Annotated in this window: 85 protein-coding genes and 1 pseudogene; 37 read left to right on the top strand and 49 right to left on the bottom strand. The window is 72.2% G+C overall.

What is annotated here, in order from left to right; genetic code table 11:
* The first annotated feature begins 223 nt into the window (after positions 1 to 223).
* Positions 224 to 637, top strand: coding sequence for a hypothetical protein (locus ABT084_RS22100; protein WP_351046479.1), 414 nt, complete (start codon positions 224 to 226; stop codon positions 635 to 637).
* A gap of 67 nt (positions 638 to 704) precedes the next feature.
* On the top strand, positions 705 to 1,502 hold the full coding sequence (locus ABT084_RS22095; protein ID WP_351046476.1) for a nucleotidyltransferase family protein: 798 nt from the start codon (positions 705 to 707) through the stop codon (positions 1,500 to 1,502).
* 112 nt (positions 1,503 to 1,614) lie between these two features.
* On the opposite strand, the gene ABT084_RS22090 is transcribed toward ABT084_RS22095, so the two are convergent.
* The 6 genes from ABT084_RS22090 to ABT084_RS22065 form a co-directional block, all read right to left on the bottom strand.
* Positions 1,615 to 3,183 carry a DoxX family protein gene (locus ABT084_RS22090; protein WP_351046473.1) on the bottom strand — a complete coding sequence of 523 codons (1,569 nt, stop codon included), beginning with the start codon at positions 3,181 to 3,183 and terminating at the stop codon, positions 1,615 to 1,617.
* A gap of 142 nt (positions 3,184 to 3,325) precedes the next feature.
* Positions 3,326 to 4,282 (bottom strand): 23S rRNA (guanosine(2251)-2'-O)-methyltransferase RlmB, encoded by a 957-nt coding sequence (gene rlmB, locus ABT084_RS22085; protein WP_351046470.1) that lies wholly within the window; start codon positions 4,280 to 4,282, stop codon positions 3,326 to 3,328.
* A gap of 85 nt (positions 4,283 to 4,367) precedes the next feature.
* Complete coding sequence (gene cysS / locus ABT084_RS22080; protein WP_351046467.1) at positions 4,368 to 5,768, bottom strand: cysteine--tRNA ligase; 1,401 nt, start codon at positions 5,766 to 5,768, stop codon at positions 4,368 to 4,370.
* Positions 5,769 to 5,874: 106 nt separating this feature from the next.
* A complete protein-coding gene (gene ispF / locus ABT084_RS22075) occupies positions 5,875 to 6,396 on the bottom strand; it encodes a 2-C-methyl-D-erythritol 2,4-cyclodiphosphate synthase (RefSeq protein ID WP_351046464.1) in 522 nt (173 codons plus the stop codon).
* Positions 6,386 to 7,132 carry a 2-C-methyl-D-erythritol 4-phosphate cytidylyltransferase gene (gene ispD / locus ABT084_RS22070; protein WP_351046462.1) on the bottom strand — a complete coding sequence of 249 codons (747 nt, stop codon included), beginning with the start codon at positions 7,130 to 7,132 and terminating at the stop codon, positions 6,386 to 6,388. Before ispD ends, ispF begins: the two co-directional genes overlap by 11 nt.
* A gap of 267 nt (positions 7,133 to 7,399) precedes the next feature.
* Positions 7,400 to 7,882 (bottom strand): CarD family transcriptional regulator, encoded by a 483-nt coding sequence (locus tag ABT084_RS22065; RefSeq protein WP_003953493.1) that lies wholly within the window; start codon positions 7,880 to 7,882, stop codon positions 7,400 to 7,402.
* Between the two features lie 566 nt (positions 7,883 to 8,448).
* Here ABT084_RS22065 and ABT084_RS22060 point away from each other — a divergent pair.
* Positions 8,449 to 9,132 (top strand): copper chaperone PCu(A)C, encoded by a 684-nt coding sequence (locus tag ABT084_RS22060; protein ID WP_351046459.1) that lies wholly within the window; start codon positions 8,449 to 8,451, stop codon positions 9,130 to 9,132.
* A 175-nt stretch (positions 9,133 to 9,307) separates the two neighbouring features.
* On the opposite strand, the gene phoP is transcribed toward ABT084_RS22060, so the two are convergent.
* On the bottom strand, positions 9,308 to 9,979 hold the full coding sequence (gene phoP / locus ABT084_RS22055; RefSeq protein WP_466527820.1) for a two-component system response regulator PhoP: 672 nt from the start codon (positions 9,977 to 9,979) through the stop codon (positions 9,308 to 9,310).
* Between the two features lie 5 nt (positions 9,980 to 9,984).
* Complete coding sequence (phoR, locus tag ABT084_RS22050; RefSeq protein WP_351046456.1) at positions 9,985 to 11,223, bottom strand: two-component system sensor histidine kinase PhoR; 1,239 nt, start codon at positions 11,221 to 11,223, stop codon at positions 9,985 to 9,987.
* 244 nt (positions 11,224 to 11,467) lie between these two features.
* On the opposite strand from phoR, the gene phoU reads away from it, so the two are divergent.
* The 4 genes from phoU to ABT084_RS22030 all read left to right on the top strand — a co-directional run bounded on the left by phoU (position 11,468) and on the right by ABT084_RS22030 (position 14,635).
* A complete protein-coding gene (phoU, locus tag ABT084_RS22045; RefSeq protein ID WP_351046453.1) occupies positions 11,468 to 12,145 on the top strand; it encodes a phosphate signaling complex protein PhoU in 678 nt (225 codons plus the stop codon).
* 135 nt (positions 12,146 to 12,280) lie between these two features.
* Complete coding sequence (locus ABT084_RS22040) at positions 12,281 to 12,427, top strand: hypothetical protein (RefSeq protein WP_351046450.1); 147 nt, start codon at positions 12,281 to 12,283, stop codon at positions 12,425 to 12,427.
* Between the two features lie 534 nt (positions 12,428 to 12,961).
* A complete protein-coding gene (locus tag ABT084_RS22035; RefSeq protein WP_351046447.1) occupies positions 12,962 to 13,177 on the top strand; it encodes a hypothetical protein in 216 nt (71 codons plus the stop codon).
* 534 nt (positions 13,178 to 13,711) lie between these two features.
* Positions 13,712 to 14,635: a nuclease-related domain-containing protein gene (locus ABT084_RS22030; protein WP_351046445.1), complete on the top strand. Its 924-nt coding sequence runs from the start codon at positions 13,712 to 13,714 to the stop codon at positions 14,633 to 14,635.
* Here ABT084_RS22030 and ABT084_RS22025 read toward each other — a convergent pair.
* The 3 genes and pseudogenes from ABT084_RS22025 to ABT084_RS22015 all read right to left on the bottom strand — a co-directional run bounded on the left by ABT084_RS22025 (position 14,608) and on the right by ABT084_RS22015 (position 17,076).
* Complete coding sequence (locus tag ABT084_RS22025) at positions 14,608 to 15,291, bottom strand: YdcF family protein (protein WP_351046443.1); 684 nt, start codon at positions 15,289 to 15,291, stop codon at positions 14,608 to 14,610. The genes ABT084_RS22030 and ABT084_RS22025 overlap by 28 nt on opposite strands.
* Positions 15,288 to 15,515, bottom strand: a pseudogene (locus tag ABT084_RS22020) (UTRA domain-containing protein); the annotation flags it as partial. The gene ABT084_RS22025 and the pseudogene ABT084_RS22020, both read right to left, overlap by 4 nt.
* Positions 15,516 to 16,317: 802 nt before the next feature.
* Positions 16,318 to 17,076, bottom strand: a complete 759-nt coding sequence (locus ABT084_RS22015; protein ID WP_351046441.1) for a phosphoglyceromutase — start codon at positions 17,074 to 17,076, stop codon at positions 16,318 to 16,320.
* A gap of 185 nt (positions 17,077 to 17,261) precedes the next feature.
* Between ABT084_RS22015 and ABT084_RS22010 the strand changes: the two genes are divergently transcribed.
* Complete coding sequence (locus ABT084_RS22010; RefSeq protein ID WP_351046438.1) at positions 17,262 to 18,599, top strand: MDR family MFS transporter; 1,338 nt, start codon at positions 17,262 to 17,264, stop codon at positions 18,597 to 18,599.
* Positions 18,600 to 18,617: 18 nt separating this feature from the next.
* Here the strand turns inward: ABT084_RS22010 and ABT084_RS22005 are convergent, their stop codons facing one another.
* On the bottom strand, positions 18,618 to 19,121 hold the full coding sequence (locus ABT084_RS22005) for a type III secretion system chaperone family protein (RefSeq protein WP_351046436.1): 504 nt from the start codon (positions 19,119 to 19,121) through the stop codon (positions 18,618 to 18,620).
* Positions 19,114 to 20,484, bottom strand: coding sequence for a D-inositol-3-phosphate glycosyltransferase (gene mshA / locus ABT084_RS22000; protein WP_351046434.1), 1,371 nt, complete (start codon positions 20,482 to 20,484; stop codon positions 19,114 to 19,116). The genes ABT084_RS22005 and mshA overlap by 8 nt, the downstream gene beginning before the upstream one ends.
* A 265-nt stretch (positions 20,485 to 20,749) precedes the next feature.
* Here mshA and ABT084_RS21995 point away from each other — a divergent pair, with 265 nt between their 5' ends.
* The 3 genes from ABT084_RS21995 (at position 20,750) to ABT084_RS21985 (ending at position 24,686) form a co-directional block, all read left to right on the top strand.
* Entirely contained in the window at positions 20,750 to 21,556 is an 807-nt protein-coding gene (locus ABT084_RS21995) for a class I SAM-dependent methyltransferase (protein ID WP_351046432.1), read from the top strand.
* Positions 21,557 to 21,800: 244 nt separating this feature from the next.
* The gene (locus tag ABT084_RS21990; protein ID WP_351046429.1) at positions 21,801 to 22,859 is read left to right on the top strand and encodes a C40 family peptidase; all 1,059 of its coding nucleotides are present in this window, start codon (positions 21,801 to 21,803) and stop codon (positions 22,857 to 22,859) included.
* 321 nt (positions 22,860 to 23,180) lie between these two features.
* The gene (locus ABT084_RS21985; RefSeq protein WP_351046426.1) at positions 23,181 to 24,686 is read left to right on the top strand and encodes a PP2C family protein-serine/threonine phosphatase; all 1,506 of its coding nucleotides are present in this window, start codon (positions 23,181 to 23,183) and stop codon (positions 24,684 to 24,686) included.
* A 96-nt stretch (positions 24,687 to 24,782) separates the two neighbouring features.
* Here ABT084_RS21985 and ABT084_RS21980 read toward each other — a convergent pair whose 3' ends face one another.
* The 3 genes from ABT084_RS21980 to ABT084_RS21970 all read right to left on the bottom strand — a co-directional run bounded on the left by ABT084_RS21980 (position 24,783) and on the right by ABT084_RS21970 (position 26,267).
* Complete coding sequence (locus ABT084_RS21980; RefSeq protein WP_351046489.1) at positions 24,783 to 25,121, bottom strand: DUF2516 family protein; 339 nt, start codon at positions 25,119 to 25,121, stop codon at positions 24,783 to 24,785.
* A gap of 171 nt (positions 25,122 to 25,292) precedes the next feature.
* Positions 25,293 to 25,871: a hypothetical protein gene (locus ABT084_RS21975; RefSeq protein ID WP_351046423.1), complete on the bottom strand. Its 579-nt coding sequence runs from the start codon at positions 25,869 to 25,871 to the stop codon at positions 25,293 to 25,295.
* A 24-nt stretch (positions 25,872 to 25,895) separates the two neighbouring features.
* On the bottom strand, positions 25,896 to 26,267 hold the full coding sequence (locus tag ABT084_RS21970; protein WP_351046422.1) for a helix-turn-helix domain-containing protein: 372 nt from the start codon (positions 26,265 to 26,267) through the stop codon (positions 25,896 to 25,898).
* A 354-nt stretch (positions 26,268 to 26,621) separates the two neighbouring features.
* Here ABT084_RS21970 and ABT084_RS21965 point away from each other — a divergent pair, with 354 nt between their 5' ends.
* Positions 26,622 to 27,359, top strand: a complete 738-nt coding sequence (locus ABT084_RS21965; RefSeq protein ID WP_351046419.1) for a VOC family protein — start codon at positions 26,622 to 26,624, stop codon at positions 27,357 to 27,359.
* A gap of 40 nt (positions 27,360 to 27,399) precedes the next feature.
* Here the strand turns inward: ABT084_RS21965 and ABT084_RS21960 are convergent, their stop codons facing one another.
* Positions 27,400 to 28,479 (bottom strand): serine hydrolase domain-containing protein, encoded by a 1,080-nt coding sequence (locus ABT084_RS21960; RefSeq protein ID WP_351046416.1) that lies wholly within the window; start codon positions 28,477 to 28,479, stop codon positions 27,400 to 27,402.
* Positions 28,480 to 28,736: 257 nt separating this feature from the next.
* A complete protein-coding gene (locus ABT084_RS21955; RefSeq protein WP_351046413.1) occupies positions 28,737 to 29,315 on the bottom strand; it encodes a helix-turn-helix domain-containing protein in 579 nt (192 codons plus the stop codon).
* 280 nt (positions 29,316 to 29,595) lie between these two features.
* On the opposite strand from ABT084_RS21955, the gene ABT084_RS21950 reads away from it, so the two are divergent.
* The gene (locus ABT084_RS21950) at positions 29,596 to 31,053 is read left to right on the top strand and encodes an MFS transporter (protein WP_351046412.1); all 1,458 of its coding nucleotides are present in this window, start codon (positions 29,596 to 29,598) and stop codon (positions 31,051 to 31,053) included.
* A 37-nt stretch (positions 31,054 to 31,090) separates the two neighbouring features.
* Here the strand turns inward: ABT084_RS21950 and ABT084_RS21945 are convergent, their stop codons facing one another.
* The 4 genes from ABT084_RS21945 to ABT084_RS21930 form a co-directional block, all read right to left on the bottom strand.
* Positions 31,091 to 31,891, bottom strand: coding sequence for a putative protein N(5)-glutamine methyltransferase (locus ABT084_RS21945; RefSeq protein WP_351046409.1), 801 nt, complete (start codon positions 31,889 to 31,891; stop codon positions 31,091 to 31,093).
* Positions 31,892 to 31,896: 5 nt separating this feature from the next.
* Positions 31,897 to 32,823 carry a sigma-70 family RNA polymerase sigma factor gene (locus ABT084_RS21940; protein ID WP_351046408.1) on the bottom strand — a complete coding sequence of 309 codons (927 nt, stop codon included), beginning with the start codon at positions 32,821 to 32,823 and terminating at the stop codon, positions 31,897 to 31,899.
* 72 nt (positions 32,824 to 32,895) lie between these two features.
* On the bottom strand, positions 32,896 to 34,152 hold the full coding sequence (locus ABT084_RS21935) for a GNAT family N-acetyltransferase (protein WP_351046405.1): 1,257 nt from the start codon (positions 34,150 to 34,152) through the stop codon (positions 32,896 to 32,898).
* Between the two features lie 145 nt (positions 34,153 to 34,297).
* Positions 34,298 to 34,882: an RsiG family protein gene (locus ABT084_RS21930; RefSeq protein ID WP_351046403.1), complete on the bottom strand. Its 585-nt coding sequence runs from the start codon at positions 34,880 to 34,882 to the stop codon at positions 34,298 to 34,300.
* A gap of 133 nt (positions 34,883 to 35,015) precedes the next feature.
* On the opposite strand from ABT084_RS21930, the gene dtd reads away from it, so the two are divergent.
* On the top strand, positions 35,016 to 35,441 hold the full coding sequence (gene dtd, locus ABT084_RS21925; RefSeq protein WP_328299532.1) for a D-aminoacyl-tRNA deacylase: 426 nt from the start codon (positions 35,016 to 35,018) through the stop codon (positions 35,439 to 35,441).
* 64 nt (positions 35,442 to 35,505) lie between these two features.
* Here the strand turns inward: dtd and ygfZ are convergent, their stop codons facing one another.
* From ygfZ to ABT084_RS21860, 13 genes are all read right to left on the bottom strand, one after another.
* The gene (gene ygfZ / locus ABT084_RS21920) at positions 35,506 to 36,471 is read right to left on the bottom strand and encodes a CAF17-like 4Fe-4S cluster assembly/insertion protein YgfZ (protein ID WP_351046400.1); all 966 of its coding nucleotides are present in this window, start codon (positions 36,469 to 36,471) and stop codon (positions 35,506 to 35,508) included.
* A 10-nt stretch (positions 36,472 to 36,481) separates the two neighbouring features.
* Positions 36,482 to 36,919, bottom strand: a complete 438-nt coding sequence (locus tag ABT084_RS21915; RefSeq protein WP_351046398.1) for a Fur family transcriptional regulator — start codon at positions 36,917 to 36,919, stop codon at positions 36,482 to 36,484.
* A 75-nt stretch (positions 36,920 to 36,994) separates the two neighbouring features.
* The gene (locus tag ABT084_RS21910) at positions 36,995 to 37,567 is read right to left on the bottom strand and encodes a heme-binding beta-barrel domain-containing protein (protein ID WP_351046395.1); all 573 of its coding nucleotides are present in this window, start codon (positions 37,565 to 37,567) and stop codon (positions 36,995 to 36,997) included.
* A 285-nt stretch (positions 37,568 to 37,852) separates the two neighbouring features.
* Positions 37,853 to 38,746: a hypothetical protein gene (locus ABT084_RS21905; RefSeq protein WP_351046392.1), complete on the bottom strand. Its 894-nt coding sequence runs from the start codon at positions 38,744 to 38,746 to the stop codon at positions 37,853 to 37,855.
* Positions 38,743 to 39,645 (bottom strand): hypothetical protein, encoded by a 903-nt coding sequence (locus ABT084_RS21900; RefSeq protein ID WP_351046389.1) that lies wholly within the window; start codon positions 39,643 to 39,645, stop codon positions 38,743 to 38,745. Before ABT084_RS21900 ends, ABT084_RS21905 begins: the two co-directional genes overlap by 4 nt.
* Positions 39,642 to 40,481, bottom strand: coding sequence for a hypothetical protein (locus ABT084_RS21895; RefSeq protein ID WP_351046386.1), 840 nt, complete (start codon positions 40,479 to 40,481; stop codon positions 39,642 to 39,644). Before ABT084_RS21895 ends, ABT084_RS21900 begins: the two co-directional genes overlap by 4 nt.
* A 161-nt stretch (positions 40,482 to 40,642) precedes the next feature.
* On the bottom strand, positions 40,643 to 40,918 hold the full coding sequence (locus ABT084_RS21890; RefSeq protein WP_502968991.1) for a DUF3099 domain-containing protein: 276 nt from the start codon (positions 40,916 to 40,918) through the stop codon (positions 40,643 to 40,645).
* A 110-nt stretch (positions 40,919 to 41,028) separates the two neighbouring features.
* Positions 41,029 to 41,319, bottom strand: a complete 291-nt coding sequence (locus ABT084_RS21885; protein WP_330331710.1) for a DUF1416 domain-containing protein — start codon at positions 41,317 to 41,319, stop codon at positions 41,029 to 41,031.
* Positions 41,320 to 41,374: 55 nt separating this feature from the next.
* Positions 41,375 to 42,220: a sulfurtransferase gene (locus tag ABT084_RS21880; protein ID WP_351046383.1), complete on the bottom strand. Its 846-nt coding sequence runs from the start codon at positions 42,218 to 42,220 to the stop codon at positions 41,375 to 41,377.
* Positions 42,221 to 42,420: 200 nt separating this feature from the next.
* Positions 42,421 to 42,504 (bottom strand): Ms5788A family Cys-rich leader peptide, encoded by an 84-nt coding sequence (locus ABT084_RS21875; RefSeq protein WP_351046484.1) that lies wholly within the window; start codon positions 42,502 to 42,504, stop codon positions 42,421 to 42,423.
* A 173-nt stretch (positions 42,505 to 42,677) separates the two neighbouring features.
* Positions 42,678 to 43,379 (bottom strand): LmeA family phospholipid-binding protein, encoded by a 702-nt coding sequence (locus tag ABT084_RS21870; RefSeq protein WP_351046380.1) that lies wholly within the window; start codon positions 43,377 to 43,379, stop codon positions 42,678 to 42,680.
* 75 nt (positions 43,380 to 43,454) lie between these two features.
* On the bottom strand, positions 43,455 to 44,639 hold the full coding sequence (locus ABT084_RS21865; RefSeq protein ID WP_502968992.1) for a hypothetical protein: 1,185 nt from the start codon (positions 44,637 to 44,639) through the stop codon (positions 43,455 to 43,457).
* 517 nt (positions 44,640 to 45,156) lie between these two features.
* Positions 45,157 to 45,411 carry a MoaD/ThiS family protein gene (locus ABT084_RS21860; RefSeq protein ID WP_351046374.1) on the bottom strand — a complete coding sequence of 85 codons (255 nt, stop codon included), beginning with the start codon at positions 45,409 to 45,411 and terminating at the stop codon, positions 45,157 to 45,159.
* A 475-nt stretch (positions 45,412 to 45,886) separates the two neighbouring features.
* On the opposite strand from ABT084_RS21860, the gene ABT084_RS21855 reads away from it, so the two are divergent.
* The 5 genes from ABT084_RS21855 (at position 45,887) to ABT084_RS21835 (ending at position 51,341) form a co-directional block, all read left to right on the top strand.
* Positions 45,887 to 46,702 (top strand): winged helix-turn-helix transcriptional regulator, encoded by an 816-nt coding sequence (locus ABT084_RS21855; protein WP_351046371.1) that lies wholly within the window; start codon positions 45,887 to 45,889, stop codon positions 46,700 to 46,702.
* A gap of 24 nt (positions 46,703 to 46,726) precedes the next feature.
* Positions 46,727 to 47,749: a LacI family DNA-binding transcriptional regulator gene (locus tag ABT084_RS21850; protein WP_351046368.1), complete on the top strand. Its 1,023-nt coding sequence runs from the start codon at positions 46,727 to 46,729 to the stop codon at positions 47,747 to 47,749.
* 101 nt (positions 47,750 to 47,850) lie between these two features.
* Positions 47,851 to 49,074, top strand: a complete 1,224-nt coding sequence (locus ABT084_RS21845) for a S1C family serine protease (RefSeq protein ID WP_351046365.1) — start codon at positions 47,851 to 47,853, stop codon at positions 49,072 to 49,074.
* Positions 49,075 to 49,149: 75 nt separating this feature from the next.
* The gene (locus ABT084_RS21840) at positions 49,150 to 49,893 is read left to right on the top strand and encodes a response regulator transcription factor (protein WP_351046362.1); all 744 of its coding nucleotides are present in this window, start codon (positions 49,150 to 49,152) and stop codon (positions 49,891 to 49,893) included.
* Positions 49,890 to 51,341: a sensor histidine kinase gene (locus ABT084_RS21835; protein ID WP_351046359.1), complete on the top strand. Its 1,452-nt coding sequence runs from the start codon at positions 49,890 to 49,892 to the stop codon at positions 51,339 to 51,341. Before ABT084_RS21840 ends, ABT084_RS21835 begins: the two co-directional genes overlap by 4 nt.
* On the opposite strand, the gene ABT084_RS21830 is transcribed toward ABT084_RS21835, so the two are convergent.
* Positions 51,315 to 52,271 carry a phosphatidylinositol-specific phospholipase C gene (locus ABT084_RS21830; protein WP_351046356.1) on the bottom strand — a complete coding sequence of 319 codons (957 nt, stop codon included), beginning with the start codon at positions 52,269 to 52,271 and terminating at the stop codon, positions 51,315 to 51,317. The genes ABT084_RS21835 and ABT084_RS21830 overlap by 27 nt on opposite strands.
* 149 nt (positions 52,272 to 52,420) lie before the next feature.
* Positions 52,421 to 54,238: a bifunctional metallophosphatase/5'-nucleotidase gene (locus ABT084_RS21825; protein ID WP_351046353.1), complete on the bottom strand. Its 1,818-nt coding sequence runs from the start codon at positions 54,236 to 54,238 to the stop codon at positions 52,421 to 52,423.
* A 196-nt stretch (positions 54,239 to 54,434) separates the two neighbouring features.
* Here ABT084_RS21825 and mshD point away from each other — a divergent pair, with 196 nt between their 5' ends.
* From mshD to pstB, 7 genes are all read left to right on the top strand, one after another.
* Entirely contained in the window at positions 54,435 to 55,364 is a 930-nt protein-coding gene (gene mshD, locus ABT084_RS21820) for a mycothiol synthase (RefSeq protein WP_351046350.1), read from the top strand.
* A 229-nt stretch (positions 55,365 to 55,593) separates the two neighbouring features.
* Positions 55,594 to 57,825 carry an RNA degradosome polyphosphate kinase gene (locus ABT084_RS21815; RefSeq protein ID WP_351046347.1) on the top strand — a complete coding sequence of 744 codons (2,232 nt, stop codon included), beginning with the start codon at positions 55,594 to 55,596 and terminating at the stop codon, positions 57,823 to 57,825.
* A complete protein-coding gene (locus ABT084_RS21810; protein ID WP_351046344.1) occupies positions 57,806 to 58,786 on the top strand; it encodes a CHAD domain-containing protein in 981 nt (326 codons plus the stop codon). The genes ABT084_RS21815 and ABT084_RS21810 overlap by 20 nt, the downstream gene beginning before the upstream one ends.
* 387 nt (positions 58,787 to 59,173) lie before the next feature.
* On the top strand, positions 59,174 to 60,313 hold the full coding sequence (gene pstS / locus ABT084_RS21805; RefSeq protein ID WP_351046342.1) for a phosphate ABC transporter substrate-binding protein PstS: 1,140 nt from the start codon (positions 59,174 to 59,176) through the stop codon (positions 60,311 to 60,313).
* Positions 60,314 to 60,442: 129 nt separating this feature from the next.
* Positions 60,443 to 61,432 (top strand): phosphate ABC transporter permease subunit PstC, encoded by a 990-nt coding sequence (pstC, locus tag ABT084_RS21800; RefSeq protein WP_351046339.1) that lies wholly within the window; start codon positions 60,443 to 60,445, stop codon positions 61,430 to 61,432.
* Positions 61,432 to 62,514: a phosphate ABC transporter permease PstA gene (gene pstA, locus ABT084_RS21795; protein WP_351046336.1), complete on the top strand. Its 1,083-nt coding sequence runs from the start codon at positions 61,432 to 61,434 to the stop codon at positions 62,512 to 62,514. Before pstC ends, pstA begins: the two co-directional genes overlap by 1 nt.
* A 56-nt stretch (positions 62,515 to 62,570) precedes the next feature.
* Positions 62,571 to 63,347, top strand: a complete 777-nt coding sequence (gene pstB, locus ABT084_RS21790) for a phosphate ABC transporter ATP-binding protein PstB (protein ID WP_351046334.1) — start codon at positions 62,571 to 62,573, stop codon at positions 63,345 to 63,347.
* A 121-nt stretch (positions 63,348 to 63,468) separates the two neighbouring features.
* Here pstB and ABT084_RS21785 read toward each other — a convergent pair whose 3' ends face one another.
* Both ABT084_RS21785 and ABT084_RS21780 read right to left on the bottom strand, forming a co-directional pair.
* On the bottom strand, positions 63,469 to 64,467 hold the full coding sequence (locus ABT084_RS21785) for an inorganic phosphate transporter (protein ID WP_351046331.1): 999 nt from the start codon (positions 64,465 to 64,467) through the stop codon (positions 63,469 to 63,471).
* A 5-nt stretch (positions 64,468 to 64,472) separates the two neighbouring features.
* Entirely contained in the window at positions 64,473 to 65,093 is a 621-nt protein-coding gene (locus tag ABT084_RS21780) for a DUF47 domain-containing protein (RefSeq protein WP_351046327.1), read from the bottom strand.
* A gap of 203 nt (positions 65,094 to 65,296) precedes the next feature.
* On the opposite strand from ABT084_RS21780, the gene ABT084_RS21775 reads away from it, so the two are divergent.
* The gene (locus tag ABT084_RS21775; RefSeq protein WP_351046325.1) at positions 65,297 to 65,641 is read left to right on the top strand and encodes a metal-sensitive transcriptional regulator; all 345 of its coding nucleotides are present in this window, start codon (positions 65,297 to 65,299) and stop codon (positions 65,639 to 65,641) included.
* Positions 65,642 to 65,728: 87 nt separating this feature from the next.
* On the opposite strand, the gene ABT084_RS21770 is transcribed toward ABT084_RS21775, so the two are convergent.
* Together ABT084_RS21770 and ABT084_RS21765 are read right to left on the bottom strand one after the other, a co-directional pair.
* The gene (locus ABT084_RS21770) at positions 65,729 to 65,884 is read right to left on the bottom strand and encodes a hypothetical protein (protein ID WP_283457082.1); all 156 of its coding nucleotides are present in this window, start codon (positions 65,882 to 65,884) and stop codon (positions 65,729 to 65,731) included.
* A 148-nt stretch (positions 65,885 to 66,032) separates the two neighbouring features.
* On the bottom strand, positions 66,033 to 66,857 hold the full coding sequence (locus ABT084_RS21765) for an SCO4651 family lipoprotein (protein WP_351046323.1): 825 nt from the start codon (positions 66,855 to 66,857) through the stop codon (positions 66,033 to 66,035).
* A gap of 132 nt (positions 66,858 to 66,989) precedes the next feature.
* Here ABT084_RS21765 and ABT084_RS21760 point away from each other — a divergent pair, with 132 nt between their 5' ends.
* Entirely contained in the window at positions 66,990 to 67,205 is a 216-nt protein-coding gene (locus tag ABT084_RS21760; protein ID WP_351046320.1) for a hypothetical protein, read from the top strand.
* Between the two features lie 358 nt (positions 67,206 to 67,563).
* Positions 67,564 to 67,893, top strand: coding sequence for a hypothetical protein (locus tag ABT084_RS21755; protein WP_351046318.1), 330 nt, complete (start codon positions 67,564 to 67,566; stop codon positions 67,891 to 67,893).
* A 156-nt stretch (positions 67,894 to 68,049) separates the two neighbouring features.
* On the opposite strand, the gene ABT084_RS21750 is transcribed toward ABT084_RS21755, so the two are convergent.
* From ABT084_RS21750 to ABT084_RS21730, 5 genes are all read right to left on the bottom strand, one after another.
* Positions 68,050 to 68,760 carry a phosphatase PAP2 family protein gene (locus ABT084_RS21750; protein WP_351046315.1) on the bottom strand — a complete coding sequence of 237 codons (711 nt, stop codon included), beginning with the start codon at positions 68,758 to 68,760 and terminating at the stop codon, positions 68,050 to 68,052.
* A gap of 281 nt (positions 68,761 to 69,041) precedes the next feature.
* Positions 69,042 to 70,052 carry a C40 family peptidase gene (locus ABT084_RS21745; RefSeq protein ID WP_351046483.1) on the bottom strand — a complete coding sequence of 337 codons (1,011 nt, stop codon included), beginning with the start codon at positions 70,050 to 70,052 and terminating at the stop codon, positions 69,042 to 69,044.
* Between the two features lie 85 nt (positions 70,053 to 70,137).
* Entirely contained in the window at positions 70,138 to 72,327 is a 2,190-nt protein-coding gene (locus tag ABT084_RS21740; protein WP_351046312.1) for a protein kinase domain-containing protein, read from the bottom strand.
* Positions 72,328 to 72,348: 21 nt separating this feature from the next.
* Complete coding sequence (locus ABT084_RS21735) at positions 72,349 to 73,200, bottom strand: thioesterase family protein (protein WP_351046310.1); 852 nt, start codon at positions 73,198 to 73,200, stop codon at positions 72,349 to 72,351.
* Between the two features lie 52 nt (positions 73,201 to 73,252).
* Positions 73,253 to 73,861 (bottom strand): LysE family translocator, encoded by a 609-nt coding sequence (locus ABT084_RS21730; protein WP_351046308.1) that lies wholly within the window; start codon positions 73,859 to 73,861, stop codon positions 73,253 to 73,255.
* A 191-nt stretch (positions 73,862 to 74,052) separates the two neighbouring features.
* Between ABT084_RS21730 and ABT084_RS21725 the strand changes: the two genes are divergently transcribed.
* Positions 74,053 to 74,850 carry a pentapeptide repeat-containing protein gene (locus tag ABT084_RS21725; protein ID WP_351046481.1) on the top strand — a complete coding sequence of 266 codons (798 nt, stop codon included), beginning with the start codon at positions 74,053 to 74,055 and terminating at the stop codon, positions 74,848 to 74,850.
* A 162-nt stretch (positions 74,851 to 75,012) separates the two neighbouring features.
* On the opposite strand, the gene ABT084_RS21720 is transcribed toward ABT084_RS21725, so the two are convergent.
* Complete coding sequence (locus ABT084_RS21720; RefSeq protein ID WP_351046306.1) at positions 75,013 to 76,164, bottom strand: alpha/beta fold hydrolase; 1,152 nt, start codon at positions 76,162 to 76,164, stop codon at positions 75,013 to 75,015.
* 356 nt (positions 76,165 to 76,520) lie between these two features.
* On the opposite strand from ABT084_RS21720, the gene ABT084_RS21715 reads away from it, so the two are divergent.
* Positions 76,521 to 76,838, top strand: a complete 318-nt coding sequence (locus ABT084_RS21715) for a hypothetical protein (RefSeq protein ID WP_351046303.1) — start codon at positions 76,521 to 76,523, stop codon at positions 76,836 to 76,838.
* Between the two features lie 141 nt (positions 76,839 to 76,979).
* Here ABT084_RS21715 and ABT084_RS21710 read toward each other — a convergent pair whose 3' ends face one another.
* A complete protein-coding gene (locus ABT084_RS21710; RefSeq protein WP_351046301.1) occupies positions 76,980 to 77,675 on the bottom strand; it encodes a hypothetical protein in 696 nt (231 codons plus the stop codon).
* Positions 77,676 to 78,086: 411 nt separating this feature from the next.
* Between ABT084_RS21710 and ABT084_RS21705 the strand changes: the two genes are divergently transcribed.
* The 6 genes from ABT084_RS21705 (at position 78,087) to ABT084_RS21680 (ending at position 85,251) form a co-directional block, all read left to right on the top strand.
* On the top strand, positions 78,087 to 78,395 hold the full coding sequence (locus ABT084_RS21705) for a DUF8827 family protein (RefSeq protein WP_008742356.1): 309 nt from the start codon (positions 78,087 to 78,089) through the stop codon (positions 78,393 to 78,395).
* Between the two features lie 97 nt (positions 78,396 to 78,492).
* Positions 78,493 to 79,332: a DUF8175 domain-containg protein gene (locus ABT084_RS21700; RefSeq protein ID WP_351046298.1), complete on the top strand. Its 840-nt coding sequence runs from the start codon at positions 78,493 to 78,495 to the stop codon at positions 79,330 to 79,332.
* Entirely contained in the window at positions 79,322 to 80,647 is a 1,326-nt protein-coding gene (locus tag ABT084_RS21695; protein ID WP_351046295.1) for a hypothetical protein, read from the top strand. The genes ABT084_RS21700 and ABT084_RS21695 overlap by 11 nt, the downstream gene beginning before the upstream one ends.
* Positions 80,644 to 82,206, top strand: a complete 1,563-nt coding sequence (locus ABT084_RS21690; protein ID WP_351046293.1) for an SCO6880 family protein — start codon at positions 80,644 to 80,646, stop codon at positions 82,204 to 82,206. The genes ABT084_RS21695 and ABT084_RS21690 overlap by 4 nt, the downstream gene beginning before the upstream one ends.
* A gap of 19 nt (positions 82,207 to 82,225) precedes the next feature.
* Positions 82,226 to 83,650 (top strand): ATP-binding protein, encoded by a 1,425-nt coding sequence (locus ABT084_RS21685; RefSeq protein ID WP_351046292.1) that lies wholly within the window; start codon positions 82,226 to 82,228, stop codon positions 83,648 to 83,650.
* A 2-nt stretch (positions 83,651 to 83,652) separates the two neighbouring features.
* On the top strand, positions 83,653 to 85,251 hold the full coding sequence (locus ABT084_RS21680; protein WP_351046290.1) for a type VI secretion protein: 1,599 nt from the start codon (positions 83,653 to 83,655) through the stop codon (positions 85,249 to 85,251).
* On the opposite strand, the gene ABT084_RS21675 is transcribed toward ABT084_RS21680, so the two are convergent.
* Positions 85,248 to 85,826, bottom strand: a complete 579-nt coding sequence (locus ABT084_RS21675) for a GNAT family N-acetyltransferase (RefSeq protein WP_351046287.1) — start codon at positions 85,824 to 85,826, stop codon at positions 85,248 to 85,250. The genes ABT084_RS21680 and ABT084_RS21675 overlap by 4 nt on opposite strands.
* Positions 85,827 to 85,980: the final 154 nt, after the last annotated feature.

Raw genomic sequence — 85,980 nt, 5'->3', positions numbered from 1 at the left:
GCCCCCTGTATCCCCCGCCCGCGGGGGGCCCCCCCCCCCCCCCGCCGGGCGGGGGGGGGGGGGGGGGGGCGCGGGGGCCCCCCCCCAACGCTCCTTTACCCCGGCAGACCGGCGCTTTTCGAGCATCGTTCGTCAACGCCCCATTCGAAAAGCCACGTCGAACCATCCCCCGACCGGGTGACTAAATGTCGCCAAATCTTCACCGAGCGCTACTCTCGCCTTCGTGACCCACTCTGCCCGCCGTATCGGCCGTTCCCTCGCCCTGGTCCTGCCCGTCGTCCTGGTCCTGTCCGGGACCCTCGCGGTCACCATGGTTCCCTGGGCCGACAGCACCCCGTCCCAGATCCTCACCGCCTCCGCCGAGAACGTGAACGTTCCCGCGAAGCCCCTCGCCCCGCAGGACGCGCTGCGCGAGAAGCTGCTCGGCGAACTGCAGCAGGGCAAGGAGCCCGGCGTCGTCCTCACGCACCTCCAGCAGGAGGTGGACCGGCGGCCGTCGCTCGCCGACCACTGCGTGGGCATCGCCCGGGCGATCGGCCGCGCCGCCGTGGACGCGTACGGGCCCACGAAGGCCCAGTCGTTCGCGCGCCCCGTGTGCGACACCTCGTACGCCGCCGGCGTGGCCTCCTTCAGCTGACCCGGCGAGCTGACCCGGCACCCTCGGCGGCCACCGGCCCAGGACCACAGGACCTAGGCTGCCCGGCATGACGGACGCCCCCGCAGCAACCGGCCCCCCGCCCGCTCAGCCCGTTCGGCACACCGCGGCCGCGCACCCCGGCCCGTCCCCCCAGGCGCCCACCCAGGCGGTGGTCCTGGCGGGCGGCCAGGGTTCGCGGCTGCGGCCGTACACGGACGACCGGCCGAAGCCGATGGTGGAGATCCCGGGCACCGGGATCCCGATCATCGGGCACCAACTGGCCTGGCTGGCCGCCGAGGGCGTCACCGACGCGGTGATCTCGTGCGGGCACCTCGCGGGGGTGCTCCAGGACTGGCTGGCCGGGGCCGGCCTGCCGCTGCGGGTGAGCACGGTCGTGGAGGACGAGCCGCTGGGCCGCGGCGGCGGTCTGAAGTTCGCTGCCGCGCACCTGCCGCATCCCGACGAGCCCTGGTACGCGACGAACGGCGACATCTGGACCCGGTTCTCGCTCCGGGAGATGGCCGCGTTCCACGCCGAGCGCGCGGCGACCGCGACCCTCGCGCTCGCCCGGCCGCGGATCCCGTGGGGCGCGGTGGAGACCAACGAGTTCGGTCAGATCCTGGACTTCATCGAGTCCCCGCCGTCGCCTTATCTGATCAACGCCGGCGTGTACGTCTTCGCCGCCGAATTCACCGCGCTCCTGCCCGACGTGGGCGACCACGAGCGCACCACCTTCCCGCGCCTGGCCCGCGAGCGCCGCCTGGCGGGCTTCCCGCTGCCCCAGGGGGCCTACTGGCGGGCGATCGACACGGCGAAGGACCTGACCGAGGCCGCGCGCGAGCTGGCCGCCCACAGGGCCGTCTGAGCCTGCCTGGGCCGTCTGAGCCTGCGCGGGCCGCCTCAAGAGGGTCACACGCGACGGGGCCCGGTACGCATCGCGCGTACCGGGCCCCGTCACCTGTGACGTCCGGGGCGGCTCAGCCGCCGAGCAGACCGCCCACCAGCCCCGGCTTCTTCGCCGGGCCGGACGAACCGCCGCTGCCCGAGGAGGTGGGCTGCTGCGGCGCGGACTGGCGCGGGGAGCTGCCGCGTTGGGGCTGGCTCGCCCCGGCGCCGCGGGTCGCGGCCGGGGACTGGGCGCCGCTGCCCGCCGTCGACTTCGACGGCGCGCCCGAGCTCGTACGCCCGGGCTTGGCGGACTCCGACGCCTTCGCCGAGGGGGTCGCCCCCTTCGACGGCTGCTGCTTCAACGGTTGCCGGGAGGTGGACGGTTCCTGCGGCAGCGGGGAGCCGGGCAGGTAGTTGCTGGGCGCCTGGCCGGGGCCGGGCACGGTGACCACGGTCGAGGAGCGGACCGCGCCGCCGAGCAGGGAGCCGACGAGGAGGGTGAGCCCGCAGACGACGGTCGCCATCACGGCGCCGCGCCGCAGCACGCGCCGCCGCAGCCGCCAGATCTCGGAGCGCGGCCCCAGGGTGCGCCAGGCCTCGCCCGCGAGCCGTCCGTCCAGGGAGTAGACGGGGGCGCCCGCGATGATCAGCGGGCTCCAGGCGGCGAGGTAGATGATGTCGGGCGCGTCGTAGGCGGGGACGGTCTTCCAGCTGACCGTCATCAGCAGGGCCGCCGACAGCAGCGCGCCGAAGCAGGCGGCGAACCGCTGCCAGAGGCCGAAAACGGTCAGCACGCCGACCACGACCTGGAGGAACGCCACGCTGAGCCCGGCCCCGACGGGGTGCGCGAGGGCGAAGTCGCGCAGCGGCTCGGCGAGCGCCCAGGGGTGCAGGGTGCGCAGCCAGGTGACCATGGAGCCGCGCTCGCCGCCGTCGAAGTAGACGGGGTCGCAGAGCTTGCCCATGCCGGCGTAGATGGAGATGAAGCCGAGGAAGACGCGCAGCGGGAGCAGCACGACGCCGAGGTTCATCCGGCGGCCCGGGTAGTACGAGGCCTGCCCGCGCGCGTCGGCGGCGGCCCGCCGGGTCTCCTCGCCGAGACCGCCCTGGCCGCCCTGGCCGCCCGGCCCGCCCTGGCCACCGGGCCCGCCCGCGGCGCCGTCGCCGTACCGCGGTGCGTAGGGCAGGCCGCGTACGGGTGCCATCGCGCGGGTGTCGTCCGTGTCCCCGTAGCTGCGCTGGCCGATGACGGTCGGCGTGGCGAGCGTGTCGTCGGCGAGGTCCTGGGCCAGGTCGACGCGCGGGATGACCTGCGTGTCGCCGCCGTCGAACTCGTCGTGGCCGCGCCCCGCCTCCCGTACGGCCTGCAGGAGCCCGCCCATCGCGGCGGCGTCACCGGGGGCGGACCTGCCGCTCCAGACGACGGGCGCGCGGCGGCGGCCGGCTCCGGCGGCGCCGACGACCGCCCCGGCGAGAGCGGGGGCACGGCCCGGGAGGGGCCCGTTCGCGGGGGGCTTGGAACGCGCGCTCGGGCTCGGAGCGAGCCGCACACGGAAGCTGGCGTGGTTGACGATGACCTGTGCGGGGTCGCACGGCACCTTGACCATGCTCAGCGCGGGCTGTTCGTCGAACCCTGGCGTTCTGGTGTCCACACTCATCTAACCGAGTGATGAGTGTTTAGGACACTGCCTTGACAGCAGGTATGTGTCCGAGGCCCGTCAAGATCAAGCCATTTCGGGGGCCCGGGCGGGACCCGGCCGGGTGAAAGCGTTCACCCGGCCCGGTACCAAAGGGGACTGCTCAGGCGCGGCGACGGGCGGCCTCGTAGAGAACCACACCGGCCGCGACACCGGCGTTGAGCGACTCGGCGCCACCCGGCATCGCGATGCGGACGAGGTAGTCGCAGGTCTCGCCGACGAGGCGGCCGAGGCCCTTGCCCTCGCTGCCGATGACGATGACGACGGGGCCGCCGAGCTGCTCGAGGTCGTCGACGGTGTGCGTGCCGTTGGCGGCGAGGCCGACGACGGTCAGGCCTTCCTTCTTGTACGCCTCCAGGGCGCGGGTCAGGTTGGTGACCCGGGAGACCGGGGTGCGGGCCGCGGTGCCGGCCGAGGACTTCCAGGCGCCGGCGGTCATGCTGGCGGCGCGGCGCTCGGGGATGACCACGCCGTGGCCGCCGAAGGCGGAGACGGAGCGGACGATCGCGCCGAGGTTGCGCGGGTCGGTGACGCCGTCGAGGGCGACGATGAGCGGGTCCTCGCCGTTGTCGTAGGCGGCGGCGGTCAGCTCGTCCGGCATGGCGTACTCGTACGGCGGGACCTGGAGGACCAGGCCCTGGTGGTTGAGCCCGTTGGTCATGCGGTCCAGCTCGGGGCGCGGGGCTTCCATCAGGTTGATGTTGCCGCGCTCGGACGCGAGCTGGAGGGCTTCGCGGACGCGCTCGTCGTTGTCGATGTACTGCTGGACGTAGAGGGTGGTGGCGGGCACGCCGTCACGCAGGGCCTCGAAGACCGGGTTGCGGCCGACGACCATCTCGCTGGTGCCCTTGGGGCCGCCGCGACGGGGGGCGGGGCGGCGCTTGGCGGCCTGCTTGGCCATCGCGTTGGCGATGCGGTTCGCCTTGTGCTTCTTGCGGTCCTCGGCCTTGGGCGTGGGGCCCTTGCCTTCCAGGCCCCTGCGCCGCTGGCCACCGCTGCCGACCGTCGCGCCCTTCTTGTTGGACGTGCGGCGGTTCCTGCGCTGGCTGTTCCCGGCCATGACCTATACCTGTTTCGTTTGTTCAGCGGTGTGTACGTATGAAGAGTGTGCCGCCCCGAGCGCCGGGCGGCACAACGAGCTGGGCTCAGCGGGGGCCGAGCGTCCAGCGGGGGCCGCTCGGGCTGTCCTCGACGACCAGCCCGGACTGCTGGAGCTGGTCGCGGATCGCGTCCGCGGTCGCCCAGTCCTTGCGGGCCCGCGCGGATTCGCGCTGCTCCAGGACGAGGCGGACGAGCGTGTCGACGGCGCCGTGCAGGTCCTCGCCACGGTCGGCTTCCCCGGCCCAGTGCGGGTCGAGCGGGTCGAGGCCGAGGATGCCGAGCATGGCCCGTACCTCGGACAGGCGGGCGATCGCGGCGTCCTTGTCGTCGGCGGCGAGCGCGCTGTTCCCCTGGCGGACGGTGGTGTGGATGATCGCGAGGGCCTGCGGGACGCCGAGGTCCTCGTCCATGGCCTCGGCGAAGGCGGGCGGCACCTCGGTGGCGGGCTCGACGGTCTTGCCGGCCTTCTCGATGACGCGCTGGATGAACCCCTCGATGCGGGCGAAGCCGGACTCGGCCTCGCGCAGCGCTTCCTCGCTGTACTCGATCATCGAGCGGTAGTGCGGGGTGCCGAGGTAGTAGCGCAGGACGATCGGGCGCCAGTGCTTGACCATCTCGGAGACGAGGACGGAGTTCCCGAGGGACTTCGACATCTTCTCGCCGGACATGGTGACCCAGGCGTTGTGCATCCAGTACTTCGCGAACTCGTCGCCGAAGGCCTTGGCCTGGGCGATCTCGTTCTCGTGGTGCGGGAAGATCAGGTCGAGCCCGCCGCCGTGGATGTCGAAGGCGCTGCCGAGGTACTTGTGGGCCATCGCCGAGCACTCGAGGTGCCAGCCGGGGCGGCCGCGGCCCCACGGGGTCTCCCAGTCGGGCTCGCCGGGCTTGGAGGCCTTCCACATGGCGAAGTCGCGGGGGTCGCGCTTGCCGCTGATGCCCTCCTCGGCGGGCTGGCGCAGGTCGTCGATGTTCTGGTTCGACAGCTCCAGGTAGCCGGGGAAGGAGCGCACGTCGAAGTAGACGCTGCCGTCGGCCTCGTACGCGTGACCGCGCTCGATGAGGCCGCGCATCATCTCGATCATCTCGGGGACGTGGCCGGTGGCGCGCGGCTCGTACGTGGGCGGGAGGCAGCCCAGCGCGTTGTAGCCGTCGTTGAAGGCGCGCTCGTTCTCGTAGCCGATGGACCACCAGGGGCGGCCCTGTTCGGCGGCCTTCGCAATGATCTTGTCGTCGATGTCGGTCACGTTGCGGATGAAGGTGACGTCGAGGCCGCGGTAGGTGAGCCAGCGGCGGATGATGTCGAAGTTCAGGTACGAGCGGACGTGGCCGATGTGCGGAGCCGCCTGCACGGTGGCACCACAGAGGTAGATCGAGACGCAGCCCGCGACGAGCGGAGTGAAGTCACGGATCTGCCGGGCGCTGGTGTCGTACAGGCGAAGAGTCACGGCATCCAGGGTAGTGCGCGTGCGGCAGTGCCCCGCGACCCTTTTGGGGGCGCGGGGCGGCTTTGTTGCCGAAGCGGTGCCGCGAGGGGCGCTCTTGCGGTCGTCCTCAGGCCCCGCTCGTGCGGTACACCAGCGCCGTGGCGATCGCGGCGAGGCCTTCGGCGCGGCCGGTGAGGCCGAGGCCGTCGGTGGTGGTGCCGGAAACGGAGACCGGGGCTCCGGCCGCGGCGGTCAGGGTCTTCTGCGCTTCGTCGCGCCGCTTGCCGATCTTCGGGCGTACGCCGATGACCTGCACGGCGATGTTCCCGATCTCGAAGCCCTCGGCGCGGACGATCCGGGCGGCCTCGGCCAGGAGGGTGACGCCGGAGGCGCCGGACCACTCGGGGCGGGAGGTGCCGAAGTGCGCGCCGAGGTCGCCGACGCCCGCGGCGGAGAAGAGGGCGTCGCAGGCGGCGTGGGCGGCGACGTCGCCGTCGGAGTGCCCGGCCAGGCCGTCCTCGCCCTCCCAGAGCAGACCCGCGCACCACAGCTCGCGGCCGGTCTCGAAGGCGTGGACGTCGGTGCCGATGCCGACCTGGGGGAGCAGGGGGGCGGGGCGGGGGCCGTCGGGCAGGGAATCAGTAGACATCGGCGGCCCTCCGGCGGGCGAGTACGGCCTCGGCGAGGACCAGGTCGAGCGGGCGGGTCACCTTGAACGCTTCCTCGTGGCCGGGGACCAGCACCACGGGCACTCCGAGCTTTTCCACCATTCCGGCGTCGTCCGTGGCGCCCTCGCCGTTGACGGCGATGCGCTCGTGGGCGCGGACCAGGGTGGCCACGTCGAAGCCCTGCGGGGTCTGTACGGCGCGCAGCCGGGCCCGCTCGGGGGTGGCGACGACCGGCTCGGGCTCGCCGGGCTTGCCGGGCTCGACCTCCTTGACGGTGTCGGCCAGCGGCATCGCGGGGACCACGGCGGGCGCGCCGTCGCGGACGGCCCGGGCGACCGCGTCCACGGTGTCCACGGGCACCAGGGGGCGGGCCGCGTCGTGGATGAGGACGGAGGTGATCGTGTCCGGGAGGGCGTTGAGTCCGGCCCGTACGGATTCCTGGCGGGTCTCGCCGCCGGGGACGACGACGAAGTCGGTCCGCTCGGGCAGGGCGTGCTCGCCGAGGAGGTTGCGGACCTCGGTGGCGCCCCCGGGCGGGGCGACGACGACCACGAGGGAGACGGCGCGGGAGCGGGCCATGGCGCGGACGGCGTGGATCAGCATCGGGATGCCGCCCAGCGAGCGCAGGGCCTTGGGGGCGCCGGGCCCCAGCCGGGTGCCGCGGCCGGCCGCGGGAATCACCGCCGCGGTGCGGTGGGGGCGCGTTTCGTCATACATCGGTGGTGGCTCCGGGTTTGTGACTTCGGCCGACGTGGGTATGGCCACAAGGGTGCCGGGTGCGATGCCCTCGCCCCTTCCGTGACGACCGGTCGAGCCGGCTGCCCGGACCCGGCACGCCACCGCGCCCTGCGCGGGGGTGGTGCGGTACGTACGGTGCGGCTGGGGAGACAGACATGCCGCAGCGCCCGGCGACAGTCCTCTCGGCGAGCGAGAGGGCCGTCATCGGGCACCGCGGCACGACTGCTGTGTAGACGGTTCGTCGCGTCAGGACGCGAGAACCTCGTCGAGGAGGGCCTCGGCCTTGTCCTCGTTGGTGTTCTCGGCGAGCGCGAGCTCGCTCACCAGGATCTGGCGCGCCTTCGCGAGCATGCGCTTCTCGCCCGCGGAGAGCCCGCGCTCACGCTCACGACGCCACAGGTCACGGACGACTTCCGCGACCTTGATGACATCGCCAGAGGCGAGCTTTTCCAGATTTGCCTTGTAGCGACGGGACCAGTTCGTCGGCTCTTCGGCGTACGGTGCACGAAGCACCTCGAAGACCCGGTCCAGCCCGTCCTGGCCGACCACATCGCGGACACCGACGAACTCCGCGTTGTCCGCAGGTACGCGAACCGTCAGGTCACCCTGGGCGACCTTGAGCACCAAGTAGGTCTTGTCCACGCCTTTGATCTGGCGAGTTTCGATGGCCTCGATCAGCGCGGCCCCGTGATGGGGATAGACCACGGTGTCGCCAACCTTGAACGTCATGTGACAGGTACCCCTTCCGTGGCTATCCAGGGTAACACGAGAACCGACTGTTATGAATGGCGTTTTCGCAGGTCAGGGCCTATCTCGGGGCTTGACAACAGCGACACGAACGTGCTGCGGAGGGCTTCCGGAAGGGGGTATTCGCAGGTCGGAGCCACTGCGCGGACGGACAGAATCGACCACGCTACACCTCCGGGAGCTCGCGCTCGACGCGACGTACGTCCCGTTTTGCCGGGTTCGGCGTGGTGAAACCGAACTACTCCGTTCGACTGGTGAGGCCGCTCTGTAGCGGGTTCCGGCCCAATCCTGAATTGATCAAGGGGCCCCGTTCGAAAGGAATCCCGGAATTGATCTCTAATGCAAGATCGACGGGACCGGTTCAGGGTGCCCCGGGCGATGCGGAGGGTCGGGTGCGGGCACGGGGCGGCGGCTCGGTAACCTAAGCGCGCTGACACACACTTAGGGCGGCTTTACCTCCGCCCGACCGCACCACCCGCACCACCCGCACCACCCTCAGCAACTGCCTCACCGTCCTCCGTCCGTACGTCCTAGGAGTTGCCGCCGCCGTGAGCCGCAGCCTTCGACGCGGCGCTCTCGCCGCCTCCGCCCTCGCGTTCTCGATCGCCTCGCTCGCCGCATGCGGCGCGGGCAACGACGCACAGACACTCGAAATCAAGCCTGACAACGCCGCCGTCACCAAGGGCGCCATCAAGGTCCAGAACGCCCTGGTCATCACCCAGGGCGCGAAGGACGGCAAGGGCCCCGCCGTCGTCTCGGCGACCGTCTTCAACACCGGCGCCACGCCGCAGACCATCGACGCCGTCACCCTCGCGGGTGCCAAGGGCAAGGTGACGCTGAAGGACTCCACCGGCGCCGCCAAGGTCACCGTCCCCGCGCACGGCTCCGTCGTGCTCGGCGGCAAGGGCAACGCCTCCGCCGTCATCGAGGGCGGCCGCCAGGCCGTCAAGGACGGCGACGCCCAGAAGGTCGTCTTCCAGCTGAGCGAGACCGGTGACGTCGAGCTGGGCGCCTTCGTCGTCCCCGCCACCGGGTACTACGCGGGCTACGGCCCGACCGAGGCCCCCGCGGCCGGCCCCTCGCCGTCCGGCAGCGCCTCCGCGTCCCCCGCGGGCTCCGCCGCCCCCTCCCCCTCGGGTGCGCCGTCCGGCAGCCCCTCGGGCGCGGCGTCGGCCGGCGCCTCCGCGCCCCCCTCGGGCTCCGCCTCGCCGTCGCACAGCGCCGGTCACTGACCGGCCCGGGGCGCTCGGGAACGTAGCGCCGCGGCCGTAGCGCTCGCACACGTGCACGAAGGAGGGCCTCCCCCGGATTCCGGGGGAGGCCCTCCTTCGTGCGCCCGCTTCGTGCGCCCGCTTCGAGTGCTTGCTTCGAGCGCTTGCTTCGCGTGCGTAACGCGGCGGTGATGGCTTACGGCTCGAACTTGTAGCCGAGGCCGCGGACCGTGACCAGGTAGCGCGGCGCGCCCGGGTCCGGCTCGATCTTGGCCCGCAGGCGCTTGACGTGGACGTCGAGGGTCTTGGTGTCGCCCACGTAGTCCGCGCCCCACACCCGGTCGATCAGCTGCATGCGGGTCAGCACGCGGCCCGCGTTGCGCAGCAGCATCTCCAGGAGGTCGAATTCCTTGAGCGGCAGGTCGACCTTGGCACCGGCGACGGTGACCACGTGGCGGTCGACGTCCATGCGGACCGGTCCGGCCTCCAGGGCCGCCGGGGTGACCTCTTCCGGCTCGCCGCGGCGGCGCAGGACCGCGCGGATGCGGGCGACCAGCTCGCGCGAGGAGAAGGGCTTGGTGACGTAGTCATCGGCTCCTATCTCCAGCCCGACGACCTTGTCGATCTCGCTGTCCTTGGCCGTGACCATGATCACGGGGACGTTGGAGCGGCCGCGCAGCTGCCGGCACACCTCCGTGCCGGGCAGCCCGGGGAGCATCAGGTCGAGCAGGACGAGGTCGGCGCCGTTGCGCTCGAATTCGTCCAGCCCGTCGGGCCCGGTCGCCGCGATCGCGACCTCGAAGCCTTCCTTGCGGAGCATGTAGGACAGGGCGTCGCTGAAGGATTCCTCATCCTCGACGACGAGCACTCGGGTCACGGAAGGACCTCCGGGGCAGGAATGGCTGGTTCGGGTTGGAGCACGGGTATGCCAGATGCGGGGGCTGCCGCGGCGGCGGGTGCGGCGGCCTCCGGGAGCCGCAGGGTGAAGGTGGAGCCCTGCCCCTCTGAACTCCACACCGTGACCTCCCCGCCGTGCGAGGCGGCCACGTGCTTCACGATCGCGAGGCCGAGGCCGGTGCCGCCCGTGGCACGGGAGCGGGCCGGGTCCACGCGGTAGAAGCGCTCGAAGATGCGCTCCCGGTCCTTTTCCGGGATGCCGATGCCCTGGTCGGTCACGGCTATCTCGATCAAGTCTCCACCCGGAGCGTTCACCCGGCGCGCGGCGATGCCGACGCGGGTGCGGGCGGGGCTGTAGTTCACGGCGTTCTCGACCAGGTTCCCGAGGGCCGCGGCGAGCTGCCCCCGGTTTCCCCATATCCGCAGGTCGGCGGTGCCGCCGACGGCCATGGTGATCTGCTTGGAGGAGGCCGTGTGGCGGCAGCGGTCGATGGCCTCGGCGACGAGGGTGTCGGCCCGGACCGGCTCGGCGTCCTCCAGGGGGTCGTCGTTCTGGACCCGGGAGAGGTCGATCAGCTCCTGTACGAGGTTGATCAGCCGGGTGGCCTCGATCTGCATGCGGCCGGCGAAGCGGGTGACCGCCTCGGGGTCGTCGGCCGCGTCCATGACGGCCTCGGACAGCAGGGAGATCGCGCCGACCGGGGTCTTCAGCTCGTGCGAGACGTTGGCGACGAAGTCTCGGCGGACCGCCTCGATCCGGCGGGCCTCCGTGAGGTCCTCGACCAGCAGGAGCACCAGCCGGGAGCCGAGCGGGGCGACCCGCGCCGAGACGGCGAGGGCCTCGCCGCGGCCGGTGCCGCGGCGCGGGAGGTCCAGCTCGATCTGGCGTATCTCCCCGTCGCGGCGGGTGTCGCGGGCCATGTGCAGCATGGGTTCCACGGCGAGCTTGCCGCCGCGGACCAGGCCGAGGGCGTACGCCGCCGAGCTGGCCTTGACGACCGCGTCGCCCTCGTCGAGCACGACGGCGGAGGAGCGGAGTACGGAGAGGACGGTGTCCACTCCGGGCGGGAGTACCGCATTGATGTCGGGGCGCATGGAGCTCCGGGTGGGGCGGGCCTGGTCGCGCTCGCTCCAGCGGAACGCCAGCATGGCGATCACACCGGTGCACAACCCGGCGATCGCTGCAGCTGCGGCGACCGCCGCGTTCACGTCCATGTGTCCAGGTTAAGCAGGTGCGACGAGAGTTCCACAGCCGTTCGGGTGGCACCTCGAACAGTCGTCGCCCAGAGTTCACCCTGGCGACGGGGTTGATTCATTTGTGATGCCGGAGTCGGACGCGTTCGCGGCTCACCGTGTCAACGTGGGGCGAGAGGCCCCGGCCCCCCGGGCACGAGGCAAGACGGGCACGGGTACGGCACGAGGCAGAACACGGGCACGACGCTAGAGAGGGACACCCACCATGCGGGACGCGTACCACGAGGAACTGGACTCGATCGGAGAAGGCCTGGTCGAGATGGCCCGGCTCGTCGGTTCCGCGATCGGCCGGGCGACCACCGCCATGCTCGACGCCGATCTCAAGCTCGCCGAGAGCGTCATCGCCGCCGACCAGAAGGTGGACGACCTCCAGCACGACCTGGAGGCCCGCGCGATCGCGCTGCTGGCCCGCCAGCAGCCGGTGGCCACCGATCTGCGCATCGTGGTGACCTCGCTGCGGATGAGCGCGGACCTGGAGCGCTCCGGCGACCTGGCCCAGCACGTGGCGAAGCTCGCCCGGCTGCGCTTCCCGGACACGGCCGTCCCGCGGGACCTGCACGCCACGATCCTGGAGATGGGTCAGCTGGCGCAGCGCCTGATGGCGAAGGCCGCCGAGGTCATCATCACCAAGGACGTCGACCTCGCGCTCCAGCTGGAGCAGGACGACGACGAGATGGACCAGCTGCACCGCACGCTGTTCCAGCACCTGATGGACGACCGGTGGAAGCACGGCATCGAGACGGCGGTCGACGTGACGCTGCTCGGCCGGTACTACGAGCGCTTCGCGGACCACGCGGTCTCGGTCGCCAAGCGCGTCGTCTACCTGGTGACGGGCGAGCACGCGGACGAGCTGCAGGCGCCGACGGCGGTCGAGGGAGCCTGACCCCGCGCGCCGGGGGATCCTGACCCCGCGTCAGGGCTCCCGCCCTCCTGCCCCAATGCGCCGTTGACGCGCCCGTGCGGCTGGGCATGAATGAGGCAAAGGCAGTACGACCCGGTACGCCTGCGAGGAGGAACCATGTCCGATTCCCCCGTCCCCATCACGCCCGAGCAGGAGCACCAGCCCCAGGAGGCCCTGCGCCTCCCCCTGCTCGCGGCCTGCGGCTGCGGCTCGGGCTGCGGCTGCGGCTGCCAGTCCGGCGCCCCGTGCCAGTGCGGCGGCTGAACCCGCCCGCCTGACCGCCCGTACGCGAAGGGCCCCGCCCGATCCCCTCGGCCGGGGCCATCCGCACGGCCGGGGCCTTCCGCGGCCGGCCGGGGCGCGGGGTGTGCGCGGCGCTCAGCCGAGGCGCTCGGTCGGGGCGCTCAGCCGAGGCGCTCAGCCGAGGCCCTCGACCGCGTCCGGCCGCAGCCTCAGCTCCTGGACCTGGCCCCGGCACCGGCACCGGAAGACCGTCATCGCTCCACCCCGCTCCACCGCTCCACCACCGCGCCACTCCACCCTCCAACGAGAAGCCCCCCACCCGCGGTGAACAGCGGGTGGAGGGCTTCGCCGTGCCTGGGGGTTACTTCTTGCCCTGGTTCTTGGTCCGACCTGGGGCTTTACCGGGCGTACCGGCTCCGACCTGCGGTCGAGCGGTCAGCGGTTGTCACCCTCGGGCGCCCTTGGCCACCGTTCCACGGCCCAGGGACGGCCCGGTGGGCCCAGCGGTCGAAAACTCAGCAGCGCCCCGTTCCTGCCCTGTGCGATCTTGCCAGCATGAACGAGAACACCGCGGCCTCCATAAGCATCGCTGACAGTGAGATCCTCGCGGGCCGCATCATCCACGGCATCAAGGCCATGAGAGAGCATCTCGGCTGCTCTCTCCAGGATGCGTTCCTCGCCTTCCACGCTCGGTATGAAGCCCTCCGGCTTGAAGAGCCCGACGCGTTCACTGTGGCGCCCGGTGAGTACTGGACGGGCTTCTATTCCTGAGGCTCAAGGCCCGCCGCACAGGGGAAGTCAGCGGTGCGGCTTCGGCTGGGAGGTGTCACGGGCCGCATGCCCCCTACTTGCACCCACCACTGCCCCAACTCCCATCCCGTCTGCCGTCGACCCACACGTATGTGGTGTCTGCTCGGCTTGCCTGGGTCGACGGCAGACGGGATGGGAGTTCCCCGCCTCAGCCCTCCACGGACCGGCACTCGCGTGCGGCGCCCCCGCCATCCCGGTGCTTGTTGCGCCCCCGCCGGAGGCATGTCGGTGAGGGCGGGCTCAGGGTTCAGCTCATGCCCTTGGGCCTATCCCGTTGTAGAGGCGCGCGTCGGCGGCGGCAGCGCCGAGCGGGCCGCAGGCAGGAGCGCGGGCGCAGGCAGAGCCGGGAAGCGCGCCCGGTGGAGCGGAACGCAGCCGGGTGCCTTGATGAGGTAGAGAAACCTGTAACAGCTCCGCGCCGCCCCCGGCGGTCTTGCCGACCCGGCCACCAGGTGTTGGCATAAGCGTGGGGACGGCACGCAAGGGGGGCGGCTGATGAGCAATCTGACGGTGCATTCGTGGAAGCGGCATGGCAGGGATCGGCTCTACGTGAACCTGCCGGACGGAACGGCTGTCGCCTGGGCGGATCGAGCGACCAAGACCGTGACGATCAAGGTTCGGAAGTACCAGGACGAAGCTCTGGCCCTCCTCCGGCAACACCTTGGGGACGATCTCATCGTCAGCTCCCCCTCAACGCCCGCTGAAGAGCCCCGCCCCGCCGCCCCGTCTCAACAGCGAGCACGCCCCACTGCTGCCACACCGCCACGCCGATCCGAACGGCCGCTGCCCCTCCCACCCCTCAGCCCCAGCGAAGACCTGGCGCGGAACCCTCCCGGCGCTGGGGTACTCGGAATGATCGCGGTACGGGGCCCGTCGACGGCTCACAGGCTGAAGGCGAAGTTACTGCGGCAGTCCTCGGAGTGGGACAGCTGGTACACCGGGCTGGAAGGCGAGCGCTGGGTGGGCCGTGAGCTGGAACGCCTGTCCCCGCTCGGTTGGCGGGTGCTTCATGGAATTGAGAAGGGCAACGGAGGCGACATCGATCACCTGTTGATCGGCCCCGGAGGCGTGTTCAGCGTCAACACCAAGAACCACCGGGGCGCCAAGGTCTGGGTCGGCGACTCGATGGCCAAGGTCAACGGCGGCAAGCCCCTGCCCTACGCGGCGGCAAGCCAATCCGAAGCCGAACTCGTACGGAGGGTTCTGGGGCGGTACTGCGCCTTCGACGTGCCCGTCGAACCAGTCCTGGTCTTCGTCGGCATCGCGTCCCTAGATCGCGCGGTGACGCAGCACTCCGTTCGGATCTACCGGGAGCGAGAAGTGGCTGCCCTGGGCCCGCTCACAGGCAAGCTCACTCCGGAGCAAGTGGAACAGGCGTACTCCGTCGCTCGTCACCGGCGTGTCTGGCTCCGAGCCTGACCCGACTCATCCCGGAGGAGAAGACTCGTGAAACCTCGCTCGCACAATCGCTCGTACGCGTCGGCCACATCTCCCGGGACCTGCTGGCTGATGGTGAAGCCCTGCGCCGGGTAGACCAGTAGCCGCTGCAAGGCTCCGACCAGCATGTCGATGACAAGACGTGCGTCCCCGATGGAGTCGACGTATTCGTCCAACGTCATCGGGGTGGAGGCGCTGACGAACTCGACTCCGGGCCAGAGCTTCCGGGCTGTGGCGTACGCGCGTCGCTCCTCGTACGGCTTGCTGATCAGCAGCACCGAGGAGACGTCGACACCGGCTGCTTCGAACAGTTCTCGGCTGAACCGGATGTTCTCGCCCGTGTTCCGAGCGCGCGGTTCCACGAGGACCACGGAGCTGGGCACCCCAAGCTCCAATGCCCGCTCGCGGTAGTGAACGGCTTCACCGCGGGGCATCCGTTCGCGCGTCGTCGGGCTGGTGGCTCCAGTGAACACGAGAAGGGGGGCCATGCCGCGCCGGTACAGGTCGACTGCGGCGTCGGCCACTCCCAGGTCATGGCTACCAAGTCCGATCGCGACCGAGCACGGCTGCGGAGCGTGGCCCATCTGGTGGTAATTCCAGAGGAGCCGGGTGTCCGCCCAATCCCGCGTCGAGATCACTCCCAACCTCCCCTGTCCTTCGTCGAGTCGGGCACCTTGAAGTCGTACTCCCAGGCGAAGCGCGATGCGGCGTGCACCCCGATCGCGAATTCGACCACGGTGCCGTCCGCCGTGTAGGTCGTTCGGTGCAGCTCGACCACCGCTTCGCCGGGCGGGAGCTGCAAGAGCTTCACTTCGTCGGCTGTGGGCGTACGGGCAAAGATCTGCTCCTTCATGTGGTCGATCCGCTGTCTACCAACGTTCCCACGGCGCAGTTGACGGCTGACGATCCAAGACGCCAATACGGCTTAATATCTGGGCTTAACATCCGGACTTAATGCCTAGGCTTTACGTCCAGGCTTAACATCCAGGCTTAAAACCTAGGCTTTACATCCATGGTTAATCAGGCCAGATAACCAAGCGGCTTAACCAAGCCACCTTCTCAACACTCAAGCCCGCTACAAGAGGCGACCTGCGGCACCAACGTGCCTAGTTGTCCATAGAAGCGACGCAGCTAACCCCGCCACACCTTCCCATAGTTAGCCGGAGTTGACCCGCAGGATCCGGCCCTTGAAGCACCGGGGTCCAGCTTGCATACATGCATGCAAAAATGCAGAAGTAGAAGGCGATTACCAGGGGGTTTGCTGGCCGCGGCAATCTGCGCATACAGTTCCCCCAATCGGAAAGGCCGCCTCTTGCAGGAGGCGGCCTTGTATTCCGTCAGCACGTTCGAATCGACCCACGCTTGCCAGAGTGGTCCGCGCTGTTGGAGGGTGCCATGCTCCCATATCGAAGCCTGCGAATCGACCTAACCGTCAGGGGGAGGCCGTTCCTGCTGATCAGCTGGGCGGTCGCCGCCCTCACAGAGTCCGCTGGTTGGCCACACACGGTCGTCGCACTAGCGGCCCTGACGATCGCACTCGACGCTAGGTGCCACCTCCTCTAGGGGGCCAATACGCCCTGACGGCCCACAGGCGGCCCCAGGGCAACGAGAAGCCCCCCACCCGCCGGGAAACGGCAGGTGGGGGGCTGTTTCGTGCGTGAGGGTTACTTCTTGCCCTGATTCTTGACGGCCTCGATCGCGGCCGCCGCGGCGTCCGGGTCGAGGTAGGTGCCGCCCGGGTTCAGGGGCTTGAAATCGGCGTCCAGTTCATAGGAGAGCGGGATGCCGGTCGGGATGTTCAGGCCCGCGATGGCCTCGTCCGAGACGCCGTCGAGGTGCTTGACGAGGGCGCGCAGGGAGTTGCCGTGGGCGGCGACCAGGACGGTGCGGCCGGTGAGCAGGTCCGGGACGATGGCGTCGTACCAGTACGGGAGCATGCGGACGACGACGTCCTTCAGGCACTCCGTCTTGGGGCGCAGCTCCGGCGGGATGCTCGCGTAGCGCGGGTCCTCGGACTGCGAGAACTCGGTGCCGTCCTCGAGCGCCGGCGGCGGGGTGTCGTACGACCGGCGCCACAGCATGAACTGCTCCTCGCCGAACTCGGCGAGCGTCTGGGCCTTGTCCTTGCCCTGGAGGGCGCCGTAGTGGCGCTCGTTCAGGCGCCAGGAGCGGTGGACCGGGATCCAGTGGCGGTCGGCCGCCTCGAGCGCCATCTGCGCGGTGCGGATCGCGCGCTTCTGGAGCGAGGTGTGCACGACATCGGGGAGCAGACCGGCGTCCTTGAGCAGCTCACCGCCGCGGACCGCCTCCTTCTCGCCCTTTTCGTTGAGATTGACGTCCACCCAGCCGGTGAACAGGTTCTTCGCGTTCCACTCGCTCTCGCCGTGACGGAGGAGGATCAGCTTGTACGGTGCGTCGGCCATGCGTACGAGCCTAATGGACGCCGGATCCCCTCGCGCGCCCCGCCCGTACCCCTCCGGGAGCCCGCCGGGAGCCCTCGGGACCGTCCCCAATTGACGCACCGCGTCAATCCAGTGGCGGCCGCGCGCCTCCGCCTCGTAACGTGCCGGGGGCAGCCGCACCACTTACATTTCCAGGGGGATCCCGTATGTCCGTTGACAGGATGAGGCGGGCCGCGCGTGCCAGCGTCGCGGGGCTGCCGCGCGAGTTCTGGTGGCTGTGGACGAGCACGCTGGTGAACCGGCTCGGGGCTTTCGTCGCCACGTTCATGACCTTGTACCTGACCCTGGAGCGGGGCTACTCGGCCTCGTTCGCGGGACTGGTGGTCGCCCTGCACGGCCTCGGCGGGGTCGTCTCCTCCCTGGTCGCCGGAGTGATGACGGACCGGCTGGGGCGGCGGCCGACGCTGATGGCGGCCCAGCTCTCCACCGCCTTCTCGGTCGCCCTGCTCGGCTTCATGCAGCACCCGGCGGCGATCGCCGCGGTCGCGCTGCTCGTCGGCATGACCTCCAACGCCTCCCGCCCGGCGGTGCAGGCGATGATGGCCGACATCGTGCGCCCCGAGGACCGGGTCCGGGCCTTCGCCCTCAACTACTGGGCGATCAACCTCGGTTTCGCGGTCTCCGCGACCGCCGCCGGTTTCATCGCCGAGTACAGCTACCTCGCGGGCTTCCTCGGCGAGGCGGCGCTGACCCTGGTCTGCGCCGTCCTCGTCTACGTCAAGCTCCCCGAATCGCGCCCCGACAAGGACGCGTCCGGCGCGGCCGGGGGCGCGGAGCCGGAGATCGGGATGGGGACCGTACTGCGCGACGGCCGTTTCATGGGGGTCGTCGGGCTGTCGTTCCTGATCTCGCTGATCTTCATGCAGGGGTCGTTCGGGCTGCCGCTGTCGATGGGCGCCGCGGGCTTCACGCCCGGTGAGTACGGCGTGGTGATCGCCCTCAACGGCGTGCTGATCGTGCTGCTCCAGATCCCGGTCACCCGGCTGATCGAGCACCGCGATCCGCAGAAGCTGCTGGTCGCCTCGGCCCTGCTGGCCGGGTACGGGTTCGGGATGACCGCCTTCGGCGGCTCGCTCGGGGTGATCGCGCTGACCGTCTGCGTCTGGACGGTGGCCGAGATCATCAACTCGCCCACCCAGATGGGCCTGGTCGCGCGGCTCTCCCCGACCCACGGCCGGGGCCGCTACCAGGGCATGTACACGATGTCGTGGGCGGTGGCCTCGCTGATCGCGCCGCTGACGGCGGGCTTCGTCATCGACCGCTTCGGCGCGGGCTGGCTGTGGGGCGCGATGGCGGTCCTGGGCTCGATCGCGGGACTCGGCTACTGGATGCTGATGCGGAACCTGCCGGAGGCCGAAGTGGCGGAGGCCGAGGTGCCGGAGGTGCCCGAGGCCGACGTCGTGGAGGTGGCGGTCGTGGAGGTGACGGTCGCCGAGGTCGCGGTCGTGGAGCCGGGGGTTCTGCCCGCCGCCGCCACCGCCTGAGGGACGGGCGCCCGGCCCTCAGGCCGGGCGTTCCGTCAGGTGCTTGAAGGCGTCCAGGTTGCGGGTGGACTCGCCCCGCGAGACCCGCCACTCGTACTCCTTGCGGATGGCGCTCGCGAACCCCAGCTCCAGCAGCGTGTTGAACGCGCCGTCCGCGCCTTCCAGCACCGCGCCGAGTACGCGGTCCAGCTCCTGCGGGCTCACCACGGCCAGCGGCAGCCGCGCCGTCAGGTAGACGTCGCCGAGGCGGTCCACGGCGTAGGACATCCCGTAGAGCTTGAGGTTGCGCTCCAGCAGCCAGCGGTGCACGGCCGGTTCGTTCTCGTCCGGGTGACGGATGACGAACGCGTTGACCGACAGGGAGTGCCGGCCCACCTTCAGGGAGCAGGTGGTCGACAGCTTGCGCGTGCCCGGCAGCTTGACGACGTACGAGCCGGGCTCGGGGCTCTCCCACTCCAGCCCGGCGTCGTCCAGCGTGCTCTCGATGATCTCCGTCGGCGCGGTCGGGGCGGTCTCAGCCATGGTGGGAGCGTACGTGACGGCGATGATCGTGCATCGCCGCGGTGTACACGTCCGCCGTGCCGGCGGCCGCCGTGTCCCAGCCGAAGAACTGTGCGTGCCGGGCCGCCTCGCGGCCCATCCGGTCGGTGAGCGCGGGGTCGTCGATGAAGCGGCGCAGCTGGCGCGCGTAGTCGACGGGGTCGTGGCCCGGTACGAGGATGCCCGTGACCCCGTCGTTGACGGCGACCGGGAGGCCACCGACCGCGGCCGCGAGGACCGGCGTACCGGTGGCCTGGGCCTCCAGCGCGACCAGCCCGAAGGACTCGTTGTACGACGGCATGACCAGCACGGAAGCCGCCCGGAACCAGTCCGCGAGCTGGTCCTGGCCGACGGGCGGGTGGAAGCGGACCAGGTCGGTGATGCCGAGGCGGGCCGCGAGCTTCTGCAGGCCCTCGGGCTTGGCGAGGCCGCTGCCGCTGGGGCCGCCGACGACGGGGACCAGGAGCCTGCGCCGCATCGAGGGGTCGCGGTCGACGAGCTCGGCGACGGCGCGCAGCAGGATGTCGGGGGCCTTGAGCGGCTGGATACGGCCCGCGAAGAGGGGTATGACGGCGTCCTGCGGGAGCCCGAGGCGGGCGCGGGCGGCGGCGCGGCCGTCGCCGACGGTGAAGCGCTGGAGGTTCACGCCGGGGTGGACGACGGCGACCTTGCCGGGGTCGGCGTCGTAGTGGCGGACCAGCTCGTCGGCTTCCTCGGCGGTGTTGGCGATGAGGCGGTCGGCGGCGGCGACGATCTGGGTCTCGCCGATGACGCGCGCGGCGGGCTCGGGGGTGTCGCCCTCGGCCAGCGCGGCGTTCTTGACCTTGGCCATCGTGTGCATGGCGTGGACGAGCGGGACGCCCCAGCGTTCGGCGGCGAGCCAGCCGACGTGGCCGGAGAGCCAGTAGTGGGAGTGGACGAGGTCGTAGTAGCCGGGGCGGTGCCCGGCCCAGGCCTGCATGACGCCGTGGGTGAAGGCGCAGAGCTGTGCGGGCAGCTCTTCCTTGGCCAGGCCCTCGTACGGTCCCGCGTCGACGTGCCGCACCAGGACGCCCGGGGTCAGCTCCACGACGGGCGGCAGGCCGCCGGTGGTGGCCCGGGTGAAGATCTCGACCTCGATGTTGATCGCGGCGAGCCGCTTGGCCAGCTCCACGATGTAGACGTTCATGCCGCCCGCGTCACCGGTGCCGGGCTGGTGCAGGGGTGAGGTGTGCACGCTGAGCATCGCGACGCGGCGCGGCTTGCGCGCGTGGCCGACCGCGGGCAGCCGCAGCCGGGGCGCGTCGTGGCGGGTACTGCGGGCGGCGGCGAGCCTGCCGCCGAGCCGGGACACGTACTGACTCAAGGAGCGGTCCTCTCACTCGGGCTCGTGCGGCTTACAGGCGGTGGTGCGGCTTACAGGCGGTGGTGCGGCGTGCCGGCGGTCGTGCGTCATACGGGCGGTCGTGCGGCTACGGACGGTCATGCGGGCAGGGCAGCGCGGAGCGTGGCGCACGCCCTGCAAGGAGTGCAACCCGCGCGACCGTCCCGCGCATTCCGGGACGGCGCGAGGAATCCCTGCGGTTTACCGGATTTTTATCGAGCGCGCGGCGTCCGCTTACCCTCGGCTCATGGCCGCACGCACTCCTCCCCCCAGCCGACCCGTGGGTGCGGTGACCCGCGGAACCACCAATCCGAACCGGTTGCGCCGAATGGACCGCTGGATCGCGGACGCGCACGGGGCCGCGCTGCGGCGGGCCGGGCACCCGGTGGCGGTGGACCTGGGGTACGGGGCCGCTCCGTGGACGGCGGTCGAGCTGCTGAGCCGGCTGCGGCCGGTGGCGCCGGGGGTCCGGGTGGTCGGGATCGAGATCGAACCGGCCCGGGTCGCGGGCGCGAAGCCGTACGAGCGCGAGGGCCTCAGCTTCCGGCACGGCGGTTTCGAGGTCCCGCTGGACGGGGGTGAGCGGCCGGCGCTGATCCGGGCGGCGAACGTACTGCGCCAGTACGACGAGGAGCAGGTCGCGCGGGTGTGGGAGCGGCTGTGCGGGCGGCTGGCGCCGGGCGGGCTGCTGGTGGAGGGGACCTGCGACGAGATCGGGCGGCGGCACGTGTGGGTCGCGCTGGGCCCGGAGGGGGCGCGCACGGTGACCTTCGCGACCCGGCTGGGCTCCCTGGAGCGCCCCTCGGACCTGGCGGAGCGGCTGCCGAAGGCACTGATCCACCGAAATGTGCCGGGTGAGCCGGTGCACGCGTTCCTGCGGGACTTCGACCGGGCGTGGGCGGCGGCGGCTCCGTACGCCTCGCTGGGCGCCCGGCAGCGGTGGATCCGTACGGCGCGGGCACTGGCGGGGGACTGGCCGCTGACGGACGGTCCGAAGCGGTGGCGGCAGGGCGAACTGACGGTCCGCTGGGAGGCCTTGCGCCCGATGGGGTGAGGTGTGCCGGACGGGGAACCGGGGGCGGCGGCGGCCCGTTGAGTGCTCGACGGCGTTTCGGGGGTGCGGCGGGCGCGGTGCGCGCGGGGCAGAGGGTGTTGGAATTCGCCGAGTCGTGGCACCATCCCGAAGGCAGTGAGAAGTTACTGACGAATAGTCAGATCTGTGACGGGATCTGACTCGGGTGCCTGGGGGGACCATGAGACGACACCGCGGCGCATCCGCGCTCACTATGCTCTGCGCGATGGCGATCGTGACGGCCCCGGGCCTGGTGGGCACGGCGTACGCCGCCCCGAGCGCCCCGAGCGCCCCGGCGGCCCCCTTCGCCCCTGCCGCGCCGGGCTCACCCGCGGCTCCCGAGCCGGGCGCCAAGACGCTGGAACAGGTGCACAAGGAGATAGAGGAGCTGTACCGCCAGGCGGGCACCGCCACGGACGCCTACAACCTCGCGGTGGGCGAGACCAAGGCCCAGTCGGACAAGATCGTCGAGATCGCCAAGCAGGTGGTGGCCGGCCAGGAGCGGATCGCCACGCTCAAGAACCGCGCGGGCGCCGCCGCCCGCGCCCAGTACCGCTCGGGTGGCCTGCCGCCGGGCGCGCAGCTGGCGTTGAGCAACAGCCCGAGCATGTTCCTGAACGGCGCCGACCTGCTGCGCCAGGGCGAGAAGGCCGCCTCGGACACCCTCTCGGAACTGGCCCGCACCCAGGCCGACTTGCAGCAGTACGCGACGGACGCGAGCGCGCACTGGCAGACCCTGGAGGCCAACCGGGTCAAGCAGGAGACCGCCAAGAAGGAGATCGAGCAGAAGATCAAGACCGCCGAGGAGCTGGAGAGCAAGCTCCAGGCGGAGGAGAAGGCCCGGCTGATCCAGCTGGAGCAGGACGCGCAGTACAAGGCGCAGACCGCCTGGCTGTCCTCGGGCGCGCTCAAGGAACTCCAGGGCACGGCGTCGGAGGCGGGCAGGAAGGCGGTCCAGTTCGCCACCGCCCAGATCGGCAAGCGGTACGAATGGGGCCACGAGGGCCCGGACACCTTCGACTGCTCGGGGCTGACCTCCCAGGCGTGGCTGGCGGCGGGCAAGCCGATTCCGCGGACCTCGCAGGAACAGCTGCGGCTGCTGCCGAAGGTCGCGGTGAAGGACATGCGGCCGGGCGATCTGATCATCTACTTCGACGACGCGAGCCACGTCGCGATGTACATCGGCGACGGCGCGATGGTCCACGCGCCGCGACCGGGGCGCACGATCACGATCGCGGGGGCGGGCTCGATGCCGATCAAGGCGGTGGTCCGGCCGGACGCGTAGCGGGGTGAGCGCTTGGCGGGACGGGGTCCGGCGGGCGCTTCGGCGGGGTCCGGCGGGTGCTTCGGCGGGGTCCGGCGGGCGCTTCGGCGGGGTCCGGCGGGCGCGCGGGGGTCCGGTGGGCGCGTCGGACCGTGCGTCCGGGTGCCGTGCGGGGCGACACGGGCCGGATGGTGACGTTGGTCATCCCAGGACGGTCGATCCCACGCGATAACGGCATATGCCGGAGGCGGCCGCCGGCGACGGCATTCACGCGCCGGGCGGGGACCGCTAGGGTCGGGGCGCACGAGCGCACCCTCGGGGGGAGGGAAGGAACCGGAGACGATGCCCGCATCCGTACCGCGGCAGAGGGACACCCCGCCCGCGGAGAGCGGTCAGGCCCGCCTGCCAGCCCCGCACGCCGTCGTACCGTCCCAGCCGGGCGGCACGGCCCAGTCCGGCACGGCCCCGTACGGGCAGGGCACGCCCCAGTCGGCCACCGCCCAGCCCAGCGGCCCCCAGGCCCTGACGCTGTTGGTGATCCAGGACGACCCCGCGGGCCTCACCGTCCCCGAGATCCTCGACGCCGACGGCCACCGCATCCGCATCCGCACCGCGCGCAACCTGACCGAGGCGGCGCGGCTGCTCACCCATGACGTGCACTGCATCCTGCTCGACCTGTCCCTGCCCGGAACCGGGACCGGAAACGGGCACGGGTACGGGACCGGGCACGGGTACGGGACCGGGCACGGGTACGGAAGCGGGAACAGCAACGGGATCGGAATCGGAATCGGGATCGCGGGCGGCCACCGGATCACGGGCGGGACCGGAACGGCCAACGGCACGGACCCCACCGACGGCACCGATCCGGCCGACGACGAGCTTGCGGTTCTGCGCCAGGTGCTGCGCATGGCCCCGCGCCACGCCGTCCTGGTCCTGACCGCCGAGGCCGACGCCGAACGCGCCGCCGAGGCGGTCCGCGTCGGCGCCCAGGACTTCCTCTTCGGCAGCGAGCTGGACGGACGGTTGCTGAGCCGCGCCATCCGCTACGCGGTGGAACGAAAACGCGCCGACATCGCCCAGTACAAGCTGGCCGAGTCGCGGCTGCGCGCCCAGGAGAACGCCCGCCTGGAACGCGGCCTGCTCCCCCACCCCCTGCTCGAGGGCTCCGACCTGCGCTTCGCCGCCCGCTACCACGCGGGCCGCAGCCGGGCCCTGCTCGGCGGGGACTTCTACGACACCGTCCGCACCCCCGACGGCACCGTCCACGCGATGATCGGTGACGTCTGCGGCCACGGCCCGGACGAGGCGGCCCTCGGCGTGGAGCTGCGCATCGCCTGGCGCGCGCTGACCCTGGCGGGTCTGTGCGGGGACGACCTGCTGGCCACGCTCCAGGAGGTGCTGGAGGTGGAACGTCCCTGCGACGAGATCTTCGCGACCCTCTGCACCGTGGACATCTCCCCCGACGGCCGCCGCGCGGGCCTGTGCCTGGCGGGCCATCCGGCCCCGCTCATATCCCGGCCGGGCCGCCCCGCACGACTCCTCCCCTACGAGGACAGCGGCCCGGCGTTGGGACTGCTGCCCCGGGCCCGCTGGCCCCGCCGCCAGGTCGACCTCGGCGGCACCTGGAGCCTGATGCTCTACACCGACGGCCTGATCGAGGGCCGGATCGGGGCCGGGCGCGAACGCCTCGGCCAGGACGGCATGGTCGAGATGATCAACCGGCACCTGGACCACGGCCTGCGCGGCGAGGGCCTGCTGGAAGCGGCCGTCACCGAGGCCCGCCGCCTCAACGGGGGCGAGCTGACCGACGACGTGGCCGTCGTCCTCCTGGACCGCGTGTCGGGCTGACGCGCGGACGCCGGCCGGCCCGCCCGCTGAACCGGCCGCCGCTACAGCTGACCGGGACCGAACGCCCGCTACCGAACGCCCGCTACCGACCGCCCGCTACCGGCCGCCGTTGTAGGGCCCGTACGGCCCGTCACTGCTGCTGCCGCCGCTGCGCCGGCCGCCGCCCGAGACCTGCTTGAGGGCCGGGCGTACGTCGACGAAGAAGACGATGGTGGCGACCAGACCGGCGATCTGCAGGAACAGCATGCCCAGGAAGAAGTCGACCAGGACCGTGACCCCGAGGATCACCAGCCAGAAGGTCTTGGTCTGCTTGCCGGCGGCCCGGTACGCGTCCTCACGGGCCAGCAGCGCGAGGACGAACGCCGCGACCGCGAGCAGCAGCATGGCGTAGCCCAGCAGGGGGAGGACCCCATTGTCGAAACCCCGCATCAACATCGACTCGACCGCCTTCTCGCGCATGCATACGTCGTCGGAACGCCCTCGTCTCCACGCTACCGGGTGGGCGATCTCATGGAAGGACAACGGACCGGGCACCCGCAAAGGTGCCCGGTCCGGTGCGTGTCATTCGCGCTGCTCAGCGCGGGACGCGGCCTCGAGGTGACGTGATCAGCCGGCGTCGTCCGGCGTGGCGGCGGCCTTCTTGGCCGTGTTCTTGCGCGGGGCGGTGCGCTTCGCGGCGGGCTTGTCCTCCGCTGCGGGCGCCTCGTCCACCGGCTCGGCCTCGACCACGGCCACCGCCACGGGGGCGGGGTCCGGCTCGACGATCTCGGCGATGTCCACGATCTCGTCGGAGACCTCGCCGCGCCAGGCCCGTACGGCCTGCTCGCCGTGCTCGGCGACCTTGTCGTAGGTCTCCTTGGCACGCACCGCGTACTCCGCCGCCACGCCCACCCCGCGCAGCGCCAGGTCCTGCGCGCTCTCCCCGAGCTTCTTCGGGTCGAAGGCCCCGAGGACCTCGGCGACCTTGGCGGTCACCGCTTCCTGGGCCTCGCGCGCCTTGTCCTGCACGACCTTCGGGTCCGTGTTCTTCACGGCCTCGATCCGCGCCGGGGCCTCGGCCCGCAGCTGCTCGATGAGCCCGGGCACCTTCTTGGCCTGCTGCACGGCGAGGTCGGCGGTGCCGGCGGCGAAGTAGAGCGGGGTCGGGTCGGTGAGGGTCTTCTTCAGGTCATCGGCGATGGCCATGTGCTGGTCCTCCCGGATCACAGTTCAGTTCGTCTGGGGCATCGTGGCGTCGGACTCGTTCTCCTTGCGGAACGACTCGTAGATCTGGAGCAGCACCTGCTTCTGCCGCTCGCTGATCGACGGGTCGGCGAGGATGACGGCGCGCGTCTCCACCTCGTCGCGGTCCCGCTCGTCGAGGATCCCGGCCTGCACGTACAACGTCTCCGCGGAGATCCGCAGCGCCTTGGCCAGCTGCTGCAGGATGTCCGCACTCGGCTTGCGCAGCCCGCGCTCGATCTGGCTGAGGTACGGATTGGAGACCCCCGCCGCCTCGGCCAGCTGCCGCAGCGAGAGCTGCGCCTGCCTCCGCTGCTCGCGGAGGTACTCGCCGAGATTCCCGACGTTGAGCGATGCCATACCCCGATCCTGCCGCACCTTGCTAACTATTGCAAGCACCTGCTTGCAAAAGCACCCACAGGGAGAGCGGCGTTGTCAGTGGGCTCTGCCAGGGTGCGCGTCGTGGACGAACTGCTGGAGCGTGTCGACGATCGCGATCGCGTGCTGGGGCTGGTGGTCAGCCGCCGGCAGGCCATCCGGGAGGGGTGGCTGCACCGGGTCGCCGTGACGGTGTGCCGGGATGAGCGGGGGCGGATCCTCGTCCACCGGCGGTCGGAGCGGCTGTCGCGCTTCCCCGGGCTCCCTGCGGACCGCCGTGTTGTGGCGTCCGGATGCGCGTTGTCGTCGCGGGGTGGGCTGCATAGGGTCGGGCGTATGGCGACACGGCTCGTACAACTCGCGATGGATGCCCTGGACGACTCCGCGCTCGGGCGGTTCTGGGCCGAGGTGCTCGGGTGGGGGGTGGAGAGTGAGGGGCCCGGGGTGACCAACCTCGAACCCCTCGGGTTCGTCTATCCCGATCCCGTCGCCGTCTGCATCGACGTCGTGCGGGTCCCGGAACCCAAGACGGTGAAGGGCCGGGTGCACATCGACCTCGCCACCACCTCCGCCGCCCACCAGGCGGAGCTGGTCGAGCGCCTCGGGGTGCTCGGGGCGAGGCCCGCCGACGTGGGGCAGGGCGATGTCCCCTGGACGGTCATGGCCGACCCGGAGGGCAACGAGTTCTGCGTGCTGGAGCCCCGGGAGATCTACCGGGACACCGGGCCGATGGCCGCGGTGGTCGTCGACTGCGTCGACCCGCGAGCCATGGCCCGGTTCTGGGGCGAGGCGATGGACTGGACCCTGCACGAGGTGACCGACGCTCAGGCGGTGCTGCGCTCGGCCCAGGGCGTCGGCCCGTACCTCGAGTTCATCCGCACCCCCGGCGCGAAGACCGCGAAGAACCGCCTCCACTTCGACCTGCGCCCGTACCCCGGAGAGGATCAGGCGGCGGAGGTGGCCCGGCTGCGGGCCCTCGGCGCCGTCGATGTCGAACTCGGCCAGGGCGACGTGCCGTGGACGGTCCTGGCCGACCCGGAGGGCAACGAGTTCTGCGTCCTCACCCCGCGCTGACCCGCGACCCGCGACCGCGACCCGCGCTGCCGCCCGGTCTTCAGCGGGGTGTGGTGCCGCGGCACAGGGCCTTGTCCACGAGGGTCTCGACGCGCCCCATGGCCGTCGGGTCGGCCGGCTGGACGGTGACCGCGACGTTGGCGGCGCGGCCGTCGTCCGTGACGGCGCCCCGGGTCTCGTATCCCGGGAAGCTTCCGCCGTGGCCCCAGGAGAGGCCGCCGCAGGACAGCGGCTTGCTCGCGATGCCGAGGCCGTAGCGGGCGCCCGCGCCGAAGGCGTCGGCGGGGACCGTGGTGCGCATCTGGTCGAGCTGGGCCTTCGGGAGCAGGCGGCCGCCCAGGAGCTCGGTGTAGAACCGGTTGAGGTCGGAGTTGGTGGAGATCATCGCCCCTGCCGACCAGGCCCAGGACGGGTCGACCTCCGTGAAGTCGCTCAGCGGTGCGTCCGCCGACTGCCTGTAGTAGCCGTGCGGGTGGGGCTCGCGGATCGTCTTGTCGCCAGGGGCGGGGAAGTAGGTGTGGCGCAGCCCGATCCGCTTGATGACGCGACGGGTGATCTCCTCGCCGACGGGACGGTGGGTGACGTGCTCGACGATCAGGCCGGCCAGGACGTAGTTCGTGTTGCTGTACTCCCACTTCGTTCCGTGCTCGAAGCGGGACGGGTGCGCGAGGGCGATCGCGACGAGCTCGAGGGGGGTGTAGGGCTTCAGCTGGAGGTCGTACTCCGTGTAGTTGGGGATGCCGCTGGTGTGCTGCAGGAGCTCGCGGACGGTGATGCGGCTCCCGTCGATGCCCTCCCCGCGGACGAGGCCCGGCAGGTAGGTGTCGACCGGCGCGTCGAGGCGGATCCGCCCCTCGGCGACCAGCTGCAGCACGACGACCGCGGTGAACGCCTTGGTGTTGCTGCCGATCCGCACCTGGCCGTCCCGGGGCACTTCCGCGCCGGTGGCCAGGTCGCCGATGCCCGCGGTGTAGGTGCGGGTGTGGCCGTCGCGGCCGCGTACGCTCGCCAGCGCGGCGGGGATGCCGTCGTCCCGGACCAGCGCGTCCAGGCCCTGCTGGACGGTGTCCGGCCGGGTGGCCGCGAACGCCGCGGGCGGGGCCAGGAGACCCGCCGCCATCACTCCGAGGGCCACGGCCGCCGCGGCCCGCCACCCCCGCCGCCGACCCCGCGGCTCCTGGCTCCGGCCCTGTCGTCCGGTGGTGGGACGGGATCTCTGCGACGCCTGCTCACGCACGAGCCAACTCCTGGGGAATCAAAGGGAATCCAGCGGTATCTGCCGGTCCCAGCATGTCCGCGCGCCGCCCCCCGCCACGAACCGGCTACCCACCGGCTCAGGGTGGGGCCAGCCCCCCCCTCGCGCCCCGCCACCACCGGTCAATCCGCCGACGGTCGCGGGTCCTTGCGGGGTTGCGCGCGCACGTGCATGCGCTCGCCCTGGCGGCCGAAGAGGCTGAGCAGCTCGACGGGGCGGCCGTCCGCGCTGGTGAACCAGTGGGGCAGCCGGGTGTCGAACTCGGCCACCTCGCCCGGGCCGAGGACCAGGTCGTAGTCGGCGAGGACGAGGCGCAGGCGGCCGTCCAGGACGTACAGCCACTCGTAGCCCTCGTGCGTCCGCGGGGCCGGTTCCGCACCCCGGTCCGCGATGACCATCTTGAACGCCTGCAGCGGGCCCGGGCTCCGGGACAGGGCGACGGACGTGCCACCGCTCGCCATGGTGCGGGGTGTCAGCCGCACCCGCGGGTCCCCCACCTCCGGGGCGCCGACCAGGTCGTCCAGCGGGACCCGGTACGCGTCGGCGAGCGGCAGCAGGAGCTCCAGGCTCGGGCGGCGCTGCCCGGACTCCAGCCGGGACAGCGTGCTCTTGGAGATGCCGGTCTCCTCGGCGAGCGCCGCCAGCGTCAGCCCCCGGCGGGCGCGCAGCCGCTTGAGCCGGGGCCCGACCTCGTCGAGCACGGCCCGATGCCGGGACGGCGTCCCGCCGAGCGGGGGGCGCGCCGCGGGCTCGGGATCGGAACCCGCCGCGGGGCCCCGCTCGGGACCCGCCGCAGGGCCCCGCCCCGGCTCCGGCTCAGCGGTCGCGTGAGTATCCATGCGGGCATTCCACCCTCTCGTCCCGGAACCGGCAACAGAAGTTGCCGCGGGCCCCGGCCGGGCGCACGCTCCGGACACACCCGCCCCCACCCTCCCCCACCCGCCCCCGCGTTCGCGGCGGCGTCGCAGATCGGAGTTCACGGTGAAGTCCACCCCGACGGGGCCCGCCACGGCCGCCCCCAGAGGCACGCAGCGCACACCCGCCCCCGTCCGGTGGGTGCTCGCCGGGCTGTCCCTGTCCATGCTGCTGTCCTCGCTCGGCACCAGCATCGCCAACGTCGCGCTGCCGACGCTGGCCGACGCCTTCGACGCCTCGTTCCAGCAGGTCCAGTGGATCGTCCTGGCCTACCTCCTCGCCATCACCACCCTGATCGTCGGCGCCGGCCGGCTCGGCGACATCACCGGCCGCCGACGGCTGCTCCTGGCCGGGATCCTCGTCTTCACGGCGGCCTCCGTCCTGTGCGGCCTCGCGCCCACGCTCTGGATGCTGATCGCCGCCCGCGCCGCCCAAGGCCTCGGCGCGGCCGTCATGATGGCCCTGACCATGGCGTTCGTCGGGGAGGCGGTCCCCAAGGAACGCACCGGCAGCGCCATGGGCCTGCTCGGCACCATGTCCGCCGTCGGCACCGCGCTCGGCCCCTCGCTCGGCGGCCTGCTGATCTCCGGGCCCGGCTGGCGGGCGGTCTTCCTGGTCAACCTGCCGCTGGGCATCGCGGCCTTCCTCCTCGCCCGCCGCCACCTGCCCGCCGACCGGCGGGAACCGCAGGTCCCCCGGCTCCGCTTCGACCACGCGGGCACCGCGCTGCTCGCGCTGACCCTCGCGGCCTACGCGCTCGCGATGACCCTGGGGCGCGGCGCCTTCGGCCCGCTCAACCTGGCGCTGCTGGCGCTCGCCGCCCTCGGCGTCGTCCTCTTCGTCCGCACCGAGACGCGCGCGCCCGCGCCGCTGCTGCGGCCCGCGCTCTTCCGGGACCGGGCGCTGGGCGCGAGCCTCGCCATGAGCGCGCTCGTCTCGACGGTGATGATGGCGACGCTGGTGGTCGGCCCGTTCTACCTCTCGCGCACCCTCGGACTCGCCGCGGCCCCGGCCGGGCTGGTCCTGGCCGCCGGTCCGCTCGTGGCCGCGCTGAGCGGCGTACCGGCGGGGCGGATCGTGGACCGGTTCGGCGCGCCGCGCACGACGGTCGCGGGCCTGATCGCGATGGCGGCCGGTGCCTGCGGCCTGGCCGCGGCGCCGCGGGCGCTGGGCACGGCCGGGTACGTCGTCCCGCTCGTCGTCGTCACCATCGGCTACGCGGTGTTCCAGACGGCCAACAACACCGCCGTCATGGCCGAGGTGCTCCCGGACGGGCGGGGCGTCGTCTCGGGCATGCTCAACCTGTCGCGCAACCTCGGGCTGATCACCGGGGCGTCGGTCATGGGCGCCGTGTTCGCGCTCGCGGCGGCGACGGCCGACATCACCACGGCCGCGCCCGGGGCCGTCGCCACCGGCATGCGGATCACCTTCGCGGTCGCCGCGGCCCTGGTCGGCCTCGCCCTCGCCGTCGCCACCGCCCTCGCCGTCGCGGCCCGGCGCCGGGACCTCCCGGCCGCGCCGTAGCGGCGCAGCGCCGTAGCGCCGTAGCGCCGTAACCCGGTTACGACGCGGCCGTACCGATGACCACGGTCGCGTCGAGCTCCTCCGAGGACACCACCTCGACCTCGCCGAACCCGGCCCTCGTCAGCGCCTCGGTGGTCCACGGCGCCTGCCGGTCGCTGGTCTCGATCAGCAGCCGCCCACCCGGCGCGAGCCACGGCAGGGCGCCCGCCGCGACCCGGCGCTGGACCGCGACGCCGTCCGCGCCGCCGTCCAGGCTGGTCAGCGGTTCGTGCTCGCGGGCCTCCGGCGGCAGCAGCCCGATCTCCTCCGTGGGCACGTACGGCGCGTTCGCGACCAGGACGTCGATCCGGCCCATCAGCGCGCCGGGCAGCGGACCGTACAGGTCGCCCGCGTAGACCCGGCCGCCGTACGCGGCCACGTTGCGCACGGCGTACGAGAGCGCTGCCGGGTCGATGTCGGCGGCGTGCAGCTCCACGCGCCCGCCCCGCCCGCCGAGCCGCGCCGCCACGGCCGCCCCGACCGCGCCCACCCCACAGCACAGGTCCAGCACCACCGCGCCGGACCGCCCGCGCGCCACGGCCTCGCGCACCAGGAACTCGCTGCGCCGGCGCGGTACGAACGCCCCCTCGCCCACCGCCATCCGCAGCCCGCAGAACTCGGCCCAGCCCACCACGTGTTCCAGCGGCTGCCCGGCCACCCGGCGCGCCACCAGCGCGGCCAGGTCCGCGCCCTCCGCGGCGGCGGCCAGCAGCAACTCCGCCTCCTCCTCCGCGAAAACGCAGCCCGCCGCGCGCAGGGTGGCGACGAGGTTCTCCACTGACGTGGGCGTCGAAGACAAGTGGCTCAGTCCTCCAAGACTGCGACATCGAGGTGTTCCAGACGGACCGGGTCCGCCAGGATGTCGATCGCGACGATGCGGCCGCCGCTGACCGTGAAGCCCATGACCGCGACCGGCTTGCCGTCGGGCATCGTGACCGCGCCGGGCGCGCCGTTGACGAGGGCGGGCCGCGCGAAGGGCGACAGCCGCTGGAAGGTGAGCGCCTGCCGGGCCACCGCTGCCGCGCCGCGCACCGGCCCGCTGAGCCCGCCCGCCACCTCCCCGAGGTCCACGCGCAGCACGACCTCCGGGTCCAGGACCGCGATCAGGTCCTCGAAGCTGCCCCCGCGCGACGCGGCGAGGAAGGCCCCGACGACCTCCCGCTGCCGCCCCAGGTCCGCATCGGGGACGGGCGCACCGCCCTGGACCCGGCGCCGCGCCCGGCTGGCGAGCTGCCGGGCGGCGGCCGGGGTGCGCTCCACGATGGGGGCGATCTCGTCGAAGGTCACCCCGAACATGTCGTGCAGGACGAACGCGAGGCGCTCCGCGGGCGCGAGCTGTTCCAGGACGACGAGCAGGGCGAGCCCGACCGAGTCCGCGAGCAGGACCTCCTGCTCGGGGTCGAGGCCTTCGGCGCGGCTCACGATGGGGTCCGGTACGTGGATCCGCGCCTCCAGGGACTCCTCGCGGCGGGACCTGCGGGAGCGCAGCTGGTCCAGGCAGACCCGGGCGACGACCGTGGTGAGCCAGCCGCCCAGATTGGCGACCTCGCCGGTGTCGGAGCGGTCGAGCCGGATCCAGGCCTCCTGGACGGCGTCGTCGGCCTCGGCCAGCGAGCCGAGCATGCGGTAGGCGACGGCCCGCAGGTGCGTGCGCCGCTCCTCGAACCGCGCCGCCAGCACGTCGCTCGCGTTGCCACCCTCGTGCTCGTTCTCGTGCTCGTGCTCGTTCATCCCGTGCTCCCCTTCGTCATACCTCTGACGGATGCGCGACCCCCGGTGTGACAGCCCCGGGTGACGGGCGGGTCAGAAGACGTCCGGGCACCACGGGCGCCGCCCGGTGCGCAGCAGCGCGTCCGCCAGCGCCACCGCCCCCGGCCGCAGCTCCTCGATCCCGCCCAGCGCCGCCAGCCGCACCGCGGACTCGTCGCCGAGGTAGAGCGAGCCCAGCAGGCCCACGTCCAGCCGCAGGTCCGCGGGCTCGGCGGTCGCAGCGCACCGCGCCGACCCCGCCCCGGCTTCCGCATCCAGCCGGAAGCGGCCCCCGGCCGGCCCGGCCGCGTCCGTGACCTCCAGAACCAGGGACCCGGACACGGCGTACGTCCGCGCCCGGAGCGCCGCCGCCACGTCCAGCAGCCGCACCCAGAGGTAATCGGCGCTGGTCAGGACCCGGGCGGCACGCGGGTCGGGCAGCAGCAGCGGAGCGAGGTCGTCCGGGGCCCGGTAACCGGTGCGCACCTTCATCACCCAGTCGATGGAGCACAGGTAGTGCCACAGCGCCCGCTGCGCCGCCACGGTGACCCCGATCAGGTCCTTGACCGTGACCGTGTTCATCGGGACCTTCGCGTCCGCCCAGTGGTCGTCGGCCCGGTAGGCCACCAGCCCCTCCACCGCACCGGCAGCCGAGCGGTAGACGGCGTGGAACGTGGGCTTGTAGGGGCGTACGGAGATCTCCTCCGCGCCGGTGGCCAGGTCCCACCAGCGTTCCGTCCGGTTGACCGCGCCGTGCGTCGTGGCCCGCAACCGCTCGTGCAGGGCGGGGCCCACCCGCCGTACCTCGGCGGCGTCCACGAGGTCGATCCGCGCGCCGCCCTCGGGGGCGGCCCAGCGCGGATCGAGTCCGGTGCGCGGGACGTCGATCTCCCATTCCGATATGGCCGTGGCGGGCCCGTACCCGTACCGCCCGTAGATCGGATACTCGGCGGCGATCAGCGTCGACAGCACGTCCCCGCGCTCCTTGGCGGCGGTCAGGTCGGCGCGCATCATCCGGCTGAGCAGCCCGCGGCGCCGGTGCGTGGGCGAGACGGTGACGTTGGAGACCGCGCTCGCCGCCACCCGCGCGCCGCCCGGCACGGTCAACTCCTGGGCGAACGAACGAAAGGTGCCCACGCAGCGGCCGGTGTCCGCGTCGAAGGCACCCTGAGTGCGGGAGAGATCGGTGTACTTGGTGCGCTGAACGATGTCCGCCTCGGTCACCACCGAGGCGTCCAGAAAGCCGGTCGACACGGCTTGCAACCACTCGGGAAGCTCGGATTCGACGATGGTCCGGACGTCAGTGCTCATAACAGGCCACGCTAATCGCGCCCGTGGCGTCCGGTCGCCCCATTTTCCCGCCGGGCGGACCGGCGGATGAGCCCGGCGGGTGAGCCCGGCGGATGAGCCCGGCGGATGAGCCCGGCGGATGAGACGGACAGGCCGGAGCGGCGGCTCAGAGCAGCAGGTCGTCCACCTGCGCCTCGCCCTCCCGGTAGCGCCGGGTGATCTCCGCGCTGCAGTCGTCCGCCGTGCGCTGCAACTGCCGGCGGCGCCGCGAGACCTGCTGCTCGTAGCGGACCAGCTTGCCCATCCCGTCGTGCAGCTCACCGTCCGTACGGGCGCCCAGGTCCGACAGCTCCACATCGGCCAGCATCTCCGTCGCCAGCAGGCGGTACTCCTCGCTGTGCGGGGTGCCGAGCGTGACGTGGCGCGCGGAGGCGCTGCGGCTGGAGGGTGCGTCGGCGAGGATCTCGGAGAGCCGGTCGACGACGGGCGACTCGGGGTCGGTGCGCCGGGCCAGTTCGGCGCGCAGGATGTCGATCCGGCCCTGCAGGAGTCTGCGGACGTAGCTCAGGTCGGCCTCGTCGCGCTGCGCGTCGCGGCGCAGGGCGCGCAGCTCCGGCAGGCCGAGCGAGCCGGCGGCCTGCGGTGCGTCGCCGGTGCTGCCCGTACCGGTGCGCTGCGCGGGCGGCCGTACCGCGGCGGCGGCGGAGAGCGCCGAGGTGTCGATGCCGGTGCCGGTGTCAGAAATATTCATGCGTTCATGTCCGTCCCCTCGACCGGTGCATGGCAGCACCGCCTGCACGCATCGTGCCACTCTCCGTGGTGTGGACGCAGTCCCACTCCACCCGATCGGCCCCGGACGGGTGCACGCCTGGTACACAGGTGGTATGCGAGCAGTGGTGCAGAGGGTGGACGGCGCGAGCGTCGTCGTGGCGGGCGAGACCGTGGGCGAGATCGTCGGCGAGGGGCTGTGCGTCCTGGTGGGGGTGACCCACGACGACACTCCGGAGAAGGCCGCGCTGCTGGCGCGCAAGCTGTGGTCCGTCCGGATCCTGGAGGCCGAGAAATCGTGCAGTGACGTGGACGCGCCCCTGCTGGTGATCTCCCAGTTCACGCTCTACGGCGACGCCCGCAAGGGCCGCCGCCCCACCTGGAACGCGGCGGCTCCCGGGCCGGTCGCCGAGCCGCTGGTGGACGAGGTCGTCGCGCAGCTGCGCGCGCTCGGGGCGACGGTGGAGACGGGCCGGTTCGGGGCGGACATGCGCGTCTCGCTCACCAACCACGGCCCGTTCACCATCGTCATCGACATCTAGTCACCGACGGCCGTGCCGACGTCCGGAAGGCGGCACGGCTCCACGGTCCTACGGCTCCACGGTCCTACGGCTCCACGACCGTCTCCTGCGCGGCCGCGATCGTGCCGGCCAGCAGCTCCGCGTCCACCGGGACGTTCCTCTTCACCAGGGCGAGCGCGATCGGCCCCAGCTCGTGGTGGCGGACCGCGGTGGTGACGAAGCCGAGCTGGCGGCCCTCCGAGCCGTCGGCGGCGAGCCGTACGGGCGTGCCGTGCGGCGGCAGCAGCACGTCCGAGCCGTCCAGGTGCAGGAAGACCAGGCGGCGCGGCGGCTTCCCCAGGTTGTGGACGCGGGCGACCGTCTCCTGCCCGCGGTAGCAGCCCTTCTGCAGGTGAACGGCGGTGCCGATCCAGCCCAGCTCGTGCGGGATCGTGCGGTGGTCGGTCTCGGCGCCGAGCCGAGGCCGGTGGGCCTCGACGCGCAGCGCCTCGTACGCGTCCAGCCCGGCGGCCGGGCCGTGGGCCGCGGCGAAGGCCTCCAGCTCCGCGCGGGGCAGGAACACGTCGCGGCCGTACGGGGTCTCCCGTACCGCGTGCTCCTTCGCCACCTCGGCGGTCGAGCCCGCCGGGAGGTGGACCACGGCGAAGTCGGCCGTGCGGTCGGCGGTTTCGACGCGGTAGAAGAACTTCATCGACTCCAGGTAGGCGAGCAGCGCCTCCTGGGTGCCGGGCTCGACGTGCGCCCAGACCGTCTCGCCGTCGTCGACCAGGTAGAGGGCGTGCTCGATGTGTCCGTTGGCGGAGAGGATCAGCGCCTCGGTGGCCTGGCCGGGCGGCAGTTCGGTGAGGTGCTGGGTGAGCAGCAGGTGCAGCCAGGACAGCCGTTCGGGACCGGTGACGGTGATGACGCCGCGGTGCGAGAGGTCGACGAAGCCGCGGCCGTCGGCGAGGGCGCGCTGTTCGCCGTACAGCTCTCCGTAGTGGGCTGCTACGCCCTCGTCACGGCCTTCTGCCGCCACCGCACCGGGAAGATTGAGCAAAGGGCTGGTCATGGACCCAAGCCTACGACTGTGCGGACGCCGCCTTGGCGGCGCAGTCGCGGCAGCGCCCGAAGATCGCGAAGTGCTTCATGTCGGTCTCGAAGCCGAAGTCGGCGCGCAGCTTCGCGGTGAACTCGGCGGCGACGTCCACGTCCGCCTCGATGACCTCGGTGCAGTCCCGGCACACCAGGTGGATGTGGTGGTGCCGGTCCGCGAGGTGGTACGTCGGCGCGCCGTGCCCGAGGTGGGCGTGCGAGACCAGGCCCAGCTCCTCCAGCAGCTCCAGGGTCCGGTAGACGGTGGAGATGTTCACGCCGGAAGCGGTCTTGCGTACATGTACGAGCAGCTCGTCGGGGGTGGCGTGCTCGAGGACGTCCACCGCTTCCAGCACGAGCTGGCGCTGCGGGGTCAGGCGGTATCCGCGCTGCCGCAGGTCACTCTTCCAGTCGGTGCTCACCACGGGCCCAGTGTAGGCGTGCGGAAGGGGATCGCGGAGGGTCCGCGATCCCCTTTCACCGTGCGTAGCCGCCGGGGCTCAGCGGAAGAAGGCGATGCCGTCGTCCGGCATGTCCGGGAGGTTGCGCGCCATCTCGGCGACCTCCTCGGGCGTGACGACCTTCTTCAGCTGGGCCGACATGTACGGGCGCAGCTCGATCTCGGGGGTGGCCTTCTCGCCGACCCACATCAGGTCGCCCTTGACGTAGCCGTAGAGCCGCTTGCCGCCGCTGTGCGGGCGGGAGGACGCGGTGCGCGCGACCGCGTCGGTGATCAGGTCGATCTGGGGCTTCTGGTCGGCCAGGTCGCCGTACCAGATCTCCACGACGCCCTGGTCGCGGACCATGACGACCTCGACCTTGCGCTCCTTGTCGATGCGCCAGTAGCCCTTCTCGGACTCCAGCGGGCGGACCTTCTTGCCGTCGGCGTCGAGGACCCACGTGTGCGAGGAGTACTCCAGGAAGTCCCGGCCGTCATGGCTGAAGACGACCTCCTGGCCGAAGTTGCACTTCTCTTCACCGGGGTAGTCGAAGACGCCCGCGCCCTCCCAGGTACCGAGGAGGAAGGCGAGGGGCAGGAGGTCCGGGTTCAGGTCGGACGGGATCTGGATCATGAATGGCTGCTCAGGCGATCTGTGGGAGGAGGGGTTCCGGAGGGCGGCCGATCAGGAGATCAGCGCTGGCCCTGGTACAGCTTCTTCACGGCCAGACCGCTGAAGGCGAGAACGCCGACGCAGACCAGGACCAGCAGGGAGGTGAAGACTGCCTCAAGCACGGGGTGCTCCTCGGAAGGTTCGTTTGGGCTTCGGGTGGCGATACGGGCCGGGGCCCAAGCCTACTGGCCCGGGCCCCGGGGCACCGTGTGAGGTAGGCCGTACCGCTCACGGCCCGCCCGCGCGCTATTCCAGGAGCTGGTCCTGGAGGATCACCGTCTGGTGGAAGGGCACGTCGGGGACGGTGCCCTGGTGGGTCTGGATCACCAGGGCGAGGAGGTCGCCGGACTGCACGCAGCCGACCTTGGTCTGCTGCGGACCGTAGGGCTTCTCCTCGGCCCAGACGGTGACGGCGGTGTGTTCCATCCGCCCGGCCTTGGCCTGCCCGTTCTGCGCCCGGTCCCAGGCCGGGTCCAGCTCGAGGGCGTCCGCCCCGGCGAAGGTCATGCCCGACTTGCAGCCGTCGAAGGTGCTCGCGAAGCCCGCCGAGTGGAAGCGCAGCAGGTAGACGCGGGTCGCGGTGCCGTCGGCCGTGGTCCAGCCGCGGCCGGCGATCTGGCGCAGCGCGGACTCCTCCCGCAGCCCCCTGCGCAGCTGCTCCCGGTACTTCTCGGAGTACTCCTCCAGGAAGCGGTCCTGGGTGACCATGCCGTCCTTGTCCGCCTTGAGGCTCTCGTCGGGCCTGGAGCCCTCCGGGGCGGGCAGGAGCAGCTGGCTCAGCGCGGCGTAGTGGATGCCGTCGGCGTTGTCCGGGGTGAAGGGCAGCGGGGCGCCCGCGGGCAGCACCGGCTTGGCGACCGCGGGGTACGTCCAGCGGCCGTCGTCCTTGGTGGCCAGGCCCGGGATGTCCGTGCGCGCGGGCTTGATCACGGCGTACGCCGTCCCCGCGGCGGCGACGGCGAAGACCAGCGCGGCCGCCGTCCAGCGCAGGGCGGCGAAGAGCGCGCGGCGGTCCCGGGGGGCGGCCGGGGGGACCGGGATCCCGGACAGGTCCGGTGCGGCGAAGGGGTTCGCGGGCTCGGCCGGGGGCGTGCTCCCGGCGGGGGCCGGGAGGGTCTCGGTGGCGGTCTTGTCGGTCACGCGGACTCCCCGGGGGACTTCAGGCGGTCGAGCTGCCGGCGGAAGAGCTTGACCTCTTCGCCGGCGTTGAACGGCTTGGGGCCGTAGGCGTGGAAGCTGATCAGGAAGTCGCCCTGGGAGGCGGTGCACAGGACCGACTCCAGCGGCTCCCGCTTCTCGCCCTCGTCGTTCTTCTCCCCGTCGCCGATGGCCCGCAGCGAGCACTTGGCGTCGGGGTACCCCTCGACCTTGGGGGCCTCGCGGTCGTCGCCGAGGAACTCCAGCAGCTTCTTGGTGAACTCGCCGAACTGGCTGACCGCCTGCGGATCGGCCTGCGTGATCGAGATCTCGACGACCCGGTCCCCGCTCTCGTCGCGGAAGGTGCGTCCCGCCTGGCCCTTGAGCTTGAGCTGGTCGATCATCTTGTCGCTCTCCTCGCGCCGGTCGGCGGCGAGGTTGCGGTTGCTCTCCTTCATCAGCTGGGCGGCCTTGGCGCCCGGCACGGTGAAGTAGTTGCTGCGCTCGCCCAGGTCGGGACCCGGCCGGTAGTGGTCCGGCACCGGGAGCAGCCGGTCGCCGAGGTCGCCCAGCGACACGGCGGGCGGGGTGGGCGCGTCGGCGCCCGGGGCGGGGTCCTTCGCCTGCCAGTACACGGTGCGGGCGCTGCGGGCGGCGTCGCCGATCCAGCCCTTCGCCCACACGCCGAAGCCACCGACGACCGCGAGGGCCAGGACGGCGCCGAGGGCGGCCGCGGCCTTGCGGTCGACCGCGCGCGGCGGCCGGGCGGTGGCCAGGAGCTCGGGCGCGGGCGCGCCGAGGGGCGGGGCCGCCGCTCCCGCGTCCTCGATCGGCTCGAAGGAGATCTCGGAGAGGGCCGGGGCCCGCCCGTCCGCCCGCGGCGGGGTCTGCGGGTCGGTCACAGCTGTTCCACCTGTCGCTTGGCCAGGTCGACGATGTCCTGGTCGGAGATCTGCCCCGTGTTGTCGAGGTACTCCGTGTACATGACGATGTTGCCGACCCGGACGATCGCCCGGGCCTCGTAGAGGGGCATGTAGCCGGCCTCCTCGTGGGGCTTGGAGTACACCCACGCGCGGCCGACGCCCTTGAGGCCGTCCGGCATCGCGACGCCCAGGTTCCCTGCGCCGCTCTTCGAGCTCGGCATGTAACTGGCCTGGCTCGCCTGGAACTGCGCCGCGCCCGTGCGGTCGCGGAACTGCAGCAGGCTGATCGTCACCGTGGCGCGGCCGCCCGCGTACCAGTGGGACACCGCGACCCGGCGGATGTCGCTCGAGTTGACCGAGACGAACCCCCGGCCGGGCTCGTTGAACCAGTTGGCCGCCCACTCGCCGACGGGCCGGTAGCCCCGCTGGACCTGCTCCGCGCCCTTCGGCGCCTCCAGCAGCAGCTTGGTCAGGTCGTCGTCGGTCTTGTCCCAGCGGTTCGCGTTCACCGAGCGGTACGTGGTCGAGTCGTCCGCCTTGACCGGCTTGGGGGCGACCAGCTGCTGCTGGGCCAGCGGCGCCAGTGGCGTCGGCGGGCGCTGGTACTGCACCCCGTAGCCCGTGGCGACCCCGGCCCCCACGCCGAGGACGGCCGCGGCCGCGATCAGGAGCGCCGTACGGCCCCGGCGGCGACGTGGGCGGGTGTCACTGAGCGTAGCGTCCGGGGTGTTTGCCACCGGAAATTCCGAGCTGTCCGGATCCAGGGCGTTCTCGCCCTCTTTCCTCAGCTCGGGGATGGTCTGTTCGTGTTCCAAGAGAGGGTCCCCCCACAGGACTGCGGCCACAGGATGCATCGCCTGTGCACATGGAGGACTTGTATCTCAGGGGTGAAGTTGTACGCACTGTTATTACGGTTCGATAGCGAGGAATCAATCATTCCGCCATGGGACGGCGTCGCGGACCCCTCATCACGGGATCAGTCGTCGCGGGGCTCGTCCCGCCGCCGCTTCCCGTCCAGCTCGTCCCACCACTCGTCGGACTTCGGGTCCCCCGAGGGGTCGTCCCACCAGCGGTCGTCCGGGCCGCGCCGGTTCGCCGTCATCGCGGCGACCGGCGGGATCAGCATCGCGACGACGCACAGCGCCACGGCCGCCGGCACCGAGATCAGGCGCACCCACGACCAGGCGGAGACGAACAGGAACAGGCACCCGCCCATGAGCAGGAAATAGCCGCGCCGACGCCGGGCGTACATGTCCCAAGGATAGAACCGAATCCGGACGGCGCGAAGGGCCGCACCCCGATCCAGTGGCGTCCAACCCCCGGGGGTGCGGCCCTTCGGCCGGTTCATGTGGTGCGCGGTGTTCAGACCGCGATGGCCACGTCCGTCACGCCACCGGTCTCGGCGACGACGACGGTACGGTCCGCCTTGGCGCCCGGGACCAGCGCCCGCAGGGTCCAGGTGCCTTCGGCGGCGTAGAAGCGGAACTGGCCGGTCGCCGAGGTCGGGACCTCGGCCGTGAACTCACCGGTCGAGTCCAGCAGGCGGACGTAGCCGGACACCGGCTCGCCGCCCTGGGTGATCTGGCCCTGGATGGCCGTCTCGCCCGGCTTGAGCGTGTCGAGGGAGGGCCCGCCGATCTGTGCTCCACACATGTTCTCTGTCCTGTCCTGGAGAGGTCTTCGCGTACGCGCTACAGGTCGTAGCGGGTTACTTGTTGGCGCCCAGCTCGATCGGCACGCCGACCAGCGAGCCGTACTCGGTCCACGAGCCGTCGTAGTTGCGGACGTTCTCCTGGCCCAGCAGCTCGTGCAGCACGAACCAGGTGAGCGCGGAGCGCTCACCGATGCGGCAGTACGCGATGGTGTCCTTCGCCAGGTCGACCTGCTCGGCCTGGTAGAGGGCCGTCAGCTCCTCGTCGGACTTGAAGGTGCCGTCGTCGTTGGCGTTCTTCGACCACGGGATGTTGCGGGCGCTCGGCACGTGGCCGGGGCGCTGCGACTGCTCCTGCGGGAGGTGCGCCGGGGCGAGCAGCTTGCCGCTGAACTCGTCGGGCGAGCGCACGTCGACCAGGTTCTGCGTGCCGATCGCGGCCACGACGTCGTCGCGGAAGGCGCGGATCGAGGAGTCCTGGGGCTTGGCCTTGTACTCGGTGGCCGGGCGCTGCGGGACGTCGGAGCCGTCGACCAGGTCGCGGGAGTCCAGCTCCCACTTCTTGCGGCCGCCGTCGAGCAGGCGGACGTCCTGGTGGCCGTAGAGCTTGAAGTACCAGTAGGCGTAGGACGCGAACCAGTTGTTGTTGCCGCCGTAGAGGACGACCGTGTCGCCATTGGCGATGCCCTTGGCCGAGAGGAGCTTCTCGAAGCCCTCCTGGTCCACGAAGTCGCGGCGCACCGGGTCCTGGAGGTCGCGCTGCCAGTCGATGCGGACGGCGTTCGTGATGTGGTTCTTGTCGTAGGCGGACGTGTCCTCGTCCACCTCGACGATGACGACGTTCGCGTCGTTCAGGTGGGCCTCGACCCAGTCGGCGTCTACGAGGACGTCGCTGCGGCTCATGGTGTTCTCCTCCGGGGCAGTGTGCGGCGGGGCGGTGCGGGTCCTGCGGGTGCGGTGCGGTGGCGCTGCGTCGGCCGCTCCGATGGCTGCCGCGCGTGGATCCGGGTGCGCTTCGACGACCCGCGCGGGGAGGCGAGGGGACGGGAGGCAGGGCGGTCACACGCGGAAGGCCGTCGTCCGGCCGAAGGGGAGCGGGTCGCTCAGAAAGGGCGACAGAGCATGGCGGCGACGCGACACAGGTCTACTGCCCGTCGCTTCGTGAGATCCGCCTGCTGATGCTTCATAGCCATGGATCGTAGGGACGAATCGGCCGCCCTGTCACCGGCGTGTCATATTCCGAGACAGGATCGTCCGCATAGTGGGATACGAGCTCCCCCGCGCCCCCTCCGAAGGGCCCCGGAACCCCCTCGGAGCAGGCCGGAAGGTCCGATCCGCCTGCGGATCGGACCAACCCGTCTCACGATCCGGCCAGCACCACGTCCGAGCCGTCCACCGTGAGGTGCACACCGCCCTCGTCGGAGGTCAGCGCGGAGAGCTTCAGCCCGGTCGGCAGACCGCCGTCGAGGTTCCGGTCGAAGTCGGTGCGCTTGCGCACCAGGGACTCGACGCCCGGGACGCCCTCGCCCGGCACCTCGTCGGCGCGCACGCGCACCGTCGTCCCGTTCACCAGGCTGATCGTGGAGACCACGCTGCGCGTCAGGGACCGGCCCAGCACCTCGACGGACGCGGTCACCTTCACCTTGCCCGGGGCCCCGCCGTAGGTCACGGTGACGCCGTTCTGCGAGGCCTCGGTCAGGTCCGCGTACGAGATCAGCGCGGACCCGTCGGCACGCGCCGCCTTGCCGCTGGTGTAGCCGCTGTTCAGCGTCACGTCGTGGAAGCGCGCGTCGAGTTCGGATATCCGGATCTTGCGGCCGTCGGGGCCCGCGGCGTTGACCCCGCGCAGCTTCACGTCGACCTGTTCGAGCCGGCGGTCCAGCGCCTGGGTCAGGAACGGGAAGCCGTGGATGTCCACGCTGGTCTCCCCGGCCAGCCCCCGCCCCGCCTGGACCTTGGCGGCCAGCTGGTCCTCGGCGTAGCCGACCGCCAGCCGGTCGACGCCCGCCAGGATCCCGGCCAGTACCACTGCGATGATCACGATTACCCGCAGGAAACGCACGTTCCACTCCCCCTACTAATCGGTACGTGCGTTCTAGTTGACCATGACCCCGGTCCCCCGGGGTCGGCCGACCGGTCAGCCGACCACCCGCCCGATCAGGTAGACGGCGGGCGCCGCGGCGGCGAGCGGCAGCGCGACACCGGCCGTCATGTGCACGAACTTGGACGGGTAGTCGTACGCCGCCACGCGCGAGCCGACCAGCGCGCACGCCCCGGCGGCAAGGCCGAGCAGCGCCCCGCCCACCCCGACCGAGGTCAGCCCGCCGACCGCGATGCCCGCACCGGCCGCGGCGGCCAGCGAGACCACGACGGAGGGCATGGTGGGCAGCGGCAGGGCGCGCGCGAACACGGCCACCGCGACGGCGGCCGCGCCGACGCTCACGGCGGCGGGATCGGCGGCCAGGTACCCGGCGCAGACGATCGCGAGGGCGGCCGAGGCCACCGAGGCCATCAGCCCGTACATCCGCTCGTCGGGGTCGGCGTGGCTGCGCAGCTGGAGCACGAGGGTCAGCAGCACCCACGCACCCAGCGTCCCGATGATCGCGCCCGGCCCGTACGAACGCCCCAGCGCGAGGACGGCGATGTCCGCGACCACGGCTCCGGCGAAGGCGAGGGCGATGCCCTGGCGGGCCGGCCACATGCCGTTGAGCCGGAACCAGCCCGCGGCGGTCAGCGCCTGCAGCGCGATGAGCGGGGCCACCAGCCCGAACGGGCCGACGGCGGCGGCGCCGGCCAGCAGCAGCCCGAGCACGGCGGTCAGCACGGCCGCCTGCGGACCCGGGTCGATGATCGGCGAGCGGCCCTCGGCGCGGGCCTGGGCGGGGTCCACGACGCGGGTGCTGCCGCCGAGGGTGGGCGAGGAGTACCCCTCGACCGGGCCGGCCGGCGCCTGCGCGGCGGGTTCGGGCGGGGGCGGGGGCGCGGGGGCCTCGTACCCGGGGTACACGGGCTCCGCGGCCGCCTCGCCGGGCCCGGGGTAGGGCGGGAGGTAGGCGGTCCGCTCCGCCGCGTCCTCGGCCGGAGCGGCGGCCTGGGCGGCCCCGCCGGGCCAGGGCGCGCCCGCACCCCCCCGGGACCAGTCCGGGCCGGGGGCCTGGGCCTGGTACGGGGGCTGCGCGAGGGCCGCCGCGTCGCGGAACCAGGCGTCCGGAGCCACCGGCTCGGCCGCGGGGGCCGGGACGTGGGGCTGCGGGAAGTCGCTCCGGTGGTCCTCCTCGCGGTAGGGCGGGAGGTACGCGGTCTCGGCGGCCGCGGGAGCCACGGATTCCTCGCGGTAGGGCGGCAGGTACGCCGTCTCGGCGGCGGCCGCCGCGGGCTCCTCGCGGTAGGGCGGCAGGTACGCCGTCTCCGCGGCGGCGCCCGCACCCGCACCGGACCCGTCCGGCCACGGGAGACCGCCCTGTGCGCCGCCATGGGACCAGTCCGGGGCGGGAGCGGGAGCCGGGTCGGGCGCGCGGTGCTGCCCCCGGCGCGGCTGCGGCTGCTGGTGCTGCTGGTGCGGCTGCGGCTGCTGGTGCGACGGCTGGTGCTGCTGCGGCTCCTGCGGTGCCTCCTCGCGGAACCACCCCTCCGGGGCCACCGGCTGCTGCGGCAGGTCCCAGGCCTGGCCCGGGATCCCTTCCAGCGGCTCCGCCACCGGGGCCGGGGCGGGCGGCTGGACCGGCTGATAACTCGTGTCCCAGGTCTCCGACTGCCAGGTCTGGGTTCCGTACGGATCCGCGAAGGGATCCTGCGGCCGCTCGGGCCGCTGCTCGTCCGGCGTGGGCGTGGTCATCGGATCACCCGCCCGCGAACGGCGGCAGCACCTCTACGGTGCCGCCTTCGGTCAGGGGGACGGACTCGTGCGGGCGCAGGCCCACGGGCTGCTCGTCCACCAGGAAGGAGCAGCGCTGCAGCACCCGGGTGAGTTCCCCGGGGTGGCGTTCCCGCACGGCGTCGAGCGCCTCGGCCAGGGTCCGCGCCGAGTACGCCTCCTCCGCCGTCTTGGCCGCGGACTTGGCCGCGGCCCAGTAGCGGATGGTTCCGGTTGCCACTGCAGCTCCTATCGTCGGCTCCGTACCGTCGGGCTCCATGATGGCCCCTCCGGCCCCCGACCTCCGCGTGCGTCCGCGCGCCCCTCATGCGCCCAACCGGCCCGACGGGGGTCCACCGATCCGGTGAAACCGGGCACCACCAGGGCCGCGGGGTGGCGGGGACCACAGAATCCGGGCATGGCGAAGCCTCGGCGCGAACCGGGCCGGTGGGCTACTCTGGCTTCGCAGAGGATCCGGGCAACGTAGCCCCCGGGTCCTTTTGTGCTTTCAGCACGTTGAACAACGCGAGAACGAACGACCGAGAACAGTGGCGGCCACGCGGTCCTCAGGGCGCGGGGACACGCGGCCGCCGGCAGCGAGACGTACGAAGCAGTGCCGCATGTCCTCGACGGGACCGAGGAGGAACCGACGTGATGGCCCAGCGAACCGTGCACCACCGGCGACACCGCCAGACCCCGGCAGGGGGGTGGCGGCGATGAGTTCACTGCTGCTGCTGACGAACGCCCTGCAGCCGTCCACCGAGGTGCTGCCCGCCCTCGGCCTGCTGCTCCACAGCGTCCGGGTGGCGCCCGCGGAGGGCCCCGCCCTCGTGGACACCCCGGGCGCCGACGTGATCCTCATCGACGGCCGCCGCGATCTGCCCCAGGTGCGCTCCCTGTGCCAGTTGCTGCGCTCCACCGGCCCGGGCTGTCCGCTGATCCTCGTCGTCACCGAGGGCGGCCTCGCCGCCGTCACCGCCGACTGGGGCATCGACGACGTCCTCCTCGACACCGCGGGCCCGGCCGAGGTCGAGGCGCGCCTGCGCCTCGCCACCGGCCGCCAGCAGCTCGGCTCCGACGACTCCCCGATGGAGATCCGCAACGGCGACCTGTCGGTCGACGAGGCGACGTACTCCGCCAAGCTCAAGGGCCGGGTCCTCGACCTCACCTTCAAGGAGTTCGAGCTGCTCAAGTACCTCGCGCAGCACCCGGGCCGGGTCTTCACCCGCGCCCAGCTGCTGCAGGAGGTCTGGGGGTACGACTACTTCGGCGGCACCCGGACGGTCGACGTCCACGTCCGGCGCCTGCGGGCCAAGCTCGGCCCCGAGCACGAGTCGCTGATCGGCACCGTCCGCAACGTCGGCTACCGCTTCGTGACCCCGGAGAAGGTCGAACGGGCGGCCGAGGAGGCCCGTAAGCAGGCCGTCACCCAGGCCGCCGCCGGGGTGATCGCCGACGCCGACCGGGCCGTCCCCCGGATGGCGGACACGGGCCCTCACACCCGGACGCCCGGCCGCCCTGCCCAGAGCTAGGTCACCCCGCGTAGACTCCCCTGCGTGGCCAAGGTGACGCGGGACGATGTGGCACGACTTGCGGGAACGTCGACCGCGGTCGTGAGCTATGTCATCAACAACGGACCCCGGCCGGTCGCCCCGGCCACGCGCGAGCGTGTCCTCGCCGCGATCAAGGAGCTGGGCTACCGCCCGGACCGGGTCGCGCAGGCCATGGCCTCACGGCGTACCGACCTCATAGGCATGATCGTCCCCGACGCCCGGCAGCCCTTCTTCGCGGAGATGGCGCACGCGGTCGAACAGGCCGCGGCCGAGCGCGGGAAGATGGTCCTGGTCGGCAATTCCGACTACCGGGACGAGCGCGAGGTCCACTACCTGCGCGCCTTCCTCGGCATGCGGGTCTCCGGGCTGATCCTCGTCAGCCAGGGCATGAGCGAGCGCGCCGCCACCGAGATCGAGGCCTGGGACGCCCGCGTGGTGCTGCTGCACGAGCGCCCCGAGGCCATCGACGACGTCGCCGTCGTCACCGACGACATCGGCGGCGCCCAGCTCGCCACCCGCCACCTGCTGGAGCACGGACACGAGTACGTCGCCTGCATCGGCGGCGTCGAGAACACCCCCTCCGTCGGCGACCCGGTCGCCGACCACGTCGAGGGCTGGCGCCGCGCGATGCGGGAGTCCGGGCGCTCGACGGAGGGGCGGCTCTTCGAGGCCCCGTACAACCGCTACGACGCCTACAAGGTGGCCCTGGAGGTCCTGGCCGGACCCCAGCGCCCCCCGGCGATCTTCTGCGCCACCGACGACCAGGCCATCGGGGTGCTGCGCGCCGCCCGCGAGCTGCGGATCGACGTCCCCGGGGAGCTGGCCGTCGCCGGGTTCGACGACGTGAAGGAAGCCGGGCTGACCGACCCGCCACTGACCACGGTCGCCTCGGACCGCCCGGCGATGGCGCGCGCCGCGGTCGACCTGGTCCTGGACGACGCCCTGCGCGTCGCGGGCTCCCGGCGCGAGCGCCTCAAGCAGTTCCCCTCGGCCCTGGTGATCCGCCGCTCCTGCGGCTGCCACTGACCGCCCGTCGGCCTCGGCCTTATATCGGGCATACACGGTTCTGTCGGGCTTCTCAGCGGGGACTCAGGAAGCTCTCATGATCCGCCGCCAGAGTCGTATCCATGACCGACAGCTTCCGCCGCGAAGGCGACCCGCAGGAGAACGGCCCCCACCAGGACGCGCCCTTCGGCGAGACCTGGCAGCGGGGTCATGACCGACTGGCGCACGAGGCCCGGGGCGGCGGCGCCTATCCCCCGCCGCCCGTCCACCCCCCGACCGCCCCGCAAGCGCCGTACGCGGCCCCGGCTCCGGCCCCCGGCTGGTTCGAGGCGCACCAGCCGCCGCCCCCGGTCACCGGCGAGGTACCCGGCCACGCCGCGACCGCCGGGCACGCCCGCCCCCGCCGCCCCTTCGCCCTGCTCGCCGCGGTGGCCATCGCGGCGGCCGTCATCGGCGGCGGCACCTCGGCGGGCATCCAGCAGTACCTCAGCCACCGGGACGGCAGCGGCGGCGGCGTCACCGGGTCCAACGTCTCGCAGTCCACCATCGGCACCGTCTCCGGCGTCGCCGAGCAGGTCAGCCCCTCCGTCGTCCGCATCGACACGACGACCTCGGCCGGCCAGGGCACCGGCTCCGGCGTCGTGGTCACCTCCGACGGCGAGATCGTCACCAACAACCACGTCGTGAGCGGCGCCGCCGAGGTCCAGGTGACCCTGAGCGACGGCAAGAAGTACCAGGCCAGGGTGGTCGGCACGGACCCCGACAAGGACCTCGCCCTGATCAAGCTGCAGGGCGCGAGCGGCCTCAAGGCCGCCAGGTTCGGCAACTCCGACACCACCAAGGTCGGCGACCAGGTCGTCGCGATCGGCTCCCCGGACCGCCTCACCGGCACCGTCACCAGCGGCATCGTCTCGGCGCTGAACCGCGAGGTGAACGTGCCGAAGTCGGAGCAGCAGTCCCCGCAGAGCGGGCGCCAGCGGCAGCAGGGCGGCGACGAGGGATGGCCGTTCTCCTACGGCGGGCGCCAGTTCAACGGCGACACCGGCCAGAACACCACCTCGTACAAGGCCATCCAGACGGACGCCTCCCTCAACCCCGGCAACTCCGGCGGCGCGCTCGTCAACATGAACGGCGAGATCGTCGGCATGCCCTCCGCGATCTACTCCCCCTCCAGCGACAGCTCGGGGGCGGGCAGCGTCGGCCTCGGCTTCGCCATCCCGGTGAACACCATCAAGGCCGACCTGGGCTCCCTGCGCAAGGGCGGCTCCGCGGGCTCCGGAAGCGGTGCGGACAGCGGCGGGACCGCCGGGAACGGCGCCGCGAACGGCTTCGGCACCTCGTACTGATCCGCGCCGCCGTGGCAGGCTTTCAGAGCACGGCCGGCCACCGTCCCACCGAACGAAGACTTGGGGAACCCCACCATGAATCCCGCCGAAGGCGAAGCGCGCGTACTCGTCGTGGACGACGAGCCGGCCGTCCGCGAGGCCCTGCGCCGCAGCCTCGCCTTCGAGGGATACGGCACCGAGACCGCCGTCGACGGCCTCGACGCGCTCGACAAGGCCGCCGGGTACGCCCCGGACCTGATCGTCCTGGACATCCAGATGCCCCGGATGGACGGTCTGACGGCCGCCCGGCGGCTGCGCGCCGCCGGATCCGTCACCCCGATCCTGATGCTGACCGCCCGCGACACCGTCGGCGACCGGGTCACCGGCCTCGACGCGGGCGCCGACGACTACCTGGTCAAGCCCTTCGAGCTGGACGAGCTCTTCGCCCGCGTGCGCGCCCTGCTGCGCCGCAGCTCGTACGCCGCCCCCGCGGACGCCCCGGCGGCCGCCGAGGACGTCCTGACCTTCGGCGACCTGCGCATGGACCTGGCCACCCGCGAGGTGACCCGGTCCGGGCGGCCCGTCGAGCTGACCCGCACCGAATTCACCCTGCTGGAGATGTTCCTCGCGCACCCGCGCCAGGTCCTCACCCGCGAGCAGATCCTCAAGGCCGTCTGGGGCTTCGACTTCGAGCCCAGCTCCAACTCCCTCGACGTGTACGTGATGTACCTGCGCCGCAAGACCGAGGCGGGGGGCGAGCCGCGCCTCGTGCACACCGTCCGCGGGGTCGGCTACGTGCTGCGCGCCGCCGCCTCCGGCGACAGCGGCGGTCCCGAGTGAGTCCGGCCGCCAGATTCCGCGCGCTGCCCCTGCGCTCGCGCCTGGCCCTGCTCGTCGCCGTCGCCGTGGCCGTCGCCGTGGCGGCGGTCGCCGCCGTGTCCTGGGTGATGGTCCGCACCCAGCTCACCGACCAGCTCAACCGCTCGCTGATGTCCACGAACGCCACCGCGCAGGCGGGCCGCAGCCTGCGCGAGGGCTGCATCGTGCAGCCGACCCGGCCCGAGCAGCAGATCGCCGGGAACCTGAACGCGACCGTTCAGATCGTCGACGCCAACGGACGGCACTGTTGGGTCAGCGGCCGTGCCACCCTGCCCGTCACCACGCTCGACCGGGAGGTCGCGGCCGGGGAGCGGACCTCCGTGCTGCACGACGTGACCACCACCGACGGCATCGACATGCGGGTCTACACCATGGTCGTGACGAGCCAGCCCAGCGGCCAGATCTTCGCGATCTCCGTCGCCAAGCCGCTCGCCGACATCGACAAGCCGCTGTCCACCCTGGCCTGGGTGCTGCTGCTGGTCTCCGGCGTCGGCGTGGTCGGCGCGGGTGCGGCCGGGCTGTGGGTGGCCCGTACCGGCCTGCGCCCCGTCGACGAGCTCACCGGAGCCGTCGAGCACATCGCCCGCACCGAGGACCTCACCGTCCGCATCCCCGACACCGGCGACGACGAGATCGCCCGCCTCTCGCGCTCCTTCAACTCGATGACCAGCGCCCTGGCCTCCTCCCGGGACCGGCAGGCCCAGCTGATCGCCGACGCGGGCCACGAGCTGCGCACGCCGCTCACCTCGCTCCGTACGAACATCGAGCTGCTCGCCCGCAGCGAGGACACCGGCCGGCCCATCCCCCCGCAGGACCGCAAGGAGCTGCTCGCCTCGGTCAAGGCCCAGATGACGGAGCTGGCCTCCCTCATCGGCGACCTCCAGGAGCTCTCCCGCCCGGACGCCGCCTCACCGGGCCCGCTCCAGGTCGTCGCCCTGCACGACATCGCGGGCAGCGCCCTGTCGCGCGCCCGGCTGCGCGGCCCGGAGCTGACCTTCACGGCCGATCTGGAGCCCTGGTACGTCCGCGGCGAGGCACCCGCCCTGGAGCGGGCCCTGGTCAACATCCTGGACAACGCGGTGAAGTTCAGCCCGCCCGGCGGCGCGGTCGAGATCGCGCTGCGCGGCGGCGAGCTGACCGTGCGGGACCACGGGCCCGGCATCCCCGCCGAGGACCTCCCGCACGTCTTCGACCGGTTCTGGCGCTCCCCCTCGGCCCGGGCCCTGCCGGGCAGCGGGCTGGGCCTGTCGATCGTGGCCCGTACGGTGCGGCACACGGGCGGCACCGCCGAGCTGCGGGCGGCGCCCGACGGGGGCCCGGGCGCGCAGGCGGTCCTGCGCTTCCCGGGCGCGCCGACCCCGCCGCCGCAGTCGCCGTACGGCTCAGACGGGGTTGTGGCGGATCAGTGAACCGACCAGGCCGGAGCGGGTGTTGGGGAAGTCCATGGGGACGATCCCCAGCCCGGTCCGGCCAGCCAGCTCGCCGCCGTCCACGAAGGACTGCACCTGCGGATTGAGCCGGTCGGAGTTCCAGCGCGGCGGCAGGGCCGCGGCGGTGCTCGTGTAGTTCATGAAGAGCTTGCCGGGCTGCTGGACGGCGCGGCGGAACTGGGCCTCGATCTTGGTGCGCTTGCCGAAGGGCTCGGCCATGTAGTCGTCCTGGATGTCGAAGACCGAGCCGTCGCCGTAGCGCAGGCCCGGCAGCCCCCCGTTGTCGGCGAGCAGGACCACCTTGCCGCGGGCCTGGCCCAGCGAGCCGGGCAGCGCGTCGGCGATCCGGAACAGCGGCCGCCAGCCGCGGTGGTCCAGGTAGTCGTCGAAGACGGCCCGGAAGGTCGCATCGCTCTCCTGCGAGTACTCCTGCTTCACCCGCATCAGCACGGTCTCGCCCGGGTGCGCGGCCAGGAAGTTCCAGCAGGCCACCAGGACGTCCCCGAACATGAGGTTCTGGAAGAACGCCGCGTGGTGGACCGCGAAGGAGCCCCCGGTGACCCGGCAGCGCACGTCGAGGAAGCGGATCCCGGAGTCGAGCTGCTCGGCTATGGAGGTGTTCTGGCAGGCGACGTACAGACCGCCCAGGCGGGCACCGGAGTCGTGCGTGCCGGGGATGGTCATCCGCTGGAGCGCGGTGGAGTCGGGGACCCCGGCCATCCAGTCCTGCGTACCGAGCGCCGTCGCGGAGGCGGAGGCCGGTACGGCCGCGAGCCCCGCGGCCGCCGCACCCGCCGCCAGCGCCCCGGCGAGGAATCTCCGCCGGTCGAGCCCCCTGACCGCAACTCCGCCCGCTGCCCCGCCCGTTGCCCCGCCGATGTCCGTGCCGATGCCCCTGCCGCTGCCCATGCCCGCCCCTTCGCCGACCCAGTGGTGGCCCGGATTATGGCGTGCGGAGCCCGGCATTACTACCCACGGGTAAGCACGGATGGGAAGCGGACGCACGACAAGGGGCGGCGGGCCACCGGCCCACCGCCCCCTGTCGTGCCGTGCGGGTCCTACTGGATGACCGTGATCCGGTCGGCCGCCGGCGGGGCCAGCGGAGCGGCCTGCGACGAGTGGTTCGCCAGGTAGGCGTTGAAGCAGTCCAGGTCGGACGCGCCCACCAGCTTGTTCTTGTGCTCCTTCAGGATGGTGAAGCCGTCACCGCCGCCCGCGAGGAACTCGTTCATCGCGACCCGGTAGGTCTTCGCCGGGTCCAGGGCCGCGCCGTTCAGCTTCACCGAGTCCACGACGATCCGGTCCGCGCCCGACTTCGTCGTGTCCAGGGTGTAGGTCAGCCCCTTGGAGATCTGCAGGATCTTCGGGTTCGGGCCGTTGACCGTGCCGCTGACCTGCTGCTGGAGCGCGGTGATGAGCTGCGCCCCGGTCAGGTCCACGACGTTCATCATGTTGGTGAAGGGCTGCACGGTGTACGACTCTCCGTACGTCACCACCCCGTCGCCCTCGGCGCCCGCGGCCTTGTAGGCCAGGTCCGCGCGGATGCCGCCCGGGTTCATGATGGCCAGCTGCGCACCACCCTTGTCGGCCGGGGCCAGCGCCTCCAGCTGCGCGTCGGCGATCACGTCACCGAGCGGCTTCTCGAACTTCTCCGAGCCGCGGCCGGGGATGTCCGCCGAGATGAAGCCCTGCGGGCGGTTCGCGATCGGCGCCGCGAGGGCGGTCCAGCGCTGGATCAGCTCGGTCATGTCCGCGGCCTTGGGCTGGCTGCGGGAGACGACCTTGTTGACCGGCTTGGGCGCGCTGATCGGCGTACGGACGATGTCCTTGGTCTGCCGGTCGTAGGTCAGCGTGGTGTCCGTGAACACCCGGCCGTAGGAGGCGGCCGAGGTGACCATGCGCGGGTTGCCCGCCGGGTCGGGGATGTTGCACGCGTACGCCTGGTGCGTGTGGCCGGTCACCAGGGCGTCGACCTTCGGGTCCACGTTCTTGGCGATGTCCACGATCGCGCCCGAGATGCCGGCGCCGGCGCCCGGGGCGTCGCAGTCGTAGTTGTAGGCGCCGTTGGCGGGCAGGCCGCCCTCGTGGATCAGCGCGACGATCGACTTGACGCCCTGCTTGTTCAGCTCATCGGCGTACTTGTTGATCGTCTCGACCTCGTCACCGAACTTGAGGCCCTTGACCCCGTCGGCGGTCACGACGTCCGGAGTGCCCTCCAGGGTGACGCCGATGAAACCGATCTTCACGTCCCCCTTCTTCCAGATGAAGGTGGGCGACATCATCGGACGGTTGGTCTTCTCGTCCGTCACGTTCGCGGCGAGGTACTTGAACTCCGCGCCCGTGTAGCTGCCGCCGTTCTCGGCGCAGCCGTCGACCGGGTGGCAACCGCCGTACGCCATGCGGCGCAGCTCGTTCTTGCCCTCGTCGAACTCGTGGTTGCCGACGCTGGTGACGTCCAGGCCGATCTTGTTCATCGCCTCGACGGTCGGCTCGTCGTGGAAGAGCCCCGACAGCAGCGGGCTGGCCCCGATGATGTCACCGGCGGCGGCGGTGACGGAGTACTCGTGGCCCTTGCGGGCCTCGCGCAGGCTGGTGGCGAGGTATTCGACACCGCCCGCCGGTATGGCTTTGGTGCTGCCGTCCGCCTGACGCTCGGTCACGTTGCCGGAGGAGCCCTGCGGGGGCTCCAGGGTGCCGTGGAAGTCGTTGAAGGACAGCATCTGCACGTCGACGGTCCGGCCGGGGCCGGTACCGCCGCCACTGGCGGCCCCGGCCGGGAGGGCGGCGGCGACCATGGCCCCCGCCCCTGCGGTCAGGGCGATGGCGGCGAAGGTCAACCGGCGGGCTCGGCGGTGCCGTTGTGGCGTCGCTGACATTTATTCCCCTTTTGGACAGCGATACGAACTGGGAGGCGTCCCGCAGCCTAAGGTCAACGCGCGTAGCACGACAGGGGGTAACGGGTTGCGAGCCGGTTACGCGCGGGGTTCACCCGTGTGGTGTCGCTCACCCGCACCACCAACGCCCCGGCCGGGAGGGCACGTCAAGGCGAGGCCGCGGTCGTAGTCTCGTGCCATGACTGACGCAGCAGCGGCCCTGGAGCCGGGACGGCAGATTGAGACCCTCGACGAACTGACGGAGGAACAGGCCGACGCCGTCCTCACACTGATCGAGGACGCGGCCCGCACGGACGGCACCACCGCCGTGTCGGAACAGGGGCGGCTCCGGCTGCGCGGCGGCCGCCGCGCCGGGATCCGGCACCTCCTGCTCACCGTGGACGGACGGCTCACCGGATACGCGCAGCTGGAGGACACCGACCCGGTGGAGGCGCCCGCCGCCGAGCTCGTGGTGCACCCCTCCCTGCGCGGCCGCGGGCACGGGCGGGCACTGGGCTCGGCCCTGCTCGCCGCCTCCGGCAAGCGGATCCGGATGTGGGCCCACGGCGGCCGCTCCGCCGCCCGCCACCTCGCCCAGGTACTGGGCCTGACCCTCTTCCGCGAGCTGCGCCAGCTGCGCCGCCCGCTCGGCCCGGACGCGGCCCCGCTGCCCGATCCGGCCCTGCCCGCGGGAGTGACCGTACGCACCTTCGTACCCGGCGCGGACGACGCGGCCTGGCTCGCGGCGAACGCGGCGGCCTTCGCCCACCACCCCGAACAGGGCTCGCTCGACCAGCGGGACCTCGACGACCGGATCGCGCAGCCCTGGTTCGACCCGAAGGGCTTCTTCCTCGCCGAGCGCGACGGCCGGCTCGTCGGCTTCCACTGGACCAAGGTCCACGCCGAACAGCAGCTCGGCGAGGTCTACGTGGTCGGCGTCCTGCCCGGCGCCCAGGGCGGCGGCCTCGGCAAGGCCCTCACCGCCATCGGACTGCGCCATCTGGCCGCGGCCGGGCTCCCCACCGCCATGCTGTACGTGGACGCCGACAACCCCGCGGCCCTCGCCGTCTACGAGGGCCTCGGCTTCGTCACGCACGAGGTGGACCTGATGTACCGCACCGAGAGCTGACCGAACGGCCGAACCGGCCACGTCGGCTCACGGCCCGGGCCCGGGGCGCGCCCGCGCGCGCCCCGGGACCCCCGCGCCACCCCGGACACCAGCAGCACCCTGGATGCCACACGCCATTAACCGGGCATTCAGACGCGCTTGCGACTCTCCGTGCATGCAGCCAGGACTTCGACCACTCGCGGACGCTTCCGACGCGCCTGTCTTCCCGCGTGCGCGGAAGAATGGAGTCATGAGCCACAAGCCCGGCGCCAGCCCCACCGAGGTCCCCGTCCAGCACTCCCAGGCCGAGCGGCACGCACGCCTGGGGTCCATAGCCGCGCACCGCCCCCACGTGGATCTCGAACCCGACCTCGACGCGGATCTCGACGCGTACGAGCTCAAGGACGACGGCGAGCTGCCCGCCGGCCGCTTCCTCGACCGGGAGCGCAGCTGGCTCGCCTTCAACGAGCGGGTGCTGGAACTCGCCGAGGACCCGGCGACCCCGCTCCTGGAACGCGCCAACTTCCTCGCCATCTTCGCGAGCAACCTCGACGAGTTCTTCATGGTCCGGGTGGCCGGCCTCAAGCGGCGCATCGCCACCGGCGTCGCCACCCGCTCGGCCTCCGGCCTCCAGCCGCGCGAGGTCCTCGACCTCATCTGGACCCGCTCGCGCGAACTCATGGCCCGCCACGCCGCCTGCTACCAGCAGGACGTGGCCCCCCAGCTCGCCGAAGAGGGCATCCACCTCATCCGCTGGCACGACCTCACCGAGAAGGAGCAGGCGCGCCTCTTCACCCTGTTCCGCAACCAGATCTTCCCGGTGCTCACCCCGCTGGCCGTGGACCCCGCGCACCCCTTCCCGTACATCTCCGGGCTCTCGCTCAACCTCGCCGTCGTCGTGCGCAACCCCGTCAGCGGCCACCGCCACTTCGCCCGCGTGAAGGTCCCGCCGCTCCTCTCCCGCTTCCTCGAAGCCTCCCCGCAGCGCTACGTCCCGCTGGAGGACGTCATCGCCGCGCACCTGGAGGAGCTGTTCCCGGGCATGGAGGTGCTGGCGCAGCACATGTTCCGGGTGACCCGCAACGAGGACCTGGAAGTGGAGGAGGACGACGCGGAGAACCTCCTCCAGGCCCTGGAGAAGGAGCTCATGCGGCGCCGCTTCGGCCCGCCCGTGCGCCTGGAGGTCGAGGAGTCCATCGACGCGGGCGTACTGGACCTGCTCGTCCAGGAGCTGAAGATCTCCGCGGCCGAGGTGTACCCGCTGCCGGGCCCGCTGGACCTGACCGGGCTCTTCGGCGTGGCCTCCCTGGACCGGCCCGAGCTGAAGTACCCCAAGTTCATCGCCGGAACCCACCGCGACCTCGCCGAGGTCGAATCGGCCTCCGCCCCGGACATCTTCGCGGCGCTGCGCGAGCGGGACGTGCTCCTGCACCACCCGTACGACTCGTTCTCCACCTCCGTGCAGGCGTTCCTGGAGCAGGCCGCCGCCGACCCGGACGTCCTCGCGATCAAGCAGACGCTCTACCGGACCTCCGGCGACTCCCCGATCGTCGACGCCCTCATAGACGCCGCCGAATCCGGCAAGCAGGTCCTCGTACTCGTCGAGATCAAGGCCCGCTTCGACGAGCAGGCCAACATCAAATGGGCGCGCAAGCTGGAGGAGTCCGGCTGCCACGTCGTCTACGGCCTGGTCGGCCTCAAGACACACTCCAAGCTCTCCCTCGTGGTCCGCCAGGAAGGCGACACGCTGCGCCGCTACGCGCACGTCGGCACCGGCAACTACCACCCCAAGACCGCCCGCCTCTACGAGGACCTCGGCCTGCTCACCGCGGACCCGCAGGTCGGCGCGGACCTCTCCGACCTCTTCAACCGGCTGTCCGGCTACTCGCGCCGCGAGACCTACCGCCGGCTGCTGACCGCGCCCAAGTCGCTGCGCGACGGCCTGGTCTCCCGGATCGACAAGGAGACCGCCCACCAGAAGGCGGGCCGCCCGGCGTACGTCCGGCTCAAGCTCAACTCGATCGTCGACGAGGCCCTGATCGACTCGCTCTACCGGGCCTCGCAGGCGGGCGTACCGGTCGACATCTGGGTGCGCGGGATCTGCGCCGTGCGCCCCGGCGTCGCCGGGCTCTCGGAGAACATCCGGGTCCGCTCCATCCTCGGCCGCTTCCTCGAACACTCCCGGGTCTTCGCCTTCGCCAACGGCGGCGAGCCCGAGGTGTGGATCGGCAGCGCCGACATGATGCACCGCAATCTCGACCGCCGCATCGAGGCCCTGGTCAGGGTCGTCGATCCGGCACACCGCGCGGCCCTGGACCGGCTGCTGGAGACCGGCATGTCCGATGCCACCTCCTCCTGGCACCTGGGACCGGACGGGAACTGGACCCGGCACTGCACGGACTCCGAGGGCCAGCCGCTGCGGCACGTACAGGAGATGCTCATAGACGCCCGGAGGCGCCGGCGTGGCTCAGCAAAACCATGACCTGACAGCGGGTACGGCGACGGCGGGCGATGTGCTCGGCGCCTACCTGCGCTCGCAGGCCACCGCTTTCCTGCGGGGCTTGCGCCTGCACGAGGCGAGCGGGGCCGACGCGGACGGCGGAAGCGAGGCGGCGCGCGGCCTGCGGGGGGCCGCGCGCCGCATCGGGGGCTCCCTGGCCACCTTCAGGTCGGTCACCGAATCCGCCTGGGCGGACGGCCTGCGCACCGAGCTGGTGTGGCTGTCCTCGACCCTGGCCGACGAACACGCGTACGGGGCCCGGCTGACCCGGCTGCTGGACGCGCTGCACCGGCTGTCGGGGGCCCCGGAGGTCCCCGCGCCGCGCGGCGCGGCCGGATCCGGCGCGCTCACCGTGGGCGCGGCGCGGGCGGCCGCGCTGCTGGAGCGGCAGCTGACGCTGGCCCGTACGCGGGCCCACTCGGCCACCCTGCAGGCACTCGGGTCGTCCCGCTTCCACGCGGTGGCCGACGCGGTGGCCGTGCTGGCCTCCGAGGTACCGCTGAACGCGGTGGCGGCGCGGGGGCGGGTGGACGACGTACTGGTTCCCCTCGCCGCGCTCGCCGAGTCCCGGCTGTCCGCGGCCGTGACGGCGCTGCCGCTGACCCGGGCGGCCCGGCCGTACAACGCCGACGCCCTGATCGACGACTCCCACCAGGACGCGCCCTGGCACGAGGTACGCCGCCTGCTGCGGGTGCACCGGTACGCGCGGGAGGCCCTCGGCGAGGACGTGACCCGGCTGGCGGCAGCCTGCGAGGCCCTGGACCGCCACCGTGACGCGGCCGAGGCGGCGGCCGCCTCCTCGACGGCGGCCCGCACCCCCCGCATCGCCCCCGCCACGGCCTACGCCCTCGGCGTCCTCCACGCCGACCAGCGCCACGAGGTGGAAGCCGCCCGCTTCACGTTCCACCACCTGTGGCTCCCCACAGCAGTCCCCACGGCCTGACCCCCGGGGCCACTCCAGCCCGGCCGAACCCGCGGCCGGGCCAGGCTCAGGGCCCGCAACGGCGACGGCGATTTCCGGCCACCCCCACAGACGCCACCCTCCGGCCCCCCGCCGCCACCCCCACCCACGTCACGGCACAATAACGGCAAGGTAACGCCCCGATACCCCCCGGCAACCAACCCGCCCCCCGCACCAGGCCGTCCGCCACGGTTCACCGTCCGTTCACTCACGACCGTCGGCCGCTTCACCTGATCTGCCTAATTTCGGAACTGCACGGTGCGAGCCGCCCGCCGAATCGGCCCGGCCCCCGCGCGACCGACGTAGTCCTCTTCGCACGCCGCCCCGATACAGAAAGCGGCCGGCGGCTTCTGGAAGGAACACCCGAAAGTGAAGCTTCAGCGCAACAACCGGCTCCGTGCCTCCGTGCTCGGTGCGCTCGTCGTGTCCGGTGCCCTGGTCCTCACGGCGTGCGGTTCGGACAACAACACCACCAAGGACAACGGCTCCGGCACCGCGAAGCCCTCCGCCGCCGCCGGCGACGTCAAGTGCGACGGCGCCAAGGGCCAGCTCCTCGCTTCCGGCTCCTCCGCCCAGAAGAACGCGGTCGACCTGTGGGTGAAGAACTACATGGCCGCCTGCTCGGGCGTCGAGGTCAACTACAAGTCCTCCTCCTCCGGTGAGGGCATCACGCTCTTCACCCAGGGCACCGTCGGTTTCGCCGGCTCGGACTCGCCGCTCAAGCCCGCCGACGTCGAGGCGTCGAAGAAGGTCTGCACCGGCGGCCAGGGCATCAACCTGCCCATGGTCGGCGGCCCCATCGCCATCGGCTTCAACGTCGCCGGCGTGGACAAGCTGACGCTGGACGCCCCCACCCTCGCCGCGATCTTCAACGACAAGATCAAGAAGTGGGACGACGAGGCGATCAAGAAGCTGAACCCGGGCGTCACGCTTCCCTCCACCGCCATCCAGGCGTTCCACCGCTCCGAGGACTCGGGCACCACCGAGAACCTCACCAAGTACCTCAAGGCCACCGCGCCCGACGCCTGGACCTACGACCCCGCGAAGAAGTGGCCGGCCCCCGGTGGCCAGTCCGCCAACGGCTCCGCCAGCGTCGCCTCCCAGGTCAAGTCGGTCGACGGCGCCATCGGCTACTTCGAGCTGTCCTACGCCTCCTCGCAGAGCATCAAGACGGTCGACATCAACACCGGTGCCGCCGCCCCGGTCAAGGCCTCGGCCGAGAACGCCTCCAAGGCCATCGCCGCTGCCAAGGTCGTCGGCACCGGCTCCGACCTGGCCCTGAAGCTCGACTACGCCACCAAGACCGAGGGTGCCTACCCGATCGTCCTGGTCACGTACGAGGTCGTCTGCGACAAGGGCAACAAGCCCGACACGCTCAAGACCATGCAGTCCTTCCTGAACTACACCGCCTCGGACGCGGGCCAGAAGCTCCTCACGGACAACGGCTACGCCCCGATCCCGGCCGAGATCAACACCAAGGTCCGCGAAGTCATCAAGTCGCTGGCCTGATCCTGAGCCCCGCGGTGCCTGCCCCTCCCCGTCCGGAGGGGCAGGCGCCCGGGGACCCTCCCCTTCCACCCAGGGGAATCCGGTGCACCGCCGCCAGGGGGCCCGCCCCCCACACAGACCGGAAAGACCATGGCTTCCACCACACCCACCCAGACAGACACGGCTCCGCCTGTCGCCAAGAGCACGAGGTCCACCGGTCGCGCCGGTGACAAGATCTTCGCCGGGCTCTCCAAGGGTTCCGGCATCCTGCTCCTGGTGATCATGGCGTCGATCGCCATCTTCCTCGCCTACCGTGCGTCGATCGCCCTCGAGGGCAACAAGGGCAACTTCCTCACCACCCTCGACTGGAACGCGTCGGCCACCCCGCCCGTCTTCGGCATAGCCGTCCTGCTCTTCGGCACCGTCGTCAGCTCGATCATCGCGATGGCCATCGCGGTTCCGATCGCCGTCGGCATCGCCCTCTTCATCTCGCACTACGCGCCGCGCAAGCTGGCCCAGCCGCTCGCGTACGTGGTCGACCTGCTCGCCGCGGTCCCCTCGATCGTCTACGGCATCTGGGGCGCGCTCTTCCTCGTCCCCTACCTCGGCGGCCTGAACCTCTGGCTCGACGAGTACATGGGCTGGACCTACGTCTTCGACAAGACCCAGGTCGGCGTGGCCCGCTCGATCTTCACCGTCGGCATCCTGCTCGCGATCATGATCCTCCCGATCATCACGAGCGTCAGCCGCGAGGTCTTCCTCCAGGTCCCGCGCATGAACGAGGAGGCCGCCCTGGCCCTCGGCGCGACCCGCTGGGAGGTCATCCGGATGTCGGTCCTGCCCTTCGGCCGCTCCGGCGTCATCTCCGCCTCGATGCTGGGCCTCGGCCGCGCGCTCGGCGAGACGATGGCCGTCGCGACCGTCCTGTCGCCGAGCTTCCTGATCTCCGGCCACATCCTCGACCCCGGCGGCGGCACCTTCGCCCAGAACATCGCCGCGAAGTTCGACGAGGCCAACGAGTACGGCCGCGACGCGCTGATCGCCTCCGGCCTGGTGCTCTTCCTGCTCACCCTGCTGGTCAACGGCGCGGCCCGGCTGATCATCGCCCGTCGCAAGGACTTCTCGGGGGCGAACGCCTGATGAGCCACGTCATTCAGGACCAGCGCCCCACCCGGGCCCGCAAGTCCGTCGCCCCCACCCGCCTCACCCGCGGTGGCCTGCCCCGCTGGGCCCCGGCCGGCATCGCGGTCGTCTCCGTCGCCCTCGGCTGCGGCATCGGCGCCGTCTTCGGTCTCGCCAGCCGGATCCAGTGGGGCCTGATCGCCGCGCTGCTGTTCGTCGCCATCACGTACACCGCCAGCGCGGTCATCGAGAACCGCCGCCAGGCCAAGGACCGGGTCGCGACCTCCGTCGTGTGGGTCTGCTTCCTGCTCGCGGTCGTCCCGCTGGTGTCGCTGCTGTGGACCACGATCAGCAAGGGCATCAAGGTCCTCGACGGGGCCTTCCTGAGCCACTCGATGAACGGCGTGACCAGCTTCGAGAAGGGCGGCGGCGTCTACCACGCCCTGCTCGGCACGATGGAGCAGGTCGGCCTGGCCACCGCGATCGCCGCCCCCATCGGCCTGCTGACCGCGGTCTACCTGGTCGAATACGGCCGGGGCTCGCTGGCCAAGTCCGTGACCTTCTTCGTCGACGTCATGACCGGCATCCCCTCCATCGTCGCGGGTCTGTTCATCCTGACGACCTGGAACCTGATGCTCGGCTTCGGCCCCTCCGGTTTCGGCGGCGCCATGGCCCTGTCGATCCTGATGATGCCGGTCGTGGTCCGCTCCACCGAGGAGATGCTCAAGCTCGTCCCGAACGAGCTGCGCGAGGCGGCCCTCGCCCTCGGCGTCCCGAAGTGGCGCGTGATCCTCAAGGTGGTCCTCCCCACCGCCATCGGCGGCATCTCCACCGGTGTCATGCTGGCCATCGCCCGCATCGCCGGTGAGACCGCCCCGATCATGCTGCTGGTCTTCGGTACCCAGCTGATCAACGGCAACCCCTTCGAAGGCGCGCAGTCCTCGCTCCCCCTGTACATCTGGGAGCAGTACAAGGTCGGCAGTGACGCCTCCTACGACCGGGCCTGGGGCGCAGCCCTCGTCCTGATCGCCTTCGTCATGATCTTGAACCTGGTGGCTCGCGGTATCGCGCGCTGGAAGGCCCCGAAGACCGGCCGCTAGGTATCGACTATGCGGCTCCGCCGCGTGTGACCGCATGAAAGAGAAGTGACCCCCTCATGGCCAAGCGCATCGATGTCAGCGGCCTCTCCGCCTTCTACGGCAGCCACAAGGCGATCGACGACATCTCCATGACCGTCGAGCCCCGCTCGGTGACGGCCTTCATCGGCCCCTCCGGCTGTGGCAAGTCCACCTTCCTGCGCACCCTGAACCGCATGCACGAGGTCACCCCCGGTGGCCGCGTCGAGGGCAAGGTGCTGCTGGACGACGAGAACCTGTACGGTCCCGGCGTCGACCCGGTCGCGGTCCGCCGCACGGTCGGCATGGTCTTCCAGCGCCCGAACCCCTTCCCCACCATGTCGATCTTCGACAACGTGGCGGCGGGCCTGCGCCTGAACGGCAGCTTCCGCAAGTCCGAGCTGACCGAGATCGTCGAGAAGTCCCTCCAGGGCGCCAACCTCTGGAACGAGGTCAAGGACCGCCTGAACAAGCCCGGCTCCGGCCTCTCCGGCGGCCAGCAGCAGCGCCTGTGCATCGCCCGCGCCATCGCGGTCGAGCCCCAGGTCCTGCTGATGGACGAGCCCTGCTCGGCCCTCGACCCGATCTCCACCCTCGCGATCGAGGACCTGATCGGCGAGCTGAAGGAGCGCTTCACGATCGTCATCGTGACGCACAACATGCAGCAGGCCGCGCGCGTCTCCGACCGCACCGCCTTCTTCAACCTCTCCGCGGTCGGCCAGCCCGGAAAGCTGGTCGAGATCGACGACACGGACCGGATCTTCTCCAACCCGTCCGTGCAGGCGACCGAGGACTACATCTCGGGCCGCTTCGGCTGAGCCGGGATGTGAAAGACGTCCTGCGGTGCTGCATGGCGGTGCCACCGCAAGGCGAAAGAAAGAAAAGGGCCGGCTCCCCCTGGGTGGGGGGAGCCGGCCCGCTTCTTTGCCGCCGGTCGCCTCAGCCGACGGCGAGGTTCACGAGCCAGAAACTGAGCGCGGCCACCATGGCCGCCGCGGGCATGGTGATGAACCATCCCAGGATGATGTTCTTGGCGACGCCCCAGCGAACCGCGTTCACCCGCTTGGTCGCGCCCACGCCCATGATCGCCGAGGTGATCACGTGGGTGGTGGAGATCGGCGCCTGGTACAGGTACGACGCCGTGTACATGATCGACGCACCCGTGGTCTCGGCGGCGAAGCCCTGCGGCGGGTCCAGCTCGATGATCTTGCGGCCGAGGGTGCGCATGATGCGCCAGCCGCCGGCGTACGTACCGAGCGAGAGCATCACGGCACAGGCGATCTTGACCCAGACCGGGATCGGGTCGCCGTCGTTCTGGACGTCGGCGATGACCAGGGCCATCACCACGATGCCCATCGTCTTCTGCGCGTCCTGCAGGCCGTGACCGAGGGCCATCGCGGCCGCCGAGACGGTCTGGGCGATGCGGAAGCCGCGCTTGGCCTTGTGCGGGTTGGACCGGCGGAACATCCACATGATCGCGACCATCACCAGATAGCCCACGACCAGGCCGACGACCGGCGACAGGAACATCGGGATGACGACCTTCTCCAGCACCCCGTGCCAGATGACGCCGATCCCGCCGGCCAGCGCCGCGCCCACCATGCCGCCGAACAGCGCGTGCGAGGAGGAGGACGGCAGGCCGAAGTACCAGGTGACAAGGTTCCAGACGATCGCCCCGACCAGCGCGGAGAAGAGGATCCACATCCCCCTGTCACCGTGCGGGGTCTCGATGAGCCCCTTGCTGACCGTCTTGGCCACCCCGCTGCCCAGGAAGGCACCGGCGAGGTTCATCACCGCCGCCATCGCGAGGGCGGCGCGCGGCGTCAGCGCCCGCGTCGAGACCGAGGTCGCGATCGCGTTCGCCGAGTCGTGGAAGCCGTTGGTATAGGTGAAGCCGAGCGCGACACCGATGGTCACGATCAGCGCGAAGGTGTCCACGAGGTTCAGGACTCCTTGACCGCGATGGTCTCCACCGTGTTCGCGACGTGCTCGAACGCGTCGGCGGCCTCTTCAAGCACGTCGACGATCTGCTTGAGCTTGAGCACCTCCATGGCGTCGTACTTGCCGTTGAAGAGGTGGGCGAGCAGCTTGCGGTGGATCTGGTCGGCCTGGTTCTCCAGCCGGTTGACCTCGATCCAGTACTCGGTGAGGTTGTCCATCGTCCGCAGGTGCGGCATCGCCTCGGCGGTCAGCTCAGCCGCCCGCGCCAGGACCTCGATCTGCTGCTCGACGCCCTTGGGCAGCTCCTCGACCTGGTAGAGGACGACCAGGTCGACCGCCTCCTCCATGAAGTCCATGATGTCGTCGAGGCAGGACGCCAGGTTGTAGATGTCCTCGCGGTCGAACGGCGTGATGAAGGAGGAGTTCAGCTGGTGGAAGATCGCGTGGGTCGCGTCGTCCCCCGCGTGCTCCGCCGCCCGCATCCGCTCCGCGATCTCGGCCCGCGCGGACGAGTCCGCCCCGAGCAGTTCCATCAGGAGCTTCGAGCCCGTGACGATGTTGTCCGCGGAGGCGGCGAACATGTCGTAGAAGCTCGTCTCCCTGGGGGTCAGACGAAATCGCACGTGAGGTCCTCGGGGTGCATTGGATTCGGTCAGGCTGATGCTAGGCGCATCCTCCAGCCACGGCTAACCGGCGGTTCCCCAGTGTCCTCCATCAGGCAGAGTGAAGCAGTACGGGCCCCTGCCCCCGCGCGCGGTGGCCGGTACCCTATACCCATGAGGGGTATACACCCCCAGTACGGACAGTACGGACCACGGGAGGACGCATGACGACCACCGAGGCAGCGGCGGCCGGCCCCGCGCAGGAAGAGGGCCCCGAAGCCCCCGCCGTGCACGGCTACCACCACCAGAAGGCCGAGCACCTCAAGCGCCTGCGCCGGATCGAGGGCCAGATCCGCGGGCTGCAACGGCTCGTGGACGAGGACGTCTACTGCATCGACATACTCACCCAGGTCTCGGCCAGTACGAAGGCCCTCCAGTCCTTCGCACTGCAACTGCTCGAAGAGCACCTGCGCCACTGCGTCGCCGACGCGGCGGTCAAGGGCGGCGCCGAGATCGACGCGAAGGTGGAGGAGGCGACGAAGGCGATCGCCCGTCTGCTGCGCACCTGACGCGCGGGCCGCGCGCCGCGGGCGGGACTCGCGGGGCTCGAGGGGCTCGCGAGGTGGGAGGGACGGGCGGGGCGGGCGGGACGGGCGCTACGGGCAGCAGATCGCGCCGAGCACCTCGTCGATCCGGTCCTGACTGAGCCGCTCCTCGGCGGCGGCGGACGCCGCGATGATCAGCTCGCCGCACAGCTCGATCTCGGCGAGTGCCACGTGGTCCTGCACCGTCGTACCGCCTGCGGGAGTCACGCGTGTCACCTCTTCCTGCCGCCACCGGGCATCGGACTGCTCGGCTCCCAGCCTAGGGAGCACGGCTCGCTGCGCACATGACACGGATGGACCATTTCCGGCTACCCGGGCATGACCCGATCGCACGGTCCGACACCCCCGCACTGGTCTAGTCCGCGATCTTCCCGGCGAAAATGTCCCCGCTTGCGGGGAGAACGACGCTCACCGGAGTACCGAAGCCGTACAGCAGCGTGGTCGACGAGACATCGATCACGCCATTGTTGACATAGCTGAAGCGGTGCCGGACCTTCCGCAGCCGGCCCTCGAGGTCCAGGTACACGTCGAACGGCACGGTGTCCTTGCTGAACCCTTTCGCCGCCGCCTCCAGCGCCGCCCGCACGTCCGGCGACGCGGCCTTCGCGGCCCGCCCGATGTCGGTGGTGCCCGTGTAGTGCCGGACCTTCGTCCCCGACAGGTCCGTCTCGCCGACGTACGTCACCCCCTGCGCCCCGCGCAGCAGCTCGGCGGCGGTGATCGGATCGGTGGCCCCGCCGGTGACGAGGTTCCCGTCCGCGAGGGCCGTGGTATCGACCCGGACCCACTTGTCGGCGGGCACGCCCGCGCCCCGGTTCTTCATGTAGAGGGCGCCCGGGGTGAGCAGCTCGGTGATCGGACGGTGGCCCGGCTTGCCGGTCACGTCGGCCGGGAGCATCACCAGGAGCTGGCCCATCCGGTGCGTGAAATCGACCCCGCCCTCGCCCCGGATGGTGATCCGGGTGCCGCCGGTGGCCATTTCCATCGCCGTGCGCGCCTGGGCGCTGCCGCTGCGGGTCAGCCCGTCGGCGGCGCCGCGCACGGCCGCCGTCGCGTCACCGGGCGGGCGGCTGTCGGCGCTCGCGGAGGCCCCTTCCGGGCCGCCGCACCCGCCGATCGTCACCATGGCCGCCACGGCCACGGCCGCCGCCCCCCGCCGCCTGTGCTGGTGCACCACCATCGCCTGCCAACCCCCAACGCATGAACCGTGCTTGCCCGAGGCCCCCACCCGCTCCGGTTAACGAGTCCCCGGGTTCCCCGTCACGGCCCGCGGCCCTCCCGCACCCGCACCCGACCCGGGTACGGTGGTCCCGTGGACACGCACCCCCTGGCGCCCTTCGTCCCTCCGCTTGCGGCCGTACCGCTCCCGCGCACCCCCGCGGGCCCGCCACCGCCGGGCGGTCACACCATCACCACCGCGGAACGCGGCTCGTTCTGCCTGGCCACCTGCACCTGCGGCTGGCGCGGCCCAGCCCGCCGCTCCAGAGACCTGGCCCGCAAGGACGCCACAGCCCATCTGACGGGCTAACCCGGAACACCCCATCCCACCCCCGGGCAGCCACATCCAGCCCCGCAAATCCAGCCTCGCCGGCGCTTGAGGCGCGGGGCCCGGGGCGGAGCCCCGACGGCCCAGGCCGCCCAACCCCAGCCCCGCCGGCGTTTGAGGCGCACACCCGGGAGACCCAGCGCGGCCACATCCAGCCCCGCCGGCGCTTGCGGCGCACACCCTTGGCAGCCCCGGGCGGCGAAATCCAGCCTCGCCGGCGTTTGAGGCGCGGGGCCCGGGGCGGAGCCCCGACGGGCACGTCCCCCGTTCGGACGGCCCCACTGGCCGAACCGCCCCCGACCGGGTGGTCTGGAGTCACCCCCCTCCAGAGCGGAGCCCCATGCGCGGAAGCCCCCCGGTACGACGCCCCCGCGCCCGTACAACGCCCCGCACCCTGGCCCTCACAGGGGCCGTCCTGTTCGCCCTGGCCCCCGCCCCGGCAAGGGCAGCCACCCCAGCCCCTCCCCCCTGGGCACAACCCACCGGCACGGCGGACGGCCCCGGCGACGTGGCCCTGGCCATCGGCCTCACCTCAGCGGCGGCCGCCGCGACCGGCCTGTGGCTGCGCTCACGCCACCGCCGCGACACCTCCGACGCCGAGGCCCGCCACCACGAGGCCCCCCACGAGACCCCTCACGAGACCCCCCGCCACGACGGCGGCAGCCCATGACCACCCCACCCCCAAGCCCCCCGAGCCCCCCGACCCCGCGCCCCCGGCGCCCCCGCCCCCGCCCCGCCGCGGTCCGCCTCTGCTTCGCCGGAGCGGCCCTGTGCCTGCTCTCGGCGGTCCTGCTCACGCTCTGGAACTCGTACGCACCCGGCTGACTCAGGCCGCCAGGTCGTTCTCGCGCGGGTACCCCCCGGGAGGGGTCTGCGCATGCGGCAGGTCCAGCGGCCGCGGCACCCCGTGCCCCTTCGCCCGGACGATCCACCCCACCCGCGCCGACCCCGCCACCGCCCGCACCAGCGGGCCCAGCAGGGCCATCGCCAGCGGCGCGAGCAGCAAGACCACCGCCGTACCGAGCGCGAGCCCGCCGACGACGTCCGTGGGGTAGTGGACACCCATGTACACGCGGCAGAAGCCCTGCGTCAGCGCCAGCCCGATGCCGATCAGCCCGAGCTTGCGGTTCGCGATGAAGACGCCGACGGCGAGCGCCATCGTGAGGGTGGCGTGGTCGCTGACGAAGGAGAAGTCGCCGCCCTTGCCGGAGACCAGCACCTCCAGCCCCTCGTGCTGGCGGAACGGCCGCGGCCGGGCGACGAATTCACGCAGCGGTACGTTCACGAGCAGCGCGATCCCCGCCGCGAGCGGCGCCCAGACCAGCGCGGCGAACGCCTCGGCCGCGGCGGGCCCGTCCTGCCTGCGGGCCCCGCGCCAGCACCACAGCACGAGCAGCACCATCGCGAGCGGCAGCCCGAACTCGCCGACGAACGAGACGATCCGGTCGACCGACTCCGGAGCGCGCCGGGCCAGGCCGTTGATGCCGTACAGCAGGCTGACATCCACATTCGGCCCACCGGTCGTGAGTCCAGCCATGGCGACGCGGCCCCTTGCCTCGGTTCCCCTGAGAACGCACCCCTGTGTGCGCCCCTTCGACCCCCGTGATCAACCCCCGTGTCCATGGAACGCCCGTTCTGGCGCCTACGTTCCGCTCTCCACCGAATGATCACTCCAACGTTACCCAAGAGTGACTCATCGTCGCAGCTCAGGGCCTGGGGTTAACGGAGCGTGCCCGGAGCGCCGGACGAGCGCCGCCGCCCCCGCTTCCGGGCTCCGCGCCCGGCCGAACGGGCCGGCCGGGGCCACCTCGCGCCCCGCTACGGCGCCTTCGCGCCCGCGTCCCGCACCGGCAGGGCCTGCGCGCCGTCCTTGGTGACCCGGGTCGCCCCGAAGTAGTCCGGACTGTCGATCTTGTCGAAGCGGATCACCGCCCCGGTGTAGGGCGCGTTGATCATGTATCCGCCGCCCACGTACATCCCGACGTGGTGGATCTCCCGCGAATTCGTCAGGTCATTGGAAAAGAAGACCAGGTCACCGGGGAGCAGTTCGGCCCGCGAAGGGTGCGGCCCCGCGTTGTACTGGTCGTTCGCCACGCGCGGCAGATCGATCCCGACCGTCTTGTACGACGCCACCGTCAGCCCCGAGCAGTCGAACCGCCCGTCCTGGTCGGCCGTCCCGTTGCCGCCCCACAGGTACGGCGTCCCCAGCTGCTTCTGCGCGAAGTAAATGGCCCCGGCGGCCTGTTGCGAAGGTGCCACCCGCCCGACCGGCTTCGCGAAGCTCACCGCCAGGGTCGTGATCTCCTTCACGTATCCCTGGGTCTCCTTGTACGGTGGCACGCCCTGGTACTTGATGACGGCGTACGCCCCCGCGTTGTAGGCGGCCAGCATGTTCGACGCCGCGTCACCCGGCACCCCCGCGACGTCCTTGGCCAGCTCGCAGTCGTAGGAAGCCGCCGACGGAATGGCGTCGTTCGGATCCCAGATGTCCCGGTCCCCGTCGCCGTCCCCGTCGACCCCGTGTCCCGCCCAGGTCCCCGGGATGAACTGCGCGATCCCCCGCGCGTCCGCCGGACTCACCGCCTGCGGGTTCCAGCCGCTCTCCGAGTACAGCTGGGCCGCCAGCAGCGGCGGGCTGATCGCGGGGCACAGATTCCCCCACTTCTGCACCAGGGCCTGGTACTTCGCCGGTACGGCCCCCGGCGCCAGCCCGACACCGCGACCACCCGCGCCACCGAGACCGGCCAGCCCCGCGGCCGCCGAGTACGTCCCGACGACGAGCAGCAGGACGAAGGTCAGGCACACCCCGACCCCGATCCCGCCCACCATCCAGAATCTGCGCACCCGTCAACCCTCCCCCATGCATGTCCCCTCAAGGGGCGATTTCCCTCTGTTTCCCCCGTGTCGCGAGCCGTTACCCCACCCGGAACCCCGAACAGGCGATACGCGCGTACTGCTTGGGGTCATCCTCGACGTGGTAGAAGACCACCGTCCAGTCCCCCCGGTCGGACGCCAGGGCCGGCGGGCGGCTGCCCTTGCCGTCCGCGTACGAGCGGAACTGCGTCGGGTAGCTCAGGTCCAGGTACTCGCCCGAGTCCCAGCTCTCGTAGAGGTCCACCGGCACGCTCGTGGGCCCGAGCGCCCCGCTCGCCAGCAGGGACGGCGGTTTGACGGCCACCGAGACGTAGTAGGGAGCCGGGCGCGGCCCCCGGTCCGGATCACCCGCGCCCTTGGCCCGCATCTTCACCGTCATCGTCGCGGCGGGCACGCCGTTGGTGGAGGAGGAGACGGTGGAGGACTCCATTCCGGTGCCCGGCGCGGACTCCTCGCCGGCGAGTTCGTTGCACAGGCCGCTGCCGTACTTGGCCATCGCGGGGTCCTTGTCGAGCGTCCAGCGCTCGCGCGAGGTGCGGCTCTGCTCCAGGTGGTCGGCGGGCGGCCCGGCCTTCTTCGCCGCGGCGCCGGGCGTCTTCGCCCCGGGCGAGCGCGCCTCGGTACTCGCCCCCGCCCCGCCGGGGCCGGACAGCCCGGAACCGCCGCCGCCCGGGGGGAACTGCCAGTACGCCACCGACCCCGCCACGGCCAGCGCGACCCCGACGGCGAGCCAGACCCCGGGCCGCCGCTTGCGCGGGGACGCGGGAGCGACGTACGCCGTGGTGTCCTCGACCGGATCGGCCCGCCCCTCGGACACCGGCCCCGAGCCCGCCCCGGAAAGGGGCCCCGGGCGTGACCCGGGCCCCGATTCGGCCGGGGGCTCGGGCCGGGACTCGGGCCGGGGCTCCAGGCCGTATCCCGGCCGGGACTCCGGCAGCGACTCCGGCCGGGACTCCAGGCCAGGCTCCCGCCGGGACGCCGGGCGAGACTCCGGCCGAAACACCGACAACGGATGCAGCCCGGACTCCGGGCCCGGCTCCGGATGGAGCTCCGGCTGGAACTCCAGGCCGTATCCCGGCCGGGACTCCAGCAGCGGCTCCGGCCGGGACTCCAGCAGCGACTCCGGCAGCGGCTCCGGCTGGGGCTCCACGCGAGGCTCGGGCCGGGCCTCCGGCAGCGGATCCGGCCCGGACTCCGGCCTGGACTCCGGCCCGGACTCCGGGCGAGACTCCGGCCGGGCCTCCGGCCGCGGCTCCCGCCCGGCGTCCGGGCCGGGGTCCGGCCGGAGCTCCGAGCCCCGGTCCGGCAGGACCCGGGTGCCCGCGGGCCGCGGCTGCGGGGCCGTCGGCGCGTCCGGGGCGGACGGGGACGCCCCGCGCGGCGGGCCCTCGGCCACCAGCTCCGCGTACACCGGGTCCTCCACCAGCGCCCGCGTCACCCCGCAGCGCCGGATCACCTCCGCCGGGGACGGCCGCGCCGCCGGGTCCTTCGCCACGCACGCCTCGATCAGCGCCGCCAGCCCCGCCTCGACCCCGGCCGCGTCCACGGGCTCGTGCACCGTCCGGTACCAGACGCTCGCCGCCTCCCCGGCCCCGAACGGCGGCCGCCCGGTCGCCGCGTACGCCAGCAGCGCCCCCAGCGCGAAGACATCGGCCGGGGCCTCGCCCGCCCCGCCCAGCAGCACCTCGGGCGCCGTGAACCCGGGGGTCCCCGGCGCCTGCCCCTCCTGGGTCAGCATGGTCACCCCGACCCCGCGCGCTATGCCGAAGTCGATCAGCTGCGGGCCCTGCGCGCCCAGGATCACGTTCTGCGGCTTCACGTCCCGGTGCGTCACCCCCTGCTCGTGCACGCTGGCCAGCCCCTCCGCCAGCGCCGCCCCGAGCGCCCGGCAGGTCGCCGCGGGCAGGGCGCCCCGGGCCCCCACCGCGTGCGCGAGCGTGGGCCCGGCGACGTACTCCGTGGCCAGCCAGTACGGGGCCCGCTCCAGCGAGGCGTCGATCAGCCGCGCCGTGTACGCGGACCGCACCTCCCGCACGGTGCTCGCCTCGCGCCGGAACCTCGCCAGCGCCTGCGGATGCCCGAGGATCTCCTCCCGGACCACCTTGACGGCGACCAGGCGCCCCCCGGGCGACCGCCCGAGGTACACCTGACCCATCCCCCCGGCCCCCAGCCGGGCCACCAGCACGTGCACCCCGATCCGTACCGGATCGGTCTCCCTCAGCGCGTCCATGCGCGAGAGCCTGTCACAGCGTCAGCGCGGCGCGACGTACAGGCTCTGCGCACTGCGCCCGATGGGCCCTTCCTCGTCGTGCAGCCGGGCGTCCGCGAGCCCGATCCCGGCGGCGTCCACACTGGTGCGGGCCTCCACGCAGGCCCACTCGCCCACCGGATGACGGTGCAGGTGGACCGTCAGATCCCCGTTGATGAACACGTACTTGGCGAAGTCCAGCACCGCGCTGATGCCGTTGCCGGAATCGGCGGCGATCAGCACCCGGTCGAGCGGCCGGGTCTCCTCGCCCACGATCAGCGGCACCCGCATCCGCATCCAGCAGGTCCCCGGCCCCGGCTCGACGAACGTCCCCTCGGTGAACCGGGTCTCCATCGCCGTGTGATAGCCGGTCGCCCACGGCACCGGGAAGAACGGCGTGCGCCCCACCGCGGCGGGCGGCGGCACGGCGGGTCCCGGCAGGACGGCCGGCACCGGTTCCCCGGCCACCCGGATCCGCAGCGCCCGGGCGAGCATCACCGGCGCGGCCCCGGCGGGCGCGAGCGCCGCCTCGACCACCTCGGTGCCGCGCCCGGCCCGCAGGACCGAGGTCGTGATCTCCAGCGGACCGATCGGGACCGGCCGCACGATCTCGTAGGTGATGCGCGCGATCCGCATGTCGTCGCGGGCGTCCGGGCGCTCCTCGACGGCCCGCCCGAGCAGCGCGGCGGGCGGCCCGGCGTGCTGCGAGCCCCGGTCCCAGGGCCCCCGCGTGTACGCGGAGGCGAGGAAACGGCCGGTGTCGATCCGCTCGTAGAACCCCTCGGCCGGTACGTCGTCGAGCTCGTCCGCGCCGTCCAGCTCGTCCGCGTCGTCCAGGTCAGCCACGTCAGCCATGCACCGCACGCTACCGAGAGGTAACCCGCCCGCACCAGCCCCGGGCGGCAACTCAGCGGGCCAGCCCCAGCGTCACCCCCAGCCCCACCAGCACCGACCCGATCGCCCGGTTCAGCGTCTTCTGCGCCTTCAGCATCCGGTCGCGCAGCCGCGAGTCGGAGAAGAACAGCGCCACCGCCCCGAACCAGCCGAGGTGCGCCAGCGACATGAAGAGCCCGTAGCCCGCCTGCTGCCACACCGGCGTCCGCGGATTCACCACCTGCGTGAACGTGGACACCACGAACAGCGTCGTCTTCGGATTCAGCACATTGGTCAGGAACCCCGTGCGCAGCGCGCCCAGGGGCGAGAGCCCCGGCCTCGACTCCAGGTCCAGCGTCACCTCGGCGCGCGTGCGGAAGGTACGGATCCCGATCCACACCAGATACGCGGCGCCCGCCAGCTTGATCGCCGTGAACAGCCCGGTGGAGGAGGCGATCAGCAGCCCGACGCCGAGCATCGTGTACGAGACGTGCACCAGCACCCCGGCCGCGACGCCCACCGCGGCGAACAGCCCCGTCCTGCGGCCGTACAGGTAGCTGTTGCGGACCACCATCGCGAAGTCGGCCCCCGGGCTGATCACCGCGAGGAGGGTGATGACGGCGACCGCTATGAGTTCTGTCATGGGGGGCATGGTCACCCCGCGCTCCGATCCCGCTCAAGAGAGTTCCGCGATCCGGGCGGGCGCGCCGGACCCCGCCGCCGACGGGGGACAATGGAGCCGTGTCCCGCTCTCACCCCGCGCCCCGCCCAGCCGCCGCCCCCGCCCCGGCACCCGCCGCCGCCGGCCCGGCGCCCGCCGCCCCCGGCCCGGACCTGCCCGTGCTCCAGGCCGACTGCGCGAACTGCTTCGCCCTGTGCTGCGTCGCACTGCCCTTCGCCCGGTCCACCGACTTCGCCGTGGACAAGCCCGCCGGCACCCCCTGCTCCAACCTCCGGCAGGACTTCCGCTGCGGCATCCACACCACGCTGCGCGACAAGGGCTTCCAGGGCTGCACCGTCTTCGACTGCTTCGGCGCGGGCCAGCAGGTCTCCCAGGTCACCTTCGAGGGCCGCGACTGGCGCGCCCACCCCGGCACCTCCCGCCGGATGTTCGAGGTCTTCCCGGTGATGCGCCAGCTCCACGAGCTGCTCTTCTACCTCGCCGAAGCCCTCACCCTCCCGGCCGCCCGCCCCGTCCACCCGGAGCTGCGCCGCGCCCTGGCCGAGACCGAGGCGCTGACCCGCTCCGACGCCGAGACCCTGGCCGCCACCGACGTCGGCGCCCGTCGCGCCGCCGTGAACACCCTGCTGCTCAAGACCAGCGACCTGGTACGGGCCACCGTCCCCGGCCGCAAGAAGAACCACCGGGGCGCGGACCTGATGGGCGCCCGCCTGTCCGGGGCGAACCTGCGCGGCGCCACCCTGCGCGGCGCCTACCTGATCGCCGCCGACCTCAGCGGCGCCGACCTGCGCACCACCGACCTGATCGGCGCGGACTTCCGGGACGCGAACCTGAGCGGGGCCGACCTCACCGGCAGCATCTTCCTCACCCAGGCCCAGCTGAACGCGGCCCGCGGCGACGCCGCCACCCGCATCCCGCCCACCCTGACCCGCCCCTCCCACTGGTCCTGACGGCCCCACCACCCCACCACCCCACGGCCCGCAGGCCCCCGCTCCCCCGGCCCCCGGCCCCCGGCCCCCGGCTCCCGGTTCCGCTCCCCGCGGCCCGGCCCGCACCCCCGTGCCGGGCCGGACCCCGGGCAACGGGACCGGGAGCCGCGTACCGCGCGCGCCTCAGAGCCGCGCGAGGAACTCCCGCACCGCCGCGGTGAACCCCTCCGGGTCATCGGTGTGCACCCCGTGCGCCGCGGGCAGCTCCACCAGCCGCACGCCCGGCCGCCGGGCCGCCATCTCCCGGGCGTGCCCCGCCGACAGCACCGTGCTGCGCTCCCCCCGCACGAGCAGCGTCGGCTGCCGCACCGCCAGCCAGTCCGCCCAGTGGTCCCCCTGTATCGCCTCGCTGGACGCGATGATGTCCCGCGCCTCGAAGGCGAGCCCCCACCCGTCCTCGTACTCCCGCAGCGAGTCCGTCAGGTAGTCCGCCGCGCGCCCCAGCGCCTCCAGCAGCTCCTCCCGGCTGCCCGCCCGGCGCGGCCAGCCGAGGACGAAGGACAGGTCGTCGTCGACGACCGCCCCGACGTCCTCCACCACCACCGCCCGCACCAGCTCCGGCCGACGCGCGGCGAGCTGATAGGCATTGACCCCGCCCAGCGAATGCCCCAGCACCACCGCCGGGCCCGCCATCAGGTGGTCCAGTACCGCCGCGGCGTCCGCGACATAACCCTCCCGGGAGTACTCGGGCGCCCGGTCCGAATCCCCGTGCCCGCGCTGGTCCAGGGCGATGACCCGCCACCGCGGGGCCAGCTCACGGGCCAGGTCCGCGAAGGTCCGCCCCTCCATGAAGTGCGCGTGCAGGGCGAGCAGCGGCTCCCCCGGCCCGCCGAAGTCCGTGTACCGCAGCGCGCGCCCGGCCACCTCCACCACCCCCGGCAGGGGGCCCAGCTTCTCCATGACCCGCCGGCGCAGCACCTGGTACTCCTCCCAGCGCCGCGGCCGCCGGTCCCGCGGCCGCCGCACGACCCGCCCCGGCGTCACCGTCTCGCCCCGCCGGAACTGCTCCCGGGTCAGGTCGATCCGGACGCCCCCGGCCAGCCGGTTCCAGCAGTGGTAGCCCTCCTGGCGGCCGTCGAGGAAGACCTCACCCACCATCAGGTCGCCCCCGGCCATGTCCTGGACGACGAGCGCCGTGATGTCACAGTGGCCCCACGCCGGATTGTCGGCCGACCAGGGGATGCGCGTGATGTCCGAGGGGCAGGCCAGCTCGGCCGACCAGCCGGCCCGGATGGCCGCCTCGATGTCCGCGAGGGTCCAGGATGTCGTCGTCATGCCACCAGGCTGCCGCACCCCACTGACAAGAGCCGTGGGCCGCCGGGGCGTTGTCCACGCCAGTCCACGCCGGTCCACGGACCTGCGCCCGGGACCGTTCGCCGATTCACCCGTTCGCCGCGCCCGGCGCCGCCCCCACACCGCCCCGCCGGGATTCTTCGTACCGGCTCGCTCCGCACCCACACGGCCCATCGGCGGCCCGCGCCGCGCCCGCCCCGCGCGCACCGGACACACGTGCGCCTTTCGCGCACCCACACGCCCCCTCGCGGCCGTGACTGGCGGCGACGCAGACCCTACGTTGAGCCACACAACCGGAAGTTGATCGTCAACTACGGGCCCAATGGAGGTTCTCGATCATGCGACGCCTGTCCACCACCCTCGGCACCCTCGCGGCCGCCGCCACCCTCGCCATCGCCCTCGGCGGCTCGGCGCAGGCCCAGGCGCAGGTCCGAGCGCAGGCGCGCGAAGGCGAGGGACCCGTGGTCATCAACGGCCGGGCCGTCTTCGGCTACCACGGCTGCCTGCGCCACCGAGGCCTCGCGAAGATCGAGAACCACTCCGACAACCCGGTCATCGTCACCCGCGGCCCGTTCTGCCAATTCGGCTCCCCCGTCGCCGTCATCCCGCCCGGCCACTACGGCTTCGTCCCGCCGTCGTCCAGCATCCTCGTCTGAGCGCCCCGCGCACCGCTCCGACCCGCCCGGAGCGACCGAGACCCGCCCGGACTTCCGCCCGGACCCGCCCCGCTGGCCCCGCGCTCCGGCTCGTGCTTCCGGTCGCGGCGCCAGCGACGGGCGTACGGCCCCGGAGACAGATCAGGGCTTGACCAGCGCCGTCCAGCCCGACGGGCAGGTGAGCGTCCCGGTGGGCGAGTACGTGCAGGAGTTCTCGTACACGGCGCCCGTGGTCGTCAGCACCTTCACGAACACGCTGTTCATGCCCTCGGTCTCGATGGACACGCTGCACGCGTTCCGCGGGTGCCCCGGGTTCAGCGGACCGGTCAGGTCACGCCAGTAGTAAGAACCCACCGTCGGCGTCATCCTGCGCACGCCGATGGACGTCCGGCCGTGCACGAGCGCGGCACTGAACTCCAGATCGTTCAGGCCCTTCGCCGTCGCCACGTCGGTGCAGTGCCCGGGCGGACCGGCCGGACCCCTCTCCCCCTTGTAGCCCCGGTCACCCCGGTCACCCTTGTAACCCCGCTCCCCCTTGGGCCCCCTGGGTCCCATCGGCCCGCGCGGCCCCGGGCAGCCGGGCCCACCGCTCGCGACCGGCGCGGCCTTGGCCCCCTTGGCCGCCTTGGCCGCCTTGGCCGCCTTCGCCTTCGCCTTCGTCATGGCGGCCGCGTCCGTGCGGACCTGGTTGTGACACTTGGCGCCCGGAGTGGGGGCGCCCGCCTCCTGCGCGACGGCCATCGCCGGGCCCGAGATCCCCGTGAACGCGAGCGCCAGCGGCAGTGCGAGCCCACCGGCCAGCCACATACGCCGACCAGCCTTGGTTGCGGAACCCATCCGTTTGCTCCTTGCGTCGTCTCTCATCGTGGAACGTTGCGCGCTCCGGCCGGAAGCAGGTGGAGCATGACCCGCGTTCCGCGTTCCGATGGTCCGACATTCCGTCAGTACGTCCATATGTCAGCGGGTTGGGCCAACGACACGCGGCCCCACTGCGCCGAACGGCGGTCACCCGACCCGGCCCGCAGCTCGCCTCGCGTACGCCGAGACGACAATCATTGCCCGGGGTCACCCCCCGTGATACACAGAGTGACCAGGTCAGCGGACGTGGGCGGGGCCCGGACCGGGAGATCAGGTAAAGAGAGCCGTCAAGTCGACATACGACGGCGATTTCATCAGCGAAGATAGGACGTGTCCCCTGCCATCGGGCGGGGGACTGACAGAACTACCCATACAGGGGCGGTGAGTTACATGATCCTGGCAGCCGAAAAGGGCGACATCACCACCATCATCGGCGGAATCGCCCCGAACTGGGGCCCGTTCGGAAGTCTCGGCAACGAAGCGAAAGTCATGATCGAGGTGGTCATGGCCGTGGCGATCCTGCTCTGCCTGGGCATCGCGATCTGGGGCGCGGCCAAACAGCGCATCGGCGCGACCGCCCTGCGCGACACCTTCAGCGCCGAACAGGGCAAGGGCCTGATCGTGGCCGGGCTGACGGGAGTGTTCATCATCGGCTCCCTCGGCACCCTGTTCACCATCGTCTACGGAATGGCCGTCTAGCCACGCCGCCGGCTCACGACCTGATGACGACTCACCAGACCGCGTCCACGCGGCCACCAGCGCTACCGGGGTACGACGCCGAGGGGGCGGACAGGGAATGAGCCACGACGACCAGTACGGCGGCACCGGCCCAGGCCACGGCGAAGTCGGCGGCACCGGCCAGACCCGCACCCGCCTCCCGGACTCCCCCTCGGACCCCTACCCGGGCCCCCGCCGCGGCCCCCGCCCCTCCCGCGGCCTCATCACGGCCGTCGGCGTGGTCGTCCTCCTGATCGCCGCCATCGCGTTCGCGAACCAGAACCAGGACTCCCCCTCCACCCCGCAATCCGCAAAACCCCCGACCACCACGTCCACGGCCCCCACGGGCACGACCCCGGTGGACGGCAAGAACGGCACGATCCCCCGCGGATTCGCACACGACGAACAGGGCGCGCAGTCCGCCGCCGCCAACTTCGCGGTGGTCCTGAGCTCTGACGGGATGTTCGATCCCGTACGCCGCAAGACCATCGTCGAGGCCGTGTACCCGCCCGACGTGGCCGCCGCACGCCAGGGCGAGCTGGACCGCGTCTACTCGGGCCAGAACTTCCTGTCACGCATCGGCCTCGACGCCGCAGGCAAGGCCCCCAAGGGGCTGACGTTCGTATCCCGTACCAGCCCGGTAGGCACCAAGGTCGAGAAGATCGACGCCGACACCGCGAGCGTGTCCGTCTGGTACTCCTCCCTGTTCGGCCTGGCCGGCGAAGGCTCCACCAACCCCGTCTCGGAGAGCTGGTACACCAACACCTTCGAACTCAAGTGGGTCAACGGCGACTGGAAGGTCTCCACCTTCACGCAGAAGGACGGCCCGGCGCCCGTGGGCCGCGACCAGAACGCCGCCACCGCCGATGAGATGGCCAAGGCCGTATCGCAGTTCGGAGGCTTCACCTATGCGCGCTAGCCGCCGCCTTCTGGCGATCTCCTCCACGCTCGCGGGCCTTCAGGCCACGGCGGTCCTGCTCGCCACCCGGGTGGCCGCCGCCCCCGCTCCGACGCCCTCTGCGTCGCCATCACCGTCGCCGAGCAACGACCCCTGCGACCTGATCCGCGGCCCCGCCAAGGAATTCTGCGAAAAGGGCGACGGCGCAACCGGCGGAGCCCCCCGCACAGGCCTCGCCCCCACCGACCCCACAGACGCCCTGAACCCCCTCGCGTCCCTCTCCAAGGGCTGCGCCGACGCCGCCGCCTGGATCGTCGGCAAGCTCAGCAAGGCCGTCACCAGCACCGCCAACGTCGACTTCACCAACGGCGCCTTCCTCAAGCAGTACGCCGTCGTCTTCGCCGCCTCCACCATCCTCACCCTCGTCCTGTGGCTCTTCGCCGTCGCCAAGCGAGCCATCCGCGGCGTCCCCTTCACCACCGCCATGTCCGAAGCCATCGGCTTCCTCTGGCTCACCGTCCTCGCCTCCGCCTTCACCCCCCTGATCCTCTACACCGTCGTCTCCGCCACCGACGGCGTCACCCAGGTCATCGCCACCGCCACCGGCGGCCAGAGCGACGTCTTCTTCGGCTCCTTCGCCGAGGCCCTCAAAAAGGGCGACGACATCGGCGGCGGCCCCATCATGCTGATCGTCGTCTCCCTGGTCACCGTCGCCGCCGCGGGCGTGCTCTGCCTCGAACTCGTCATCCGGGCGGCCCTGCTCTACGTCGGCGCCCTCCTCGGCGTCGTCGTCTACGCCGGGCTCGTCGACCGCAACCTGTGGGGCCACGTCCGCCGCTGGGCGGGCATCATGATCGCCGTCATCCTCGTGAAGCCGGTCATCGTCATCGTGCTCGGCCTCGCCGGAGCCCTCGCGGGCGAGAAGGGGCCGAATGCCCTCTCCGCCGTCGTCTCCGGCCTCGCCATCATCATCCTGGCCATCTTCGCGTCCGCGATGATCTACCGTTTCGTTCCCGGCTTCGGCGACGAGATCGCCTCCGCCCGCTCCAACCGCAGCAAGGCCACCGACGGCGCCCAGGCGGCCGCCGTCATCAGCTCCCCGGCCTCGCTCGTCTCCCAGGGCATCAAAACGCACAGCAGCCGCGGCTCCCACCGCGCGGGCGACGGCGGCGGCGGCAACTCCGCCCCCCGCCCCGCCAACCCCCTCTCCGGAGGCGTGGCCGCCCACAGCAGCCGCCCCACCGGCGGATCCGGCGGCGGATCCGCAGCCGCACCACCGCCCCGCACGGGCTCCGGCACGAGCAGCACGAAGAACACAGGAGGTGACGGGCGTTGACGACGCAGTCCCACCAGATCCACCCCATCGCGCCCCGCCGCACGTATCTCATCGGCCGGGCCCGGCCGAACGCGATCGTCGGCAAGAACCGCGAGACCGGCGAGATCGCGCTGATCATCGCCGGCGCGTTCCTCGGCATGATGAGCGGACTGCTCGTCCCCGGCATCGCCCCGCGCATCGCCATGCTCGCCGGCTTCCCCGTGCTCGCCCTCGCCGCCGTGTACGTCCCCTACAAGGGCCGCACCTTCTACCGGTGGTTCGAGATCAACCGCAGCTTCAAGCGGACCCTGCGCCGCGGAACGACGTACCGCTCGACCGCCATGGAAGCCGGCACCCGCGGCTCCGACGGCCGCGAGGTCGAGGTCGGCCCGCCCCCCGGCATCGGCCGGATCAACTGGCTCGCCGCCCCCTTCGGCCCCGACGAGATCGCCGTGCTCCTGCACGCCGACCGCCGCACCGTCACCGCCGCCATCGAGATCGAGGGCCCCGGCGTCGGCCTGCGCGACAGCGAGGACCAGGAAGCCCTCGTCGACCGCTTCGGCACCCTCCTCAAGCACGTGGCCAACGGCGACGGCTTCGTCACCCGCCTCCAGATGCTCGCCCGCACCCTCCCGGCCGACCCCGACGCCCACGCCAAGGACGTCGCCCAGCGCGGCGACGTCACCGCCCCCGGCTGGCTCCGCGACTCCTACGACCAGCTCCAGTCGATGGTGTCGACGTCCTCCGAGCAGCACCGCGCGTACCTCGTCGCCTGCATGCACTTCACCCGCGAACTCGCCGCCGAGGCCGTCACGATCGCCCGCGCCGGCACCCCCCACAAGGGCCGCAAGCTCGACCGCGACGCCGGCCTCGCCATCGTCATGGCCCGCGAGCTCACCGACATCTGCGCCCGCCTCGCCGAAGCCGACATCCGGGTCCGCCAGCCCCTCGGCCAGGGCCGCCTCTCCTCCCTCGTGCACTCCATGTACGACCCGGACCACCCCATCGACCACATCCAGGCCATGACCAAGCGCAACGCCTGGCCCGCCGAACTCGATGCGATGGAACCCACCTACCTCCAGGCCAAGACCCGCGAGTCCTCGACCCGCGCCCCCTGGTGCCACGCCACCGCGTGGGTGAAGGAGTGGCCGATGACCCCCGTCGGCGTCAACTTCCTCGCCCCCCTCCTCGTCCACACCCCGGACGTCATCCGCACCGTCGCCGTCACCATGGACCTCGAACCCACCGAGATCGCCATCGAACGCATGCTGACGGAGAAGACCAACGACGAGGCCGACGCCAGCCGCGCCGCCAAGATGAACCGCACCGTCGACCCCCGCGACATCGCGGCCCACGGCCGCCTCGACCAGCGCGGCGAAGACCTCGCCAGCGGCGCCGCGGGAGTCAACCTCGTCGGATACATCACCGTGTCCTCGAGATCCCCCGAAGCCCTCGCCCGCGACAAGCGCACCATCCGCGCCTCCGCCGGCAAGTCGTACCTCAAGCTGGAGTGGTGCGACCGCGAGCACCACCGCGCCTTTGTGAACACACTGCCGTTCGCGACCGGCATCCGACGCTAGCCGGAGGGAAGAAGCCGCCATGCGAGATCCGCTGTCCGCGATGTCGGACGCCTTCACCAGCTTCCTCTTCGGAAAGGTCGAGACGACCCGCCTCCCCGTACGCACCTCCACCGGCCAGGCCCAGGCCGTGTACCTGCCCACCGCCGCCCCCGGCCTCGGCGACTCCGGCGTCATCATCGGCCGCGAGGTCTACAGCGGCAAGGGCTACATCTACGACCCCTTCCAGCTGTACGGCCAGCAGCTCCCGGCCCCCCACTGGCTGGTCCTCGGCGAATCCGGCAACGGCAAGTCCGCCCTGGAGAAGACCTACGTCCTGCGCCAGCTCCGCTTCCGCGACCGACAGGTCGTCGTCCTCGACGCCCAGGGCGAGGACGGCGTCGGCGAGTGGAACCTGATCGCGCAGCAGCTCGGAATAATGCCCATCCGGCTCGACCCGGTGGCCGCCCTCGACGGCGGCGTCCGGCTCAACCCGCTCGACCCGGCGATCACCACCACCGGCCAGCTCGCGCTGCTCCGCACGATCATCGAGGTCGCGATGGGCCACGGCCTGGACGAGCGCTCCGGCTTCGCCCTCAAGGTCGCCCACGCCTACGTCAACGAGACGATCACCGAGCGGCAGCCCGTACTGACGGACATCGTCGACCAGCTGCGCCACCCGGAACCCGAATCCGCCGAGGCCATGAACGTCGGCATAGACGACGTACGGGCCTGGGGCCTGGACGTCGCCCTCGTCCTGGACCGCCTCGTCGACGGCGACCTCCGCGGCATGTTCGACGGCCCCACCTCCGTCGGCATCGACCTCGACGCGCCCCTGATCGTCTTCGACCTCTCGCACATCGACCGCAACTCCATCGCCATGCCCATCCTCATGGCGATCGTGGGCGTTTGGCTCGAACACACATGGATCCGCCCAGACCGGAAGAAACGCATCTTCCTGGTCGAAGAGGCATGGCACATCATCAACTCCCCCTTCGTCGCCCAGCTCTTCCAGCGCCTCCTGAAGTTCGGCCGCCGCCTCGGCCTGTCCTTCGTCGCCGTCGTCCACCACCTCTCGGACGTCGTCGACGGCGCCGCCGCGCGCGAAGCCTCCGCCATCCTCAAAATGGCCTCCACCCGCACCATCTACGCCCAGAAAGCCGACGAGGCACGCGCCACCGGCCGCGTCCTCGGCCTCCCGCGCTGGGCCGTCGAAATCATCCCCACCCTCACCCCCGGCATCGCGGTCTGGGACGTCAACGGCAACGTCCAGGTGGTCAAACACCTGATCACCGAGTCCGAACGCCCCCTCGTCTACACCGACCGCGCGATGACGGAATCCTCGGCCGCCCACCAGCTCCCCGACGAGCTGCTCGCGGCCGAACTGGAAGCGGAGGAGCGAGCCCTGCTCATCGAACGGCACCGCAACGGCGGCCACGGCCCCGGCTCGGCGACAACGGTGGCCTGAGCATGGCCGACCCACGCCGTACGGACCCCCGATCCCCCCACGGCGAGCAGCGCGGCGGCATCCCCGACGGGCTGCTGCTCGCCCTGCTCGCCTTCCTCCTCGGCCTGGCCGTCCTGGTGTGGTCCGCCACCGGCCTCGCCGCCTGGTTCACCCGCGGCGCCTGGCCGGACACCGTCACCTTCGGCCACACCCCGTCGGCGATCCGCGCCCTGATAGCGCAACCCCACGACGTGGCGGGCGCGTGGCCGGACACCGACCCGGCCGCCCTGTCGGGCTGGGGCCTGTTCTGGGGCACCTTCATCAGCCAGCTGCTCGTGCTCTTCGTCGCGACCGTCTTCGTCATCGGCGTCGTCGCCCGTACGAAGTCCCGCCGCGCCCTGGCCCGCCAGACCCCGGCCCCCGACCCGGCTCCCGCCGCCACGACCACCACCACCCAGGCCCCGGCCCCGCTCCCGACCCGGCCCGCCCCGGACCAACCGGTCCCCGTCGCGGCCGCGACCCCGGTCCCGGTCCCGGTCCAGCCCGCCCCGCGGTACGAACCCCCGTCCCCGGACCCCGAACCGGCCCGGCCCGCGTCCCCCAAGGACGAGGCCTACCGGTACGGCTTCGGCTACCCCCCGGCGGCCGGCCCGCCACAGCCGACGCCCCCCGCCCCGGTACCGGCCCCCGCGCCCACCACCGCCCTGCGGTACGCCGACCCGGCCGAACGCCACCGCGCCGCGGCCGGCCGCATCGCCGCCGCGGAGGGCGCCGCCCTCATCGTCACCTCGTCCCCCGCCCTCTGGGCCGAGACCAAGGACGCCCGCGCCAAACTCGGCCCGGTCCTCCTCTACGACCCCGCCCACCTCTGCGACACCCCGGCCCGCATGCACTGGAACCCGGCCGAGGGCTGCGCCGAGCGCGACACCGCCGCGGCCCGCGCCGTCGCCCTGCTGGCACCCGTACGCCCCCAGGCCCGTATCGACGCGGCCGTCGCCGACACCGCGGAAACGCTCCTGCGGAGCTGGCTGCAGGCCGTGGCGCTCGACAGCCGCCCGTTCAAACAGCTTCACCGCTGGGCCCAGGGCGCCAACGCCCAGGAACCGGTACGCATCCTGCGCACCCACCCCCACGCGGCCCCCGGCGCGGCCGGCGAACTCGAGAGCGCCCTCACCGCCCACCCCGAACGCCGCGGACTCGCCCAGCACCTGACCGCCCGTGCGCTGAGCTGCCTCTCCTCCATCAACATCCGCGAGGCCTGCAATCCGAACCGAACGGATTCGCTCACCCTGGCATCGTTCGTGACCGAAGGGGGCAGCCTGTACGTGGTGGGCGAGCCCCTCGAGGACCCGCGCACCCACCCGGGTGCGATGCCTCTGCTGACCGCACTCACCGCAAGCGTGGTCGAGCACGGCCGCCGCATGGCCGCACGGTCATCCCACGGTCGGCTCGACCCACCACTTGCCCTGATCCTGGACGACATCGCGGCCGTCGCCCCGATCCCGCAGCTCCCGGACCTCCTGGCCGACCCCACCGGCCTCCCGGTCCTGGCCCTGTGCCGCAGCCGCGAACAGGCCCGCTCCCGCTGGCCGCAGGCCGACCTCCCCCTCGCGACGCGCTAGACGGCCTGGGCCCGGGGCCGCGCGATGAGGTACTCGAACTCCTTGGCGCCGGAATCCCCCGGCATCGGGACCGTGAACCCGCTCGCCTCGAAGCCGAACCGCCGGTAGAAGGCCGCGGCCCGCGCGTTCTCCTCGTGCACGAAGAGGCGTACGCGCTCCCGCGTCGGCTCCTCGAGCGACCAGGCCCAGTCCAGCGCGGCCTGGAACAGCGCCTCCGTGAGCCCGGTCCCCCGCTGCTCGGGCCGTACGAACACCCCCACGAGATGCCCCTGGTCGACCGGGATCTCCTCATCGAAGATCCCGCGCGCCCCGGCACTCTCCAGAAGCACGGTCACGGACCCGACCCACCGCCCGTCGGCCGCCTCGGCCACGAACTGCCGGACCACGCTCCCCTTGGCGCCGCCCTCCGCCCTCCCCTGCCAGAACTCGTCCGGCTGGGCCGCGGCCACGGTAGGAGACTCGAGGAAGGCCACCGGCGCCGCCGGATCGGCGAGCGCGGCCAGCCGCAGCTCCTTCACCTTCTCCCACTCGTCGGCCCGGATCCCACGTATGACGTACTGGCTGTCCTGGTTCATGCCCAAGATCCTAGGCGCAGCCCCCACCCGGCCCGCCACCCGATTTCGGATCAGGAACTGGTCCGGAACGCAGAAAAGCCCCGCACCAAAAGGTGCGGGGCTTTCCCGGAAAAATTGTTCGGCGGCGTCCTACTCTCCCACAGGGTCCCCCCTG

Source organism: Streptomyces sp. NPDC002138 (assembly GCF_040296485.1).
Classification (GTDB): domain Bacteria; phylum Actinomycetota; class Actinomycetes; order Streptomycetales; family Streptomycetaceae; genus Streptomyces.
The sequence above is the reverse complement of the archived record's forward strand: the minus strand, read 5'-3'. Positions and strand labels throughout refer to the sequence as shown.

Excerpts from the sequence above, each read along its gene's own strand:
- ABT084_RS22095 (WP_351046476.1), top strand. The coding sequence starts at position 705 with ATGACGGACGCCCCCGCAGCAACCGGCCCCCCGCCCGCTCAGCCCGTT.
- ABT084_RS22090 (WP_351046473.1), bottom strand. The coding sequence starts at position 3,183 with ATGAGTGTGGACACCAGAACGCCAGGGTTCGACGAACAGCCCGCGCTG.
- rlmB (WP_351046470.1), bottom strand. The coding sequence starts at position 4,282 with ATGGCCGGGAACAGCCAGCGCAGGAACCGCCGCACGTCCAACAAGAAG.
- ispF (WP_351046464.1), bottom strand. The coding sequence starts at position 6,396 with ATGTCTACTGATTCCCTGCCCGACGGCCCCCGCCCCGCCCCCCTGCTC.
- ispD (WP_351046462.1), bottom strand. The coding sequence starts at position 7,132 with ATGTATGACGAAACGCGCCCCCACCGCACCGCGGCGGTGATTCCCGCG.
- ABT084_RS22065 (WP_003953493.1), bottom strand. The coding sequence starts at position 7,882 with ATGACGTTCAAGGTTGGCGACACCGTGGTCTATCCCCATCACGGGGCC.
- phoR (WP_351046456.1), bottom strand. The coding sequence starts at position 11,223 with ATGGACGTGAACGCGGCGGTCGCCGCAGCTGCAGCGATCGCCGGGTTG.
- phoU (WP_351046453.1), top strand. The coding sequence starts at position 11,468 with ATGCGGGACGCGTACCACGAGGAACTGGACTCGATCGGAGAAGGCCTG.
- ABT084_RS22040 (WP_351046450.1), top strand. The coding sequence starts at position 12,281 with ATGTCCGATTCCCCCGTCCCCATCACGCCCGAGCAGGAGCACCAGCCC.
- ABT084_RS22035 (WP_351046447.1), top strand. The coding sequence starts at position 12,962 with ATGAACGAGAACACCGCGGCCTCCATAAGCATCGCTGACAGTGAGATC.
- ABT084_RS22030 (WP_351046445.1), top strand. The coding sequence starts at position 13,712 with ATGAGCAATCTGACGGTGCATTCGTGGAAGCGGCATGGCAGGGATCGG.
- ABT084_RS22015 (WP_351046441.1), bottom strand. The coding sequence starts at position 17,076 with ATGGCCGACGCACCGTACAAGCTGATCCTCCTCCGTCACGGCGAGAGC.
- ABT084_RS22010 (WP_351046438.1), top strand. The coding sequence starts at position 17,262 with ATGTCCGTTGACAGGATGAGGCGGGCCGCGCGTGCCAGCGTCGCGGGG.
- ABT084_RS22005 (WP_351046436.1), bottom strand. The coding sequence starts at position 19,121 with ATGGCTGAGACCGCCCCGACCGCGCCGACGGAGATCATCGAGAGCACG.
- ABT084_RS21995 (WP_351046432.1), top strand. The coding sequence starts at position 20,750 with ATGGCCGCACGCACTCCTCCCCCCAGCCGACCCGTGGGTGCGGTGACC.
- ABT084_RS21990 (WP_351046429.1), top strand. The coding sequence starts at position 21,801 with ATGGCGATCGTGACGGCCCCGGGCCTGGTGGGCACGGCGTACGCCGCC.
- ABT084_RS21985 (WP_351046426.1), top strand. The coding sequence starts at position 23,181 with ATGCCCGCATCCGTACCGCGGCAGAGGGACACCCCGCCCGCGGAGAGC.
- ABT084_RS21980 (WP_351046489.1), bottom strand. The coding sequence starts at position 25,121 with ATGTTGATGCGGGGTTTCGACAATGGGGTCCTCCCCCTGCTGGGCTAC.
- ABT084_RS21975 (WP_351046423.1), bottom strand. The coding sequence starts at position 25,871 with ATGGCCATCGCCGATGACCTGAAGAAGACCCTCACCGACCCGACCCCG.
- ABT084_RS21970 (WP_351046422.1), bottom strand. The coding sequence starts at position 26,267 with ATGGCATCGCTCAACGTCGGGAATCTCGGCGAGTACCTCCGCGAGCAG.
- ABT084_RS21965 (WP_351046419.1), top strand. The coding sequence starts at position 26,622 with ATGGCGACACGGCTCGTACAACTCGCGATGGATGCCCTGGACGACTCC.
- ABT084_RS21960 (WP_351046416.1), bottom strand. The coding sequence starts at position 28,479 with ATGGCGGCGGGTCTCCTGGCCCCGCCCGCGGCGTTCGCGGCCACCCGG.
- ABT084_RS21940 (WP_351046408.1), bottom strand. The coding sequence starts at position 32,823 with ATGAACGAGCACGAGCACGAGAACGAGCACGAGGGTGGCAACGCGAGC.
- ABT084_RS21935 (WP_351046405.1), bottom strand. The coding sequence starts at position 34,152 with ATGAGCACTGACGTCCGGACCATCGTCGAATCCGAGCTTCCCGAGTGG.
- ABT084_RS21930 (WP_351046403.1), bottom strand. The coding sequence starts at position 34,882 with ATGAATATTTCTGACACCGGCACCGGCATCGACACCTCGGCGCTCTCC.
- dtd (WP_328299532.1), top strand. The coding sequence starts at position 35,016 with ATGCGAGCAGTGGTGCAGAGGGTGGACGGCGCGAGCGTCGTCGTGGCG.
- ygfZ (WP_351046400.1), bottom strand. The coding sequence starts at position 36,471 with ATGACCAGCCCTTTGCTCAATCTTCCCGGTGCGGTGGCGGCAGAAGGC.
- ABT084_RS21910 (WP_351046395.1), bottom strand. The coding sequence starts at position 37,567 with ATGATCCAGATCCCGTCCGACCTGAACCCGGACCTCCTGCCCCTCGCC.
- ABT084_RS21890 (WP_502968991.1), bottom strand. The coding sequence starts at position 40,918 with ATGTACGCCCGGCGTCGGCGCGGCTATTTCCTGCTCATGGGCGGGTGC.
- ABT084_RS21885 (WP_330331710.1), bottom strand. The coding sequence starts at position 41,319 with ATGTGTGGAGCACAGATCGGCGGGCCCTCCCTCGACACGCTCAAGCCG.
- ABT084_RS21880 (WP_351046383.1), bottom strand. The coding sequence starts at position 42,220 with ATGAGCCGCAGCGACGTCCTCGTAGACGCCGACTGGGTCGAGGCCCAC.
- ABT084_RS21875 (WP_351046484.1), bottom strand. The coding sequence starts at position 42,504 with ATGAAGCATCAGCAGGCGGATCTCACGAAGCGACGGGCAGTAGACCTG.
- ABT084_RS21855 (WP_351046371.1), top strand. The coding sequence starts at position 45,887 with ATGAGTTCACTGCTGCTGCTGACGAACGCCCTGCAGCCGTCCACCGAG.
- ABT084_RS21845 (WP_351046365.1), top strand. The coding sequence starts at position 47,851 with ATGACCGACAGCTTCCGCCGCGAAGGCGACCCGCAGGAGAACGGCCCC.
- ABT084_RS21840 (WP_351046362.1), top strand. The coding sequence starts at position 49,150 with ATGAATCCCGCCGAAGGCGAAGCGCGCGTACTCGTCGTGGACGACGAG.
- ABT084_RS21830 (WP_351046356.1), bottom strand. The coding sequence starts at position 52,271 with ATGGGCAGCGGCAGGGGCATCGGCACGGACATCGGCGGGGCAACGGGC.
- ABT084_RS21825 (WP_351046353.1), bottom strand. The coding sequence starts at position 54,238 with ATGTCAGCGACGCCACAACGGCACCGCCGAGCCCGCCGGTTGACCTTC.
- mshD (WP_351046350.1), top strand. The coding sequence starts at position 54,435 with ATGACTGACGCAGCAGCGGCCCTGGAGCCGGGACGGCAGATTGAGACC.
- ABT084_RS21815 (WP_351046347.1), top strand. The coding sequence starts at position 55,594 with ATGAGCCACAAGCCCGGCGCCAGCCCCACCGAGGTCCCCGTCCAGCAC.
- pstC (WP_351046339.1), top strand. The coding sequence starts at position 60,443 with ATGGCTTCCACCACACCCACCCAGACAGACACGGCTCCGCCTGTCGCC.
- pstA (WP_351046336.1), top strand. The coding sequence starts at position 61,432 with ATGAGCCACGTCATTCAGGACCAGCGCCCCACCCGGGCCCGCAAGTCC.
- pstB (WP_351046334.1), top strand. The coding sequence starts at position 62,571 with ATGGCCAAGCGCATCGATGTCAGCGGCCTCTCCGCCTTCTACGGCAGC.
- ABT084_RS21775 (WP_351046325.1), top strand. The coding sequence starts at position 65,297 with ATGACGACCACCGAGGCAGCGGCGGCCGGCCCCGCGCAGGAAGAGGGC.
- ABT084_RS21765 (WP_351046323.1), bottom strand. The coding sequence starts at position 66,857 with ATGGTGGTGCACCAGCACAGGCGGCGGGGGGCGGCGGCCGTGGCCGTG.
- ABT084_RS21755 (WP_351046318.1), top strand. The coding sequence starts at position 67,564 with ATGCGCGGAAGCCCCCCGGTACGACGCCCCCGCGCCCGTACAACGCCC.
- ABT084_RS21750 (WP_351046315.1), bottom strand. The coding sequence starts at position 68,760 with ATGGCTGGACTCACGACCGGTGGGCCGAATGTGGATGTCAGCCTGCTG.
- ABT084_RS21745 (WP_351046483.1), bottom strand. The coding sequence starts at position 70,052 with ATGGTGGGCGGGATCGGGGTCGGGGTGTGCCTGACCTTCGTCCTGCTG.
- ABT084_RS21740 (WP_351046312.1), bottom strand. The coding sequence starts at position 72,327 with ATGGACGCGCTGAGGGAGACCGATCCGGTACGGATCGGGGTGCACGTG.
- ABT084_RS21735 (WP_351046310.1), bottom strand. The coding sequence starts at position 73,200 with ATGGCTGACGTGGCTGACCTGGACGACGCGGACGAGCTGGACGGCGCG.
- ABT084_RS21730 (WP_351046308.1), bottom strand. The coding sequence starts at position 73,861 with ATGACAGAACTCATAGCGGTCGCCGTCATCACCCTCCTCGCGGTGATC.
- ABT084_RS21720 (WP_351046306.1), bottom strand. The coding sequence starts at position 76,164 with ATGACGACGACATCCTGGACCCTCGCGGACATCGAGGCGGCCATCCGG.
- ABT084_RS21715 (WP_351046303.1), top strand. The coding sequence starts at position 76,521 with ATGCGACGCCTGTCCACCACCCTCGGCACCCTCGCGGCCGCCGCCACC.
- ABT084_RS21710 (WP_351046301.1), bottom strand. The coding sequence starts at position 77,675 with ATGGGTTCCGCAACCAAGGCTGGTCGGCGTATGTGGCTGGCCGGTGGG.
- ABT084_RS21705 (WP_008742356.1), top strand. The coding sequence starts at position 78,087 with ATGATCCTGGCAGCCGAAAAGGGCGACATCACCACCATCATCGGCGGA.
- ABT084_RS21700 (WP_351046298.1), top strand. The coding sequence starts at position 78,493 with ATGAGCCACGACGACCAGTACGGCGGCACCGGCCCAGGCCACGGCGAA.
- ABT084_RS21695 (WP_351046295.1), top strand. The coding sequence starts at position 79,322 with ATGCGCGCTAGCCGCCGCCTTCTGGCGATCTCCTCCACGCTCGCGGGC.
- ABT084_RS21685 (WP_351046292.1), top strand. The coding sequence starts at position 82,226 with ATGCGAGATCCGCTGTCCGCGATGTCGGACGCCTTCACCAGCTTCCTC.
- ABT084_RS21680 (WP_351046290.1), top strand. The coding sequence starts at position 83,653 with ATGGCCGACCCACGCCGTACGGACCCCCGATCCCCCCACGGCGAGCAG.
- ABT084_RS21675 (WP_351046287.1), bottom strand. The coding sequence starts at position 85,826 with ATGAACCAGGACAGCCAGTACGTCATACGTGGGATCCGGGCCGACGAG.